A 110,266-nucleotide genomic window follows, 5' to 3' on the forward strand; every position below is an offset into this window, starting at 1 on the left:
CATGCAGCCGCCGTCGGGCGAGCACTGGTTCGGCACCGACGCGCTCGGCCGCGACGTGTTCAGCCGCGCCGTGTGGGGCGGACAGGTGTCGATGATCGTGGGTGCCACGGTCGCGGTGCTGGCCACTCTCTTCGGCGTCGTGCTCGGGCTGGTGTCGGGCTTCGTGCGCTGGGCGGACGGTCCGATCATGCGGGTGATGGACGGGCTCATGGCCATCCCCGGCATCCTGCTGGCCATCGCGCTGATGGCCGTGACGCGCGCCAGCCTGACGACGGTGATCGTCGCCATCACCGTGCCCGAGATCCCGCGCGTGGTGCGGCTGGTGCGTTCGCTCGCGCTCACGCTGCGCGAACAGCTGTATGTGGAGGCCGCGCACGCGGTCGGCACGCGGCTGCCGATGATCCTGCTGCGCCACGTGCTGCCGAACATCGTGGCGCCGCTGGTGGTGCAGGCCACCTTCGTGGCGGCGGCGGCGGTGCTGACCGAGGCGGCGCTGTCGTTCCTCGGCGTGGGCGTGCCGTCGCAGACGCCGAGCTGGGGCAACATGATGGCCGAGGGCCGCAACTTCGTGGCGGTGGCGTTCCACATCATCCTGTACCCGGGCCTGCTGCTGGCGGCCACGGTGCTGGCCATCAACCTGCTCGGCGACGGCCTGCGCGATGCGCTGGACCCGCGCCTGGCGCGGCAACTGTGAAGGGCATGCCATGACGATCACCATGTCCCACACCGCACTTGCCCCCGGCGAGCCGCTGCTCGAAGTCGACAACCTGCGCACCCATTTCCACACGCTGGCGGGCGTAGTGCGCTCGGTCGACGGGGTTTCGTACACCGTGCGCGCGGGTCGCACGCTCGGCGTGGTCGGCGAATCGGGCTGCGGCAAGAGCGTGACCGCGCTGTCGATCCTGCGGCTGGTGCCGACGCCGCCGGGCCGCCACATGGGCGCCGTGCGGCTGCGCGGCACCGACCTGATGCAGCTCAGCGAACGCGAGATGCGGCAGATCCGCGGCAACCGCATCTCGATGATCTTCCAGGAGCCGATGACATCGTTGAACCCGGTGCTCACCGTGGGCCGGCAGATCGCCGAGACGGTGCAGCTGCACCAGAAGGCCAGTCGCGCCGACGCCATGAAGCGCGCGGTCGAGATGCTGCGCGTGGTGCAGATCCCCGAGCCCGAGCGCCGCGTGAACGAGTACCCGCACCAGCTTTCGGGCGGCATGCGCCAGCGCGTGATGATCGCGCTGGCCCTGGCCTGCAACCCAGAGGTGCTGATCGCCGACGAGCCGACGACCGCCCTGGACGTGACCATCCAGGCGCAGATCCTCGACCTCATCAAGCGGCTGCAGAAGGAGCTGGGCATGGGCGTGGTGATGATCACGCACGACCTTGGCGTGGTGGCCGAGAGCTGCGACCGCGTGGTGGTCATGTACGCCGGAAAGAAGGTGGAAGAAGCCGACGTCATCGACCTGTTCGACCGCCCGCTGCATCCCTACACCCGCGCACTGATGGCCTCGATGCCCGCGATGAACACCGCGAGCACGCGACTGACCGAGATTCCGGGACTGGTGCCGGCCGCGCACGAGCTGGGCCGGGGCTGCGCTTTCGCCGCGCGCTGCAGCCACGCGCGTGAACGCTGCCGCACCGAAACGCCGAAGCTGGTGCCGCAGGAGGGCGATCACGTGGTGGCCTGCTTCGCCGTCGAGGAACACTGGGCACAACCGGCCGGCGCCGAGGAGATGGCCGCATGACGACAGCAGCAACAACGACCGCACCGCTGCTGCAGGTGCGCAACCTGCGCAAGCACTACACCACGCCCAAGCGCTGGCTGCGGCCGGCCCGGCCGCCGATCCAGGCGGTGGATGGCGTTTCGTTCGACGTCGCTCGCGGCGAAACGCTATCGCTCGTGGGCGAATCGGGCTGCGGCAAGACGACCACGGCCAAATCGGTGCTGCGGCTGGTGGAGCCCAGCGCGGGCTCGGTGCAGCTCGAAGGCGAGGAGCTGCTGACGCTTTCCTCGAACGAGATGCGCATGCGCCGGCGGCAGCTGCAGATCATCTTCCAGGACCCGTACGCCTCGCTGAACCCGCGCCTGACGGCCGGCGATATCGTGGCCGAGCCCATGCGCAACTTCGGCATGGGCGCGGCGGCCGAGCGGCGCGAACGGGTGCAGTGGCTGTTCTCGCGCGTGGGCCTTCGGCCGGAAGCGGCGAAGAAATTTCCGCACGAGTTCTCGGGCGGGCAGCGCCAGCGCCTGGGCATCGCGCGGGCGCTGGCGCTGAACCCGAAGCTGATCGTGTGCGACGAGCCGGTGTCGGCGCTCGACGTGTCGGTGCAGGCTCAGGTCGTCAACCTGCTGATGGACCTGCAGGCCGAGTTCGGCATCGCGTATCTCTTCGTCGCGCACGACCTTGCGGTGGTGCGCCACATCAGCCATCGCGTGGCGGTGATGTACCTCGGCCACATCGTGGAGATCGCCGACCGCGACACGCTGTTCTCGGCGCCGCTGCATCCGTATACCGAGATTCTCCTGTCGGCCGTGCCGGTGCCCAACCCGCGCACGCCGGCGCGGCGCATGCTGCTGCAGGGCGATCCGCCGAGCCCGGCGAACCCGCCTTCGGGCTGCCGCTTCCACACCCGCTGCCCGATGGCGCAGGCGGTGTGCAAGGAGAAGGCGCCCGAGCTAGGCGAGCGGCCGTCGTCGTCCGCGAACGGAAGCCATCTGGTCGCCTGCCATTTCCGCTGAAGAAAGGATTTCTCCCGTGTCCAAAAAGCTCCCTCACTACGAACTTCTGATCCGCGGCGGCACCGTGATCGACGGCACCAAGGCGCCGCGCTTCGATGCAGACATCGGCATCGTCGGCGACCGCATCGTCGCCATCGGCAAGCTCGCGGGCCACACGGCGGAACAGACGATCGACGCCACCGGCCGCATCGTCGCCCCGGGCTTCATCGACTCGCATACGCACGACGACCAGGCTGTGCTGTCTCAGGCGCAGATGCCATTCAAGGTGTCGCAGGGCGTGACCACGGTAGTGGCGGGCAACTGCGGCATCAGCGCCGCACCGCTGCGCGCCGACATGGACCTGCCCATGCCGCTGAGCCTGCTCGATTCGCCAGCCGAGGGCCGCTTCACCAGCTTCGCCGCGTACCTCGACGCGCTGCGCGCCACGCCATCGTCGGTGAACGTCGCCGCGATGGTCGGCCACTCGACCCTGCGCGCCGTGGCCATGGCCGACCTCGACCGCCCCGCGAACGACAGCGAGATCGCAGCCATGCAGGCGCTGGTCGAAGAAGCGATGCAGGCCGGCGCCATCGGCATGTCGACCGGCACCTTCTACCCGCCCGCCGTGAAGGCGACGACCGAGGAAATCATCGAGGTTGGCCGCCCGCTCACCGCACGCAAGGCGCTGTACGTGACGCACATGCGCGATGAGAGCGACCGCGTGATGGAGTCGCTCGAAGAGACTTTCCACATCGGCCGCGCGCTCGACATCCCGGTGGTGGTGTCGCATCACAAGGTGCAGAACACGCACAACTTCGGCAAGACGAAAGTCACGCTGCCCTTCATCAAGGAGGCGATGCAGCACCAGTGCATCGGGCTCGACTGCTATCCGTACACGGCGGGTTCCACCATGATCCGCACCGACCGCGGGATGATGGAAGGCCGCGTGCTCATCGCGTCGAGCGTGCCGCATCCCGAGTGCGCGGGCCGCGACCTGAAGGACATCGCCGCCGAATGGGGCGTGTCGGGCGAAGAGGCGGCGAAACGGCTGCAGCCCGGCAGCGCCATCTACTTCATGATGGACGAGGACGACGTGCAGCGCATCCTCGCCTTCGACGAGACCATGATCGGCTCCGACGGCATTCCGCTGGGCGAGAAGCCGCATCCGCGCCTGTGGGGCACCTTCCCACGCGTGCTTGGCCACTACAGCCGCGATGTCGGCCTGTTCCCGCTGGAGACGGCGGTGTGGAAGATGACCGGGCTCACGGCCCGCAACTTCGGCCTGCACGAGCGCGGCACGCTGAAGCCGGGGCACCACGCCGATGTGGTGATCTTCAACGCCGCGACGGTGCGCGACACAGCGAACTACGAAACGCCGACGCGGGCGGCCGAAGGCATCGACGCGGTGATCGTGAACGGCGCCGTGACCTGGCGCGCCGGCGTGCACAGCGGGGCACGCAACGGACAGGTGATCACGCGGCGCGACGCAGCCTGAGCGAGCGAGGTCAGTCGGGCGCGTTCATGACGCGATCGAATTCCTCGTCGGCCGGCACGTTGTCTGCATCGAGCTCGCTCGCATCGGTGAGGTCGATACCCGTTTCCTCCGACAGGTCGTCGGACACGTCGGCATCCTGCTCCTCGAAGTCATCGGCGGGCATGTCGTCCTCGTCGTCTTCGGCGGGCGCAGCGGATCGCGCGGTGGCGTCGATGGTGTTCATGATCGGTTCCTCGGCAGATTTCTGACAGCCCCCCTATGGTGCGCCTGTTTCGACCGTTGCGGTTCATCCGGCGCGCAGCATCGGTGTCGGGAAGTTTCCTGCAGGAGCTGGAGGACCGTCAGTCCTTGTGCACGTGGCCGTGCTCCCCGTGGCCCGGGTCGTCGTGGCCATGGTCGTGCCCTTGCTCGCCGTGTGCCAGCCGGCTCACGAGCGTGACCAGCACGATGCCCGCGGCCAGCCACAGGATCTGCGCGGCGGTCTGGCGCGCCGGCAGGCGCTTCTGCAGTTGCGGAATCAGGTCGGCCAGCGCCACGTAGACAAAACTACTACTAGCCAGCACCAGGAAGTACGGCAGCCAGCTGTGCAGCTGATCGATCAGCCACCAGCCCGCGATGCCGCCCAGCGCGGTCATGGTGCCGGCCAGCGACACCTTCACCAGCGCTGCGCGCTGGTTGGCCGAACTCTGGCGCAGCACGACGAGGTCGCCGATGTGATGCGGAACTTCGTGCGCCAGCACCGCGATGGCGGCGACCAGGCCGAGGCGCAGGTCGGCGGTGAAGGCCGAGGCGATCAGGATGCCGTCGCCGAAGCAGTGCACGCTGTCCCCCGTGAGCACGGCCCACCCGCCGGTGCGGGGCCCGTGGTCGTGTGCATGAGCGTGCGAGTGCTCGTGGCCATGGTCGTGGCCGTCGTGCCCGCCCTTCTCCTCGCCATGGTGATGCTCATGCCCGTGGTGCCACAGCTCGGCCTTGTCGAGCAGGAAGAAGAACACCAGCCCGAACAGCAGCACGGCGAACAGCAGCGCCGGCTCGATGCGGCTTTCGAAGGCTTCGGGCAGCAGGTGCATGAAGGCAGTGGCCAGCAGCGCGCCGGCCGCCAGGCTCAGCAGGTGCTGCGGGTTCACGCCGCCCGACCCGCTGCGCACACCCACCTTCAACAACAGGGCCGCGAGCCAGACGCTCCCGATACCGGCAACCAGGGTCGCCGCGATGATGACTATCAAATTCATAGCTGGGCTTGCGCAAGAAGAGCGGCCGTCAGGGCCGCATACCGTTCATAAAAAGAGAAAGGCCGTCACGCGGACGGCCTTCGGCGGGGTGGCTACAAGGCGCCGTCTTCAGGCGACGCCATTGGCTTTGAACCAGGCCGTGGCGCGTTGCCAGCCGTCTTCCGCCGCGCTCTTGACATAGCTCGGGCGGTAGTCGGCGTGGAATGCATGGCCTGCTTCGGGATACACGACGAAGCTCGACGCCTTGGCCGCCGGGGTTCCGGTGGCCAGAGCTGCTTTCATCTTATCAACCGTGTCAAGAGGGATGCCCTGGTCTTTTCCACCGTACAGGCCGAGCACCGGCGCCTGCAGGCCGGCGGCGATGTCGATCGGGTGTTTCGGCGTCAGTACGCTGGCCTGCCCGGCCAGCCGGCCGTACCAGGCCACGCCCGCCTTGACCTTGCCGGTGGCGGCATAGAGCCAGACGATGCGACCGCCCCAGCAGAAGCCGGTGATGCCGGCCTTGCCGGTGTCGCCGCCGTTGGCCCTGGCATAGGCCAGCGCGCCGTCGAGGTCGGCCATGACCTGCGCGTCGGGCACCTTGGTGACGATGTCGGCCTGCAGCTTCGGAATGTCGGTGTAACCGCGCGGGTCGCCCTGGCGCGCATACAGCTCGGGAGCGATGGCCATGTAGCCGAGTTGGGCGAAGCGGCGGCAGGTGTCGGCGATGTACTCGTGCACGCCGAAGATTTCCTGGATCACCAGGATCACCGGCAGGCCGGTCTTACCTTCTGGCGCGGCCGCGTAGGCGGGCACCTCGAAGCCGTTGACGGTGTACTTGATGGGGCCGGCCTTCAGGCCTTCGGCCGTGGTGCTGATGGCGGTCTGCGCCATCACCGGCAACACGGCAGCCGCGTAGCCCACGCCGATGGCGGCCTTGAGCGCGGTGCGGCGCGTGGCGCCCTGCCCGGTGCTCTCGCCGGGGCGAAGCGAATCGAAGTCGGAACGGCTGTCGTCGAGGGACATGGGAAGGGCTCCAGTTGAATCGTCGAACAATGGGGCGTGGCGCCATGGAAAACGCACGCCGCAATGTAGGCGAAATCGGCCCTGCCCCTCCAAGCCCTGAAATTCAGTGGGGTTGGTGCGACGCGTACGCCCGGCACGCCAGCGCAGCGGCCAGCACCTGCGCGGGATCGACCAGGTCCAGCCCGGCCACGGCCGCAGAGCCTTGCAGCCCCAGCGGCACCTCGGTGCAGCCCATGATGATGGTGACGGGGCCGTGGCGTTCGGCGAGCTTCAGGGCCACCTCGTAGAAGCACTGCTCGGCGAGCGGCATGTTGCCGGCCTTCACGCCGTCGAAGATGCCCCGCATGATGGTCCGGCGCTCCTCGGGCAGCGGCACGTGGCAGCCCAGGCCCGCGTCGGCCAGCGCCTGTTCGTAGAGCCGCACGCGGTAGGTGCCTTCGGTGGCCATCAGCGCCACGCCGGCCGCGCCCTGCTCGGCCACGTGGCGCGCCGTTTCGCGCGCCATGTGCAGCAGCTCGACCTGCGGAAAACGCTCCTGCAGGTTGGCGTGCCAGGCATGCGCGGTGTTGCATGCAATGGCGACGGCCCTGCTGCCCAGCGCGGCCAGGCGGCCCAGCGCCTGCAGCATCGGTTCGAGCGGCTGATGCGCGCCCTGCTCGGCCGAAGCCAGCGCGTCGGTGCGGTCGGGCACCGGCACCTGCGCGAGCCAGTGCTCGGGAAAGGCCTGGTCGCGCACCGGCTCGCCGCGCGAGCGCATCTGCTGCGCGCAGGCCTGCACGAAGAGCCGCACGAAGTCAGCGCCCGCCGCGGGGCCCATGCCCCCCAAGATGCCTACAACGTTCGTCGAAGCCATGATCTTTCTCTTTTCAGGAATACCGCGGAACCGGCTTTGCCGGGCCGCTGGTATTGCCCCCGGTAGGGGGTTGGCGAAGCGACACGAAGTGCGCGCAGCCTGGGGGCGAGCTCAAGTAGCGGGCTTGTCGCTGAGGGCCTTCAGGTTTTCCTTCAGCTGCGGGCTCATCGGCAGGTTCAGCGGCACGTTCTTCGGCGGGATCGGCTGCATGAACCACTTGTTGTAGAGCTTCTCGAACTCGCCGCTCTTCATCATGCCGGCGAAGGTGTCGTCCACCAGCTTCTTGAAGGCCGGGTCGTCCTTGGGCAGCATGCAGGCATAGGGCTCGACCTGCAGCGGCTCGCCCACCACCTCGAAGTCGGCCGGCGTCTTGGAATTGGCGATCAGGCCGAACAGCAGGATGTCGTCCATGGCGAAGGCCACGGCGCGATCGCTTTCCACCAGCAGGAACGAATCCGCGTGGTCCTTGCCGAGCACGATGTCCATGCCAAGGTTCTTCTCGGTGTTGTACTTGCGCATGACCAGCGCGTTGGTGGTGCCGGTGGTGCTCGCCACGGTCTTCTTCGCGAGGTCGGCGTAGTCCTTGATCTTCGAAGACTTCTTCACCAGCAGGCGCGTACCGGTATAGAAGTGATTGATGGCAAAGGCCACGTCCTTGCCGCGTGCGGAGTTGTTGGTGGTGGAGCCGCACTCCAGGTCGACGGTGCCGTTGGTGATCAGCGGAATGCGGTTTTGCGAAGTGACGGGCATCAGCGCGACCTGCAGGTTGGGCTTGTTCAGCTTCTTCTTCACTGCTTCGACCACAGCGTTGGAGAGCTCCACCGAAAACCCGATCGGCTTGTTGGGGCCATCGAGATAGCTGAAGGGCACCGACGACTCGCGGTAGGCGAGCGTGATCTTGCCGGACTCGGCGATCTTGGCGAGCGTGTCGGCGGCCTGCGCGCCCGTGGCGGTGAAAAGCACCGCGGCGGCCATCGAAGCCATCAGGACGGAAAGTTTCATTCGAGCCCTCATTCGGTTGGATTGAACAGGCGGCCAGTGTAGGAAGGAGTGACGCAAAGCGACAATTCCAATTGAAATCCGACCCATGCCCAAAGGTTATGGGCGAGGCTTCTTTTGGCATTTCCTGCCGGGGCCGCGTCCTCCTACAGTCTTGGCTCTGATCTCAACCTCCGGAAAGTTGCCTCCATGCATGTGTGTGTGCTCGGTGCCGGCATCGTGGGCCTGGCCACCGCCTGGCAGCTCGAACGCCAGGGCCATCAGGTCACCGTGATCGACCGTGCCGGCCCCGGCGCAGGTGCAAGCGGCGGCAATGGCGCGCAGCTCAGCTATTCGTACGTGCAGCCGCTGGCCGATCCGTCGATCTGGAAGCAGTTGCCCAAGCTGCTGCTGTCGCCCACCTCGCCGCTGAAGCTGCGGCCGCAACTCGATCCGCTGCAGTGGCGCTGGGGCATGGCCTTTCTTGCCGCCTGCAACGCACAGACGTCGCGCGACACGACGGCCAGGCTGCTGGCGCTGGCCGCATCGAGCCGCACCGGGTTCGAGGCGATGCAGGCCGACATCGCGCCCGACTGCGATTTCTCGGCCACCGGGAAACTGGTGCTGTACGGCAACTCGGCGTCGCTCGAGGGTGCACGCGCGCAGCTTGAACTGCAGCGCGCCATGGGTAGCGAACAGCGGTTGGTGACGCCCGACGAATGCATCGCCATCGAGCCCGCGCTCGCCGGCTACCGCGGCCAGATGGCGGGCGCCGTCTACACGCCGAGCGAATGTGCAGCCGACTGCCTCAAGGTGTGCGCCGAGCTGATGCGCGCACTGAGTGCGCGCGGCGTGCGCTTCATGCTCGGCGCCGACGTGAATGGCTTTGCGCGCAGCGAAGACCGCATCGCCGCGGCACGGACCAGCAACGGCGACGTGGAAGCCGATGCTTTCGTGATGGCGCTGGGCTCGGCCTCGCACAAGCTCGGCCGCGCACTCGGCGCCTACCTGCCGGTGTACCCGCTCAAGGGCTACAGCATCACGGTCGACGTCGATCCGGCGCCCGGCGCCGCCCCGCATGTGAACGTGACCGACAGCGCACGCAAGGTGGTGTTCGCGCGCATCGGCTCACGCCTGCGCGTGGCGGGCATGGCCGAGCTCGTGGGACACGACGCGAGCATTCCGGCCACGCGCATCGAGACGCTGTCAGCCGCGACCCGCGCCCTCTTTCCGCATGCGAGCCGGCTGGAAGAACTGCATCCCTGGACGGGCATGCGGCCCGCTACGCCGACGGGGCTGCCGATCATCGGGCGGCTGCCGAGCGCACCGTCGAACATGCTGTTCAACACGGGCCATGGCGCGCTGGGGTTCACGCTGGCGTTCGGCTCGGCGCTGCAGATCGCACAGGACTTGCAGGCCTGAACTAGATGTTTTCCTGAATCGCCTGCTGCATGCAGCGGGTGATGCCGCGCACCGCCACCGAATCGGGCCGTGCCGCGAAGCGCAGCGCGCGGATCGGCACCGGAATATGCGGCTCCAGCGTCAGCACGTCGACCTTCTCGCGGTCCGCCGAGCGCGCCGTGCAGCCATCGACCAGCGCCACACCGATGCCATGGTGCGCCATGGCCAGCGCCGCGTGATAGGTCTGTACCGTGACCACCGCCTGCTGGAAGCCCACGCCCGCCTGCCGGCAGGCCTGGCTCAGGCTGGTGCCGACGGGGTCGCGGCTGTCGAGGCCGATCACCGGGCGGTTGACGAGGTCGTGCAGCGCCACCGACCCGTTGCGCACCAGCGCGCGCGGCAGCATGCCCTTGGGCGCGACGCACACCATGCGGCTGTCGGCCAGCGTCTCCTGCGTGAGCGAGGGATGCACGGCGGGGCTGAAGGCGAAGCCCACGTCGGCCTCCTGCAGCAGCAGCGCCGACATGATCTGCGGCGAGTGCAGCGACTCGACGGTGATCGCATAGCCCGGATGCTTTTCGCGAAACGCCTTGAGCGCGCGCGGCAGGATGTCGTAGCTCAGCGCCAGCACGCTGAGGATGCGCAACTCGCCCGTGTCGCCCGCGGTGCGCAGGTTGGCCGCCAGCCGCTGCACCTCGTCGAGCTGTGCGAACAGCCGCTCGATGTGCGGGTACAGCGTGAGGGCCTCGGTGGTCGGCGTGAGCCGGCCCTTGGCGCGCTGGAACAGCGGAAAGCCCAGTTGCAGCTCGGCATGCTGCAGCGTGCGGCTGACCGCCGGCTGCGTGATGTTGATGAGCCGCGCGGCCGCGCTCACGCTGCCCGTGAGCATGATCGCGTTGAAGACCTCGATGTGACGCAGGCGCATGCTGAATCAGCGGCTCGATGACTTTTTCGCGGAACACCGTGGAACCGGCTTCGCCGGGCCACCGGTGTTGCCCCCCGCAGAGGGTGGGCGAAGCGACACGAAGTGCGCGAAGACTGGGGGCGGGTTCATTTCGCGCGCGCGATGTCCATGACCATGCGGGTGCCGAGGTACAGGCGCGGTTCGATCGAATCGATCAGCACGTATTCGGCATCGGCCGAGTGCGCGCCGAAGCCCTGCAGGCCGAAGCGCTCGATGACGGGCGCCTTGGTCTTCAGCGCCGCGAAGGCCGCGTCGGTGCCGCCGCCGGCGGCCTTGTCGTCGGCGCCCAGCGGCCGGCCGAGCTCGTCCTTGTAGATCTGCTGCGCATGGCGGGCCAGGGCGCGCGAGGCGTCGGTGGCTTCGAGCGGCGGACGGCGGCGCTCGAACTTCAGCTCGACCTTGGCCTCGGGAATGAGCTGCTTCTTCACGCGCTCGTTCACCTGCTGCTCGATGCGGTCGTAGTCGCTGACCTTCAGCACACGCACATCGGCACCCGCTGTGGCGCTGGCCGGAATCACATTGCGGTTGCTGCCCGACTTGGAGATGGTCCAGTTCATCTTCAGTCCGGTGGCCGGATCGGACAGGTCGCGCATCTGCAGGATCTGGTGCGACAGCTCGTACAGCGCGTTCACGCCCAGCTCGGGTGCCGAGCCCGCGTGCGAGGCCTTGCCCGTGACGTGCAGCGTGACCGAGGCGATGCCCGCCGTGGCGAGCGAAAGCTTGTCTTCCTTCACATAGGCACCTTCGAAGGACAGCACCGCATCGTGCTCGGCGCCCATGCGCGTGATGAGCGCGCGCGCGCCGGGCGAACTGATTTCCTCGTCGCCGTTGATCAGCACGGTGAGCGTGCCGTACTCCTTGAATTTCATTGCCTGCAGCATCGACACGATGTGCGTGATGACCGCCACGCCCTGCTTGTCGTCGGCAATGCCCAGGCCGTAGGCCTTGTCGCCTTCGATGCGGAACGGCTGCTTGTCGAGCATGCCCACGGTGTAGACCGTGTCCATGTGCGCGATCAGCAGGATCTTCTTCTTGCCCGTGCCCTTGAAGGTGGCGCGCACCACGCGGCCGATCTTCTCGGGCGTGTCTTCCATGCGGTAGGCCTCGGCGCTCGGATCGATCAGTTCGACCTCGCCGCCCAGCGCCTTGAACTTCGCGGCGACGAGGTCGGAGATCTTTTCGAGCCCGTCGAGGTCGCGACTGCCCGATTCGATGGAGACCAGCTCCTTGAGCGTGTCGAGCAGCGCGGGCTTTTCCTTGGCGGCGAGCGCGGCGATGCGGGCGTCGGGCGCGGCAAAGGCGCAGCCCAGGAAGGCCGCGCAGGCGGCGGCGAGCAGGAATTGGCGATGCGGGAATTTCATGTGCTTGTGTGCTTCCTTCGTTGTCTCTTTTTCAGTACGCCTCAATGCGCCTTGTCCCAGTTGGGACCGACGCCGATCTCGGCCAGCAGCGGCACCTTCAGCGCGGCCACGCCGGCCATGAGACGCGGGATTCCGGTGCGCACCCATTCGATCTCCGCCTCGGGCACTTCGAACACCAGTTCGTCGTGCACCTGCATGATCATCCTGGTGCCGCGCTTCTCTTCGTCAAGCACGTTCTGTACCTTCACCATGCTGAGCTTGATGAGGTCGGCCGCCGTGCCCTGCATCGGCGCATTGATGGCCGCGCGCTCGGCGCCGCCGCGACGCGGGCCGTTGGGCGAGTTGATCTCGGGCAGGTACAGGCGGCGGCCGAACACGGTTTCCACATAGCCCTGCTCCTTGGCGAGCGCCTTGGTCTCGTCCATGTAGGCCTTCACGCCCGGGTAGCGCGCGAAGTAGCGCTCGATGTATGAGGCCGCGGCCTTGGTCTCGATGCCGAGGTTCTTTGCCAGGCCGAAGCTGCTCATGCCGTAGATCAGCCCGAAGTTGATGACCTTGGCATAGCGGCGCTGCTCGCTCGACACCTGGTCTGGCGTGGAGCCGAACACCTCCGCGGCCGTGGCGCGGTGCACGTCGATGCCTTCGGTGAAGGCGCGCAGCAGCGACTCGTCGCCGCTGATGTGGGCCATGATGCGCAGCTCGATCTGCGAGTAGTCGGCGCTGGCGATCACGCTGCCGGCGGGCGCCACGAAGGCCTCGCGCACGCGGCGGCCTTCGGGCGTGCGGATCGGGATGTTCTGCAGGTTGGGGTCGTTGCTGCTCAGGCGGCCCGTTACGGCCACGGCCTGCGCGTAGTGCGTGTGCACGCGGCCGGTGCGCGGGTTGGCGAGCTGGCCGAGCTTGTCGGTGTAGGTGCCCTTGAGCTTCGACAGGCCGCGGTGCTCGAGGATCTTGGCCGGCAGCGGGTAATCCTCGGCCAGTTTCTCGAGCACTTCCTCGTCGGTGCTGGGTGCGCCGCTCGGCGTCTTCTTGACCACGGGCAGGCCCAGCTTGGTGAAGAAGATCTCGCCGATCTGCTTGGGCGAACCGAGGTTGAAGGGCTGGCCCGCGATGTCGTAGGCCTCCTGCTCAAGCGCCATGATGCGCGTGCCGAGTTCGTGGCTCTGTGCGGCGAGCGTGGGTGCGTCGATCAGCACGCCGTTGCGCTCGACGCGGTAGAGCGCCTCGCTCGAATCCATTTCGAGCTGGTAGACGAAGCGCAGCTTTTCGTTCCTCTCCAGCTGGGGCCACAGCGTGTTGTGCACGTCGAGCGTCTGGTCGCTGTCCTCGCACGAATACTCGGCGGCCTTGGCGATGTCGACCTGGCTGAACGGGATCTGGTGCGCGCCCTTGCCGCACAGGTCTTCGTACGAAATGCCGCTGCGGCCGAGGTGGCGCTCGGCCAGGCTGGAGAGGCCGTGCGGCTTGTGCACTTCGAGCACATAGCTCTGCAGCATGGTGTCGTGCGCATAGCCCTGCACCTCGATGCCGTGGTTGGCGAACACATGGCGGTCGTACTTGATGTGCTGGCCGAGCTTCTTCTTCGCGCCGTTCTCGAGCCAGGGCTTGAGCCTGGCGAGCACCTCGTCGATGGGCAGCTGCTCCGGCGCATCGGGGTAGTTGTGGGTCAGCGGGATGTAGGCCGCTTCGCCGGGCGTGACGCTGAAGCTCACGCCGACGATCTGCGCGACCATCTCGTCGAGCGAAGTGGTTTCGGTGTCGATGGCCGCGAGTTCGGCGGCTTCGAGCTTCGCGAGCCAGGCGTCGAACTGCGCCCAGGTCGTGATCGTGTCGTACTTGAGGTTGCTTGCGGGGGAAGCGGCCTCCAGAGCTTCGAGCCCGGAGGGTTCGTCGAACAGGCCGCCCTGGTCGCTATCGGCCCGGGAGGCAGCCTTCTTCTTGAGGCTCTCCTCGATCAGCTCGGGCGGCACTTCCTGCGCTTCGAGCGCCTTGACCAGGCTCCTGAAGCCGAACTTCTCGTAGAAGGGCTTGAGCTCGGCGGTCTGCGGCGCACCGACGGGCAGCCCGTCCAGCGACGGAAGGCCGACAACGTGGCCATCGAGGTCGCAGTCGGTGCGAATGGTGACGAGGCGCCTGCTCAGCGGCAGCTTATCGAGCGCCTTGCGCAGGTTTTCACCGGCCGCGCCCTTGACCTCGGTGGACCGTTCGATCAGTGCATCGAGCGAGCCGTATTCGAGCAGCCACTTGGCCGCCGTCTTGGGGCCGACCTTCTCGACGCCGGGCACGTTGTCGACCGAATCGCCGACCAGCGTCTGGTAGTCGATCATCAGGTTCGGCGGCACGCCGAACTCCGCCGTCACGCCCGCCACGTCGCGCTTCTTGCCGTTCATCGTGTCGATGATGGTGATGTGCTCGTCGACCAGCTGGCTCAGGTCCTTGTCGCCGCTGGACACGATCACCTCGACACCCTGCGCGGCGGCGATCTTGGCGAGCGTGCCGATGACGTCGTCGGCCTCCACGTCGGGCACGCTGAGCACGGGCCAGCCGAGCAGCTTCACCACCTCGTGGATGGGGTCGATCTGGCTGCGCAGGTCGTCGGGCATCGGCGAGCGATTGGCCTTGTACTCGGGGTACCAGTCGTCGCGGAAGGTCTTGCCGGGCGCATCGAAGATGCAGGCCGCGTAGTCCGCGCGCACCTCGCGGCGCAGCGCGGTCATCATGTTGATCATTCCCCGGATGGCGCCGGTCGCCGGGCTCTTGGAGTCGCCGGGCACGGCCCGCAGATCGGGCATGGCGTGGAAGGCGCGGTAGAGATAGCTCGAGCCATCGACGAGCAGCAGCGTTTTCTTGTCGGTCATCGGGCCATTTTGCCGTGCCCGCAGCAGCGCTCCGAACCACGACGGCACGAGGCTCCAGCCGACGCCCAAGGATCGGGGCCGCGCCTACAATCGATGCATGCCTAGCTCCACACTCCTGGTCGCCCGCCGCATCCTGCTGGCGCTGGCTTTCGCAGCCCCCTTTGCCGCCGTGCAGGCGCAGCAGCCCGCGTCTGCCCCCGCGGCGGCTCCGGCCGATTCGCTACAAAATCAGGAGCGGGCCAAAGCCGAGGGCCGACGCAACCAGAAGGTCGAGAACATCCACACCGAGGACAGCGGCGCATCGGTCGACGAAGTCCGCTACGGCGGCCGCACGCAAAGCATCAACGTCAAGCCCAAGTCGAACGTGCCGGGCTACGAAGTGCTGCCCGCCGACGCCGCCACGGGGCGCCAGGGCTCGTCCGAAACGGGCGCCAATGGCCCCCGCGTCTGGAACGTGATGAAGTTCTGACCGTGCTGCACTCTTCCCTTTCCGTTTTCGAACCAGCAACCCGGCGCTGAGTACCGCCATGGCAGTTTTCACCGAAGTCGGTTTCGGCGAGGCAGACGCGCTCGTCCAACGCCTGGGCCTGGGCCCGCTGCGCGACCTGCGCGGCATCGAAGGCGGCATCGAGAACACCAACTACTTCGCGACCACCGAGTCCGGCGAGTTCGTGCTGACGCTGTTCGAGCGCCTGAGCGCCGGGCAGCTCCCTTACTACCTTTGCCTGATGCAGCACCTGGCGGCCGCCGGCCTGCCGGTGCCCGCGCCTGTGGCGGCGGCGGAGCCTGTCGCCGCCGAGAAGCCCAGGAAAAGCCAGCCTCCCGTACCCGCCGAAGCCTCTTGCGACCTGCTGCACATCGTGGCCGGCAAGCCCGCGGCGGTGGTGCAGAAGCTCTCGGGGCGCAGCGAACTGGCGCCCGGTGCGGCGCATTGCGCCGAACTGGGTGCGATGCTGGCACGCATGCACCTCGCGGGGCGCGACTACCCCCGCATCCAGCCGAACCTGCGCGGCCTGCCCTGGTGGAACGAGACGGTGCCGGTGGTGCTGCCGTACATCGAAGAGCCGCAGGCTGCCCTGCTGCGCGCCGAACTGGCCTACCAGAACCACGTCGCCGAATCGTCGGCCTATGCGGCCCTGCCGCGCGGCCCGGTGCATGCCGACATGTTCCGCGACAACGTGATGTTCGCGACCGATGGCGACGCCGGTGCCGCACCGCGCCTGACCGGCGTGTTCGACTTCTACTTCGCCGGCACCGACACCTGGCTGTTCGACCTGGCCGTATGCCTGAACGACTGGGCCATCGACCTGCCGACCGGCCGGCACGATGCCGGACGCGCCGATGCGCTGCTCTCGGCCTACGAAACCGTGCGAACGCTGAACGCCGCCGAACGCGCCCTGCTGCCCGCAATGCTGCGCGCCGCCGCGCTGCGCTTCTGGATTTCCCGGCTCTGGGACTTCCATCTGCCGCGCGAGGCGAGCATGCTCAAGCCCCATGACCCCGCGCACTTCGAACGCGTGCTGCGCGATCGCGCCACCTACCCGCATGCCATGGCACAGGCCTTCGAGCCGCTGCTGGCTGCCTGATCCACACACATGAAACTCAACCTCGTGCCGGCGCGAACCGGCGTCGAATGGGTCCGCCTCGGGCTCCGGAATTTCTGGCGGCAGCCGCTGGCCTTCGTCTCGCTGTTCCTTCTGTTCATGGCGGTGATTTCCAGCGTGTCGCAACTGCCGCTGGTCGGCAGGTTCCTTCCACTCATGCTGCTGCCGTTTTCCACGCTCGCCTTCATGGTCGCAGCGTCGGTGGCCGATTCCGCGTCCGGCAACGGCAACGCCACGGGCGACGTGAAAAAACCGACCGGCGCGCTCATGTTTCTGGCAGTGGCGCGTGCCATGCGGACGGAATGGCGTTCGCTGGTGGTGCTCGGCCTGATTTCCGCGGTGTATTTCTTCCTGACGGTGCTCGCGACGGCCGTTGTCGATGGCGGCCAGTTCGTGCGCAGCTACTTCCTCGGCGAAGCTCCTGCGAAGGAAGTGCTGGAAAGCAGCCGCTTCCAGGTGGCCAACATGCTTCAGCTGTGCCTCACGCTGCCGCTGGTCGCGGCGATGTGGCATGCCCCCGCGCTCGTTCACTGGCACAAGGTGGAGCCGGTGAAGAGCATCTTCTTCAGCCTGGTGGCGATGTTCCGGAATTTCAGCGCCTACGCGCTGTTCTGGCTCGTGTGGTGCGGCGTGGTCCTGATCAGCCTTGCCTGCGTGGCGCTGATCGCTACCGTCGTGATCGGGGTGGGCTCGCTGGGCTCGGATGCCGGCGCGATGGCCGTCGGCAACGTGTTGATGGTCGGCACGCTGCTGGCGCTCGCCGCCATGGCGCAGGCGTCGAACTGGTTCACCTTCCGCGACACCTTCAAGCCCGACTGAGCGCCGCAAGCGGCTGCTGCCCCCCTTGGCGGCCGGCTCAGATCGGCGTGAGCTTGGCCACCGACAGCGCCAGCCACTTCACGCCATGCCGCGCGAACTTGACCTGCGCACGCGCATCGTCGCCCGTGCCTTCGAGCGCGGTCACCGTGCCTTCGCCGAACTTGTTGTGGAACACCTGCATACCTGAACGCAGGCCGTGCGACGGCGCGGTCTTCTGCGGCGGCACGGGTGGGCTGGCAAAAGTTTCCTTGTCGCGGCTGTTGCTGCCGCCGCCATAACCACCGCCGTAGCCGCCACCACCGCCGCGCGTGCTCGCGTAGCCGCCGCCATAGCCGAAGGCCGACGGTGTGAAGCCCTGGTTCTTGGGCGTGAGCCACTTGAGCGCGCCCTCGGGCAGCTCGTCGAAGAAGCGGCTCTTGACGTTGTAGCGGGTCTGGCCGTGCAGCATGCGCGTCTGCGAATGGCTCAGGTAAAGGCGCTTGCGGGCACGCGTGATCGCCACGTACATCAGGCGGCGCTCTTCCTCGAGGCTCTCGAAGTCGCTCATCGAGTTCTCGTGCGGGAACAGGCCCTCTTCCATACCGGTGATGAACACGCAGTCGAACTCCAGGCCCTTGGCGGCATGCACGGTCATGAGCTGCACCGCGTCCTGCCCGGCCTGCGCCTGGTTGTCGCCCGATTCGAGGGCGGCGTGCGTAAGGAAGGCGGCCAGCGGGCTCAGGGTCTCGCCGGTTTCGGCGTCGGGCGCGAGCGGCTCGTCGACCACCGGGCGGGTCAGGTCGATGCCCTGGCTCGCGGGCGACTGGCGCAGCTCGTCGACCGGCAGCGCCACGGCGTCGCGGCCGAAGCCTTCCTGCGTGACGAAGCTCTCTGCCGCGTTCACGAGTTCCTCCAGATTCTCGATGCGGTCGGCGCCTTCGCGGTCGGCCTTGTAGTGCTCGACGAGGCCGCTGTGGTCGAGCACCAGCTCGATGATCTCACGCAGGCTCACACCCTGGGTTTGCTCGCGCAGCACGTCGATCTTGGCGACGAAGCCCGTGAGGTTCGCGCCGGCCTTGCCGCCGACCACGCTCACTGCATCGTGCAGCGAACGGCCGGCCGCGCGCGCCGCATCCTGCAGGGTTTCGAGCGTGCGCGCGCCGATGCCGCGCGGCGGGAAGTTGACCACGCGCAGGAAGCTGGTGTCGTCGTCCTTGTTCTCGAGCAGGCGCAGGTAGGCCAGCGCATGCTTGATTTCGGCGCGCTCGAAGAAGCGCAGGCCGCCGTACACGCGGTAAGGCACCGATGCATTGAAGAGCGCCGTTTCGATCACCCGGCTCTGCGCATTGCTGCGGTAGAGCACGGCCATCTCTTTTCGGTCGAAGCCATCGCGCACGAGCTGGCGCATTTCCTCGACCATCCACTGGGCCTCGGCGAGGTCGGTGGGCGATTCGTACACGCGCACCGGCTCGCCGGGGCCTTGGTCGGTGCGCAGGTTCTTGCCGAGGCGCTTCTTGTTGTGGCTGATGAGTTCGTTGGCCGAGTCGAGGATGTTGCTGTAGCTGCGGTAGTTCTGCTCCAGCTTGATCTGATGCGTGACGTTGAACTCGCGCACGAAGTCGGTCATGTTGCCCACGCGCGCACCGCGAAAGGCGTAGATGCTCTGGTCGTCGTCGCCCACGGCGATCACGCTGTTGCGGCCCGGCTCGAACTGGCCCGCGGCGGAGTTGCCCGCGAGCATCTTGATCCACGCGTACTGCAGGCGGTTGGTGTCCTGGAACTCGTCGATCAGGATGTGGCGGAAGCGCCGCTGGTAGTGCTCGCGCACCGGGTCGTTGTCGCGCAGCAGCTCGTAGCTGCGCAGCATGAGCTCGCCGAAGTCGACCACGCCTTCGCGCTGGCATTGCTCTTCATAGAGGCGATAGAGCTCGACCTTCTTGCGGTCGTCGTCGCTGCGGACTTCGACAGCGTCGGGGCGCAGGCCGTCTTCCTTGGCGCCGGCGATGAACCATTGCGTCTGCTTGGCCGGGAAGCGCTCGTCGTCGACATTGAACTGCTTCATCAGGCGCTTGATGGCCGAGAGCTGGTCCTGCGTGTCGAGGATCTGGAAAGTCGACGGCAGGTTGGCCAGCTTCCAGTGCGCGCGCAGCAGGCGGTTGCACAGGCCGTGGAAAGTGCCGATCCACATGCCGCGCACATTGACGGGCAGCATCGCCGTCAGGCGCGTCATCATTTCCTTGGCGGCCTTGTTGGTGAAGGTCACAGCAAGGATGCCACCGGGGGAGACCTGCCCCGTCTGCAGCAGCCAGGCGATGCGGGTGGTGAGCACGCGCGTCTTGCCGGAGCCGGCGCCGGCCAGGATCAGCGCGTTGCCCTCGGGCAGCGTGACCGCGGCGAGTTGCTCCGCGTTCAGGTTCTGGAGCAGCGGCAGTGCGGGAGGGTGGGCGTCAGCCGCAGGATCGTGAAACAACATCCTGCGATTGTAGAAACCACTGCGTATGCGGGTTATATGAAGAATCGGAAGACCTGCCTTTGCGAGGCCGCGTAAAATCAATCACCGGGCCCAAGATTCTTGCGCCCGGTTTTTTGTGGGCGTCTTCTTGCAAGAACGTACCGCGAAAGCCGGCCGGACCAAGCGCTCATTCGTTCCTTTCAACGATTCCTTTCAGGAGCCTGGTCATGCAGATTTTCGATTACGACAACATCCTTTTGCTCCCACGCAAGTGCCGCGTGGAGAGCCGCTCCGAGTGCGACACCAGCGTGACGCTGGGCGAGCGCAGCTTCCGCCTGCCGGTGGTGCCCGCCAACATGAAAACGGTGGTCGACGAATCGATCTGCCTGTGGCTGGCGCAGAACGGCTACTTCTACGTGATGCACCGCTTCGACCTCGACAACGTGAAGTTCGTCAAGGAGATGCAAGGCAAGGGCGTGTTCGCGTCCATCTCGCTCGGCGTGAAGAAGCCCGACTACGACACCGTCGACCAGATGGTGGCGCAAGGCCTCGTGCCCGAGTACGTCACGATCGACATCGCGCACGGCCACGCCGACAGCGTGAAGAACATGATCGGCTACCTCAAGCAAAAGCTGCCGAAGGCCTTCGTGATTGCCGGCAACGTCGGCACGCCCGAAGCAGTGATCGACCTCGAGAACTGGGGCGCGGACGCGACCAAGGTCGGCATCGGCCCGGGCAAGGTCTGCATCACCAAGCTCAAGACCGGCTTCGGCACGGGCGGCTGGCAGCTGTCGGCGCTCAAGTGGTGCGCGCGCGTGGCGACCAAGCCGATCATTGCGGACGGCGGCATCCGCGACCATGGCGACATTGCCAAGAGCGTGCGCTTCGGCGCGTCGATGGTCATGATTGGTTCGTTGTTCGCGGGGCACGAGGAGTCGCCCGGCAAGACGGTCGAGGTCGATGGCGCGCTGTTCAAGGAGTACTACGGCTCCGCCAGCGACTTCAACAAGGGCGAGTACAAGCACGTCGAGGGCAAGCGCATCCTCGAACCCATCAAGGGCAAGCTGGCCGACACGCTGGTCGAGATGGAGCAGGACGTGCAGAGCTCGATCAGCTACGCGGGCGGGCGCGCGCTGATGGACATCCGCAAGGTCAACTACGTCACCCTGGGCGGAGACAACGCGGGCGAACATCTGTTGATGTAAGCCCGGGCACTGCCGGTCAGGCCTCGAGCAACTGCACCGCGTGCCGGTGCAGCGCGTGGGCCGGATCGGCGAGCGCATCGACCACGCCGAAGTGGTCGAGCCCTGGAAGCACCTCGCACACCGGCACGGTGTTGCGCCCCCACGCCTCGCGGATCATCACGTTGTGGCGGATGAACTCCTCGCTCTCCTCGCCGCCTGCAACTGCGTAGAGCTGCCCACGTTTCGGTGCTGGCCACAGGGCGGGGCTGGCGCGCAGGGCGTCCGCGTCGCTCAGCTTCAGTGTGTTTTCAAGGAACGGCGTGCGCTGCAGCGGGCGAAGGTCGTAGAGGCCCGAGATCGACAGCGCATTGCGCACGAGCAGCGCAGGCAGGTCGGAGGCGACCGCTTTCCAGTCGCAGGCCAGCAGCGCCGCCGCCATGTGCCCACCAGCCGAATGGCCAGCGACGGTGATCCGCGAGGGATTGCCGCCATGGGCCGCGACGTGGCGCCATGTCCACTCGAGCGCACGCACCATCTGCAGCAGGATGCCGGGCACCGTGACGGGCCGCCGCGGCGTGCCGGGACACAGCGCGTAGTTGGGCTGGACCACGCAGATGCCGCGGTCATTGAACGCGGGCGCGATGAAGGAATGGTCTTTCTTGTCCATGGCGCGCCAGTAGCCGCCGTGGATGAAAACCAGCACGGGAGCGTCGGGCACGGGTGCCGGAAAGATGTCGAGCGTTTCGTTCACGCCCTGGCCATATGGCACGTCGATCCGCGCGGGCAAGGCCTCGCGCACCGCGGCGGATTCACGTGCCCAGCGCTCGAAGTAGGCGGGGTGGTCCTTGACCCGTGCGAGGTTGTTGTACATGCCCTCCAGCCAGGCGGGATCGAACGGGGCCATGCGCTTTTTCTCCGTGTTTTGCGAGGCGCGCATCTTGGCACGCCAGCGTGCGCCGAGACGGAGTTTTGGTTAAAATTCGGCTTGTGTTGGGGGGGTAGCTCAGCTGGGAGAGCGCCGCGTTCGCAATGCGGAGGTCGGGAGTTCGATCCTCCTCCTCTCCACCAACCGACACAGGAAAGGCCTTGGCATCTGCCAGGGCCTTTTCTTTTTCCGGCTCAGGTATCCAGCGTCAGATGCTGTCCATGCAGCGCCGCAGCCGCCGGCGATGCGAGGAAGCCAATGGTCTGCGCCGCGACCGAGGTAGACACCCAGTCGGCCGGGTTCGCATCGGGCATCGCCTGCCGGTTGGCTGGCGTGTCGAGCACGCTGGGAGCCACGCTGTTGATGTTGACGCCGTGCGGCGAAGCCTCGGCTGCCATGGCTTCCACCAGGCGCTGCAGCGCACTCTTCGAAGCGATGTACGCGGCCATGGCCGGCACGCCGCGTGCCGCGACCTTCGCCGTCACGGCGATGACGCTGCCGGCGCGGCGCGCGATCATCGAGGGCAGCACCGCCTGCGTCACGGCGACGAACGACCATGCGTTGAGATTCATCATCCGGTCCCAGCTCGCGCGCGTGAGTGCATGCGTCGCTTCGCCCATTTCGAATCCGCCCGCGATGTGGACCAGTGCGTCGATGCGGCCGAAGGACTTGAGCGCCTGCTCCGCAAGGGCGGCCATCTCGGAGGTGGAAGTCACGTCGCCCGCCAGCAAGAGATGCTGCGAGTTGTCCAGGCCCGGAAAGACTTCAGCAAGACGGCCCGCATGGTGGTCGACCAGCGCCAGGCGCGCGCCCTGGTCGATGAAATGCTGAGCCACGGCGCGGCCCAGTGCGCCAGCGGCGCCGGTGATCAAGACATGGGGCGTGGTGCTCGCATCGCTCATCGAAATTCTCCTGGTTGAAGGACCTTGCCCTCTCGGGCGTGGTGAATCCTAACGCTGCGGCCACAAATTTTTTGGCCATGCAGAAATTCTGGGATATACTCGTGGTCTTGCCAGAAAACACCAAACGTTTTCAACGCAAGGGCTCTTAGCTCAGTTGGTAGAGCAGCGGACTCTTAATCCGTAGGTCGAGTGTTCGAGTCACTCAGGGCCCACCACCAACACTGGAAACTGCGCGGCTTCCGCGCTGTTTCTTAAGGAGCACTGTTCCGCAAACGCCGAACGTGTTCCGCAAAACAGAAAAACCTCCCGTCGAAAGACTGGGAGGTTTTTTCTTTTTCAGCCAGAGTATTCGGTGAAGCCGATGAGCGCTTGGCGCCGAAGCACCGCAGCTGGGTAGGATGACCAAGTCCGCGTCATTCGCCTGAAGTCCATGGCAGAACCGACAAAGGGACTCCATCAAGCCTCGGCGGGGAGGCTATGCCTTGATCTGCGCAACATCTCAACACGCGTAAAGAACGCAACCAGATGAGCTGCGAGCGCACTCGCTCCTTCTTCGCTTGCTGAAGCCCGGATGCCGGCCCGCGCACATGCCGCTCCAAGTCCTACATCCGGGCTCGCTTTGGCAGAGCAGAACTTTGACGCTCGGCGCTGACTCGCGCATCGCGACGGTCAAGCTCGGCAAGGAGAATCGAAATGAACCTCACACGACGTCTTCTGACTACCGGCCTCGCCCTTTCCGGCGTATTCGGCTTCATCGATGCGAGCTTCGCCAAGGGAAAGCATCACCACCACAATGGCGCGAAATTGGTGGGCGACAAGCTCAAGAGTAACGGCCAGCATGTCATCGACAAGAGCGGGCCGCACACGGTCTCCGTGGACATCAAAGACACAAAAATCGCTGCGTTCCACGTCAAGCATGCAAACAAGGGCGACCTGCCGGTCAAGAAATACAAGACGAACAAGAAGATGGCCCGGGCGGACGGAATGCAATACGCCACCTTCATCCACGTTCAAGACACGTACCTGGGAATGACATACATCGGGTACAGCTATGTCGACGACTATGGCGACGAGCAGATCTACTGGTATCCCTACGACATGATCCTGGACGGGGACACCGGTGCGGTCGAGTACGTGGCCGTCTGAACCCGACGCTCAGGCTGGTCATTCTGCGTGGTCGCTGCGGTTCGCGCTGCGCCTAGCCCATATCACCGGCCAGCGGCCCGCCGACGTGCTCGGCATGAGCAAGGACCACATCCGCGGCGAGTACCCGCGGTGCACCAGGGCAAGACACAGACGAAGCTGCGGATCGTGGTCGAAAACGCGCTGGAAGAGCTGATCGAAGAAATCCGCGTGTTCAAGGCGGCTAGGCCAAAGCAGTCGGCCCCGCTGCTGGCGAACGAGCGCGGCGCCCCGATGACGGCCGCGATGCTGCGCAAGCGCTTCGACAAGGCCCGCAAGAGCGCGGGGATCGACATCACCACGTTCCAGTTTCGCGACCTGCGCGCGAAAGCGGCAACGGACACCGACGAGTCAGCCGTCGAGTGTTCGAGTCACGCAGGGCCCACCACCAACACCGAAAAATAGCGCGTTCTTCGCGCTATTTTTTTGTCAAAGCCTCCTCACGGTCCACGCGAGGAGGCTTTTTCTTTGGCTCGCCGGCCCCAGGAAGTAGCCCCTGCCGTGCGATCCAATCGGCGACGCAGCGTTCGAGCAGATCGTGCCGCTCACCCACCTCGGCCATCAGGTACTGGCCACCCGATTGATGCACTGCCAGAGCTGCATTGCAGAAGCACAGCGACCCCGGCGCTCAAGTGCACGCGTCAAACCTTCGAGGAAGATTTCCTTTCTCATGCGGGAATATTTCACGATTTGTGCGTCACTTACAAGCTGCTCCGGGTTCAACCTGCAATAGGTCCCCATCCGGCATGGCATCTTGTACCGGCTGTCACGCAGCACAACAACAATGACACAGGGAAATCACTTCGAAGCCATAAAGCTCGTTCAACCCGCTCAGGCGGGTATTTTTTTTGTCCAGCCGCAGCCAAGGTCGACAACGATGTTCGGAGGCCACAGGATGCAGCCAGGCCCCGACCGCGCCTTCACGCGTGAGCTATATTTCCTCTCATGGAAAAGGCGTCCGACATAGGCAAACCCACCGTCCCCATCGACCTGATCGGGCCGGACCACTGGCCCCGCTCGAAACGCGGTTCGGGTCGTGCCACCAAGGTGATTCTCGCCATCGCGAGTGGCTTGGCGGCCGCCGGCCTGATCGCCTATCGTCTCTTCGGACGCTGAACACCGGCGCCTCACACTTACAAAAGCCCGCCGCCTGGGAGACAGGCAGCGGGCTTTTTTCATGGACAAAGACCAGGATCGCAGCCCTGCCCTCACTGAAGCCGCGAGCCCTTGGGCAGCCGCTTTGCCAGCCACTCGTGCACATCCACACGGATGTTGCGTCCTTCGAGCAGGAAGTTCTCGTAGCGGTTCGGCACATAGGGCAGATAGACCAGTGGCATGCCCGCCTCCTCCGGCGTGCGCGCTGCCTTGCGGTTGTTGCAGACCCCGCATGCGCTCACGAGGTTGGTCCAGGTCCACGGACCTCCGCGGGACTCGGGCAGCACGTGTTCGCACTGCAGTTCGCGCTCGTGGAACACCTCGCCGCAGTAGGCGCAGGTGTGGCGGTCGCGGCGCAGCAGTTTGCTCTTGGTGACGCTCGGAATCACGTCGAAGAGGTTGATCTTCGACGCACCGCGCAGCGCAACGATCGGCGCCACGTCGATGCGCGACTGCACGCCGCGCGCCACGTTGAAGCCGCCGCGCAGCGTGGCGAGCGGCAGGCCGCCGTCTTCCCATGCGACCGAGCCGGTCGCGTAGTGCAACACCGCCTGCTCCAGCGAAATCCAGGCTTGCGGCGTGCCCTGGATATCGAGTTGCAGGACGTGGGGATGCATGTCTCGCCTCCTTTTGCGGCGATGGTTGTTGATGAGGTCGAATGAAACGAAGTGGGGTGCACGAACGGGATCGAACCGTCGTCAGCGGGACCACAACCCGCGGCTCTGCCATTGAGCTACGCGCACCATGAAAAACAAGGAACAGGCGGCCGGCCTACCATTCGCCGACTGCGCGAACGCGCTGGTCGGGATCGAGTCCCTCCGGCAGCGGCTCGCGCCCCGCGGAGTCCGCCGCGCATTCGCCTGTGCGACGCGCGTCGACGGCAATGCCGAAACTGCGGGCCAAGGCCATCATCATGCGGTTGCGTGGCTGTGCCGGACGCACGGTGATCATCCGGATCGGGGTATTGCGCTTGCGCATGGTGGCTCCTTGGTTGGCGTGACAGCTCGAACAAAAAAAAGGCCCCACGTGCACGACTCGAACGTGCAACCCCTTGCTTCGTAGGCAAGTGCTCTGATCCATTGAGCTAACGCGGGTCGAAAACAAAAGTGTCCGGTTACGGGTTCCGGCGCCGCCCAATCTTTGCGGCCGGTTTCCGCGGGAGGGCCATCTGCATGGCCCGGTCCCGCTCGGGTTCGGTGGTTCGAAAAAAACGGTGTCCCGCTTTCCATTTCGGTTGTGTCCTCACGCGACGGACAGCGCGCTGGGCGCTGTCCCGTACGACGTCGCTGCACAGGAGTGATCGGTTCCTGCACATCCCGCCAGACCGTCTACGCGGTGGGCTCTGGCGGTGTGGTGAAGGCACACCCGAAATGGCAAACAAGCACGACAGACAAAACAAAAAGGCCCGGAACCTTGCGGTTTCCGGGCCTCTGCATGAGAGAGCTTGGAAGGTGTGCGCCTACGCGCAACCTCCACCCGGTAGCACTTGATCCTCGACTTTTCCAACGCGCAGGCTGGCTGCGGCTTTCGTGGAATACACGTGGTTCTGGTGCTGGTTCGGTCGGATCGACAGCATGCTGTCCAAACCACCGCACGACCAGACGCGCACGAGCGATCGGCCCAAGGCGGGTCGAATGCTGGTGAGGTTCAAGGCGGTGTTCACGATGGTTCCTGAGTCAAAAAATTGCCGCTGTCGGCTGTAAAGGGTTGGACAAAAGGGACGGCCTGGGCCGCGAATGAAGGCAACTGTAAATAGTGTTTACGACGGCGTCAACAACCGGGACAATCTTTTCTTGTCTTGTTGTTGTTTTTGAACAGTGCCCAATATCACCGTCGCGCGCCGCCGCAATGCCCTTGCGTTGCACCGCCGCTTTCTCGAAGAGGCCATCGCCGCGGGCCTGCCAGCCAAGGGGCTGGACCAGGCGTTTGCGAAGAAGCTCGAAATTTCTCCGAGCATGTGGAGCCAGATCAAGAGCTCGCGGCCCATCGGCGACAACCTGGCACGGCAGATCGAACGGCATTGCAGCGTCGAGCCCGGCTGGCTCGACGAAGAAGACCGCCTCAGCGAAGTACCCGATGCAGCGGAAGAGCGCTTCATTGCGGCCGCGCGCAACGCATGGCGCGCCGCCAATGCCAAGGGAAAGAAGGAGCTCGGCGGCTGGCTGAAGAAGCGCGCGCAGGACGCGGCGGGCAGCGAGCCCGCCCCCTAGGACGCTCAGCCCAGCTCGGGCGCGTTGCGCAGGATGGCTGCGCGCATGTCGTCCGGAATGGCGACGGCGCGATGGGTTTCGAGCGACGTGGTCACGAGCACCTGCTGCATCTGCATGCGCAGTTCTCCGGTCGCCGGCTCGAAGCAGCGCACAAGCAGCGTCATCGAGCGCGACCCCAGCCGCTGCACGGTAAGGCCGAGCGTGACCTGGTCGCCCATGCGGCTCACCGCACGGAAGTCGGCTTCGAGCTTCACGGTGGGCAGGCCAATGCGCCGCACGGCCACCAGCCCGTGGTAGCTGAGCCCCAGGCCCTCGTTGACCCAGTCTTCGACGAGCCCGTTGAGCATCACGAAGTACTGAGGGTAGAAAACGATGCCCGCCGGGTCGCAGTCCGAGAAGCGGATCAGCCGCGCGCGGCGGAACTCGCTGCCCTGGGCCGGGAGATCGACAGGGGTGGCCGCGCTCATGCTCAGCCCTCCTCGGCCGGCGGCTCGCCGCGCATCACGTGCACACGCAGCAAGCCCAGTTGGGTGTGCATCTGCTTGACGGTCTTCATGTCGAGCCCCGAGAACATCTCGAGGATCCATTGTTCGTGCTCGCTCGCCATCGTCTCGAAGGTGCGGCGCCCTGTCGGCGTGAGGCTCACGATCCACGCGCGGCGGTCGTCGGGGCTGGGCGCGCGGGCCACCATGCCTTCGCGCTCGAGTTCGTCCGTCAGGCCTGTGACGTTGCCGCCGGTCACCATGAGGTAGCGCGAGAGCACGCGCATCTTGAGCCCGTCCTTGTAGCGATGGAGCTGCGCCATGTAGTCGAAGCGCGCGAGCGAGATGCCGAAGCGCTCGCGCAGCCGGCGCCGGATCTCGGCCTCGATCTGCGTGGTGCTGGCCAGCATGCGCAGCCAGAGCTTGAGCATCGCGTGGTCCTCGTGGCCCGCGCGGGCTTCGTGGCCCAGTTCCTCCGCATCGCTCAGCACCGCGTGCGAGGCATCGTTGTCGCGCGTCATGTCACCTCTCCCCCTGAAACCGAGATCGACTGGCCGGTGACCGACGCAGCGCCCGTGCCGCACAGCCAGCGCACCGCATCGGCGACTTCGGCCGGCTGCACGATGCGCCGCTGCGGATTGACGCTGGAGAATTCGGCCAGCGCGTCGGCCTCGCTGCGCCCGGTCTTGCCGACCACGTTGGCGACGCTGTTGCGCAGGATGTCGGTGTCGGTGTAGCCCGGGCATACGGCATTCACCGTGATGCCCTTGCGCGCCACTTCGAGCGCCAGCGAACGCGTGAGCCCGACCACACCATGCTTGGCCGCGGTGTAGGCCGACACGTAGGCGTAGCCCTTCTGCCCCGCCGTGCTGGCGATGTTGACGATGCGGCCCCAGCCCGCATCGAGCATGTCGGGCAGCGCAGCCTGCGCGCACAGGAAGCTGCCGGTGAGGTTCACCGACAGCATGCGCTGCCAGAGCTCGAACGAGGTCTTGAGGAAAGGCGCGCTCTCGGCGGCACCCGCGTTGTTGACGAGCACGGCAACAGGGCCGCGCGCTGCTCGGGCCTCTGCGAAGGCCGCCTGCACCGCCTGCGGATTCGCCACATCGGCTGCAGCCACGCCATGCCCGCTGCCCGCGAGCGAATCGGCCACACGCTTCAGCGCTTCGCGGTCACGCCCCAGCAGCGTCAGAACGGCGCCTTCGGCGGCCAGGGTGCGCGCGATCTCCGCGCCGATGCCGCGCGCCGCGCCCGTGACGAGTGCATGGCGGCCGGTCAGTGAATTTGATTGCATACCTGAATGTTTTAGTTCTGAATCATTTTAGCGAAATGTACCGGCGAAGCTGTCAGCGCATGAAACAGCCGGAAAGAAGGAACGCGTTGCGTCTGCCGGGAGCCTCAGGCCCTTGCGGGCCGGCCGTCCCAGGTCTGCGGACTCACGCCGCGCTCGCGCAGCTTGAACTTCTGCACCTTGCCGTTTTCGGTGCGCGGCAGGTCGGCCAGCACGTCGATGTAGCGCGGCACGGCGAAGTAAGGCAGCCGGCTTTCACAGAAGCGCACGAGTTCGGCCGGGTCGATCGGCACGCCGTCGCGCGCCACCAGCGCGGCCATCACCTCGTCCTCGGCCAGTTCGGATTGCACCGGGTACACCGCGCACGAAGCCACGCCCGGATGGCTCAGCAGCACCTGCTCGACCTCGAACGACGAGATGTTCTCGCCGCGCCGGCGAATCGCGTCCTTGATGCGGTCGACGAAGCGGAACGCACCGTCGGCGTCCTGCACCACGCGGTCGCCGGTGTGGAACCAGAGATTGCGCCAGGCCTCGACCGTCTTCTCCGGCATGTTGAAATAGCCGCTCGCGAAGGCATGGGGCTCGTCCGCGCGCAGCAGCAGTTCGCCGGCCTCGCCGGGTGGCAGCGCCGCATCGCCTTCGTCGGCCACGCGCGCCTGGAAGCCTGGGCGCAGCCAGCCCATGACACCGCCGCGCGGCGAATCCGGCGCGGTCGCGATGGCGAAATTGGTTTCGGTCGAGCCGTAGCCTTCGAGCAGTTGCACGCCGGTGCGCGCCTTGAATGCGGCACCTGCGGCGGACGGCACGCCGGGCCCGAGGCCGATGCGCACCCGGTGATCGCGTTCGCCAGGCCCTTCGGGCTGCGCGAGCAGGATCGGCACCATTGCGCCCAGCAGGTAGACCACCGTCGCCCCGCTCGCGCGCATCGCCGGCCAGAAGCCCGAGGCCGAGAAGCGCGGCGCGAACACCACCTCTGCGCCCGTCAATGCGGCCTGCGCGAAGGTGTTGAGCGCATTGATGTGAAAGAGCGGCAGCGTGGTGCACAGCACGTCGTCGACGCCGACTCCGAGCACCTCCGCGCTGCTCACGCCCCACCAGAAATACTGCGCATGCGGGCAGACGACGCCCTTGGCTGGCCCCGTCGTACCGGAGGTGTACAGAATCGCGAGCGGGTCGCCAGGTTGCACCGCTGCGGGCGCCAGCGCCTCACCGCCCTCGGGGTAAGGCGTTACGCGCACGCCCTGGGGCGCCTGCCAGCCGGAGGACTCCGCCTCGCCCACCACCCAGACCTCGCGCAACGCGGTGCGCGCCAGATCCGCCGTCGCGAGCCGCTCAAGAAAACCCGCCTCGATCACCAGCAGTTTCGCCTGGCTGTTCGCGAGGAAGTATTCGATCTGCGGCCCCATCGACGCGGTGTTGACCGGCACCATCGACGCACCCAGCCAACCCGCGCCGAGGAAGCTTTCGAGAAACTCGATGCGGTTGCCGCACATCACGGCGAAGCGGTCGCCGCGCACCACGCCGGCCGCGGCCAGCGCACCGGCGCGAACGGCTGCAGCCTGCGCAGCGTCGCGATGCGTCCACTCGTCGCCACCGATCCGAAGCAACGGACGCGAGCCGAACAGCCCGGCCTGCCGCTGCAGCATCGCCGGCAAGGTGCGCTGCACGGGCGGCACAGCCCGCGGGTCACTCGTCATCGTGCGTGCCTCCACCGAGATAGGTCGCCTGCACGCGCGGATCGCTCGCCAGCTCGGCCGAGGCACCCGACAGCGCGATCTCGCCGGTCTCCAGCACATAGCCTTCGTCCGAGCTTTCTAGCGCGGCGCGCGCGTTCTGCTCGACCAGCAGGATCGAGACACCGTCTTCGCGCAGCTTGCGCACGATGGTGAGGATGTCGCGCACGATCAGCGGCGCGAGGCCGAGGCTCGGCTCGTCGAGCATCAGCAGGCGCGGCGCCGACATCAGCGCGCGCCCCACCGCGAGCATCTGCCGCTCGCCGCCCGAGAGCGTGTCGGCGCGCTGCGAACGCCGTTCGGCCAACCGCGGAAATCGGTCGTACACCGACTGCAGCCGCTTCTTCATCGCATCGCCGCGCAGCCGCTTGGCATACGCGCCGAGCTGCAGGTTGTCGAGCACGGTGAGTTCGCCGAACAGCTCGCGCTTCTCGGGCACGAGGCACAGGCCGCGCTCCACGCGCGCTTCCACGTCGAGCCCCTGCAGGTCTTCGCCCTCGAAGCGCAGCGTGCCCTTGCAAGGCAGCAGACCCATCGCGGCCGCCAGCAGCGTGGTCTTGCCCGCGCCGTTGGGACCGATTACCGAAATGATCTGACCCGGCTGCAGGTCGAGCGACACGCCGCGCACCGCCTCAACCTGCCCGTACGACACGTGCAGATCGCCAATCTCCAGCATCGCGGTCATTTCGCTACCCCCAGGCTTGTCACTTCGTGTACTTCTCCTACCCCCTGAAGGGGGCCCGCGCCTTCGGGCGGCCGTGCGGCGCTCATACAACACTCCCCAGGTAAGCCGCCTGCACCCGCTCGTCCGCGCGCACCGCCGACGGCACGCCCTCCACGAGCTTGGAGCCGAAGTTCATCACCACCAGCCGGTCCACCAGTTTCATCACGAAGTCCATGTCGTGTTCGACGATCAGGATGGTCACGCCCTCCTCGCGCAGCTTGCGCAGCAGGTCGCCGAGCGCCATCTTTTCCTTGCGGCGCAGGCCGGCGGCGGGCTCGTCGAGCACCAGCAGCACCGGGTCCGCGGCCAGCGCGCGCGCGATTTCCAGAATGCGCTGCGTGCCCAGCGGCAGGCTGCCCGCCAGCTCGTGCGCGCGGTCGCCCAGGCCGATGCGGTCGAGCTGGCGCTGCGCCTCCTGCAGGATCTGGCTTTCTTCCAGGCGGTCGAGCCGCAGCCCCGCCTTCAGGATGCCCGAGCGCGTGCGCGAATGCGCGCCCAGCGCCACGTTGTCGAGCAGGCTCATGTGCGGGCGCAGCTTCACGTGCTGGAAAGTGCGCGCCAGCCCCAGCCGCGCCACCTCGCGCTGCGGTTTGCCTGCGATGTCGTGCGCCAGGAAGCGCACCTGGCCCGCGCTCATCGGCAGCGTGCAGGTCAGCAGGTTGAACATGGTCGACTTGCCCGCGCCGTTGGGCCCGATCAGCCCGACGATCTCGCCGGCCTTCACGTCGAAGCTCACGTCGTTGACGGCCACCAGCCCGCCGAAGCGCTTGACCGCACCGTTCACCGACAGCACCTGCGAGCCGCGCTCGGGCAGCGTGCGGTGAGGCAAGGGATCGACCGGCGGGGCCTCGTGGCGCGAAGGCTCCTGCGAGCCGCTGCGCCGGTGCGTCCAGCGGCGCAGCAGGCCCATCACGCCGCCGCGCGCGAAGTGCAGCAGCAGGATGAAGAGCGCGGCGAATGCCACCGCCTCGAGCTGGCCGGCGCGCTGCGTGAGCATCGGCAGCACGTCCTGCAGGCCGTTCTTCAGCACCAGTACCAGCGCGGCGCCCACCAGTGCGCCCGCCAGCTGGCCGAGCCCGCCGGCCACGGCCATCAGCAGGTACTCGATGCTCGCGCGCACGTCGAAGGGCGACGGGCTCACGAAGCGGTTCATGTGCGCGTAGAGCCAGCCCGCCAGCCCCGCGAACAGCGCGGCCGTGACGAACAGTGACAGCCGCACGCGGTAGGCATCCGCCCCCACGCTCGCCAGCAGCGTGGCACCGCCGCGAAGCCCGCGAATCGCGCGCCCCGGCCGAGACTGCAGCAGGTTGTGGCTGAACAGGCAGGCCAGCCCGACGACCACCCAGATCAGGTAGTACATCGAACGCGGATCGGCCAGCGACCAGCCCGCGACCTGCAGCGGTGGAATGTTCGACAGGCCCGTGTGCCGCCCAAGCGCATCGACATTGCCGAACAGCATTGCGATCGACAGTCCCCAGGCGATGGTGCTGAGCGGCAGGAAGTGCCCGCCCAGGCGCAGCGTGAGCATGCCGATGGCCAGCGCCGAGAGGCCGGTGAGCAGCAGCGCGAACAGCAGCCCGATCCACGGCGACATGCCCTGCGTGGTCGTGAGCCATGCCGTGGCGTAGGCTGCGATGCCCACGAAAGCCGCCTGCCCAAACGAGGTCGCGCCGCCCACGCCGGTGAGCAGCACGAGGCCCAGCGCCACCAGCGCGCCGATGCCGATGTCGTTGAGCAGCGAGACCGTGAAGCTCCCCGCCACCACCGGCACCAGGGCCAGCACGACCACCACCGCGGCGATCCACGTCATGCGTTTGCGGTTGGCGCTCATTGGTCCACCTCGTCTTCTTCCTCTTCGGCATGCGTGGCCATGAAGGAGCGCAGCATGAGCACGGGGATCAGCAGGCTGAACACGATCACGTCCTTCAGCGCACCGCTCCAGAACGAGGCGAAGCTTTCCACCACGCCGACTGCGAGTGCACCCACCGCAGTCATCGGGTAGCTCACGAGCCCGCCGATGATCGCGGCCACGAAGGCCTTCAGGCCGATGATGAAACCCGAGTCGTAGTACATGGTCGTCACCGGTGCAATCAGCACGCCGATCAGCCCCGCCAGCAGCGAGGCGCATCCGTAGGCCAGCAGTGCGGTGCGCACCGGCCGGATGCCGACCAGCCGCGCGCCCACGCGGTTGACCGCCGTGGCGCGCAGCGCCTTGCCGGCCACCGTGCGCTCGAACACCAGGAAGAACAGCCCGCTCAGCACGATGGCCGCGCCCACCATCAGCACCACCTGGCCGCTGACCGTGAAGCCGTCGCCCAACGTGAACACGGCGCTGGTGAGCGGCGTGGTGCGGGAGCCTTCAGGTCCGAAGAACAGCAGGCCCAGGCCAGACAGCAGGAAGTGCAGCGCCAGCGACACGATCAGCAGCACCAGCACCGAGGCGTCGGCGATCGGCTGGAACACCACGCGCGCCAGCAGTGGTGCGATGGGCACCACCAGCAGCACGGCCACCGCGATGTGCACCGCGACCGGCACGCCGGGCCGCGCCGCAAGCCACGCGAGCACGCAGGGAATCGCGGGCAGCACGCCCCACATCAGCACCGCCTTGGGAATGCGTGCAGCCTCGCCGCGCCGCAACAGGCTGCCGATTTCCGTTGCCAGCGCCAGGGCAGCGAGCACGGCGACCATGCCTATGGTCGGCGGGACGCGGCCGGTCTCGAAGGCCGCGAGCGACAGCGCCGCAAAGGCCGCGATGTCGCCGAAGGGCACGAACACCACGCGCGTGACGGAAAAGATCAACACCAGCCCCAGGCCGGCCAGCAGGTAGACGGCACCGTTGGCCAGGCCGTCGGTGAGGAGAATGAGCGCCACGTCCCAGGTCATCGCGCGGCCCTCCGGAAAATCAAGGGCGAGCGGTTCAAGGTGCGAGCTTCCATTGGCCGTTGTCGAGCTTGACGATCACGCGGGCGCGTTCGTCCACGCCGTAGAGGCTGCCGGGCTTGAAGGTGTAGACGCCGTGCGTGCCCACCACTTCCTTCGTGCTGAAGATGGCGTCGCGCAGCGCCACGCGGAACTCGGGCGTGCCCGGCTCGGCCTTCTTCATGGCGCGCGATGCGGCGTCCGCAAACACCAGCCAGCCGTCGAACGAATAGGCCGAGTAGGCGTCGCCGGTTGGCGCGTTGTTCGCTTTCTGGAACACGGCGCGAAACTCGGTCGCGATCTTCTTGGTCGGGTAGTTGTCGGGCAATTGCTCGGCGACGATCACCGGGCCGGTGGGCATCAGCGCGTTCTGGCCGGCCGCGCCGACCACCCGCACGAAGTCGGGGTTGATCAAGCCGTGCTGGCCGTACACGCCACCCTTGAAGCCGCGCTCCTGCAATGCGAGGAACGGCAGTGCGCCCGGCGTTCCGGCGCCGCCGGTCATCACCGCATCGGGCCGCAGCGCCACGATCTTCAGCACCTGCCCCGTCACCGACGCGTCGGCGCGCGCATAGCGCTCGTTGCTCACCACCTTGATGCCGGCCTCGGGCGCGGCCTTCATCAGTGCGTTGTAGACCAGGTCGCCCCAGGCATCGGAGAAGCCGATGTAGCCCACCGTCTTCACGTTGTTGCGCTTCATGCGCTCGACGACCGCATCGATCATCAATTGCGTGGGCTGGGCCACGGTCATGACCCAGGGGTTGTCGTTCGGGTCGAGCAAGATGGGCGTGAGGCCGATCATCGGCGTCTTCGCTTCCTTGCCAACCTGCGCCATCGCGATGGCGGCGGGCACGCCCGAGGTGCCCATGAGCACGTCGACCTTGTCCTCCTCGATCAGCTTGCGCGCGTTGCGCCCGGCCGTGGTCGGGTCGGAGCCGTCGTCCAGCACGATGAGCTGGACCTTGCGGCCGTTCACCTCCGGCTTGTACGCCAGCGCGGCCTGCATGCCCTTGGCATAGGGCACGCCCAGCGAGGAATTCGGCCCTGAGAGCGACACGCTGAGACCGACCTTGAGGTCGGCCGCCAGCGCGCTCCCAACACCACAGGCAATCAGCGCTGCGGCGAGTGCACCGCGCGTCAAGGTCTGCATCAGGCTCTTCATGTCGTAGCTCCGGTGAGGATGGTTGGAATGGACAGGTAACTCAGATGAACAACTGGATGGCCGGCAACGCACGCGTGGCGTTGAGCAGGTCGATGCGCTTCTCGCGGATGCGCCAGCCGGCCGGCGTGCGAACGAGGTGATGGCGCGCGGTGCCGCTCAGCAGGATCTGGGATTCGCCTCGCGCTTCGACGTACAGGAATGGCGTGCGCAGGCGCGCTTCATCGGCGTTCTCGTGCTCGATGCGCGAGGGCTGCAGCACGTGCTGGCTGTGGCTGGCTGGATGCTGCGAATGCGCGCGCGGGCTCTTGAGGCGCTCCACGCGCAACTGCAGCAGCAGCCGGTCTTCATAGGCCAGCGAGTTGTGCGAGAACGGATCGGCCTGCGCAGCGCCGAGCAGCGGTACCCAGTAGTGGCCGTCGCCGGCAAAGAGCGCCAGCCAGTCGTCGAAGCGCCGCTCGTCGAGCAGGGCCGCTTCGTGGGCGGCGAAATCGCGCGGAACGGTCATGGCGCGGCCTCCACCGACATCGACTTCGCCCAGGCGCGGAATTGATTGCGCATGAGCAGCTCGTTGGTGCCGTTGGTGGTGATGGTCGACTGCGCGAGCTCGGCCGCATCGAAGTTGCGGTGCAGGCTCACCCATTCGTTGCCGCCCGCGCGCAGGCCCTGCTGGATGCTCTCGAACAGGTGCACGTCATCGTGCGCCACCACCGACATCGGTGAGAAAACAAGCCGGTTGTAGCTCATGGCGCGCTCGAACAGCAGCGCGGGTGCGCCGGCCGCGCGGAAGCTCCACGCCTCGATCAGCGTGCGGCCGGCGGCCAGCGGACGGATCACGCGGATGGCCTGCGGCGAGCCCTTGACCGACAGGCTCGGATAAAGAACGGAGTTCTGTGGCGATCTCTGCAGAATTTCGGTGGCGCGCCCAATGCCGTGCGCCGCGTGCATCGCGGCCTCGTACTCCGGTAGCTGCGCATAGTTGGAGTGGATGCTGAAGTTCACGCCCAGCACGCTGTGGCCATTGGCGAACACGCGTCCGCCCATCTTGTCGAAGAACTCGTAGCCCGAGCCGAAGGGCAGGATCTGCTCCATCGCCATGGGCTTGGGGTCGGTGGGCGCATGGCCTTCCCACAGCGCCTCGGCCGCCTTGGTGGCCGACTCGTGCGTGGACATCGGGTGCACCGTGTCGTTGATGTTCTCGAGGTACATCTTCCAGTTGCAGTGGACGATGTTGCGCAGCACGCCGCCGCCCACGATGAGCTTGCCCTCGGGCGAGCGGTCGACCATGTTGTCGATGGCGCCCAGCACCTCGCCGAAGTAGTCCTCGAACGAGGGCCCCGTGTCGGATAGGCGCACGAACACGAAGTCGCGGTACACCTTCACGTGCCTCACCACCGACAGCCCCTGCCCCGACTCGCACGCCTTGAGCTGCGTGCCCTCGTAGCCGCTCTTCAACGGTACGCCGAGCGGCGCGCCGTCGAGCTTGTAGGTCCACGCGTGATACGGGCAGCGGAAGAAGCGGCCGGTGTTGCCGCTCTCGTCCGTCACCAGTTGCGTGCCCTTGTGGGCGCAGCGGTTGTAGAGCACGTGCACCGCGCCGTCGGGCTGCCGCACCATCAGCAGCGGCCGGCCCGCGATGTCCTGCGCCACGAAGTCGCCGGGCTCGGGCACCTGGCTCGCATGGCCGAGGAAGACCCAGCTGTTCGCGAACAGGCGCTCCTGCTCGAGCGCAAAGATCTCCTCGCTCAGGTACAGGTCGCGGTGCACGCGGTCGTGCTGCACGAGGGCGGCGACGCGTTCGGGATGATGGCGGTAACTGGTCATCGACGTGGGCCCGGGTCTTTTCTTCAGGGAACCAGCTTCCACTGCCCCCTGTTCATCTGCACGATCACCACGCCGCGCCGGTCGGAGCCATAGCTATCGCCGGGCTTGAAGGTGTAGATGCCGTGCGTACCCACCAGCTCCTTGGTGCTCACGATGGCGTCGCGCAGGGCGGTGCGGTATTGCGGTGTGCCGGGCTCGCCCTTGGCGCGCGAGGCGGCATCCGCCAGCAGCAGGTAGGCGTCGTAGGTGTAGGAAGAAAAGGCGTCGGTCGGCACCGCGCCGTTCACTTTCTGGTAGGCGTTGCGAAAGCCCATCGACACCTTCTTGATGGGGTTGCTGTCGGGCAACTGGTCGGCCACCAGCACCGGGCCGCTGGGCACCTGCAGGCCTTCGACGGAGGCGCCGCCCACGCGCACGAAGTCGGCGTTGATGAGGCCGTGCGTGCCATAGATCTTGCCCTTGTAGCCGCGCTCGGCCAGTGCGATGTAAGGCAACGCACCGGGCGTGCCGGAATTGCCCGCGAACACGGCGTCGGGTCGAGCCGCGACGATCTTCAGCACCTGCCCGGCCACCGAGGAATCGCTGCGCGCATAACGCTCGTTGGCCACCACCTTGATGCCGGCAGCATCGGCGCTCTTCACGAGCGAGTCGTAGGCCAGGTCGCCCAGTGCGTCCGAGAAGCCGATGAAGGCGACCGTCTTCACGCCGGACTTCTGCATGCGGTCGACCACGCCCGCGACCATGAGCGGGAATGGCTGCGACACCGTCACCGTCCACGCGCCCTCGGGGCCGGCGATGGTGACCGGCGTGGGCGAGATCAACGGTGTGTTCAGTTCCTTGGCCACCGCTGCGATGGCCATCGCACCTGGCACGCCGGAGGTTCCTATGAGCACGTCGACCTTGTCTTCGGTCACCAGCTTGCGTGCGTTGCGGCCGGCGGTGGTGGGGTCTGACGCGTCGTCGAGCACGATCAACTGGACCTTGCGGCCGGCGATCTCGGGATGCTCGGCAATGGCAGCGCGGATGCCCTTCTCGTACGGAATGCCGAGCGCAGCCACCGGACCCGAGAGCGAGCTGATGAAGCCGATCTTCAGGTCAGCCGCCATGGCCTGCGAAGCTGCCAGAGCAAGCACTGTGGCGCCAAGGATGTGGGCTAGCTTGTTCTTCATCTCAGGGCACCAGCTTCCATTGACCCTTTTCGAGCTTCACGACGACGCGCGAGCGATCATCCGAGCCATAGCGATCAGTGGGCTTGAAGTTGTAGACCGAATGCGTGCCCACCAGCTCCTTGGTGCTCACGATGGCATCACGCAGCGCCAGCCGGAATTGCGGCGTGCCGGGCTCAGCCTTGCTGGCCAGCGCACGCTGCGCAGCATCGAGATAGATCAGCCACGCATCGAAGCTGTAGGCCGAGAAGGTATCAGTGGGCGCCGCGCCGTTGGCCTTCTGGTAGGCAGCGCGAAAGTCCATCGCGATCTTCTTCATCGGGTTGTTGTCGGGCAGCTGCTCGGCCACCACCACCGGGCCCGTGGGCGCCAGCAGGCCTTCGACCGACGAACCGCCGACGCGGATGAAGTCGGGGTTGATCAGCGAGTGCATGCCGTAGATCCTTCCCTTGTAGCCACGCTCGGTCAACGCGAGGTACGGCAACGCACCGGGGGTGCCCGAGGCACCGGTAATGACCGCATCAGGCCGCAGCGCCACGATCTTCAGCACCTGCCCGGCCACCGACGAATCGCTGCGCGCATAACGCTCGTTCGACACCACCTTGATGCCGGCCGTGGGCGCCGATTTCATGAGCGCGTCGTAGACCAGGTCGCCCCAGGCGTCGGAGTAGCCGATGTAGGCCACCGTCTTCACGCCGGCCTGCTTCATCTTCTCGACCATCGCACCCATCATCAACGGCGCGGGCTGCGGCAGCGTCACCATCCAGGCGCCGTCCTCGCCGGCCAGGTCGGCATTGGCGATGGAGATCAGCGGTGTCTTCGTCTCGCGCGCCACGCCGGCAATGGCCAGCGAGCCGGGTGCGCCGGCCGTCCCGATGATGACGTCGACCTTGTCTTCCTCGATCAGCTTGCGCGCATTGCGCGCGGCCGTGGACGGGTCGGACGCATCGTCGAGCTGGATCACCTGCACCTTGCGACCGCCGACTTCGGACTTGTAGGCCAGCGCGGCTTTCATGCCCTTGTCGTAGGGAATGCCGAGCGAAGACACCGGTCCCGACATCGAGGTGATGAAACCGACCTTGAGATCGGTGGCCCATGCGCCCGCGGCGCTCAGCGCGCCGAGGCCCGCGGCAATGGCCGCGAATGTGCGAATTCGGTTCAGGACTTTCATGGCGATGCTCCAGGGATGGTTTGGGATGAACGTGGAAAAGCGAAAGAAGAATTCAGAGGGCCAGGCTGCCGACGCTGGTACCGCCGCACACGTACAGCACCTGGCCGGTGACGAAGCTGCTGTCGGCATCGGCGAAGAAACGTACGGCGCGTGCCACATCGGCCGATTCGCCGAGGCGCTTGACGGGCACCGAGGCTGCGAGCGCGCGTTCCTTCTCGCTGCCGGCTTCGACCACGTCGTAGAACATGTCGGTGCGGATCGGCCCCGGGGCCACCACGTTCACCGTGATGCCGTCAGCGGCAAGCTCCAGCGCCCAGGTGCGCGCCATGCCCAGCATGCCGGCCTTGGTGGCCGAGTAGCTGGTGCGCGTGGCCAGCCCCAGCGCGGCGCGTGACGACAGCAGCACCACGCGGCCGAAGCGCTGCGCACGCATCGCGGGCAGCGCACCTTGCACGAGCTGAATGGCACAGCCCAGGTGCAGGTCGACCAGTGCGTCGAGGTCGTCGAGCTTTACTTCGGGCAGCAGCGCGGCGCGGATGACGCCTGCGTTGTGGACGATGGTGGTCGGCGCGAAGCGTTCGACCAGTTCGCGCACCGCCTCGCCCGTGGCGGCGCGGTCGCTCAGGTCGACCTCGATGCTGTGCAGCTTCGGGTGGTCGATCTCGGCCTTGCGGCGCGCGAGCGACACCACCTCGTAGCCCTGCGCGAGCAGGTCCTCGCAGATCGCCTTGCCGATGCCGGCGCTGCCGCCGGTGACGGCCGCGACCTTGGGCGCCGCGCCGCTCATGCCGATGCCCCCACCAGCGCGAGCACCCGCAGCGGGCTGCCGCTGCCCTTCTCGATCTTCAGCGGCGGGCAGATCAGCACCGCACCCACGGGCGGCAGCAGGTCGAGGTTGCTCAGGCACTGCAGCCCGTAGCGCCCCGCGCCGTGCATGTAGTAGTGGCACGGGTACGGCGGGCGCAGGTGATAGCCCTGCCCGGCATCGGTGCCGATGGCCTCGGAGCCGAAACCCAGCACGTCGCGCTGCTCGACCAGGAAGCGCACGGCCTCGGTGCTCGGGCCGGGCGTGTGCTGGCCGGTTTCGTCGAAGTTCTGGTACGCCTCGGGGTCGCTGCGCTTGGACCAGTCGGTGCGCATCAGCACCCACGCGCCCTTCGGGATGCGGCCGTGCGCCGCCTCGTAGGCCTCGATGTCCTCCAGGGTCAGCAGATAGTCGGGGTCGTCCTTGACCTGCGGCGAACAGTCGATCACGCAGGCCGGCGCCACGAAGTGCTGCACCGGAATGGTGTCGACCGAGTTGTTCGGCAGGTCGCGGCCCGAGATCCAGTGGATCGGCGCGTCGAAGTGCGTGCCGGTGTGCTCGCCGCACGAGAAGTTGTTCCAGTACCAGCCCGGACCGCGCTCGTCGTACTTCGACACTTCCTCGATGCGGAAGGGCCAGCACTGCCCCATCTCGGGCGGCAGCGCGATCTGCGGAAACTCGGGCGTCAGCGTCTGCGTGAGGTCGATCACGCGGATGCGGCCGCTGGCCATCGCGGTCACGAGGCCGCCGAGGATTTCGGCGGTGGACATCAGTTCGGTGGTGATGGTTGTCATCGTGATGTTCCTCGATCAGCCGCCCGCCGCGAGTTCGCGCTCGAGCACCTTGGGGTTGTCGCGCCAGCGTTCCAGCCACTCCTGCGCCACGTCGCCGGGGTAAACGTCTTCCACGCCGTCACGCAGCGCCTTCACGATGGCATTGGCCAGCGCGGTGGGTGCGAGCTTCGGTGGTGGCGTGTGCTGGTTCCATTCGTCGTCGATGGGCCCCGGGAACACATTGATCACGCGGATGCCGGCCGGCCGCATCTCGGCACGCAGGCACTGCGCAAGCGAATGCGCAGCGGCTTTCGACGCGCTGAAGGTGCCGTGCGGCGGGAAGTTGCTCAGCGCGTAGATCGACAGCAGGTTGACCCAGGCCGTGGCGCCCGTCGCGCCGTCGGCCGAGCGGCCCTTCAGCGCAGGGCCGAACTCCTGCGCCAGGCGCAGCAGGCCGAAGTAGTTGATGTCCATCTCGGCCTTGGCCACGTCGGTGCCGCGGCGCGCGCCGATGCCGAAAGTGCGGTGCACCTCCGCGTTGTTGATCACGATGTCGACCTTGCCGCCGATGGAGCCCGCGAGCTCGGTCACCTGCCGGCCGTTGGTCAGGTCCAGCGGCACCAGCGTGACTTGCGGCAGCACCGAGATGTCGTCAAGCCCATCGCCCATCTTCTTCCACGGCTCGGCATGGCCGACCCAGACGATGTCTGCGCCGGCCTTGACCAGCGCACGCACGATGGCCTGGCCGGTCTCGGTCTTCCCATCGGTCACCAGCGCCTTGCGGAACTTGGGGTCGCTGGTCATTTCTCGCAGCATCTTGTCGTCGGCCATATGGGCACTCCCTTCATTCGGAAAACCAATGAGAACGGCCTGCCCCGCGCGGTCGAGCCGGGCGCCGACACGCACGCGTTGCGGCGCATCGCCGACTTCGCCGTGCAGATGGACCATGAGCGTCGGGCCGGCATCCAGGTGCACCAGGCCCAGCCGCCACGGCAGCCGCTCGCGGAAGAACAGGTCGTTGCTGTGGTGCAGCGTGGTGCTGCCGAGCAGTTCGCCCTCGCCGCTTTGCTGCCGCCAGCGCAGTGCGGCCGAAAGGCACTTGTGGCAGACCTCGCGCGGCGGGTACTGCACAGTGCCGCAGTCTTCGCAGGTCTGCAGTTCGAAGCGGCCTTCGGCGGCGGCCGCCGTGAGGCCGAGCGCCACGCGGCCGCGCGCGCCGGGCGGCAGGTTCATCTGCCGGGTGCGCAGCACCGGGTTCTTGCGCGGGGGGCGCATCAGGGGCATCGTCATGCCGATCTCCCGAGAATGACGGCGCCTGTGCACAGGCAGCGGTCGTAAGTGACCATGCCGAAGCCGGCGACGAGGCCCAGCCGGGCGTTCGGCACAGCGCGTTGTCCGGCTTGGTCCGTGAGCTGCCGGATCGCCTCGACCATGCCGAGGAAGCCGCCCGCCGCACCGGCCTGCCCGGCCGAGAGCTGCCCCCCGCTCGTGTTGTTCGGAAAGCTGCCGTCGAAGGTCATGGTGTTGGCCTGCACGAAGGCCGGGCCCTCGCCCTTCTCGCAGAAGCCCAGATCCTCGAACTGCATCATCACGATGACGGGATAGTCGTCGTAGGTCTGCACGAAGTCGAGTTCCGCGGGCTGGACGCCGGCCTGCGCGTAGAGGTCGTCGCAGTCCATGCGCCAGCCGCCCTGCACCATCACCGGGTCTTCGGCATAGGCGTTATGGCGCTCGATGGCACCGCGGATCACCACGTGCGCCAGGCCCAGGTCGCGTGCGCGCTCCTCGCTCATCACGAGGAAGGCATCGGCGCCCGCACAGGGCATCACGCAGTCGAACAGGTGGATCGGGTCGGAGATGGGCCGCGCGGCCATGTACTCGTCGAGGGTCAGGCCCTTCTTGAACATCGCGTTCGGGTTGCCCAGCGCGTTGGTGCGCTGGTCCACGCAGATACGGCCGAAGTCCTCGCGCTTCGCGCCGTAGGTGCGCATGTAGTTGGCGGTGATGAACGCGAAGATCGAGTTCGGGCCGCCCGAGCCGTAGGGGTAGCTCGCGTCGCGCGCGAAGTTGCTGAAGCTGCCGAGCGTCTGGCGGAAGGAATCGACGTGGTTGGTGTCGGCGCCCACGCAGGCCACGATGTCGGCATCGCCCGCCTGCACCGCCCGCGCCGCGCGGCGCAGGCACATCACGCCCGAAGCACCGCCGGTGGGCACATGGTCGAGCCAGCGCGGCGACAGGCCCAGGTGCTGCGTGACGCCCACGGCCGTGTCGGGCGCGAGCGAAAAGCTGCTGAGGCACAGGCCGTCGATCTGTTCCTTGGCCACGCCGCTGGCCCGGACCAGCGCCTCGATGGCCTGGCCGATGAACCAGTGGGCGGTGCGCGTGGAGTAGCGCACATAGGGCACCGTGATGGGCACGGCCACCGCGACGCCTTCGTAGGAGAGCCGCTGCTTCGTCATGCCTGCCTCTTTTTCATCGCGCGCGTGTCGATGCAATGGCTCTGCCCCGGCAGCGACTGCGCCATCTCGCGCAGCTGGCCACGCTGGATCTTCTGCGACGGCGTGAGCGGCAGCGCATCGACGAAGGCCACGTAGCCCGGCGCCTTGTAGTAGGCCAGCTGCGCGAGCGCATGCTCGACGATGCTGGCGGCGAGCTGCTCGCGCTGCGATGCATCGGCGCCTTCGCGCACCACGATGCAGGCCAGCACCTCGTCGCCGCGCACCGCATCGGGTGTGGCGGCCACGGCCGAGGTCTTCACGGCCGGATGCTGGTTGAGCACACTCTCCACTTCAACCGCGGAGATGTTCTCGCCGCTGCGGCGAATCACGTTCTTCTTGCGGTCGACGAAGAAGAAGTTGCCTTCGGGGTCGCGCCGCACCAGGTCGCCGGTGTGGAACCAGCCGTCGGCCCAGGCTTGGCGCGTGGCTTCCTCGTCCTTCAGGTAGCCGGAGAAGAAGTAACGCTTCGGGTCGTCGCCGGCCGAACGCACGAGCAGTTCGCCCGGCGCATCGACGCCGACATCGTTGCCGTCTTCGCCCACGAGGCGGATCTCCACGAAGTCTTCCTGCCGTCCGAAGCAGCTGGTGCCCACGAGACGCGGTTCGCGGTTCGCCATGATGCAGGCGGCTGCGCCGGTCTCGGTCATGGCCCAGGCCTCGACCAGCGGGAAGCCGAAACGCTCTTCGAAAGGTGCGTGGTTCTTGCGGTCCACACCGGCGCCGAAGCCCCAGCGGATTGCATGCTCCCTGTCGGCCGCAGACGCGTTGGCCGACAGGAGCATCGCCGGCACCACGCCGAGGTAATGCACGATGGTCGCGCCGCTTTCGCGCGCGCTGGCCAGCCAGGTCTTCGGATGGAAACGGTCCAGCTGCACCAGGCACCCGCCCGCCACCAGCACCACCATGGTGGAGAACGCCATCGCGTTCATGTGGTTGAGGGGCAGCGGCGTGATGACGCGCTCGGCGTCGGGCCGGATGCTGCAGACACCGTCGAGCGCGGCGTACCACTCGCCGGCGCGCAGGAAGTAGGCATTGCTCAGGATGCAGCCCTTGGGGCGCCCGGTGGTGCCCGAGGTATAGAGCAGGCCGCATTCGGTGTCGACGCTGATGCGATCATGGGCTCGCGGTGCAATCGTCTTCGCACTGGGCACCGCGTCGTCGGGCCCCATCGTCTCGAAGGCCACACCGGCCTGCGCAGCCGCAGCGCGCAGGTCGCCGGCACGTTCAGGCAGCGTCACGGCCAGGCCGATTTCGCTGTGGCCGATCAAATAGATCAGTTCCGCCGAGCGCATCTCGGCGTTGATCGGCACCACGCTCACGCCCAGGGCGTTCAACGCGAACCAGTGGAAGAGGAATGCGGGACGGTTCTCCAGCAGCAGCCCGACACGGTGGCCGTGTCCGTACCCGGCTTGCGCATAGGCCGCGCGCAGACGCTCGACCTCGGCCGCGGCCTCGCCCCAGCGAATGACGCCGGCAGAAATACCGTAGGCGGCGGCCGTCACCGATTCGGTGAACAGGAACTCGGCCTGCGGCGTGCGCGCCGCGGTGGCCGCGAAGACTTGATGGACGGTGGCGTGTGTCATCGCGTCCCTAGATGAAAAGCTGCACGGCTGGCAGCGCCGCGTCGCAGTTGAGCAGGTTGACGCGCTTGAGCGCCATGCGCAGCGCGCCATCCTGCACCCTGAGATGATGGAAGAAGGTGCCGACGTAGAACTGCAATTCGTCGCCCTGCGACTCCGTGTAGTGGAACCCGGTGCGCACCACGTAGCGGTTCGCCTCGGCGTCGAATTGCTCGATCACCGGCATCTGCAGCAGATGATGGCAGCGGCTCGGCGGTTGCTGCGAAAAGGCACGCGGACTCTTGAGGCGCTCGATGCGCAGGTCGCGCAGCAGCTTGTCCTCGTAGAGGTGCGAGGTGTGGTTGAGGCCGTCTTCCTGGTCGGGAACCAGCGGCACCCAGTAGAAGGCATCGTCGGTGAAAAGCGCGTTCCACTCCTCGTAGCGGCGCGTGTCGAGCAGGTGTACTTCGTTCACGACGAAATCGATCAAGTCCTGGCGGGTGACTTCGATGCCGGTCATCACATGGTCTCCGTCATGCGCTGGACCCATGCGCGGTACTGGTTGCGCATCGGCAGCTCGTTGGTGCCGCCCGTGGTGATCTCTCCGCCCTTCAGCTCCGAGGGATCGTAGTTGCGATGCAGGCTCACCCACTCGTTGCCGCTCGCATGCAGGCCGGCCTGCATGCCGCGGTAGGCCTGCAGGTCATCGTGCCCCACCACCGAGAACGGCGAGTTGATGAGCCGGTTGTACATGGTGGTGCGCTGCAGCAGCTCGGGCGGCGCGCCCTTGAGGCGGAAGGTCCAACTCTCGATCAGCGTCCTGTCGGCCGAGATCGGCTTGACCACGCGGATCGCCTGGATCGCGCCCTTGATCGTGAGATTCGGGTAGTACACCGTGTTGTGCCGCGCCATGCCGAGGATCTGCGCGGTCTTCTCCTCGCCGTAGCGTGCCTTCATGGCGTCGTCATAGGCCGGGATCGCCTTGTACTTGCTGTGGATGCTGAAGTGCACACCCGTGAAGCTGTGGCCGTTGTCGTAGGTGCGGATGCCCATGTCCTCGAAGAACTTGTAGTCGGACATGAAAGGCACGAACTGCTCGACCGCCATGGGCTTGGGCTCATCGGCGGGCTTGTCGGCCCACATGCGCTTGGCGGTTCCGGCCGAGGATTCGTGCGCCACCATGGGGTGCATGGTGTCGTTGAGGTTCTCGACGAACATCTTCCAGTTGCACTGGTGCATGAAGCGCAGGCAGCCGCCCGCGATCTCGAGTTCGCCCTCGGGCGAACGGTCGGCCATGTTGTCGATGGAGCTCAGCGAGTCGCCGAAGTAGTCGTCGAAGTCCGGCCCGGCGTCGTTGATCTTCACGAAGATGAAGCCGCGGTGGCTGCGCACGTGCTTCAGCGTCGTCAGGCCCTTGACCGATTCGCACGCGTGCAGTTCGGTGTTCTCGTAGCCGGTCTTCAGCGGAATGGCCAGCAGCGAGCCGTCGGTCTTGAAGGTCCAGGCGTGGTACGGGCAGCGGAAGAACTTGCCGGTGTTGCCGCAGGGCCCATTGACGAGCCGCGAGCCCTTGTGGGCGCAGCGGTTCATCATGGCGCGCACGCTGCCGTCGGCGTGGCGCACGACGATCAGCGGGCGGCCGGCGATCTCGTTGCTGATCCAGTCGCCCGGCTTGAGCAGTTGGCTCTCGTGGCCGACATAGTTCCAGGTGTTGGCGAAGAAGTGCTCCTGCTCCAGCTCGAACAGTTCCTGGCTGGTGTACAGATCGCGGTGCACCTGGTCGTTGCGCACCAGCGCGCGGACGGCTTCAGGGTTGTCTCGGTATGAAGGCATGGTTCTCGTGGCTCCTTCAGAGGTCGAGCACCAGGCGCGCACCCTTGGCGCGCGAGATGCAGATCTGGATGACGTTGCCGGCCGCTTTCTCGCGGGCGGTGAGCACGTAGTCGCGATGCTCGATCTCGCCTTCGATGACGGGCACGGCGCACACGCCGCATTCGCCGCGCTTGCAGTCGAACATCGGGTCGCAGCCGTGCTCGATCAGGCAATCGAGGATGCTCTGGTCGGCCGGCACCGTGAAGCGCTGGCCCGACTGGGCGAGTTCCACCTCGAAGGGCTGGTCGCCCGCTTCCGCGACCGGCTCGGTGAAGAGTTCGAAGTGCACGCGGTCGTGCTCCCAGCCGCGCGCCTGGGTGCGGGCCAGCACGGCGTCCAGCATGAGCTTGGGGCCGCAGACGTAGAGGCGGTCGCCAGCGGGCACGCCGTCGAGCAGCGCGTCGATGTCGAGAGGCGCACCGGTTTCGGCATCGGCGTGCACGCGCAGGTCGTCGCCGAGCAGCGCCTGCAGCTCGGGCAGGAAGGCCATCAGCTCGCGGCTGCGGCCGGCGTAGTGCATGCGCACCGGCGCCTCTTCGGCGCGGCGGCGCGCGGCCATGGTGGCGAGCGGCGTGACGCCGATACCACCCGCCACCAGCACGGTGCCGCCGGGACCGGTGTGCAGCGGAAAGTCGTTCTTCGGCGCCTCGATGGCGACGGTATCGCCTTCTTTCAGCTGCTCGTGCATGAAGCGCGAGCCGCCACGGCCTTCGGCCTCCTTGCGCACGGCGATCACGTACTCGGTTGGTGCGTTGGTGGCGTTGCGCGCGGTCGCGAAGTTGATGAGCGAGTAATGGCGCCAGTCGGTCTTGCCATCGGGCAGCGACACCTGCACACGGATGTGGGAGCCGGCCGCGAAGCCTGGCAGCGCGCGGCCGTCTTCGGCGCGCAGGCGCAGCATGCGGATCAGCGGATTCAATGCCCGCGCTTCGACGACGCGCAGCGAGAGGATGGCGGAGGGTGCGGTCATCTTCGTTGTCTCTTCGTCAGGCCAGTGCGTGCAGCGCCAGTGCAGCCTGCAGCTTGTGGCCGTGTTCGTCGGCCAGTGCCGCGTCGCGCAGTTCGCGCAGCGTGGCCGGTGCCAGCCCCGCGCCGGCGCGCTCGACGGCACGCATCACGGTGTCGTAGTTGCGAACGCCGCGCTCGTGCGTGTCGCTGTAGCCCTTCACGAGCCGCTGGCACTGCGCGAGTTCGACGGCGAGCTCCGGGTTGCGCTGCGCAGTCGCGGCGATGCGCTGCAGCCATTCCTCGATGCGGCGGTTCTCTTCGGCATAGCGCATCGTCGACAGGCGCCAGCGCTTCATGGCTGCCACCGTGCGCAACATCAGGTAGCCGCGCAGCGAGCTGGTCCGGATCACGCGGCCGTGCTGCGTGAAGCGCTCGACGAGCTTCTTCGGCAGCGTCGAATCCATGAGCCAGCGGCCGATGCCACCCGGCAGCGTCTCGCAGATTTCCTGCAGGCGTGGGTGCATGTATTCGTTGATGGCCAGCACCTGGCCCGGCTGCACGCGCGCCTCGCCGCGCACGCGCTCGAAGCGGGTCGCGCGGGTCTTCAGGGCCGCGACGCGGGCGGTGTCTTCGTAGGACATCCAGAGCGCAAGATGGCGCGCGGTTTCACGCAGCAGCCGGTGGTCGCCGTCCGGCAAGGCCGCCATGCGGTCGAGGTACAGGCCGGCGTAGGCCGGGTCCTGGTAGTCGATAAGGCGGCGCACGCCTTCGAGCAGGAAGTCTTGCGCGGCAGCCGGAAAGTCACGCTGCACGCGCTCGACCAAGGCACGCACGGCCGGGTGGCGGGGTTGCGGTGCCGGCGTGGCGAGCGGGGCCTCTTTCACCGGCTCGCCGTCGTCGCCGCCCTGCGCGCGGGCGAATGCGGCACCGAAGGCCTTGAGGCTGGGCTTCACACCTACGCCGCCGCGTTCGATCGTCGCCTCGAACTGCGCACGGCTGAACGGCAGTACGCCTGATCCTGCCAACGCACCAAAGAGCACAGCGCTGATCACGCTGCCCGAAGCCTCGGCCGCCTGTGCCATGTCGAAGCGGATGAAGCGCTTGGCAGCCCGCGCCGTGTGCGCGAGCAACTGGTCGCTGTCGACGCGGCCGTCACCCAGCGCACTCTTCTCCGCGATCGAGAACACGCGGTGCGTGGAGGCGATCAGCGTGGTGCGGTCGTTCGTGACCAGCCCGCGCTGAACTGCGCGTCCGGCCTCCATAAGTTCCGACGCCAGCACCACGTCGACATCGCCCGGCAATGGCATCAATGCGAGCACGGGTCGGCCGCCGTCCGCCTCGGCCTGCGCGCTCGGATAGAGCTCGACGTAGTAGATGGTTGCGCCCGTGCGCTGCGCCACGCCTGGCACCGACGTGGTCTGCGCCACGTAGCCATTGGCCTCGCCCATGTCGACGATCCAGTCGGCCAGAACGCCGCCTCCCTCCCCGCCCATGGCGAGGATCGCGATCTTGATCGGGCTCATGGCTCCCCCCCAGTCTTGCTCACTTCGTGTAGCCGCCAACCCCCTACCGGGGACGATACCTGCGGCCCGGCAAAGCCGGTTCCGCGGCATCCCTGGCACTTCGACGCAATGTCTTCGCTTTGCATGGAGGGACTCATTCAGAAGGCATAGGCTTCACGGCGGCGAGCTTCGCCGCGCTGCAGCCAGCCGATGACGGCAGTGCGCACACGCTCGCGCAGCACGTCCCAGCGGCTCGGGTTGCTCACGATCTGCGCCTTGTAGAACGAGGGACACAACACGGCGGCGTGCGAAACCTCGCCGCACACGCCACAACCCACGCAGCTGTCGAGCACGGTCGCGACCGGGTCGGTGCGCAGCGGATCGGGGTTGGGCTTGATCGACAGCGACGGGCAGCCCGACAAGCGGATGCACGAGTGGTCGCCGGTGCAGGTGTCGGAATCGACGCCGAACTTCTCGCGCACCATGCGCTTGCCGTCGGCGATCGCCTTGCGTACCAGCGGCTTCTCGCGACGTTGCTTGTTGAGCATGCATTCCGACTGGGCGATCAGCACCTTCGGGCCCCGGGTCTTGGTGGTGAGCGCTTCTTTCAGCGCATCGCGCATGCCGGCGACGTCGTAGGTTCGGCGCAATGTCTTGACCCACTCGACGCCCACGCCGCGCACGGCGCGCTCGATTTCGTGGCCGGTGCTGCGCGTCTTGTTGACGGCGTTCGACGAGAGGATGTCCTGCCCGCCCGTGGCCGAGGTGTAGTTGTTGTCGACGACGATGGTGAGGTTGTCGCTCTTGTTGAAGACCGCGTTGGCCACGCCGCTGGTGAGGCCGTTGTGCCAGAAGCCGCCGTCGCCCATCATCGAGATCGCGCGCTTGCCGGCCGGCGCGTTGAGCGCGGAAGCACCTGCGCCGCCGAGGCCGTAGCCCATGGTGGTGTTGCCGATGTTGAAGGGCGGCAGGATGGAGAACAGGTGGCAGCCGATGTCTGCGCTCACGTGGTGCGGGCCCAGTTCGCGCTCGACCAGCTTCATGGCGCTGAAGATGGGGCGCTCGGGGCAGCCGGTGCAGAAGCCCGGTGGACGGGCGTGGACCACTTCACCCAGCGCCGTGGACGGCAATGCGGGCTCGGGTGCGGCATCGACGCCGATCGCTGCGACCTCCACCAGAGGAATCACCTTGCGCACGGGGGCGGGCACCGGCAGCGGCGCGAGCCGGTCGTAGCGCTCGCAGAAGCTGCGTGCGCCCTTCAGCAGTTCGGCGGCGGTGTATTCGCCGGCCACCGGCAGCATGTCCTTGCCATGCAGCGCGGTGGTCGAGCCGGCCTGTCGCAGAATGGTTGCAAGGTTCTGCTCGACGAAGTTGGGCTGCCCCTCTTCCACGACCAGCACTGCGCGCTTGCCTTCGCAGAAGCGGATCACCTCGCTCTCGATGACCGGGTAGGCCACGTTCATCACGTAGAGCGGCACCTGGGTGTTGCCGTACACGTCGGCCAGGCCGAGCCGCTCGAGTGCGCGCAGCAGCGTGTTGTAGCTGCCGCCCTGCACGATGATGCCGATGTCGTCGGCGTCTTCGGAGAAGAATTCGTTGAGCTGGCGCTCCTCGATGAAGCGCACGGCCGCGGGCCAGCGGTCCCGCACCTTCTCCTGCTCGTGCACGAAGCTCGCGGGCGGCAGCACGATGCGGCCGACGTCGCGCTGCGGATTCTCGAGTGCGTCCTTGAGCGTGAACTTCGCGCGCTTGTTGTCGCCGGCGATGAAGTGGCCGTGCACATGGCAAGCGCGGATGCGCAGCTGCAGCATCACGGGCGTGTTGCTGGCTTCGGAGAGATCGAAGCCCTGCTTCACCGCATCGACGATGCTCGGCAGGTTGGGCCTCGGGTCGAGCAGCCAGATCTGCGACTTCATGGCGAACGCATGGCTGCGCTCCTGCATGATCGACGAGCCCTCGCCGTAGTCCTCGCCCACGATGATGAGCGCGCCGCCGGTCACGCCGCCCGACGCCAGGTTGGCCAAGGCGTCGGAAGCCACGTTGGTGCCCACGGTGGCCTTGAAGGTGACGGCGCCGCGCAAGGGGTAGTTGACCGACGCCGCAAGCGTGGCGGCAGCAGTGGCTTCGCTTGCACTGTTCTCGAAGCGGATACCCTGCTCGGCAAGGATGTCCTGTGCGTCGGCCAGCACATCCATCAGGTGCGAGATGGGCGCGCCCTGGTAGCCCGCCACATAGGAAACTCCGGATTCAAGCAAGGCCTTGGTGACCGCCAGAATGCCCTCGCCACGAAAGACATCTCCGCCAGAAAGCCTCAGCTTCTTGACTTCTTCGACGAACGAACGCTCAGCCATTGGGGGTCCTTCTTCCTTCGCGTGGGAGGATGCGCTTCAGGTGCCACATCACGCTTCCTATAATGTTGACAAATGAATGTATCCACAATCATGAATTACCCTAGACATGCAAGCCGCGTGCCCGCGGCGACTGTGAGGTGCCTTCATGGCTGAACCAGATCCATCCACCGAATCGCATCGCTTCGTCGACGACTACCTGCCGGCGCTGCTGGCACAGGCCAGCCAATTGATTTCCTCGGAGTTCCACGAGGTCGCGCGGCAGCAGGGGTTCTCCGTGTCGGAATGGCGCGTGATGGCATCGCTTGCGGGCAGCGAGCCGATCAGCATCGGCCAGCTCGCACAGGTGACTGTCACCAAGCAGCCGACGGTGACGCGGCTGCTCGACCGCATGGAAGCGCGCGGACAGGTCGAACGCCTGCCCCACGAAAGTGATCGCCGCATCACGCTGGTGCGCATCACGCGCAAGGGGCTGAAGGCGGTCGAGCATCTGATGGAACTCGCGCGCGACCACGAGCGGCGCGTGCTCGAACCCTTCGGGCTGCGGCGCGCCGAAGAGCTCAAGCAGACGCTGCGGCAGATGATCGACCTGCATGTGCACGTGCCGGTCGAGGGGCCGGAAGAAGACTGAGTCTCCGCGCCTCGCTGGTCAAAGGCGAGGCACGAGAACAGCCCGTCCGCGGTGGCCGCGTTGCGCAATCCAGTCGAGCGCGCCGGCCGCATCGTCGAATGCGAAGAGCCGAACGTCCAGATGCAGGCGGCCGTCGGCGAGCCTTGCGAGCAACTCGGGGGCAGCGGCGCGGCCGGCCGATTCACGCCGGAACATATTGAGCGGCAGAAGCGCGACATCGCGTTGCAGGAAGTGTGCAATGTCCAGCTGCAGCGTCGGGCCGGCGGTGTAGCCGATCAGCACCGCGCGCCCACCGGGACGCACCGCGGGCAGGACTTTCGCAAGGACGTCGCCGCCGACGGTGTCGATGAGCAGGTCGGCGCTGGCCGCGGGCGGCGCTTCGGCATTCGCATCGACGGCCGTCGCTGCGCGGCCCAGGCTGCCTGCCAGCTGCATCACTAGCGAGCCGACGGCACCGCTCGCGCCGGTCACCAGCACCTGTTCACCGGGCCGCAGCTTCGCGACGTCGTGCAGCGCCACCCAGGCCGAGGTGCATGGGGAAAAGAACGCGGCACCCAGCGTCATCGGAACGCCGTCAGGCAAGAGTCCCAACGCTTCGTCGGGCGCATCGACAAGTTCGCACCAGGTGCCATCGAAGAGCGTGCCAAGTCCGCCGCCGCGCAGCCACACGCGCTGGCCGACGTCGTAACGTTCGCTCGCGACGACGGTGCCCGCAGCCTCCACGCCGGGCGTGTAAGGCAACGGCGGATGCCGCAGGAAGCTGCCGCGCCACACGGTGCGGTCGATGTGGCCGACCGTCGCGGCTTCCATGCGCACGATGGTGCGGCCCGGCCTTGCGACGGGATCGGCCACCTCTTCCAGCACGGGGACTGCATCGAAGCCGTGGACGCGCACGGCCTTCATGGCAGCGTCGCCAGAAAGTCGAGTACCGTGCGCGCGAAGGTATCGGGCATCTGATCGGGCAGCGGCACCATGCCGCCTTGGATGTCGACGATGCGCGCGTGCGGCAAGTGATGCCGCAGCTGCGCCGCATGCGGCGCCGCGAACGGATCGTCGGTGGCGCGCACGATCAGCGTGGGGTGCGCGACAAGACCGATGCGTTCTTCCATGCGGTACGACGCGACGGCGCGATGGCCCTCTTCGACGCGTTCGACCTTCAACGCATCGCGCACGAAGGCTTCGAGCAGTTCGGGCCGCCCCGGTGGATAGAAGCTCTGGCGCTTCTGCCATAGTGCAGCGAGATGGGAGCCATCTTCGCTTGGCGCGACTTCATCGATGGGCGGGCGCCGCGCACGCGCGCGGCGAAAAGCTTCGTCGGTGCAAGGCGTCGACGACAGCACCAGGCTGCGCACGCGATCGGGAAACGCGGCTGCAAGCTCCACTGCCACGACGCCGCCGGTGTGGTGGCCCACCACGTCGGCCTGCGCGATGTTCAACACGTCCAGCAGTTCGCACGCCACGCGCGCCCATTGCCCGATGCTCGCGGGCACGCCGCCGTCCGCGGAGTCGCCGAAGCCGGCAGTGTCCATCGCAATGGCCCGGCGCTGCGCGCCGATCAACGGCAGCACGGCGCGGTACTCGGCCCAGCTGCGCGGCGACTGGTGCAGCAGCAGCACCACCGGCGCGCTGCGGTCGCCGCATTCCGCAAAGTGCACCTGCCCCACCGACAGGTCGGCAAAGGCGCGGCGGATGCTCATGGCAAGGTCTCGTCGGCCGGCGCGCGCCACAGGCCCGCGTGCCGCAGTTCGCCGAGCGTGCGCGAAAGCACGTCGCGCCGGTAGGCTGCGACGTCGCGGCCCGCGTAATCGTAGAAGCCGCTGCCGCTCTTGAGGCCGAGCCGCCCCTGCTCGACCATGCGCCCGACGATGGCCGGCGCGGTGTAGCGGCCGGCATCGAGCGAAGCCGACATCTCGCGGCTCGCGTGATGCAGGATGTCGCAGCCGCCGAAGTCGATGAACTCGACCACGCCGAGCGCCGCGAAGCGCAGGCCGAGGCCGTAGCGCGTGGCCTTGTCGATCTCCTCGGCTGTGGCGACGCCCTCCTCGATCATTCGCGCGGCTTCGTTCATTACCAGCGCCTGCAGGCGCGGCACGATGTAGCCGGGCGACGCGCCGCAGACCACGGGCAGCTTGCCGATCTCTTCCATCAGCGCCTTGGTGCGCGCGAGCACGGTGGCATCGGTGCCCGGATGGCAGCTGAGCTCCACCACCGGGATCACGTAGGCCGGGTTGAGCCAGTGCATGTTGAGGAAGCGCTCTGGCAGCCGCACGAGTGCGGCCAGCTGCGTCACGAGGATGCTGCTGGTGGTCGAGGTGAGGATGGCGTCGTCGCGGCAATGGCGGTTGAGATGCTCGAAAGCCTCGCGCTTGGCCTCCATGGTTTCGGGCACGCCTTCGAACACGAGTTCGGCGGCGGCGAGCACCTGCGGTGCGGCGGCAGCGTTGACGAATTCGATACGCGCGGCGACGCGTTCGACCTGCGAGGCATCGATCACGCCAAGCTGGGCGAGACCCGAAAGGCTGGCTTCGATCTCCGCCCTGGCCTCGTCGCGCAAACGACGCCACGCATCGTCGCTGCGCGGGCGCAGGTCGATCAGCGAGATGCGCCGGCCGGCATAGGCGAACGCGATGGCGATGCCGCGTCCCATGCGGCCCGCGCCGACGGCCGCGAAGCGCGGGAGCACGGCCTCATTCGCCATCGTGCAGCCTCTGCTTGAGTTGGGCGGCGCTCAGGCCGGCAAGGCCGAGGCTTTCGAAAGTGCGAGGCCCGCGCCGAAGGTCGCGGCCGAGAAAGCCGCCGACGATGGCCAGCAGGCCATGGGCGATGGGCGCATCGACGCCCGCATGGCGCGCGGCGGAAGCGAGGAAGGCGAGGCCGAGCTCGGTGTCCTCGGTGATGTAGCGGTGCGTGTGCAGGTCGATGTTCTCACGCCAGTCGCCCGACTTCACGAGCTGCTTGTGCGCGTCGCCGTACATCCACTGGTCGTTGTTGTAATGGTCGGCCAGCGGATAGTGCGGCGCGCCCTGCCCGAAGGCTTCGCGCACGGCGATGCGCTCCTGGTCGAGCCGGTCGGTCACATCGCGCACAGCGCGCTGCGTGCCTTCGTTGTGGATGTCCCAGCGCTCGAAGTGCTGCAGCGGCGCGGCGTTCATCACCATCAGCGGCGGATGGATGACGGGGCCGGCGTTCATCAATGCGCCCGAGAGCGCGTCGCCGCAGCCGTGCACGGCCGGGTAGGCCTTGCGGATCACCTCGATCGCGTCGGCCTCCTTGCGCGCCGGATAGACGCCGGTCGGCAGGCGGATGGCGCGGATGGTGACGTTCACCTCGCGTTCGCCGTGCTTGCGCGCGAGGTACGGCAAGGTGCCGGTCTCGGCCCAGGCGACGTCGGCGCGGCTGCCGGCCTCCTTCACCGTCCTCGCCATCACGTAGCTGCCGAAGGTGCCCGGCGGCAGGAACACGACTTGGCCATCGACCAGATGCGGCGCCATCGCGAGCGCGATGTCGTGCTGGGCGATGGCGGGCGTGGGAATGACGATCAGCTCGGCGCCCTTCAGGGCAGTGCCGATGTCGGCGGTCGCCAGCGCAATGGGCACCTCGCGGGTGCCTTCGGCGTCTTTCAGAGTGATCGCGCCAGCGCGGACGACGGGCTCCAGTGCGGCGGCATCGCGGCGCCACAGGCGCACCTCGTGGCCGGTTTCAGACAGGTCGGCGGCGGCCGCATAGGCGCCATGACCACCCCCAAGAATCGCAATTTTCATGTCGAAAGTCGAAAAGCAGGTGTCGATGAACCGGCGGCCGCAGGACGGACCCGGGGAAGCAATGCGCCATTACATTACTTTTCATCGATTCAGGTGTCAATCAAAATCAAGCGACACCGTACCGCTCGGAAACCCGAAATGAAAAAGCCCGCGTTCGTGAGAAGCGCGGGCTTTCGAGGGGGCGAGGCGGCTGTCAGGCCGCTCGGCAAGGATCAGCGGCTGGGCTTGAACGAGCGCTTCTGCGCGTCGCGGGGCACGAACACCTTGCCCTGGCCGCCATGGCCTGCGCCATTGCCGCGGGGCGCGAAGCCTTCACGCGGTGCGAAACCTTCGCGGGGAGCGAAATCACGGCCACCGCCATTGCCGCCGCGCGGGGCGCTGTCGCCCCAACCCGGCTTGCGACCATAGCCGCCGCCTTCGTCACGGCCGCCGCCGAAGCCGGCGTTGTGACCGCCGCCATGGCCGTGGCCCTGGCCGCCGAAGCCACCGCCGCGCGGTGCCGGGGGACGCGAGCCGCGGTCGTTGAAGCCGCTGGCGCCTGCGTAGTTGCTGTTGCCGCCGCCGAAGCCGCCGCCATTGCCACCGCGATGACCGCCGCCGCCGAACTTGCGGTCACGCGAATGATTGTCGCCGCGGCCGCCGCGGAACTCGCCTTGTGGCGGGCGCGATTGCGGCATGCGCTGTTGCGGTTCCATGCCCGGCACCACTTCGGCCTTGAACTGCTGGCGGCTGTAGTGCTCGATGTCCATGATCTTGCGGCGATCGCGGAACTCGGCGAACGTGACGGCAATGCCGTCGCGGCCTGCACGGCCGGTGCGGCCGATGCGGTGGGTGTAGTCCTCGGCCTTCATCGGCAGGCCGAAGTTGAAGACGTGGGTGATGGTCGGCACGTCGATGCCGCGGGCGGCAACGTCGGTGGCCACCAGGATCTGCACCTGGCCCTGGCGCAGTGCCATCAGGCGGCGGTTGCGCAGGCCCTGGCTCAGGGCGCCGTGCAGCGCCACGGCGCTGAAGCCGTCCTGCTGCAGGTCGTTGGCGAGGCCGTCGCACTCGACCTGCGTGCTCGCGAACACGATGGCCTGGTTGATGGTGGTGTCACGCAGCCAGTGGTCCAGCAGCTTGCGCTTGTGCTGGCTGTTGTCGGCCCAGAACAGCACTTGCTTGATGTTCGCGTGCTTTTCTTGCGGGCTGTCGATGGTCACACGCTGCGGCTCGCGCATCACGCGCTGGGCCAGCTGCTGGATGCGCGGCGCGAAGGTGGCGCTGAACATCATCGTCTGCTGGCGCTCGATGGTGAGCTGGTTGACTTCGGCCAGGTCATCGGCAAAACCGAGGTCGAGCATGCGGTCGGCTTCGTCGACCACCAGGAACTTGACCTGGTCGAGCTTGATTTGCGACGAGCGCTGCAGGTCGAGCAGGCGGCCCGGCGTGGCGACGACGAGGTCGGCGTTCTGCAGGCGGGCGATCTGGAGCTGGTAGGGCATGCCGCCCACCACGTTGGCGATGCGCAGGCCGCGGCAGTGGCGAACCAGTTCGATGGCGTCGTGCGCGACTTGCTGCGCGAGTTCGCGCGTCGGGCACAGGATCAGCGCGCCGGGGGTGGCGGGCTTGAAGTGACGGGCGTTGGTCGGGTCCTTGCGCTTCGGCTTCTTCGGCACGGCTTCGCCGCGGGCAGCAGCTTCGGCGGCGAGGCGCTGGAATTCGGCCTTGGCTTCGGCTTCGGCTTCGGCCTGGCGCTTCAGCAGCGTGTGCAGCACGGGCAGCAGGAAGGCGGCAGTCTTGCCCGAACCGGTCTGGCTCGAAACCATCAGGTCGACGAAACGAGCGGTCTGGGCGGCGCCCTCTTGCTCGCCCATGGCGATCGGGATGACCTTTTCCTGGACGGTCGTGGGCTGGGTGAAGCCCAGGTCGGCCACGGCGGCGATCAGCTCGGGCGCGAGGCCCAGCTTGATGAAGCCGTTGGGCTGGGCGGGCTCTTCGGCCACGGCCACTTCGGGAGCGGCTGCATCCAGCGCTTCGAGGATGGGCGATTCGGACACGGTGTCCGAAACGGCGGTGAATTCGTTATGGGTAGCGGATTGCACAGGCGCGAACTCGCCCTGCGCTTCAAAAGCGTCGGTCATGAATATCAATCTCAAACGCGAGCGCTGCCGTAGGCGGCGCCCCGTTGGTGGTTAAAAACATCAACCATCCAACGACATTCAACTTCGGGCTGGTGCCCAAGGCTGCGGCCCTTTTTGATCAGCGAATGCGATCGGGCGCGGTGTGCAAGATAGGGAGATGCAAGAGACGCTGGCCGGGCTTGAAATACCCGCCCGATCAGCGAAGCTTGCGATTATGGCATGAACTCGGGTTTTTACCTAATTCCCGGGTTTCTCAATCCGTGAGGCGCAGGAAGGTCTCGCGGTAGTGCGCCAGTTCCTCGATGGATTCATGCACGTCCGCCAGCGCGGTATGCGCCTGCTGCTTCTTGAAACTGTTGTAGGCCGTGGGTTTCCAGCGCTTGGCCAGCTCTTTCAGCGTGCTGACGTCGAGGTTGCGGTAGTGGAAATACGCCTCGAGCTTGGGCATGTACTTGACCAGGAAGCGGCGGTCCTGCCCGATGGTGTTGCCGCACATGGGCGAGCCGCTGCGCGGAATGTACTTGGCGATGAATTCCAGCAGTTGCTGCTCGGCGGCGGCTTCGTCGAGGGTCGAGGCCTTCACTTTGTCGATCAGGCCGCTGCGGCCATGGGTGCCCTTGTTCCAGGCATCCATGGCGTCGAGCACGGCGTCGCTCTGGTGGATGACAAGAACAGGGCCGTCGATGCGGGGCGTGAGGTCGGGGCCGGTGACGACCACGGCGATTTCGAGCAGGAACTCTTTCTCGGGGTCGAGGCCGCTCATTTCGCAGTCGAGCCAAACCAGGTTCTGGTCGCTCTTCTTCAGGGTGGGCACTGCGGCGGGAGGCGTCGGGTCAAGGAATTCGGGCATCGCAGGATTGTCGTCGAAGGCCCCGCGGCGCCAGATACCGAGGACTAAACTCACTGCTTCATGTCCTATTCGCTCATCTTCACCCTGGCCTTTGCGGCCGCACTGGTTGCAGGCCTGCTCGTGAAGTTCTGGCTCGCCTCGCGGCAGGTGCGCCATGTGGCGCTTCACCGCGGCGCCGTGCCAGCCGCTTTCGCGCAGACCATCACCCTCGCCGCCCACCAGAAGGCAGCCGACTACACCATCGCAAAGGCCCGCTTCGGCCTGGTCGAGATGGCCTGGAGCGCGACGCTGCTGCTCGGCTGGACCCTGCTCGGAGGACTCGACGCGCTCAACAGGCTGCTGCTGGCGTGGATCGGCGGCGGCATGGTGCAGCAGCTGGCGCTGTTGGCTGCCTTCGCAATCATCGGCGGACTGCTCGAACTGCCCTTCACTCTCTGGCAGACCTTCAGGCTCGAAGAGCGCTTCGGCTTCAACAAGATGACCTGGAAGCTCTGGCTCGCCGACACGCTCAAGTCGACGCTGCTGGGCGCGGTGATCGGCCTGCCCATCGCGGCGCTGATCCTCTGGCTCATGGGCGCGGCCGGCCAGCTGTGGTGGCTCTGGGCCTGGGGCGCGTGGATGGGCTTCAACCTGCTGCTGATGCTGATCTACCCGACCTTCATCGCACCCCTGTTCAACAAGTTCAAGCCGCTCGACGACCCCACGCTCAAGGAGCGCGTGACGGCTCTCATGAAGCGCTGCGGCTTCGCAGCCAAGGGCCTTTTCGTGATGGACGGCAGCACGCGCAGCGCGCACGCCAATGCCTACTTCACGGGCTTCGGCGCCAGCAAGCGCGTGGTGTTCTACGACACGCTGCTGCGCCAGCTCAACGCGGGCGAGGTGGAAGCCGTGCTCGCGCACGAGTTGGGCCACTTCAAGCATCGCCACATCGTGAAGCGGCTGGTCGCGATGTTCGCCCTGAGCCTGGCCGGCTTCGCGCTGCTGGGCTGGGTGTCGACGCAGGTCTGGTTCTACACGGGCCTGGGCGTGCAGCCCAACATGACGGCGCCCAACAGCGCGCTGGCGCTGCTGCTGTTCATGGCCGCCGTGCCGGTGTTCGGCTTCTTCGTTGCCCCACTGCCCGCACGGCTGTCGCGCAAGCACGAGTTCGAGGCCGATGCCTATGCGGTGGCGCAGACCAGCGGGGCCGACCTGTCGGCCGCACTGCTCAAGCTCTACCAGGACAACGCTTCGACGCTCACGCCCGACCCGGTGTTCGTCAAGTTCTACTATTCGCACCCGCCGGCTTCCGAGCGCCTTGCGCGCATGACGGCGGCCTGACCCATTCCCCTTCGACGAAGCCCACCATGAGCAGCATGTTCAAGCCCAAAGACTGGAAGAACCTTCCTCCCCGCAAGTCGCTGAGCGCCACCGAGATCGTTTCGGGCCTCGCAAAGCTCGACGGCTGGAAGCTCACCGGCGACGGCGCCAATGTCGCCATCGAGAAGACCTTCACCTTCGCCAACTACTTCGAGACCATCGCCTTCGTGAACGCGCTGGCCTTCGTGGCGCACACGCAGGACCACCACCCCGACCTGTCGGTGCACTACAACCGCTGCGTCGTGCGCTTCAACACGCACGACGTGGGCGGCCTGTCGGTCACCGACTTCGACTGCGCTCGCCAGGCCGACGCGCTGGTCGCCAGCCCCGCCGCATGACGGACCACGTCCTTGGCTAAGCCCGGCCGCGCCGCGCCCACGGCAACCGCTGCGAAGGCACTCCACGAGGGCCTTGTCGTTGCCAGCCATGGACGCCACTGCCTGGTCGAAACACCCACGGGCGAACGGCTGATCTGCCATCCGCGCGGCAAGAAGAGCCAGGCCGTGGTCGGCGACCGTGTGCATTGGCAGGCCAGCGAGGACGAAGGCACCATCGAGCAGGTGCTGCCGCGGCGCAACCTGTTCTACCGGCAGGACGAGATCCGCACCAAGTCGTTCGCGGCCAACCTCGACCACGTGCTGATCCTGATCGCGGCCGAGCCGGAATTCTCCGAACATCAACTTGCGCGCGCGCTGATCGCGGCGCAGGCCGAGCGCATCGCGCCGATCATCGCGCTCAACAAGAGCGACCTGGTCGAGCCCTTCGAGCGCGCGTGGAACAAGCTGGCGCCCTACCGCCGCATGCACCACGGCGTGCTGCCGCTGTCGCTCAAGGCATCGGGAGAGGCGGACTACGCGTCGCTGATGAAACTCCTGGCCGGCAAATCCACCCTCGTGCTCGGTCCGTCCGGATCGGGCAAAAGCACCTTGACCAACTTGCTGGTGCCGGGCGCTACGGTGTTGACGCAGGAGATTTCGCAGGCGCTGAACTCGGGCAAGCACACGACCACGAGCACCACCTGGTACTGGATCGACGAGGCCCGCACCACCGGTCTGATCGACTCGCCGGGCTTCCAGGAATTCGGCCTGAACCACATCGCGCCGATGCAGCTCGCGGGGCTCATGCCCGACATCGCCGAGCATGCGAACGACTGCAAGTTCTACAACTGCACGCACCTGCACGAACCGGGCTGCGGCGTGATCGCGAACGTGGAGACGGCGAACGGGCCGGGCGCCATCAGCGCGAGCCGCTACAGGATCTACGGCGAGCTGTTCGCCGAGCTGAGCCAGAAGCGGTACTGACCAACGGCTGCCTCAGCCGACCCAGATCCGGTATGACTTCCAGGTCGGATCGAAGGCAAGGTCCAGCGTCGCCGGCAGGTCCATGTCATCCTGCAACGATTGCGCATGCGAGATCGCCGTCTCGGGATCGGCCACCTGGAAGTGCACGGTGCGAACGCCCTCCTCCAGCACGACGTGCGTGCAGCAGCCCGCTTCGTGCGTCTGCAGCCGCGCCGTCAGCCGGTCTTCATAGGTGCGCGCTTCTTCCAGCTCCTCGCCCGATTCGATCGGCGTGGCGACCGACAGGCGGTGGCACAGGTCGGCGCGCCCCACCAGTGCGGTGGCCGCGTCGTTGCGCATGACGATCACCTCGACCTCGCGGCCGTCTTCGGCCTCGCGCGTCGCGCTCACGCCCGACCACGCGTGCTCGCCCGGAGGAAACACACCGGTGTGGCCGAGTTCGTCGCGCCAGCAGGCGTCGAACAGCGGCACGAAATCGTCGAGCGGCACGCCATCGAAATCCGCCTGCGCATCGACCTCGACGTGGTCGACCGCCCCGACCTTCACCGCAAAGTCGTACTCGCCCAGGATGTGGTCGAGCATGATGAGGCTCATGTGGCGCGCGTGGTCCTGCATGTCCATCGGAATGGGCTTGGCGAAGCCGATCTCCAGCGCCACCCGGCCCCGATAGGGTTCATGCTTCACGAGGACTTCGGAGCTCGCCAGTTCGAAGTCGTTCATGCGCATGCCGAAACCGTCGCTCGAACGCTGGCGGAAAGCTTCCACCTCCACCTGCGGCAGCCTGGGGCTGCTTTGCACCAGCGCCATCAGGTCCTCGAAGTCGTCCACCGAACCGTGCGCCGTCAGCACGAGCTTGAACGCGGGCGGTTCGCCCGCCACCTCGGCCGACAGCCGAGGAAAGAAAGGCTCCAGCAGTTCGTTGAGCCCCTCCATCAGTTCGCGGGCAGGCAGGGCGCGAAGGCTCTCGAGTTGATCGCTCACTGCCTGCCAGAAGCCTGCGCAGGCCGCCGCGCGCGGGTCGGTGTCGTGGGTCGGCATCGCCAGGGTTCCTTCAGGGAGTCAGGTCAAGAATGTCCTGCAGGCGCTGCACAAGCAGGCTGCATTGCTCGCGTGTGCCGATGCTGATGCGCAGGTACTGTGTGATGCGCGGCAGCCTGAAATGCCGCACCAGCACCGCACGCTCGCGCAGCAGCGCCGCCAGCTCGGCCGCATCGCGCTGCGGATGGCGTACGAAGATGAAATTGGCCTGCGACGGCAGCACCTCGAAGCCCAGGTCTTCGAGCTGGAGGGCGAGGCCCTCGCGGGTGTCAACGACCTTGTCGCGGCTGCTGCGAAACCAGTCTTCGTCTTCCAGCGCGGCCACGGCACCGGCCGAGGCCAGGCGGTCGAGCGGGTACGAGTTGAAGCTGTCCTTCACGCGCACCAGCGCGTCGATCAGGTGCGCCTGGCCGCAGGCGAAGCCGACCCGCAGGCCGGCCAGCGAGCGCGACTTGGAAAGGGTCTGCACCACCAGCAGGTTCGGGTACTTGCCAATCAGCGGCAGCGCACTCTCGCCGCCGAAATCGACATACGCCTCATCGACCAGCACCACGCGATCGGTGCAGGCTTCGAGCAGTTGCTCGATGCGCGCGAGCGGCAGGCCGATGCCGCTCGGCGCATTCGGGTTCGCGATCACGACGCCCGCACAACCCTTGCGGGCGCGCGCCACGAGGGCGTCGACGTCGATGCGCAGGCCATCGTCGACCGGCTGCAGCTCGCACGCGATGCCATAGAGCTGCGCATAGACCTTGTAGAAGCTGTAGCTCACATCGGGCATCAACAGCGGTTCGGCCTGCTGGAAGAATGCGAAGAAGGCGTGCGCGAGCACCTCGTCCGAGCCATTGCCCGCGAACACCTGATCGGCTTGCAGGCCGTGCCGCCGCGCCACTGCTTCGCGCAGCGCGAGCGAGGTGGGATCGGGATACAGCTCCAGGCCGTTCTCGGCCGCACGCCGGATGGCCTCGATGGCAAGCGGCGACGGCGGGTACGGGTTCTCGTTGGTGTTGAGCTTGACGAGATTCGCGATGCGCGGCTGCTCGCCGGGCACATAGGGTTCGAGCGCGCCGATGCGCGGGCTCCAGAAAGCCGGAACGGGTTTTGCCATTGGGGTTCTTTTTTGCTCAGCCCAGCAGGCGAGCCAATGTGAGCAAGGCCAGCAGCACCATCCACATCACGACCGAGCGCCAGACCAGGCCCACCACGCTGCGCAGATGGGCGGGCTCGGGCTCGCGCCCCGGCGTGCTGCCGCTGTCGATGCGGCGGCCATCGGCCAGCGATTCACCGGCCTGTGCGCGGGGCAGCGGATCGGCAACCGGGATCGGGCTCAGCGAGCCGCCGCCCAGGCGAACGTTGACCGCACCCGATGTGGCCGCAAGGATCACGCCGTCGTTCTCGTTGGGAAAGCGCTGCGCGTCATTGCGCCAGCAATCGATCGCTTCCTCGAAGCTGCCGACCACCGCGAAGCCCAGCGCCGTGATGCGGGCGGGCAGCCAGTCGATCGCATGCCAGGCGCGATCCGCGGCCTCCTGCACCGAGACGCTCGACGGCTGCACCGCGGCGCCGTTCTTGTGCGCCCAGTAGCGCGAGACGAACTCGCTCATGCGATAGAACACCGCGCCCGCCGGTCCGAGGCCGATGGCCGCGACAATCGAGAACCACGCGAGCACGCCGAACACATGGCGATGCGCGGCGATCACCGAATGCTCGATGACGTGGCGCACGATCTCGCTGCGCGGCAGGTCGGCCGCGTCGACGCCCTGCCAGTGCGCGAGCAGCGAGCGCGCGAGCGGCTCGTCGCCTTCGTCGAGCGCATCGCGGATGTCGGTGAAATGGTGGCTGAACTGCCGGAAACCCAGCGTGACGTAGAGCACCGCGATGCTCCAGAGCACCGCGAAAGGCAACCCCAGCGTGAGCACGAGCAGCCAGTGCACGCCCAGCGCGCCCAGCGTGGGCACGAACACCGCGAGCCCCCAGGCGATCCATCCGTGATGCGGCTTGCCCGCGTCGAAGTTGCGGCTGGTCCAGCGTGTCCACGCCAGCACCGCGCCATACACGGGGTTGTGCGGGCCCAGAGGCCGCACCTGCTCGATCAGCAGCGCGCACAGGATGGCAAAAAAGCTCATCCTTCGATGATAGCGAGGGCGCCTGGAGATTCAGGCGGGATTCAGGCGCTCAGGAAACGGTAAAGATTGCGCAGCATGCCGGCGGTCGCGCCCCAGACGAAGCGCTCGTCGGCGCCGTCCTGGTAGGGCATCGAATACCACTGGCGCCGGGTGCCATCGGGCGCGGGCACGGTGTGGTGGCGGTGGTTGGCGGGGTCCATCAGCCACGCGAGCGGCACCTCGAAAGCCTCTGCCACTTCGTAGGGATTGATGGTGAGCTCGAAGTCGGGTTGCACCAGCGCGACCACGGGCGTCACGATGAATGAGGTCACCGTCGTGTAGGTCGGCAGGTTGCCGAGCACTTCGATGTATTGCGCAGAAAGGCCAACCTCTTCCCAGGCCTCGCGCAACGCGGCGGCCGCGATGTTGGCGTCCTCCGGATCGACACGGCCACCGGGAAACGCAACCTGCCCCGAATGGGTCGACAGGTTCGAGGTGCGCTCTGTCAGCAGCACGGCCGCGCCCTGCGGTCGCTGCACGATCGGCACCAGCACTGCGGCCTGCGCGGGAATGCGATCTGTCATTCGCGGTTCGTGGCGCAGTTCGGGTGTCCAGGCGGGCGGCGTGGCGAAACGCGTCCGCAGTGCCTGCGCAGTCAGTTGCGCAGGCGGCACTGCCGGCAATCCCTCGGGTCCGGCCACGAAAGGCACCTGGCGCGGGTCGAACTGCAGCAGTGCGGGCGGCACCACGGCATTGACGGGTTCGACGGAGGTGGCCTGCAGGGGAGCGGATGAGTTGGTCAAGAGATGAAAGGTACCGGAGCCGGATGGAAGAAGTAGAGCGGAAAAATGGAAAGTTGTCTTTGAGCGGGAGCAACAATGCAAAAAGCCGCCAGAGCGGCGGCTTTCTTGCACGAAGGCGAACTGCTTACTTGGCAGCAGCCGTCGACTTGCTCGGCAGCTTTTCCTTGATGCGTGCCGAACGGCCGCTGCGGTCGCGCAGGTAGTACAGCTTGGCGCGGCGCACATCGCCGCGGCGCTTGACTTCGATGCCGGCGATCAGCGGGCTGTAGGTCTGGAACGTACGCTCCACGCCTTCGCCGCTGGAGATCTTGCGCACGGTGAAGCCGCTGTTGAGGCCACGGTTGCGCTTGGCGATCACGACGCCTTCGTAGGCCTGCACACGCTTGCGGGTGCCTTCGACGACGTTCACGCTGACGATGACCGTGTCACCGGGCATGAAGTCGGGGATGGTCTTGCCGAGACGGGCGATTTCTTCCTGCTCGAGGGTCTGGATGAGGTTCATGATTTCCTGATGTTCGATCGTGCCGGGCTACACAAAAGGCGCCTTGGACTTTCGCGGGACAACCGCAAGAAGACCGGGCGCGGCCGGACAGAGGATCGGGGAACCGGGGATTATAGCTTTTTTTTCAGCGCGGCCTCATCGGCCTTGCCAAGACGCCCCGCCGCCCGGGCCGCATCGATCAGTTCGGGGCGCCGCGCAGCCGTGATGGCCAGTCGCTGGTCGCGCCGCCAGCGCTCGATCTGGGCATGATGGCCCGAGAGCAGCGGCGCCGGCACGCCCTGCCCGTTCCACTGCTCGGGCCGCGTGTAGTGCGGGCAGTCGAGCAGGCCGTCGAGCGCCGGATTGAAGCTGTCCTGCACGTGGCTGGCCTCGTCGCCGAGCACCCCGGGCTGCAACCGCGCGACGGCATCCAGCAGCGCCATGGCGGCGATCTCGCCGCCCGAAAGCACGAAGTCGCCAAGGCTGACCTGATGGGTGACGCGTGCGTCGATGAAGCGCTGGTCGATGCCTTCGTAGCGCCCGCAGATCAGTACCGCCCCCTCGCTTGCCGACCAGCGCTCGACCGATTCATGGCGCAATGCCTCGCCGATGGGCGAGAACAACACCACGGGAGCTTCCGCGCCGCGCGCCGCCAGCGCCGCATCGAGGCAGGCCGCAAGCGGCTCGGCCATCATCACCATGCCGGGGCCGCCGCCGAAGGGGCGATCGTCCACGCGCTTGTAGTTGCCCTGCGCGAAGTCGCGCGGATTCCACAGAATGACTTCGACCTGCTTCGACTCGTAGGCACGGCGCGTCACGCCGCTGGCCATGAAGGGAGCAAACAGTTCGGGGAAGAGCGTGAGGACGTCGAAGCGCATGCGCGCAGGCCTCGAATCAGAAATCGGGTTGCCAGTCGACCGTGATGAGCCGGCCGGCCAAGTCGACCTTGTCGACGAAGACCGAGACGAAAGGCACCATCCGTTCGATGGCCTTGCCGTCTTCTTCGGCGGCCAGCACCAGCGTGGTCTGCGGACCAGTGGCGAGCAGTTCGCGCACCGCGCCAAGCACGACGCCTTCGCGATTGACCACCGACAGGCCGATCAGGTCGACCCAGTAGTACTCGTCGTCGCCCGCCGTTGGAAAGCTCGAACGCGGCACGAACACGCGCGCACCGCGCAGCGCCTCGGCTGCGTTGCGGTCTGGCACATCGTCGGACGTGGCGACGATGCAGTCGGAATGTTCTTTGGCTTCGCGGATCGCGAGCCGGAAAGCGGCGTTCGCAACAGCTCCGGGAGCTTGCAGGAACCAGCGCTTGGAAGAAAAAAGCGCCTCGGGCTGGGCGCTGTGGGGCAGGACCTTGAACCAGCCCTTGATGCCCCATGCATCGGCGATGCGCCCTACTTCAATCGCATCCGCCGGCAATTCGGCGGTTTCGAGTGCGGGCAGCATCGCCGTGCGGGACGGCTTAGGCCGCCGCCTTGGGAGCCGCGGCAGCGGCTTGCTTGATCAGGCGCAGAACGGTGGGCGAAGCTTGTGCGCCGACGCTCTTCCAGTACGCCAGGCGGTCCTGGGCGATACGGATGCTTTCTTCGTTTTCCTTGGCGGTCGGGTTGTAGAAACCCAGGCGCTCGATGAAACGGCCATCGCGGCGAACGCGCTTGTCCGACACGACGATGTTGAAGAACGGACGGCCTTTGGAGCCGCCGCGGGAGAGTCGAATGACGACCATGATTTATCCTTGGGTGGTCAGCAGGCCTTGTGGATGAAGAAAAGGCCCGCTCACAATGTTCTTCCAGCGTCGAGACACGCGACATGGCCACCCGGCCAGCGACACGCTGAAAAGCCTGCGATTATAGCCCGTCCCGCGTTTTCTTCGAATTCCGGCCTTGCGCCACCCGCTTCCACACGCATGCCCCTCACCATCCGCCCCAGCCGCGAAGAAGACATCGCAGCCATCACCTCCATCTACGCCCATCACGTGCTGCACGGCACCGGCACCTTCGAAACGGAGCCGCCCTCCCCTGCCGACATGAGCGCCCGCCGTGCCGACGTGCTGGGCAAGAACCTGCCCTACCTCGTGGCTGAAGAAAATGGCGAAGTGTTGGGTTTTGCCTACTGCAACTGGTTCAAGCCGCGCCCGGCCTACCGTTTTTCGGCCGAAGACTCGATCTACATGTCGGAGTCAGCACGCGGCAAGGGTCTGGGCGCCAAGCTGCTCGCAGCGCTGTCGCAGGCCGCCGAAGCGGCCGGCGTGCGCAAGCTGATCGCGGTGATCGGCGACTCGGCCAACGCGGGCTCGGTCGGCGTGCACCGCAGCCAGGGTTTCACGCACGTGGGCGTGCTGAAAGACTGCGGCTGGAAGTTCGGCGAATGGCGCGACGTCGTATTGATGGAGAAAGTGCTTGGCGAGGGCAGCACAACCCGCCCCGAGTGACACCCGAATGAAAAACAAGACCACCGCCGCCTGGCTCTCTTTCCTCGGCGGCCCGCTGGGTCTGCACCGCTTCTACCTGCGCGGCATGGGCGACTGGCTCGGCTGGCTGCTGCCCATTCCCACGGCACTGGGCATCTACGGCATAGAGCGCGTGCGCATGTACGGCGTGGACGACGGGCTGAGCTGGGCGCTGATCCCGCTGCTGGGTTTCACCATCGCGGGCTGCGCGCTGACGGCCATCGTCTATGGCCTGATGACGCCCGAGAAATGGAACACCCGCTACAACGCCGGCGCCTCTGCCGACGCCGAACCTGGCCGCACGAACTGGTTCACCATCGGTGCAGTGGTGCTGGCCCTTTTCTTCGGCAGCACGATCCTGATGGCCAGCATCGTGTTCAGCTTCCAACGCTACTTCGAACACCAGATCGAAGAGGGCCGGAAAATCTCCCAGTAGCCGTCAGAACACCTGCAGGCTGATCCAGTAGGCGATTGCGGCGACGAACGCCGAAGCGGGGATCGTGAAGATCCACGCCCACACGATGTTGCCCGCCACGCCCCAGCGCACCGCGCTCGCGCGCTGCGCGGAACCCACGCCGACGATGGCGCCGGTGATGGTGTGCGTGGTCGACACCGGAATGCCCAGCGCCGTCGCCAGGAACAGCGTCAGCGCCCCGCCCGTCTCGGCGCAGAAGCCGCCGACCGGCTTGAGCTTGGTGATCTTCTGGCCCATCGTCTTCACGATGCGCCAGCCGCCGAACATGGTGCCCAGCGCGATCGCGGTATAGCAGCTCACGATGGTCCAGGTCGGCGGGTTCGCGTCCCCGGCGTTGGCATAGCCGGTAGCGATCAGCAGCATCCAGATGATGCCGATGGTCTTCTGCGCATCGTTGCCGCCGTGGCCCAGGCTGTAGGCGCCGGCCGAAACCAGCTGCAGCCGCCGGAACCAGCGGTCCACCCGCGAAGGCGTGGCACGCCGGAAGCCCCAGGCGACCAGCACCATCATCATCGAGCCCAGCACGAAGCCGAGCAGCGGCGAAACGAAGATGAAAGCGACTGTCTTCCAGATGCCCGCGGCGACCAGCCCGCTGGTGCCGGTCTTGGAGATCACCGCGCCCACGATGCCGCCGATCAGTGCGTGCGACGAGCTGCTCGGGATGCCGTAGTACCAGGTCACGAGGTTCCAGCTGATGGCGCCGACGAGCGCGCCGAACACCACGTGCACGTCGACCACTCCCGGCTGGGCAATGCCCTTGCCCACGGTGGCCGCCACGCTCAGGTGGAAGATGAAGATCGCGATCAGGTTGAAGAAGGCCGCGAACACCACGGCCTGCCCCGGCTTGAGCACCCCGGTGGACACCACCGTCGCGATCGAATTGGCGGCATCGTGGAACCCGTTCATGAAGTCGAACAGGATCGCGAGCACGACCAGCACTATCACCACCCAGAGGGCGACCTGAACCGTTGCCATCGGTCGCTACCCGCTCAGGAATTCTCGAGGACGATGCCCTCGATCACGTTGGCCACGTCCTCGCACTTGTCGGTGATCGTTTCCAGCAGCTCGTAGATCGCCTTGAGCTTGATCACTTCGCGCACGTCGGGCTCCTCGCGGAACAACTTGCTCATGGCGCTGCGCATCACACGGTCGGCGTCCGACTCGAGGCGGTCGATTTCCTCGCAGGTCTTCAGCGTGGCCTCGGCCACGGCCGGGTCGGCGATCTTGCCGAGGAACTTGACGGCGTCCTTCAGGCGGTCGCAGCACTTCACGCTCAGGGCCGTGAGGCGCACGATCTCTTCGGTCATGTGGCGCACGTCGTACAGCGCCATGGTCTCGGCGGAGTCCTGGATCAGGTCGGCCACGTCGTCCATCGTGTTGATGAGCTTGTGGATCTGCTCGCGGTCGATGGGTGTGATGAAGGTCTTGTGGATCAGCCGGTTGACGTCGTGCGTCACGCGGTCGGCGGCTCGCTCGGCGTTGTCGACGTCGCGGTTGTACTGCTCGCGCAGGTGCACGTCGTTGTAGTTGGCGACCAGTTGCTCGAACGCGCGCGCTGCCTCGACGATGCGCTCGGCGTGCTGGTTGAACATCTCAAAAAAATTCCCCTCGCGGGGCAGCAGCTTGCCGAACATGGCGCTCTCCTGGGATCTCGGGTCTCGCCCAGCCACAAACGTGTGACGGAGTCGTGAAAAACCGCGCAAGTGTAATGGGAGCCCGGAACCGGACCGCTGCGCCGGGGTTCCAGGCCCGTTGCCCGGTCAGTTCCGGATGCGTTCGATCACCTGGCCCGACACACGGGCCAGCGCAGCGCGCGGCACCTTGTCGGGCGCGATCTCGGCCAGCGGCTTCAGCACGAAGGCGCGGTCACGCATGCGGGGGTGCGGCAGGGTCAGCTCGGGCGTATCCATCACCGAATTGCCGTGCATCAGCAGGTCGAGATCGAGCGTGCGCGGCGCGTTGGGAAAAGCCCGCTCGCGCCCGGCCTGCGTCTCGAGACGCTGCAGGGCGACGAGCAGCTGCTCGGCGTCGAGCCCGGTGCGCAAGGCCACCACGGCGTTGATGAAATCGGGGCCCGTGGCATCGACCGGCGCGCTGCGATAGAGCGACGAGCGGGCCGTCACCTGGGTTCGCTGCAATGCGCCCAGAGCATCCATGGCCGCCTTGACGGCCGCCTGGGCATCGCCGAGGTTGGCGCCGATGGCGACGAAAGCCTGCACGGTCGGATAGTCCTCCCGCACGCGGCCCGGAGACCGCGTGGGCGCTCGCCGAGCCGCGGGCGCGCCCTTGGCACCCGCGGGCCTGGCCCCTGCCGGCTTGCCCGTGGGGGCGCCGCTTTTCTTGCCGTCCTTCGGCTTGCCGGACGCGCTCATGCGCCTGCGGCGCTCTCGCCGCCTCCACCCGCGGAACGCGGCTTGCGGCGACGCCGGCGTTTGCGCGGCACGGCCTCGCCATCGGGCGGCACGGCGCCGGCTTCGACTTCGACCTCGTCCTCGGCGTCCGAATCGGCGTCCTGGCGCGCCACCGGCACGCTGCGCGGCTTCGGCGGCGGGGTTTCGCGCACCCGCACGCGCTGGCGCACCTTCTGCTCTTCGCGCACCTGCTCCAGCAGGTCCTGCCGGCGCACGTCGTCGGCGATGCTGAACTCCTGCCACCACTCGGCAATCGCCTCGCCGACTTCACCCACGTCGGCGCGCAGGCGCATGAAGTCGAAGGCGGCGCGGAAGCGCGCCTGCTCGACCAGGCTGTAGGGCGTGGAGCCGGTGCGCTTGTCGAAACGCGGCTGCATCATCCAGATCTCGCGCATGTCGGCGGCCAGCTTGCCGCGGCCCGAGACATCGCCGATACGGGCGTTGAACACGTCGTCGATGGCGTCCTGCAACGCCGGGAACGGCGGTTGCGCGCGCTGGCCGTGCCGGCCCTCCTGGCGCTGGGCCCAGCCGTCGCGCACGTCGGCCCACAGCACGCAGGCCAGCAGGAAGCTGGGCGCCACGGGCTTGCCTTCGCCGACGCGGCGGTCGGTGTCCTGCAGGGCTGCCTTCACGAAGGGCTGGTCGGCGCGCTCGACCACCACGTCGAGCAGCGGGTAGATGCCACGGGCCAGGCCGAGCTTGTTCAGTTGCTCGACCGTCGCGATGGCGTGGCCGGTCTGCAGCAGCTTGAGCATCTCGTCGAACAGGCGGCTCTGCGGCACGTCGGCCAGCAGCTTGCTCGATTCGACCAGTGGAGCCGCCGTCTTGGCTTCCATCTTGAAGCCCAGCGCGGCGAGCTTGGCCGAGAAGCGGATGGCACGAATGATGCGCACCGGGTCTTCGCGGTAGCGCGTGGCCGGGTCGCCGATCATGCGCAGCGTGAGCTTCTGGGCGTCCTTGATGCCGTTGTGATAGTCGACCACGACCTGGTTGGCCGGGTCGTAGTACATCGCGTTGACGGTGAAGTCGCGGCGCGCCGCGTCTTCTTCCTGCGGACCCCAGACGTTGTCGCGCAGCACCCGGCCGCTGGCGTCCACGGCGTGTTTCATGCTCGCGAGCTCGCCCTTGCTGGTGCGCTCGTTGCCTGCAACCTGCTCGGCGGCGGCGTTGTCCATGTAGGCGCGGAAAGTCGAAACCTCGATCACCTCGTGCTCGCGCCCACGGCCGTACACCACGTGCACGATGCGAAAGCGCCGCCCGATGATGAAGGCGCGACGAAACAGCGACTTGACCTGCTCGGGCGTGGCGTTGGTTGCCACGTCGAAGTCTTTCGGTCGCAGCCCCAGCAGCAGGTCGCGCACCGCGCCGCCCACCACGTAGGCCTCGTAGCCGGCCTGCTGCAGTGTGGTGACCACGTTCTTCGCGCGTTCGTCGACCAGGGCCGGATCGATCTTGTGAACCTCTGCCGGCACCTCCTGGCGCTTGCCGAAGCGGCTCTTGCCCTGTGCGCCGCCGGCGTTCTTGCCGAGCAGCTTGTCGATGAATTTCTTGATCATTGTTGGTTGGAAGCCTTGTTCGCTCTTTATTCGTTCTCGAGCATGGAGCGGATCAGCGGAATGGTGATCGCGCGTTGCGTCTGCAGGGCATAGCCGTCGAGCTGCGTGAGCAGCTCCATCAGGCTGCCGAGGTCGCGGCTGAAGCGGTGCAGCATGTAGTCGAGCACTTCGTCGGACAGCATCACGCCGCGTGCATCGGCGGCTTGGCGCAGCACCGCGCGGCGTTCGCTTTCGCTCAGCACCTGCAAGTGGAACACGTGGCCCCAGCCGAGGCGGGTGCGCAGGTCTTCGCGCAGCGGCAGGTCGGCCGGCGGCAGGGCGCCGGCGGCGACCACGCCGCGCTGCAGGGTCTGGGCGTTGACGAACCAGTTGAAGGCCGCGTGCTGCTGCACGGCGGTATAGAGGTGGACGTCGTCGAGCAGCACGGCGCCCCAGCGCTCGTCGAACTCGGGCGGCTCCAGCAGGCCGGCGTGCAGCCAGCCCACGCTGGCGCCCTGCTCGCGCAGTGCGACACGCACCGATTCGAGCAGATGGGTCTTGCCGCTGCCGCCTTCGCCCCACAGGTAGGTGGGCACCGGCGAGTGCAGCGCAGGGCTGCCGGCGCCGCCCACCCACACTTGCAGGTGCCGCAGCGCCGCCTCGTTGGGGCCGGCAAAAAAGGCGTCGAAGCTGGGGCCCGTCGCAATGCCGATATCGAGCGCGAGCTGTTTCATCCCGGGAAGGTTCATGGAGGGGGCCGCGAGGGCCCTTAAAATCGTGAGGAATTCTATCGGCCCGGCCAACATGGTTACCGGAGCCGCCTTCCGCTCCTACTCTCCGCATCCTTTCGCGTCCCTCCCGACCTCGACCACCCATGACCTCCTCCACGCCCACCCCGCTCAGCTACAAGGACGCCGGTGTCGACATCGATGCCGGCGATGCGCTGGTCGACCGCATCAAGCCGCTGGCCAAGAAAACCCTGCGCGAGGGCGTGCTGGCCGGCATCGGCGGCTTCGGCGCCCTGTTCGAAGTGCCCAAGCGCTACAAGGAGCCGGTGCTGGTGAGCGGCACCGACGGCGTGGGCACCAAGCTCAAGCTGGCTTTCGAATGGAACATGCACGACACGGTCGGCATCGACCTCGTGGCCATGAGCGTCAACGACGTGCTGGTGCAGGGCGCCGAGCCCCTGTTCTTTCTCGACTACTTCGCCTGCGGCAAGCTCGAAGTCGACACGGCCGCGGCCGTCATCGGCGGCATCGCGCGCGGCTGCGAGCTGTCGGGCTGCGCCCTCATCGGCGGCGAAACCGCTGAAATGCCCGGCATGTACCCGGCCGGCGAATACGACCTCGCGGGCTTCGCGGTCGGCGCGGTCGAGAAGTCGAAGATCCTCACGGGCCAGAACGTCAAGCCCGGCGACGTGGTGCTGGGCCTGGCCTCGGCCGGCGTGCATTCCAATGGTTTCAGCCTCGTGCGCAAGGTGATCGAGCGTGCCGGCGCCGATTTGCCCGCCACGCTCGACGGCAAGCCCTTCCGCCAAGCCGTGATGGAACCCACCCACCTCTACGTGAAGCCGGTGCTCGAGGCGCTGGCCAAGCATCCAATCAAGGCGCTGGCCCACATCACCGGCGGCGGCCTGCTCGAGAACATCCCGCGCGTGCTGCCCGAAGGTACAGCCGCCCACCTCAAGAAGGGCAGCTGGCCGCAGACGGAGCTGTTCGCCTGGCTGCAGAAGGTGGCCGGCATCGACGACATCGAGATGAACCGCACCTTCAATAACGGCATCGGCATGGTCGTGGTGATCGATGCGGCAGAAGCCGCCGCCTGCGCGGCCACGCTGCGCGCCGCTGGCGAATCGGTGCATGAAATCGGCGTGATCGCCGCGCGCGGCGAAGGCGCCGCGGTGGTCGTCGGCTGAGCGGCGGCCGCACCTTCCACTTTCCCGAACAGAGCGCCTGACACCCCCGGATGGCCAAGAAGCCGCAACCCGTCACCACCGCCGTTCCGACGGTCCCCATCCACCGCGCCACGGCCTCGCGCGGCGTGACGATCGCAAGCTACCTGCTGATGCTGGGAACGCTGATGCTGGTGATGTGGGAGCACCTGCTGCCAGGATTGCTCTGCGTATGCATCGGCTTCCTGGCCACGCGGTGGTTCGCGCGGCTGCTGGCTGGCGACACGCGGCGCAATCCGGCCCCCAGCCAGCGCACCGACGGCTGGGCCCGCGTGCTGGCTGTCGTCGTCGTGCTGGTGGGGCCGATTGCGCTGATCACGCTGCTGCTGTCGCAGGCCCGCGAATACATCGTCGACGCGCCCGACCAGTACCGCGAGCTGCTCGACTACACGGCGCGCACGGTGCTCGAGCTGCGCTCCAAGCTGCCGGTCGAGATCGCGGTCTACCTGCCCGAGGGCGCCGCCGAAATCCAGCGCGTGATCGCCAACTACCTGCGCGCGCAGGCCGGTTCGCTCGCCGTGGCCGGGCGGGCCTGGCTGCACGGCATCCTGTTTTCGTACGTGGGCCTGATCGTGGGCAGCCTGGCCGCCGTGTCGCACGCGCCGCTGCGCCGGATGCCGCTGGCCGAGCAGCTGCACCAGCGCGTGCAGACCTTCGGCGAGGCCTTCGGCCAGATCGTGGCGGCCCAGTTCTGGATTGCGGCCTTCAACACGCTGCTGACCGCCATCTTCCTGCTGTTCGTCATGCCGCTGTGGGGCGCGCACCTGCCGTACACGCCGGCGCTCATCACCCTCACCTTCCTGGCCGGACTGGTGCCGATCGTGGGCAACCTGGTCTGCAACTCGGTGATCACGCTGGTGGGCCTCTCGGTGTCGCCGGTCACGGCGCTGGCCTGCCTGATCTTCCTGATCGTGATCCACAAGGCCGAGTACGTCATCAACGCCAAGGTGGTCGGCGCGCGCACGCAGATGAGCGTGTGGGAGCTGCTGGCCGTGATGTTCGTGGCCGAGGCGGTGTTCGGGCCGGCCGGGCTGGTGGCGGCGCCGCTGTACTACGCGTACCTGAAGAAAGAGCTGCAGGCGGCGGCGCTGGTCTGAAAAGACGGTACCCGGCGATGTCCTGATCTGATCGATTCTGGTCCGCTCCCGAACGGACCCTGGGCTGGCAACGCACAAGAATAGGCGCATCATTCATTCCGCCCTTGCGAGCCACCGCCATGAAAACCTGTCTGATTGTGATTGACGCCCAGGCGTCGTTTCGCCAGCGCCCCTACTGGGACGAACGCCAGGCCGCTCCCTACCTCGCCGCGCAGAACACGCTCATCGCAGGCTGCGCCGCTGCCGGCACGCCGATCGTGCGGGTCTTCCACGTCGACGAACCGGCCGACGCAAGCAATCCCTTCGCGGTCGAATCGGGCCACATCCGGCCCATAGAAGGCCTGGCTGATTTCGAGGCCGCGGCCACCTTCACCAAGCACCGCCACAGCGCGCTGGTCAACAGCGGACTGGACATCTGGCTCACGCAGAACGGCATCGGCCGGCTCATCGTGAGCGGCATCCGCTCCGAGCAATGCTGCGAAACCACCACACGCCATGCCTCGGACCTGGGCTGGGAAATCGACTACGTGACCGACGCCACCCTGACCTTCGACATGACCCAGCCCGACGGCCGGCCGCTGGCCGCCGCCGACATCAAGGCGCGCACCGCCACCGTGCTGCACGGCCGGTTCGCGACGGTCTGCAGCGTGGCGCAGGCGCTGGAACGCGCCGGCGCGGAGGCAAGCGCATGAGCCTGCGCGTGCTGATCCTGGCCTACGACGGCGTCGAAGCACTCGACTTTGCCGGTCCCTTCGAGGTGTTCACCACCGCCAGCCGCGTCAGCCAACGGATGCAGCCCGGCACGGCCGCGCCGTTCGAGGTGGCCCCGGTCGCACAGGCATCGCCCGTGCAGGCGCGCGCGGGCCTTCGCCTGCTGGCCGACCAAACGCTCGAAGGCAGCCCGAAAGCCGACGTATTGATCGTTCCCGGCGGCGTGGTCGATGTGCCGATGGCCAGCCCCGACACCTTGCGCTGGATCGCGAAAAGCGCAGCCGGCGCGCAGCTCGTGGCATCGGTCTGCACCGGCGCCTTCCTGCTCGCGAAGAGCGGCGTGGTCACGCACCAAGCAGTCACCACGCACTGGGAAGACATCGCCGACCTGCGCGCGCAGTTTCCGCGACTCGACGTGCGCGAAGGCGTGCGCTGGGTCGACAGCGGCCGCATCGTCAGCTCGGCCGGCATCAGCGCGGGCATAGACATGAGCCTGCACCTGGTCGAACGCCTGGCCGGACGCGAACTGGCCGAGCGCACCGCGCGCCAGATGGACTACGCATGGACCCACAACAGCAGCAACAGCCCATCCGCGTAGTCTTCGCGCTCCTGCCCGGCAGCCTGGTGCTCGACTGGGCCGGGCCGGCCGAGGCCCTGCGCATCGCCAACCAGCGGCTGCGCGCAACGGGCCAGCCTGAGCGCTTCACGCTCGAGTTCGCGAGCCCCCGGCCCGATTCCCTCAGCTCGGTCGGCGTTGCGCTCACCGGGCTGGCGTCGCTGCCCACGCGGTGGGACGGCCCGGCCTGGGTGGTGCTGGTCGGCCTGCCCGGGAACAGCATCGCCATCGACAATCCCGAGGCGCAAGACCTGTTGCACTGGCTGCGCGGCCTGCGCTTCGAGCGCAGCCGGCTGGAGCTGGTGACGATCTGCGCCGGCGCCGTGCTTGCGGCGCATGCCGGCGCGCTCGCGGGCCGACGCGCCACCACACACCACCATCACCTGGACGAACTGCGCACGGTGGAGCCACGCTGCGACGTGGTGGCCAACCGCGTCTTCGTGATCGACCCACCGCTCTACAGCAGCGCGGGCGTCACGACCGGCATCGACCTCGTGCTGCACCGCATCGGCGAGATTTGCGGCGAAGCCCTCGCGGCCCAGGTGGCGCAGACCATGGTGGTAGCGCTGCGGCGCGGCCCGAACGATCCGGAGCTGTCGCCCTTTCTCGCCTACCGCAACCATCTGCATGCCGCGCTGCACCGGGTGCAGGACGCGGTCAGCGAACAGCCTCAGGCCGAGTGGAGCGTGCCGCGCATGGCGGAGGTGGCGCACACCTCGGCGCGGCATCTCACGCGCCTGTTCGTCGAGCATGCGGGCGTGGCGCCGCTGGCGTACCTGCGCCGGCTGCGGCTGGCGGCCGCGCAACTGGCGCTGGCCTCGGGTGCGAACGTCACGCGAGCGGCGGAACTGTCGGGCTTCGGCTCCGATACGCAGTTGCGTCGCGCGTGGCACCAGTTCGGCTTGCCGGGTTCGCCGTCCGAGGCGAATACGCCGCTGAAAACCTGACGGGTGTTCGGGCTGCGCCCCGGGGGCGCTCAGTGCCAGACGCCCGCAGGCGCGGGGCCGGTCACGCGCAGCAGCTTGTCGTCGCCGATCTCCAGCAGGCGGTTGGCCGCATAGCTGTTCTGCGAATCGGGCTCCAGCGCGACGCTGACCAAGGGCGACAGCGGCTGCGCCAGCGACACATAGAAGCTGCCCGGCGGCATCACGGCACGCCCCATCCTTGGCCGCACGCGGAAGGCGCGGATCGCCTCGCCGTCCTCGATGGCGCCGCGCGCGTCCTGGCGCCGGCCGTCGCTCTGCGACAGGATCTCGTAGCGCTCGACCTGCCACGGCGCGGCGCTGTCGATGCGCTCGACGCGCACGCCCAGCATCTGCAGGCGCTGCACGGCCACCGTTTCACTGGCCGCCAGCAGATAGCCGCACGGCCGCGGGCGCGCATTGGCGACCTTCAGCGGCTCGGCCGCGCGCCACTCGACGTCGACCGCCTTTTCTTCCCCGCTCTTCTCGTCGAGAAAGTCCAGGCGCTGGCGCGTCGTCGTCTGCCAGGCCTCGACCACGAGGTCTCCGTGGCAGGCGTCGGCCTTGGCGCGCTGGCCGGCCTGCGCGGTGAGCTGCATCAGCGCCGGGCCCTGGCGCGCCGCCGTCTCGATGACGGTGGTGGCGGCCAGCACCTGCGTGTACACGCGACGGGCGAAATGCGCGCGGCCCAGCCCCACGCCCCGCACTTCCAGCAGCAGGCTCACGGCCTGATGCAGGCCGCTCACATTGCGGCCGGTGTCGGGCTGCACACCGCCCATCGAGACGGTGCGGTCGGCGCTCTTGCCGCCAGAAGTGGTGTGGTACTTGAAGCCCTGCAGCCCCGCCTGCGTGAACGCAGCCTGGATGGCGTCGACGTAGTCGCGCTGCGCGCTCGCGGCAATGGCGGCATCCAGGTTGCCCACGGTGGCGGGCTGCAGCAGGCCGTCGTACTTCATGACCGCGCCGAACTTGTCGATCCAGCGACCGCCGACGGTGAACTCGTGCAGGTCGAGCACCACCTGCGGCCGAAAGCGCAGGGTGGCGGCCGCGATCGAGCGGGCCTCGGGCGTGCGCAGCAACAGGTGGTCGCGATTCACGTCGATGCCGTTGGCGGTGACGCGGGTGAAGTGCTCCGCGCCGTCAGGGTTGCCGCGCGGCAGCAGCACGAGGTTCACCTTCTGCAGCAGCGCCGCGCCCGGCCCGCTGGCGAACTGCTGCGCCAGGGCCAGCACCGCTTCGCCGCCGGCTGGCTCGTTGCCGTGTTGCTGGCCGATCACCATGACAGTGGGCCGCGCAGGATCGACGCGACCCTGGTCGGCAAGCAGCACCAGAGGCATCTCGCGCCCCTGTTGCGACACGCCCAGGCGTTCGACGCGCACGTTCGGCGACTGGCGCGCCAGGTCATCGAGAAAGGCCAGCACCTCGGCGTGCGAAGCGAAATCGGTGCGGCCGGCGCGAAAGCCCGGCGTGGCGTAGCTCACGGGCGGATCGGGAAAGCGCGCCGCGATGGCCGGCGGTTCGACCCACACCTTGGCAGGATCGAACTGGGCACAGGCCGATGCGGCCGACAGCAAGGTCAGGCCAAGGATGCACAGGAAACGGAAGGCAGGGGTGCGGCGCATGGCGCGCATTTTCCTCTCGCCCAGGCTGCCGCAGCTTCAGCAACCGTTCAGTTCAGGGTGCACGCCCGCGCACGTGCCAGCAGGAGCGCCCGTTCGCGCGTGTTGCGGGTGAGCGAAGCCGCGCGATCGAATTCCTTGCGCGCCTCGTCGCGGCGGCCGAGCTTGAAGAGCAGGTCGCCGCGCACGGTCGGCAGCAGGTGGTAGCCCTGCAGTGCCGGCTCGCCCGTGAGCGCGTCCACAACCTCCAGCCCCGCGGCCGGCCCGAACGCCATCGACAGCGCCACCGCGCGGTTGAGTTCGACGATGGGCGACGGCGTGAGCTCGGCCAGCGCGTCGTAGAGCGCGGCGATGCGGCCCCAGTCGGTTTCGTCGGCGGTGCGCGCGCGGCCGTGGCAGGCGGCGATGGCCGCCTGCAGCGCATAGGGGCCGAGCGCGCCGCCGAGCGACTCGGCGCGCGTGAGCGCCGCGAGGCCGCGGCGGATCAGCATCTGGTCCCAGCGCGCCCGGTTCTGTTCGAGCAGCAGCACCGGTTCGCCCGAGGCACCCACACGCGCGGCGGTGCGGGAGGCCTGGATTTCCATCAGCGCCACGAGGCCGTGCACTTCGGATTCGCCGGGCACCAGCTCGGCCACGATGCGGCCCAGGCGCATGGCTTCGTCGCACAGCGCCGGACGCATCCAGTCGTCGCCGGCGGTGGCCGAATAGCCTTCGTTGAAGATCAGATAGAGCACTTCGAGCACCGAGGCGAGCCGTGCCTCGAGCTCGTGCCGGCGCGGCACCTCGAAAGGCACGCGCGCCTCGGCCAGCGTGCGCTTGGCGCGCACGATGCGCTGCGCCACGGTGGCTTCGGGCACGAGGAAGGCGCGAGCGATCTCGCCGGTGGTGAGGCCGCCCATCAGCCGCAGCGTGAGCGCCACGCGCGCCTCGGTCGACAGCACCGGGTGACAGGCGGTGAACACCAGGCGCAGCAGGTCGTCGCCGATGTCGTCGTCGAGCGCGGCATCGACCGCCTCGGCGAAATCGTGCTGCGCCATGTCGTGCCGGGCGTCGAGTTCGCGGCCGATCTCGCCGGCCTTGCGTTCGGCCAGTTGCAGGTGGCGCAGGCGGTCGAGGGCGCGGCGCTTGGCCACTGCCGTGAGCCAGGCCGCCGGGTTGTCGGGCACGCCCGATTCGCTCCATTGCTCGAGGGCCGAGACCAGCGCGTCCTGGGCCAGCTCTTCGGCCAGCCCCACGTCGCGCACCATGCGCGCGACAGTGGCGATGATCTTCGCGGACTCGATGCGCCATACCGCCTCGATGGTGCGGCGGATGGCGGTGGTGTCCGCGCGGCCCTCGCCGTGGCTCATGCGCCGGTCTTCTTCACCGTCTGCATCGACGTGAATTCGGTGGCCACGGCCTGCACGTCGGCCGGGAAGTCGCCGATCTCCTGGATCTGGCGCACCTCGATGACCTCGTTGTCGCCGCCCGGGCAGCGGCTGGCCCATTCGATGGCGGCGGCGCGCGAGGGCACGTCGATGATCCAGAAGCCGCCGAGCACTTCCTTCGCCTCGGCAAAGGGGCCGTCGACCACGGTGGGCTTGCGGTCCTTGAAGCTCACACGCGCGCCCATCGAGGGGGGATGCAGGCCGTCGCAGCTGATCAGCACGCCGGCTTTCTGCAGCGACTCGTTGTAGGCCATCATGGCCGACACCGCCTCGACGTCGTCGGGCATGGTGCCGGGCGCGGCGGTTTCGTAGCCGTGGGGAATCATCAGCAGCATGAATCGCATGGTGCGTCTCCTTGGGTAGGTCCGGTTGCGTTGTGCTGGCGGCCGCTTCAGCCGCCGGCCTTGGCGCGGGCCTCGGTCTCGGCCCGCAGGCGGTCTTCCTGGGCGAGCAGCTCGGGCGTCATCGAGTCGCCGAAGTCGGCCGCCTCGAACACCTGGCGGATCTCGATCTCGCCTTCCTGGAACGGACTGCGCTTGATCCATTCGATGGCTTCTTCCTTGGACTTGCACTGGAACAGCCAGAAGCCGGCCAGCAGCTCCTTGGTCTCGGCGAAGGGGCCGTCGATGACGGTGCGCTTGGCCGGACCCTCGCAGCGCACGCGCACCCCCTTGGAGCTGGGGTGCAGGCCTTCGCCAGCCAGCAGCACGCCGGCCTTGACCAGTTCCTCGTTGAACTTGCCCATGGCCGTGAGGATTTCGGTGCTGGGCATCACGCCGGCTTCGGAATCGGCGTTGGCCTTGACCAGAATCATGAATCGCATGTCGTTTCTCCTGAAGGTTGATGAGCTTGGGAGCGGCTCGATGGAATTTGCCTGCTCCTGTTCACACGTCGGACGAGCGGAAGACGGATCGACACGCTCGCGTCGATCTATTTGTAATTTTGTGCTTCAGAAACTCGAGGCTTCAGGGCAGGTAGCCGCAGAAGCGCAACACATGCCCGTCGGGCTCGCGGATCGCGAATTCGCGCAGTCCCCAAGGCTGGGAGACCGGCGGCTCGATGATCGTCACGCCGCGCTTCACGTAAGCGGCATGCAGCCCGTCGATGTCCTTGCCCACGTGGATCACGATTTCGCCGCGCCAAGGTTTGGCCTCGCGCGCGTTGCACTGCCACAGCCGCAGGTAGACCGGGTCGCCGTAGCTGCGGTCGCCCTTCTTCACGCGGGCGTAGCTGGGCGGCTCTCCCGCGATGAAATCGAGCTCGAAGCCCAGCACGTCGCGAAACCAGCGCGCGGCGCGCGAGACATCCGACACCGGCAGCACCGGCTGAACGCCATGGAATTCATGCAGGGTGCCCAGATCGGGCGCCGGGCTCACACCGGCCTTCGCGTCCATTTCAATTGGCCGTGCGGCGAAGGGTGGCGACGCGCTCGGCAATCGCGTCGATGTCGAGGGCGTCCTCGGCCTTCGCCAGGTAGGTTTCCAGGTCGCGCACGGCCTGCGTCGTGTTGCCCTGTTCGGCGTGCGCGACGCCGCGGTCGCGGTACTCGCCCCAGGCGCTGGGCAGCAGCGCGATCAGGCGGTCCTGCACGGCGATGACGCGCTGCCAGTCTTCCTGCGCGTGATGCACTTCCTTCAGGTTGCGCAGCATGCGGGCGATGATTTCGCGCGGACTGGCAGGCTGCAGGTACAGGCCCAGCGGCACGTCGAAATCGCCGACGAGGCCGTTGCTGCGCTTGTAGGGCTCGAGCCGCTCGCCCAGTTCCTCGCGCGACAGCGACTTGCCGGTGAAGGGATCGATCACCACCTGCCCCTTGGGCAGCGTCACCTTGAGCATGAAATGCCCCGGAAAGCCGATGCCGCGCGCCTGCAGGCCCAGGCCCTGCGCCAGCTCCATCCACAGCACGGCCAGCGAGATCGGAATGCCGCGGCGGGTGCGCAGCACGGCGTTCAGGTAGCTGTTGTCGGGGTCGTAGTAGTCGTTGACGTTGCCGCCGAAGCTCAGGTCGTTGAAGAAGAACTGGTTCAGGGCGCGCAGGCGGGCCAGTGGCGCGGCGTCGGCCGGCAGGCGGCGCTTGAGGCGGGCGAGGAGTTGGTCGACATCGCCCAGCACCTGCTGCACATCGAGTTCGGGGTATTCGTCCTGCGCCAGGCTGGCGGCCGCTTCGAGCAGCGGAAAGTGATCGTCGCTGCAGACCAGCGATTCGAAATACTCCAGTGCGGTGGGAACCTGAAAGCTGAACGTCATGTGTCTTTGTAGAGGAGCCCGCCAGGTGCGTCAAGGCGGGACACGTGCGGATTGCGGCGCCTGCGCGCGAGGGTTCAGCGGCGAACGAAGCTGCGCAGCCGCACACCCACCGCCGCCAGCACGGCGAAATAGAGCAGCGCGGCGCCGGCGATCAGCGCGGCGAGCAGGCCGATGCGCAGCAGGCGCTGGTCGCGCAGAGCGATCCAGTCGAAATGCGCCGAGCCCCAGACCAACAGGCCCGCCAGCACCAGCGTGCCGGCCAGCACCTGCAGCGCGAACCTGCCCCAGCCCGGCTCGGGCCTGTAGCTGCCGCGGCGCACCAGGCCGACCAGCAGCCACGTCGAGTTGACCAGCGCGCCGATGGCGATGGTCAGGGTCAGCGCCGCGTGCTGCAGCGCCGGCACCAGGAAGATGTTGAGGATCTGCGTCAGCACCAGCACGCCCACGGCGATGAGCATCGGCGTGCGCGTGTCGTGCTTGGCGTAGTAGCCGGGTGCCAGCACCTTCACGGCCACGATGCCGACCAGCCCGACGCCGTAGCCCATCAGCGCCAGGGTGGTGCGGCCCACGTCCTCTCCCGAGTAGGCGCCGTTGTGGAAGAGCACCGCCACCAGCGGTTTTGCGAACAGCAGCAAGGCGACGGCGCACGGCGCCGACAGCAGCACCACGAGGCGCAGGCCCCAGTCGAGCAGCGAGGAATAGCGCGCGTCGTCCTTGGCGGCGCGGGCGCCGGCCAGCTGCGGCATCAGCACCACGCCGAGGGCGACGCCGAGCATCGCGGTGGGAAACTCCATCAGCCGGTCGGCGTTGGTGATCCAGGTGACGCTGCCCACCGCCAGGTGGGAGGCGATCTGCGTGTTGATGAGCAGCGATATCTGCGCCACGCTCACACCCAGCAGCGCGGGCAGCATCAGCCTGAGCACCTTGCGCGTGTTCGGGTCGGTCCAGGCGGTGCGCAGCGCCCGAAGGCTGGTTCCCACGCGCGGCATCAGCCCCAGCTTGCGCAGTGCCGGCATCTGCAGCGCAAGCTGCAGCACGCCGCCCACCATCACGCCCACGCACTGTGCATAGATCGGCTCGATGCCCCAGTGCCGGAAAAGCGGCGCCCCGACCAGAATCGACAGGATCAGCGCCACGTTGAGCAGCACCGGCGAGGCCGCCGGCACCGCGAACTTGCGCCAGGTGTTGAGAATGCCGCCCGCCAGCGCCACCAGCGACATGAAGCCGATGTACGGGAACATCCAACGCGTCATGACGATGGCGGCGTCGAAGCCGGGCAGCCCGCTGGCCATGGCCCAGACCAGCAGGGGCGCGCCGGCCACGCCTGCCACGCAGACGATCAGCAGCGTCCAGGTCAACAGCGTGGCGACGTGGTCGATGAGCTGCCTGGCGCCCTCCTCCCCGGCTTCGGCCTTGCGCGCGGCCAGCACCGGCACGAAGGCCTGGCTGAAGGCGCCTTCGCCGAAGACCCGCCGGAACAGGTTGGGGATGCGGAATGCGACGTTGAACGCGTCGGTCAGCGCGCTGACGCCGAAAACCGAGGCAAACAGCACGTCGCGCACGAGGCCCGTGATCCGCGAGGCGAGGGTCAGCAGGGAGACGGTGGAGGCGGATTTGAGCAGGGACACGGGGGCCGAGTGTAGGGCCCGCCAAACCCCTGAAACGGGCCGATTCGGCGGAAAAGGCAACCCGGCCTATAATCGAGGGCTTTGCTGCATCATCCTCAGACACCTAAGGAACATTAAATATGGCATCCGCCAAGCCCAAGAAGAAGAACCCGCGCCTCGCCTCCGGCCGTAAGCGCGTCCGCCAGGACACCAAGCTCAACGCTGCGAACACCTCGCTGCGCTCCAAATACCGTACCGCTGTCAAGAACGTCGAAAAGGCTGTTCTGGCTGGCGACAAGACCAAGGCAAGCGAACTGTTCGCGAAGGCCCAGAGCATCGTCGACACCGTCGCCGACAAGGGCATCTTCCACAAGAACAAGGCCGCCCGCGACAAGAGCCGCCTGTCGGCCAAGGTCAAGGCCCTCGCCCTGGCGCCTGAAAAGGCCGCCGCCTGACACCTGTCAGGCAAGCCCGGATCGGAATCCTCCGGTCCGCCGTTTGATCGGGGTGCGCTGCAGCAAAGTGTAAAAAACCGCCTTCGGGCGGTTTTTTCATGCCCGGCTGGTTCATGAAACCAGGGGACGGACAAGAAAAAAGGCCGGTCAGGCCTTTGGGGGTGGGGTGTCGGGAACCAGACAGGCTTCGGCGACCTGCAGATCGTTGTCCTTGGCGAAATTCACACAGAAGTCCCAAGCCATGGGCTCGGCGTCGCGCAGCGCTCGGTTCACGACCACGCACTTCACGCCATTGATGGTCGTCGGCACGCACCAGGGCGAATAGCTCAGGTAGCTGCCCGGAAAGGCGCCGCCGGGGCGAAAAGAGCTCATGACGCCGGCCAGGCGCTCGGCCCAATCGCTCGGGCGAAAGGTCCGGCCATCCTTGGTAATTCCCTGGATGAAGATTTCTTTGGCAGTGGAGGAAATCATCGTTGAATGAGGCGACCGGAGCAGGTGCTGCGGTGCAGCAAGCGATTCTATCCGCGGCACTTTTTGCATCCTGAACACGGGGCATTGCTGTAATGCGCAATCCTCAACGAAGCCGTCAAACCGCACGCCTAGAATCCGCGTTCCCTATCTGGAGAACCCGAATGAGCGCTACCGCCCAGCCCACCTCGCCCCACGTCATGAACACCTACGGTCGCCTGCCGATCGCGCTGTCGCACGGCCAGGGCTGCCGAGTCTGGGACACCACGGGCAAGGCCTACATCGACGGCCTCGGCGGCATCGCAGTGAACACCCTGGGCCACAACCACCCCGAGCTGGTGCCCGCCCTGCAGGACCAGCTGACCAAGCTGATCCACAGTTCCAACTACTACCACGTGACCGGCCAGGAGCAGCTCGCCACCAAGCTGACCGAAATCTCGGGCCTCACCAACGCGTTCTTCTGCTGCACGGGTCTCGAAGCCAACGAAGCCGCACTGAAGCTGGCCCGCAAGTTCGGCCATGACAAGGGAATCGAGCGTCCCGAGATCGTCGTCTACGAAGCCGCCTTCCACGGCCGCAGCATCGCCACCCTCTCGGCCACCGGCAATCCCAAGGTGCAGGCCGGCTTCGGCCCGCTGGTCGAGGGCTTCATCCGCGTGCCGCTGAACGACATCGAGGCACTGAAGAAGGCCACCGAAGGCAACCCCAATGTTGTGGCCGTGTTCTTCGAAACCATCCAGGGCGAAGGCGGCATCAACCCGATGCGCTGGGAATACCTGAAGCAGGTGCGCGCCCTGTGCGACGAGCGCGACTGGCTCATGATGATCGACGAGGTGCAGTGCGGCATGGGCCGTACCGGCAAATGGTTCGCCCACCAGTGGGCGGGCATCAAGCCCGACGTCATGCCGCTGGCCAAGGGCCTGGGCTCGGGCGTGCCGATCGGCGCCGTGGTGGCCGGCCCCAAGGCCGCCAACATCTTCGGGCCCGGCAACCACGGCACCACATTCGGGGGCAACCCGCTCGCGATGCGCGCCGGCATCGAGACCATCCGCATCATGGAAGAGCACCAGCTGCTCGAGAACGCTGCCACCGTGGGCGCCCACCTGAAGGCCGCGCTGGAGCGCGAAATCGGCGGCCTGCCGGGCGTGAAGGAAATCCGCGGACAGGGCCTGATGCTCGGCATCGAGCTCGACCGCCCCTGCGGCGTGATCCTGAACCGCGCCTGCGACGCCGGCCTCCTGCTGAGCGTGACGGCCGACAAGGTGATCCGCCTCGTGCCGCCGCTCATCCTGACCACGGCCGAAGCCGACGAGATCGTCGCCATCCTCGCGCCGATCGTGAAAACCTTCCTGTCGGAGCCTGCAGCGCAATGACGACCGCCGCCACCCCCAACGCCATCCGCCACTACCTGCAGTTCTCGGACTTCACGGCCGACGAATATGCCTACCTCTTCGATCGCATGGCGATCATCAAGAAGAAGTTCAAGACCTACGAGAAGCACCAGCCGCTGGTCGACCGCACGCTGGCCATGATCTTCGAGAAGGCCAGCACGCGCACCCGCGTGAGCTTCGAGGCCGGCATGTACCAGCTCGGCGGCAGCGTGGTGCACCTGACCACCGGCGACAGCCAGCTCGGCCGCGCCGAGCCCATCGAGGACAGCGCCAAGGTCATCAGCCGCATGGTCGACCTCGTGATGATCCGCACGTACGAGCAGACCAAGATCGACGCCTTCGCCGCGCACTCGCGCGTTCCGGTCATCAACGGCCTGACCAACGAATTCCACCCCTGCCAGATCCTCGCGGACATCTTCACCTACATCGAGCACCGCGGTTCGCGCGACGCGGGAGGCGATGCACTTTCGTGCCTCAAGGGCAAGACCGTGGCCTGGGTTGGCGACGGCAACAACATGGCCAACACCTGGCTGCAGGCGGCCGAGATCCTGGGCTTCACGGTGCACGTGAGCACGCCCAGCGGCTACGAGGTCGACCAGTCGATCGCGGGCATTCGCTCGGGCGACAGCTACAAGGTCTTCCAGGACCCGATGGAGGCCTGCCGCGGCGCCGACCTCGTCACCACCGACGTCTGGACCAGCATGGGCTACGAGGCCGAGAACGAGGCGCGCCGCAAGGCCTTCGCCGACTGGTGCGTCGACGAGGACATGATGCGCATCGCGCAGCCCGACGCCCTCTTCATGCACTGCCTGCCCGCGCACCGCGGCGAGGAAGTGCAGGCCGAGGTCATCGACGGGCCGCAGTCGGTGGTGTGGGACGAGGCCGAGAACCGGCTGCATGCGCAGAAGGCGCTGATGGAGTTCCTGCTCCTCGGCAGGTTATAGGCACTCCCCCAGGCTCCGCGCACTTCGTGTCGCTTCGCCAACCCCTCGCCGGGGGCAACACCTGCGGCCCGGCAAAGCCGGTTCAGCGGTGTTCCTGAGACAGATCGTCAACTGGGACTTGCCATGAATGACTGCCAGCAATGCGGCGCCTGCTGCGCCAGCTACCGCGTCGACTTCAGCGTCCATGAGCTCGACGACAACGGCGGCAGCGTGCCTTCCGGCCTCGCGGTCGAGGTGAACGACGCCATCTGCCGCATGCGCGGCACCGACCACACGCCCATGCGCTGCGCAGCGCTCACCGGCAAGATCGGCCAGGCCGTGGGTTGCGGCATCTACGAATGGCGCCCCAATCCGTGCCACGAGCTGCAGGCCGGCAGCGACGCCTGCGAGCGGGCGCGCGCCCGGCACGGACTGCCCGCGCTGTCGCCGCTTCATTGACGGCTTCAACTCGTCACATAAGGTGTTGGAAATAACCGACACCACGACCGCTCGCCGGGCGCTAACTTCGCGCCATGCGTTCAAAGCAACCCCGCCCCCGAATCTGGGACATCTCGCCGCCCGTGCATGAAGGCACGCCGGTGTTTCCCGGCGATACGCCCTACCAGCAGCGCTGGGCAGCGACCATCTCGCCGGACTGCCCGGTGAACGTCAGCGAGATCAAGCTCTCGCCCCACGTCGGCGCGCACGCCGATGCGCCGCTGCACTACGACCCCGCAGGCCAGACCATCGGCAACGTCGACCTCACGCCCTTCCTCGGCCCCTGCCGCGTGATTCATGCGATCGACAAGGGCCCGCTGATCGAATGGGAGCACATCTCCCACGCCGTCGACAGCAACCTGCCGCAGCGCGTGCTGGTGCGCACCTACACCGCCATGCCGGTGGACCGATGGGACCCTCGGCTTGCCGCCTACGCCCCCGCCACCGTCGAGCGCCTCGCGGCCATGGGCGTGAAGCTCATCGGCATCGACACTGCCAGCATCGACCCGGCCGACAGCAAGACGCTGGACAGCCACCAACGCATCCGCCGCCTCGACCTGCGCGTGCTCGAGAACCTCGTGCTCGACGACGTGCCCGAAGGCGACTACGAACTCATCGCGCTGCCGCTCAAGCTGGTCAGCGCCGATGCATCCCCCGTTCGCGCGGTCCTGCGCGAACTCCCCCGCTGAAACCTCCAACATGACGACCCTTGCAGACTGCCGCGCGCTCGACGCGCAAGACCCGCTGCGCGCCTTGCGCGACCAATTCACCATTCCCGAGGACGTGCTCTACCTCGACGGCAACTCGCTCGGCGTGATGCCCACGGCCGCCGCGGCGCGCATCGCCGAAGTCGTGACGAAGGAATGGGGCGAAGGCCTGATCCGCTCGTGGAACACCGCAAGCTGGTTCGACCTGCCGCAACGCCTGGGTGACAAGGTAGCCCGACTGATCGGCGCCGCGCCCGGCGAAGTGGTGTGCACCGACAGCACCTCGGTCAATCTCTACAAGGTGCTGTTCGCTGCGCTGTCGCAGCACAAGGACAGTGGCCGAAAGCTGGTGGTGAGCGAACGCAGCAACTTTCCGACCGACCTCTACATCGCCGAGTCGCTGTGCCGCGAACGCGGCTTCACGCTCAAGCTGATCGATGCGAGCGAACTGCCGGACGTTCTGACCGACGAAGTGGCCGTGCTGATGCTGACGCACGTGAACTACCGCACCGGCGCCATGCACGACATGAAAGCCGTCACCGCCGCCGCGCACGCCGCGGGCGCGCTCACGGTGTGGGACCTCGCTCACAGCGCGGGCGCGGTGCCGGTCGCACTCAACGAGAGCAACGCCGACTACGCGATCGGCTGCGGCTACAAGTACCTCAACGGCGGCCCCGGCGCACCGGCCTTCGCATGGGTGCACACGAAGCATGCGGGCCAGTTCGAGCAGCCGCTGTCGGGCTGGTGGGGCCACGCGGCGCCCTTCGAGTTCACGCCGCACTATCGCCCGGCCCCAGGCGTCGGGCGGTATCTCTGCGGCACGCAGCCGATCATCGCGCTCGCGGGCCTGGAATGCGGTCTCGACACCGTGCTCGCGGCCGAAGCCTTCAACGGCGATCACGGCGCGATGGCAGCGCTGCGCACGAAGTCGCTCGCGCTGACCGATCTCTTCATCAAGCTGGTGGAAGAACGCTGCGCCGGCCAGGGCCTCTCGCTCATCACCCCACGCGATCACGCCCAACGCGGCTCGCAGGTCTGCCTGAGCCGTGAAGAAGGCGCCTACGCCATCGTGCAGGCGCTGATCGCGCGCGGCGTCATCGGCGACTACCGCGCCGGCGACTCGCAGATGCCCGACATCCTGCGCTTCGGCTTCACGCCGCTGTACATCGGCTTCGAGGACGTGTGGAACTCGGTCGAGCACCTCGTGCAGGTGCTCGAGACGGGCGAGTGGAAGCGCGAAGAGTTCAACCGCAAGAACGCCGTCACCTGAGCGGCGCCGCATCATGAAACACGCATTGCTCGCTCTTTCCGCCACGCTGCTGATGGCGGCAGCCCCCGCCCTTGCACAGCAGCCGAACTTCACGCTGCCGCAACTGAAGGCCTTCGTCGTCCTGTCGCCCGACGCCTTCCGCCAGGAGATCAAGCGCCAGGGCTTCTCGTATGCCGACAAGGCAGTGACCGACGAGGTCAGCATGATCGAGTACGAGAAGTTCGTCGACGGCCAGACCACGCATCTCATGAAGTCCACCTATGTGGAAAGCCGCGGCAGCGAGAACAGCATCCAGCTCTCGCTGACCGACAAGGCTGCCTTCGATCGCCTCGTGAAGGAAGTGCGCGACGCCGGCTACGCCCCGGCCGAGAAAGGCCGCATCCCGGGCGGCGAAACCTACCAGCAGTTCAAGCGCAAGGACGAAGCCGTGCGCTTCGTCTACCCCAGGAAAGAGTCCGGCATGGGCCTCCCCTCCTACACCGCCGTGGTCTGGCGATGACCAACCAGCAAACATCATGAGCACCGAAAAAATCGTACACGAAGAAGAGGCGCAACTGGACTTCAGCAAGTCCATGAGCTACGGCGACTACCTGCACCTCGACGAGATCCTCAACGCCCAGCACCCGCTATCGCCCGCGCACGACGAGATGCTGTTCATCGTGCAGCACCAGACCAGCGAACTCTGGATGAAGCTCATGCTGCACGAGTTGCGCGCGGCCATCGGCTGCATCGCCGACGAGAAGCTGGCCGACGCCTTCAAGATGCTCGCGCGCGTGAGCCGCATCATGGAACAGCTGGTGAGCGCATGGACCGTGCTCTCGACCATGACGCCGCCCGAGTACACGGCGATGCGCCCCTACCTCGCCAACTCCAGCGGCTTCCAGAGCGCGCAGTACCGCTGCATCGAGTTCGCGCTCGGCAACAAGAACGCCGCCATGCTCAAGCCGCACGCGCACCGTGCCGACCTGCTCGCGCAGGTCGAGGCGGCCTATCGCGCCCCCTCCCTGTACGACGAATCGCTTCGCCTGCTGGCGCGCCGCGGCCTTCCTGTGCCCGCCGATCGGCTGGAACGCGACTGGACCCAGCCCTACGAGGCGAGCGACGGCGTCGAAGCCGCGTGGCTCACGGTCTACCGGAACCCGCACGATCACTGGGATCTGTACCAGCTCGGCGAAAAGCTCACCGACCTCGAAGATGCATTCCGCCTCTGGCGCTTCCGCCACGTGACGACGGTGGAGCGTGTGATCGGCTTCAAGCGCGGCACCGGCGGCACGGGCGGCGTGAGCTACCTGCGCAAGATGCTCGACGTGGTGCTGTTTCCCGAGATCTGGAAGCTGCGCACCGATCTGTAGGCGCACAAGCCACGCAAACGCCCTAATAAAGCTGGGGTGGTCCGGATTGCTCCGCTGGCGCAAAGCGCTACATTTTTGGAAACAACGGAGGCCCCCGCCATGAACGACATCCGGTTCACACCCGACGAGCTTTCCACCTTGCGCGAACATGGCGTCGTGCTGTTCGCCGACCGCGTGATCTTCGATGCGCAGCCGCCGATGCCGCGGCAGCAGATCGATGCCGTGCAAGCCCAGTGCGCGGGCCCGGTCCCCGAAGCGCTGCTCGCGCTGTGGCTGCAGACCGCGGGCGGGCGGCTCGACTACGACCTGTCGCTCGAGATGAACGGCAATCTCGAAGCCATCAGCTGGAACGAGCTGTTCTGGAACGGCAGCGACGGCTACCACGACCTGCAGGGCTGGATCGCGCACGAACTCGAACTGGCCGAGGAAGCCGCGCAGGAAGGCGGCACGGCGTGGAGCGGCAAGCTCACGCACCTGCCTTTCGGCGGCTTCGAATACACCGACCGCATCTACGCGGTGGTGGAGCCCGGCGCCGGGCACGGGCAGGTCATCGCCTGGAAGAAGGGCCTGCCGCCGGCATGGACGCATGCGCTGCACGAAGACAGCGTGAACACCATCGCGCCCGACCTCATGGGTGCCTTCGCGGCTCTGCACCTGGAAGAAGACCCGCTGGCTCCCACGGGCGACTACTTCTCGGGGCAGACGCTGCTCGAATACCTCGACGACCGCCACGAGGAGCACGGACTCGACCTTGACCTGATGGACAAGCTGGTGGCCTTCTATTCCCGTGCCGTGGCCGACTGGCGCTCGCCACTGGCCGCGGGCACGCTGCGCCACCAGCCCTCGCTTGCACGCGTGGCGCTGCGCCATGCCATCGCGACCGACGATGCCGAGCTGGTCGCCGAGCTCGCCGCCGCGGGCGTGGACTTCGACGGCCCGCTGCAAGGTAGCGCGCTCGCGACCGACGTCGCTGTGGGGCACGGCGCTTTCGCCGCGGCCGCGGCACTGGTGCGTGCGGGTGCGCCGGTGGCGGCCGATGCACTGCGCAACATCGATGGACAGATCGCGCCCGAACTCACGAGCGCGCTGCTGGCCAACGGCGCGGAGCCCAACGTGGCTGCGATCGTCAAGTGCGCGGCCTGCGGTGCGCCCGCGAGCGCGCACCTGATCGCGGATGCCTGTGCGCGGGCGGGCATCGACGTGCAGCCGGCCTTCACCGCGGACCGCGATGCGATGCTGCTCGAACTGAAGACCACGCTCGCCGACAAGCACGGCCACTACCTGGGGCAGGAAGGGCTTGCAGAGCGCATCGAGCACCTGCAGACTTTTCAGCTGTGAAACGAGCTCTCCTTGCGTGATGCGTGGCCTGTGCACGCACCCCGGGGGACACAAGCATCAACCGCCGTACAGCCACGGCTGGTCGAGCAGCTTTGCTCCCAACAAGCGCATCGCCATGTCGCGCCCCAACCGCATTGCGCCCGTGGCGTGGAAGATCTCGCCGTTGCGGCGCGCACGCGCCTGCACCTGCGCATTGCGTGCCCAGCGCGCCTCGGCATAGCGCGCGAACGCGGCGGGCACGTCGGCGGCGCTGCCGTCGCCCAGCGCATCGGCCAGCGCCACCGCGTCTTCGATGGCCATGCCCGCGCCCTGCGCGAGGTACGGCACCATCGGATGCGCCGCATCGCCTACCAGCGCGATGCGCTCGTGCGCCATGTCGGCCGCGCCGCTCAGGGGTGCGCGGTCACCGAGCGACCACGCGCGCCAGCCGGGCATGGCGTCGAGCAGCGCCTGCAGGCCCGTGCAGCTGCGGCCCATGGCCTGCTTCAGCGCGGCGATGCTGCCGGCCTGGTCCCAGTCGCGCGCATCGCCTGCGGGGGCGGACTCGGCGATGACAACCACGTTGAGCCAATCGCCGCCGCGCACCGGGTACGCCACCGCATGCAGGCGCGGGCCGAGCCAGACGTCGACTTGCCGGCGGCGCAATGCAGCGGGCAGCCTCGCCTGCTCGGCCATGGCGCGCCAGGCCGTGTGGCCGGTGACGCGCGGCGGTTGCGCGGCAGACGCGGAGTCGAGCTCCTGCCGCACCATGCTCCATAGGCCATCGGCCCCGACGACGGCTTCGCCTTCCCAGGCGCGCGCATCGGTGCTCGACAGGCACACGAGGTCGTCGCTGGTTTCCACCTGCGTGATGTGCGCCGCGGTGACGAGCGTGCCGGTGCCGCGTGCGCGTACGGCATCGAGCAGCAGGCCGTGCAGATCGGCGCGGTGCACGCAGAAATAGGGAGCGCCGTAGCGCTGCTGCATGGCGTCTCCGAGCGGCATGCGAGCCAGCTCCGAGCCGCCTTCGGCGCTGTGCACCGCGAGCGCATCGGGCCGCGCCGCAATGGCCGCGAGCCCGGAGCCCAGGTCGAGTTGCTGAAGGCGCCGCGTGGCGTTGGGGCCGAGCTGCACGCCGGCGCCGATTTCGCCGAAAGCCGCGGCCTGTTCGAAGACGTCGGCCCGGTGCCGTTGGCGGGACAGCGCCAGCGCAACGGCCAGCCCTCCGATGCCGCCCCCGGCGACGAGGATGTGCGCGGGCATCGGCTCAGCGGCTGTGCGTGGACGGCGGCGCGATGGTGCCCTGGTCGGCTTCGGGTTGCTTCAGGGGAGTCTTGGGAGCGCAGCTTCCACAGCTGTCGCAAGAGCCGCAGCCCGAGGTCTTTGCCAGCGAGGCGGCCAGCTCCTTCGCGCGGGCTTCGTCGACCCAGCCCGCGCGGTGCGTACCGGCCGCGAGCTTCTGCGCCGCGCCGCGGCGCCAGCCCGCGGGCATCCAGCGCCAGACCGCATAGAGCGCGGCTGCCGCGACGATCAATCCGACGATCAGTTGTTGCGTCATATCTCAAATACTCCAATCCCGAAGCCTATACCGCGGGGAATACCGCGGAACCGGCTTCGCCGGGCCGCCGGTATTGCCCCCTGCAAGGGGGTGGGCAGCCACACGAAGTGGGCAAGCCTGGGGGTTTGCTTTTTTACCCCGCTCCGAGTGCCAGTGCAACGCGGTAGGTGATGAAGCACGCCATGTAGGCCAGCGCAAAGAGATAGCCGGCCATGATCCAGACGTACTTCCACGAGCCTGTCTCGCGCTTCACGGCCGCGAGCGTCGAGATGCACTGCGGCGCGAACACGTACCAGACCAGCAGCGACAGCGCGGTAGCCAGCGACCAGCTGCCCGCGATCAGCGGCTCCAGCTGCCCCGCCACGTCGTCGCCCGTGGCCGACAGCGCATACACCGTGCCGAGCGCTCCCACGGCCACCTCGCGCGCCGCCATGCCCGGCACCAGCGCGATCGAGATCTGCCAGTTGAAGCCGATGGGCGCGAAGATGTGCTCCAGCCCGCGGCCGATCATGCCAGCCAGGCTGTACTGGATGGCCGGCCCGGTCGCGCCTTCCGGCGGCGAGGGGAAGGTCGACAGGAACCACAGCAGGATGGTCAGCGTGAGGATGATCGTGCCCACGCGCTGGATGAAGATCCAAGCCCGTTCGTACAGGCCCAGCGCCAGGTTGCGCGGGTTCGGCCAGCGGTAGGCGGGCAGCTCCATCAGCAGCGGCGAATGCGAGGTGCTGTCGCGAAAGCGCTTCATCACCCAGGCCACGGCCATCGCCGAGACGATGCCGAACACGTACAGCGCGAACAGCACCACGCCCTGCAGGTTGAACACGCCGCCCACCGTGCGCGCCGGAATGAAGGCCGCAATCAGCAGCGCATACACCGGCAGCCGCGCCGAGCAGGTCATGAGCGGCGCGATCATGATGGTCGTGATGCGGTCGCGCCAGTTGCTGATGGTGCGCGTGGCCATCACGCCGGGAATGGCGCAGGCGAAGCTCGACAGCAGCGGAATGAACGAGCGGCCCGAGAGGCCCACGGTGCCCATCACGCGATCGAGCAGGAAGGCCGCACGCGGCAGGTAGCCCGAGTCTTCCAGAGCGAGGATGAAGAGGAAAAGAATCAGGATCTGCGGCAGGAAGACGATCACGCCGCCCACGCCGGCGATGACCCCGTCGACCAGCAGGCTCTGCAGCATGCCCTCCGGCATGTGCGCCTTGAGCAGGCTGCCCAGCCCCTCGGTGCCGGCCTTGATGGCGTCCATCGGCACATTGGCCCAGCTGAACACGGCCTGGAACATCAGGAACATGGTGACGGCGAGCACCAGCATGCCCCACAGCGGATGCATCACCACGCGGTCGATGCGGTCGCTGGTGGCGAGGCTGCCCGCCGGCTCCTTCACCGCCAGGCCGAGGATGCGGCGCACCTCGCGCTGCGTGGCCAGCACGTCGTCGAGCCCCGGTGCCTGCCAGGGCCGCGGCGCAGCGGCGGCCACGGGCGTGTCGAGCGCTTCGAGCAGGCCCTGCGCGCCACCGCTGTGCACGCCGACCGTCTCGATGACCGGCACGCCCAGTTCGCGAGAGAGCACCGCCGTGTCGACCGCGATGCCCTGCTTCCTGGCCATGTCGGTCATGTTGAGCGCCACCACCATCGGCAGGCCCAGCCGCCTGGCCTCGAGCACCAGCCGCAGGTTCAGGCGCAGGTTGGTGGCGTCGGTGACGCACACCAGCAGGTCGGGCAAGGCTTCCTTGCTCCGGCCGGTGACGACGTCGCGGGTGACGGCCTCGTCGGCGCTCAGCGCGTTCAGGCTGTAGGCACCCGGCAGGTCGAGCACGAACACGCGGCGGCCCGACGGCGTGCGCAGCGTGCCTTCCTTGCGCTCGACCGTCACGCCGGCGTAGTTGGCCACCTTCTGGCGGCTGCCGGTGAGCAGGTTGAACAGCGCGGTCTTGCCGCAGTTGGGGTTGCCCAGCAAGGCGATACGGCCGGGCTGAGCGGTAGGCGCGAGGCGCCCGGGACCCTGGATGACGGCTTCAACCATGGTTGGCGGCTCCCGGCGTGACGTGGATCAGCGCGGCCTCGTGGCGGCGCAGTGCGAAGGTGGTGTGGCCGAGGCGGACCGCCAGCGGTTCGCGGCCCGGGATGCCGCTGGCGACGATGCGCACGGCCTCGCCGGGCACGAAGCCGATTTCCGTCAGGCGCAGGACCAGTTCGCGGCCGTCCGCATCCTCGGGGCGCGCCACGTCGAGCACGGTCGCCCACTGGTTGTTCGGAAGCTGGTCGAGGCGCAGGGCGACGGCGGTGGTCGGTGCTGCGCCGAAATCGATGGTTCGCACGGTGAGATGACGCCCGGAATATCGGGCGCGCCGGTAAGCAAAGGCTAGATGCTAGCAATTCTCACTCACAAAAACCTGACCAACCCCCTCAAAAGCATGGAAGCCCGGCAAATCGGGGGGTTTTCGCTCGGTTCGGCCGCCCCGTGCGGGGCTCAAGCGGCCAGTTCGACGACGCGTGCGGTGACGGCATCGCCGTCGATCAGCAGTTCGGCCACGGCGATGGGCAGCTTGAACCGGCGCGGGCCCGCGCTGCCCGGGTTGACGTACAGCACGCCGCCGCGCTCCGCGATCTTCGGCTGGTGCGAATGGCCCGAGACGACCACGCGCACGCCGGCCGCGGACGGGTCGATCCCGAGTTGCGCGAGGTCGTGGATGGCATGGAGGCGCACATCGCCGAATTCCAGCAGTTCGGTTTCAGCGATCGCCTCGGCCCAGGGCTCGCGGTCGTTGTTGCCGCGCACGGCCGTCAGCGGCGCGATGGCTGCGAGCGCCTCGAGGATGCCGGCGCTGCCGATGTCGCCGCCATGCACGATGAAGTCGCTGCCTTTCAGGAAAGCGACGGCCTCGGGCCGCAGGAGCCCGTGGGTGTCGGAAATGAGGCCGATGCGGAGCATGGAAGAAGAAAGGCCTCTCGGAAAAACAAGCCCGTGCTATTCCAGCAGTTGCCGCAGCACGAAGGGCAGGATGCCGCCGTGCTTGTAGTAGTCGACCTCGATCGGCGTGTCGATGCGCAGGCGCACCGTCACCTCCTGATGCGTGTCGTCGGCGCGGTGCACGACCAGCTTCACGTCCATCTGCGGCTTCAGCTCGCTGCCGATCACCACGTCGATCTTCTCGTCGCCGGTGAGGCCCAGCGTCTGCCACGAATCGGCGCCGCGGAACTGCAGCGGCAGCACGCCCATGCCGACCAGGTTGGCGCGATGGATGCGCTCGAAGCTGCGCGCCACCACGGCCTTGATGCCCAGCAGCTGCGTGCCCTTGGCCGCCCAGTCGCGCGAGGAGCCGGTACCGTACTCCTCGCCGCCGAACACCACCGTCGGCACGCCCTGCGCCATGTACTTCATGGCGGCGTCGTAGATGAACATCTTCTCGTTGCCGGGCTGGAACAGCGTGACGCCGCCCTCTTCCTGCGTGCCGTTGGCGTCCGGCGGAATCATCAGGTTCTTGATGCGCACGTTGGCGAAGGTGCCGCGCATCATCACGTCGTGGTTGCCGCGGCGCGAACCGTAGCTGTTGAAGTCGGCCTTGGCCACGCCATGCGCCTTGAGCCAGATGCCCGCGGGCGAGCTTTCCTTGATGGAGCCGGCCGGCGAGATGTGGTCGGTGGTGATCGAGTCGCCGAACAGCGCCATGACGCGTGCGCCCTTGAAGCCCGCGTCCGACGCGTGCGGCGTCATCCTGAAGCCCTCGAAGAACGGCGGCTCGGCGATGTAGGTCGACTTCGGCCAGTCGTACACCTGGCCGTTGGTGCCCTCGATGCTGCTCCAGAACTTGCCCGGGTCGGTCTTGACCTTGTCGTAGTTCTCGCGGAACGATTTTGCATTCATCGCGTAGCGCAGGTTCTCGTCGATTTCCTTCGGCGTCGGCCAGATGTCGCCCAGGTACACGTCCTTGCCGTTCCGGCCCTTGCCCACGGGCTCGGTCATGAGGTCGGTCATCACGTTGCCCGCGATGGCGAAGGCCACCACCAGCGGCGGCGAGGCGAGGAAGTTGGCCTTCAGGTTCGGATGGATGCGCGCCTCGAAGTTGCGGTTGCCCGACAGCACGGCCGCGCCGATCAGGTCGTTCTTGGTGATGGCCTCGTTGATCTCGGGCGTCAGGTCGCCGGCGTTGCCGATGCAGGTGGTGCAGCCGTAGCCCGCGAGGTAGAAGCCGAGCTTCTCGAGGTACGGCAGCAGGCCGGCCTTCTCCAGGTATTCGGTGACGATGCGCGAGCCGGGCGCCAGAGAGGTCTTGACGTGCGGCTTGACCGTGAGCCCTGCCTCCACCGCCTTCTTCGCGAGCAGGCCGGCGGCCAGCATCACGCTCGGGTTCGAGGTGTTGGTGCACGAGGTGATGGCCGCGATCAGCACGTCGCCGTTGCCGATGGTGACTTCGCCCTTGGGCGCCGGCGGTGCGGTGGCGCTGGTGTGTGCCGCGGCGTGGGTCGAGCGGTTGGCCACCATCTCGATCACGTCGCGCGGCGCACCGGGCGGCGGCGCCGCGGCTTCGTCGTCGCCGCGCACGCCGTTCACGCTCAGCGGATAGCGCAGCTTGAGCTTGTCGGCCGGCTGGTTGAAGCCGTTGGCTTCGTTGGGCTTGCTGTAGAGCTCGGAGAACTTGGTGGCCAGGTGGCCAAGGTCGATGCGGTCCTGCGGGCGCTTCGGGCCGGCCAGGCTCGGGGACACGGTGCCGAGGTCGAGCCTGACGATTTTCGTGTAGTCGATGTCGCCCGGGTTGGGCATGCCGTACAGGCCCTGCGCCTTGTAGTAGGCGGCGAAGCGCTCGACCTCTTCCTTGGTGCGGCCGGTGCCTTCGAAGTACGCCACGGTCATGTCGTCGACCGGGAAGAAGCCCATGGTCGCGCCGTATTCGGGCGCCATGTTGCCGATGGTCGCGCGGTCGGGCACGGCGATGGAAGCCGCGCCGGGACCGAAGAACTCGACGAACTTGCCCACGACCTTCTCGGCCCGCAGGATGGACGTGACGTACAGCACCAGATCGGTGGCCGTCACACCTTCGCGCAGCTTGCCGGTGAGCTCGAAGCCCACCACGTCGGGCGTGAGCATGTAGACCGGCTGGCCCAGCATGGCTGCCTCGGCCTCGATGCCGCCCACGCCCCAGCCGACCACGCCGATGCCGTTGATCATGGTCGTGTGGCTGTCGGTGCCGACCAGCGAGTCGGGATAGTAGGTGGGCACGTCGTTCGCGTCGCCCGGGCTCTTGTAGACGCCGCGGGCGAAGTATTCGAGATTGACCTGGTGCACGATGCCGAAGCCCGGCGGCACGACGCGGAAGGTGTCGAAGGCCTGCATGCCCCACTTCATGAACTGGTAGCGCTCGTTATTGCGCTGGAACTCCAGCTTCATGTTCAGGTCGAGCGCCTTGGGCGTGCCGTAGTAGTCGACCATGACCGAGTGGTCGACCACCAGGTCGACGGGCACCAGCGGCTCGATGGTCTTGGGCGACTTGCCGAGCTTGGCGGCCACACTGCGCATGGCGGCCAGGTCGGCCAGCAGCGGCACCCCGGTGAAGTCCTGCAGCACCACGCGGGTGACGACGAAAGGAATCTCGTCGGTGCGCTCGGCGTTCGGCGCCCAGTGGGCCAGCTCTTCGACATGCTTGGCCGAGACCTTCTGCCCGTCGCAATTGCGCAGCACCGATTCGAGCACGATACGGATGGAAACCGGCAGGCGGTCGATGGTCGGGTACTGCTTGGCCAGTTCCTTCAGGGACCAGTATTTGCCGGACTTGCCCGATGCGGTCTTGAAGGTCTTGAGGGTGGACGCAAAGGCATGCGCCGGCGCTTTGGCCATGGGGGAACTCCTGTTTGTTCGTGGAAGCCTCTCAAAGATATCAGGGTTCGATGTCAACGGCTGTAGTCGGTCTTCCCTGCTGACGCCTTGCCGGGCCATGTTCCTCATGGCGAAAAATGCCGGGGGCAGGGGTGTCGCCGGCATTCCGCGATCTCACCAGCGGCCAGCCGGCTCCAGGCCGGAAACCACGCGGGCACCGCCGCGGGTGCGGCGCAGCCCGGTCCACTGCAGCTCGGCCAGCACGACCACGCAGGCCACCTGAGCCAGCACCCAGGCCATGCCCAGCGCAGTGACCGGGAAGATGCCGCTCACCAGCAGCGCGACGCTGGCCACGGCCCAGCCGAAGTTGCCGGCGACGACCAGGCCGATGAGGGTACGCGGCGGCGCGCGGCGGCTGGCCATGAAAGCAGCCGCAGCCGCATAGGCCAGCAGAAAAACGCCCGTACCCGTGAGCAGCGGCGCCGGCAGGCCGGTCAACCTGGCCAGTGCGCCGGTGAACGCCACTTGCAGCGCGCCCGTCGCGGCGCAGGAAGCGGCATCGGCCCACATCACGTTGGGCAGGAAACGGGGGGATGCGAAGACGGACATGTGAATCTCCTTAGGTGTGGTTACGCCGCAAGCCAGCCCTGCCGCGTTGGAGCCCATGATTCCGGCCGACGTGGATCGCGTCGATGACCTGGGAGGTCATGGCGCCGCGCCGCCGGCGCGCCAGAATGCAGCCCCATGAACATCACCCGCTCCCACCTGTCCAAGGCCAGCCAGCCCGGCGCGCGCGACCCGTTCGGCGCCCACCTGCGGCACTGGCGCACCCACCGCCGCCTGAGCCAGCTCGACCTGGCGCAGGAGGCCGAGGTCTCGACCCGGCACCTGAGCTACGTGGAAACCGGCCGCGCCGCGCCCAGCCGCGAGATGGTGCTGCGCCTGGCCGAGCGTCTCGAGGTGCCGCTGCGCGAACGCAATGCGCTGCTGGTGGCCGCGGGCTTTGCGCCGATGTACCGGCAGCGCTCGCTCGACGATCCGGCGATGGCCGCCGCACGCCGCGCTGTCGACCTGGTGCTGAAGGGGCACGAGCCCTTTCCCGCGCTGGCTGTGGACCGCCACTGGAACCTGGTGGCGCACAACGCGCTGGTGCCGATGCTGATGGAAGGCGCCGCGCCCGAGTTGATGCAGGCGCCCATCAACGTGATGCGGCTGAGCCTGCATCCCGACGGCGTGGCTCCGCGCATTGCCAATCTCGCCGAATGGCGCACCCATCTGCTCGAACGGCTGCAGCAGCAGATCGCCGCCACCGGCGACGCGGTGCTGCAGGAATTGCATGACGAACTCGAGGCCTACCCTCCACCCGCGGTCAGCCACGACCTGCCCGCCATCGACACGGCACTGTCGGCCATTGCGGTGCCGATCCAGTTCGTCACGCCGAACGGGGTGCTGAGCTTCATCAGCACCACCACCATCTTCGGCACGCCGGTGGACGTCACGCTGCAGGAACTGGCTGTGGAATCGTTCTTCCCGGCCGATGAGCAGACCGCTGCGGCGCTGACGGCGTTGGCGGCGCAGGCGACGGCTTGAAAGCCTGCGACTGGCTCAGCGCTTCTTCGGAGGCTGGCCCGCGGCACCGGCCGGGGCTGCGCCAGTAACTGCGGCCGGGTCCCGCCAGCCGTATTCAACGTAGCGGCGGATGATCAGGCAGCCCGGCGGCGAATCGATCAGCGAGACCGAGGAGGTGGGCTCCTTCTCGTCGGTGTAGACCGCGTAGTTGGGCAGCAGCCGCGTCATCTTGTAGCTCGCCAGCTCCTGCTGCCCGACGCTCGCGCAGGTGAAGGGCGCGACCGAGATGCGCTCGGCCGACACGGTACAGGCGCCGCTGTCGTCGGGAATGGCGGTGATCGACGCGGCCACGCCGGCGTTCGGAAACTCCATGCCGATCAGCGAGAACATCGGCCCGGCGTCGGGGCGCTTGCGGTCCCAGTCGAGCAGCACGTCGTGGCTGCGGCTGCCCTGCACGGTGAGCGTGGAAAGCCGGGTGATGGCGGGCAGGCAGCGCTTGATGCCCACGCTGGTTGCTGCGCGTGTGAGCGTGTCCTGCGGCGCCGCCGGTGGCGCCTGGGGCACCAGCACGCCCTGCGCGAGTGCAACACCGGCAGCGCCACACGACAGGGCGGCAAGCAGCAGGCGGGGGAATCGTTGGTTCGGCGTCATCCCGGTCCTCATGCGTAAAGGTTCTCGATGGCGGCGGTGTACGTTCGCACGTTGTCCTCGCCCTCGGGGTCGAGCGTCGCGATGAAGCGGCGCGCGCGTTCGCGGTAGGCCGGCAGATCGGCGTCGTGTTCGGCGAAGGCGCGCTGCAGGGCGCGACCGCCCTCCTCGCAGTCGAAGCCGTGATAGCGGTAGCCGCAGTCGCCGATGAGGTGCGAGTTGTGGATCAGCGGATAGCCGCCGTACAGGGCCTCGTAGTAGAGGTAGTTCTGCGCGTTCTCCCAGTGGTGCGCGAACACGGCGTCGATCTTGCCCGGCATCACCTGGTAGACCGGGAAGCGCCCCTCGAAGGTGGCCAGCCCGTGCTGCACGATGTCCAGGCTTTGCGCGAAGCCGATGAACAGCGGCTTGTCCTTCAGATGGAAGCTGTTGTAGACCCACATCTTCTCGATCAGCCGCGGCTGCGCGCGGTGCGCCGCCTCGCAGCCGAGCATCGGGATGAAGCTCGTCTTCACCATGCAGATGTTGGGCTCGAAGATGGCCACGCGCCACTGCCTGCGGCCGGGTTCGTAGGCAAACGGCGGACTCTGCGGCGCACGGGCCATGGCGCGCTCCAGCACCATCGGGCTCCAGAGGTGAGGCATCAGCCGCACCGGCGCGCGGAAGGTGCTCTCGAAGTAAGGCTTGCAAGACACCTCGTACTCGGGGATCGTCCAGACCTCGTCGTACGGTGCGCCAGAGACCAGCAGGCCGTGCGGCTTGTTGAAGATCATCCGCTCGATGTCGATCACGTAGTCGTTGCCCACACGCATCGAGACGATCTTGCCGCCGCGTTCGCGAAACGCCACGGACCACGACATGGCCAGCTGGGCACTCATCTCGATCATGAGATCGAGCTCTTGTGCGGCCGTGGCCATGTCGATGATGGGCACCGGCGAGTCGGCCAGAAAATTGGTTGCATCCGCAGGACCGCCGTCGCCGCCGCCGGCCACCAGCACGGCGCTTTCCACGCGCGGCGAACGCAGCAGCAGCATCACGAGGAACAGGCAGTTCTGGTAGACGCCGTTCTCCCACAGGCTCTGCTCGCCCTTGCGGATAAAGATGGAAACGCCGACCTTCAGCTTGGCCGGCATGGTGGTCTTTTTCTGCGCTTCGCTCATGCGGCGCTCCTCACGCCGCCGGCACGGAATGCGGCATTGCCGCCCACCAGGTGCAGCAGGCGCTGCGCATAGCCGTCGACGTTCGCCCGGTGGAGCGGATCGAGCGTCTCAAAGACCCGCAGGGAGCGCGCGCGATAGTCATCCAGTTGCCTGTCGTGGCTGCGCACCGCCTGCAGCAGTTGCGCCGCGCCGGCGGCGATGTCGAAGTCGGGGTAGTAATAGCCGGCATCGCGCAGCCAGGGCGAGTTGTGCACCAGCGGATAGTTGCCGTAGAGCGCATCGAGGTAGCTGTAGTTCTGGTCGTTCTGCCACTGGTGCGAAACCACCGCGTCGGCGAACTGCACCATGAAGCCCGCGAAGTCGTGCCGGCCATGGAAGATCGCCTTGTGCTGGCGCACGATGTCGAGCGAGTTCGCCAGGTACAGCATCGTCGGGTGGTCCTTGACGTGCAGGGTGTTGAGCACCTGCATCGAGGCCACGGCGGTTGGGTCGGCGCGATAGGCCCCGTCGCAGATCAGCATGGGCACGCTGCTGGACTTCACCACCGAGATATTGGGCTCGAAGATCGCCACCCGAAACCCCGGCTGCTCGGCCGTGCGCGGCGTGTAGCCGAAACGGTGGCCCGCGGCCTCGACCTCCGCGACGCGCTGGGCCAGGAACTGCGGCGACCAGAGATACGGCACCTCGAACACCGGGCAGCGGTGCATGGTGCGCATCATCGGCGCGAACACCGCGTCCTTGGGCAACAGCCACACCTCGTCGCAGCGGTCGGGCTTGCTGAAGTGGCCCTTGTCGTTGAACACGATCGGCTCGGCCAGCGCCGCGAAGGGCTGGCCCACGCAATGGAACACCACGCGGCCGCCGCATGTGCGGAAGTAGGAGAGCCATTGCACGTCGAGCGCGCCGGCCATCTCGATGACCACGTCCAGCGCATCGGTCAGGTCGCGGGCCCGCCCGAAAGCCAGGCCCATGGCGGCCAGGTCGACCTGGGGCGGCATGCTCGGCTGGTCGCCGGCGTCGACCAGGGTCACGGATTCGACGAACTCGATGCGTTGCAGCAGCCGGGCGAGAAACAGGACGTTCTGCCCCATTCCGTTTTCCCAGATGTTCTGCCCCGCGTGGGTGAGGACTGAAATACCAATGCGCATGGGGGCGAAGTGTGTACCAAAAAAAACGGCTCCCGCACCGTCAGCGCGGGAGCCGCCCGGTCAGGGGCGATTCAGCGGCTTGCTTACTTCCACTTCCAGCCGATGCCGGCGTTGATGCCCCACTCCTTGCCCGTGGTCGTCAGGCCCGCGCCCCAGGACATCTTGCCGTCATCGGACAGCGCCTTGAATGTCAGCGCCACGGCGCTGTAGCCCTTGTAGCTGCCGAGACCCACGCCCACGGTCTTTTCGCCGGGGTACAGCGTCGGCAGGTACGTGCCCGACATCGCGAAGGCCATGGCCGTGCCCGAGTAGGCGATGCGCGCCACGTCGCCGACCTGTCCCTTCACCTGGTTCAGCTGGTTCAGGTTCACGGCGTCCGTCGGCAGCACGCCCGGCGCCACGTTGCTGATGCGCGTGCCGCCCGGTGCCTGCCCGCTGCCCAGCGTGACCTGGTTGTAGTTGACCGAGCCGTCCGGGTTGGTCGCGTACTGCACGCCGCCGGCCGCAACCGCATTGGCCGTGGCCCTCAATTGCGCCACGTTGGTGGCGTCGCTGTCGGCCGTACCTGCCGCCACGCCGGTGATCTGGCGATACTGGCCGGAGGCCGCATCGCCCACCGACACTGCGGCCTGCGTGCTGGTGGTTGCCCTGATGGCCGCCGCCTGCTGCGCCGTCGCGCTGCCCGGCACGTAGCCGGCCACACCCGCCGCGGTGGAAGCCACCGAGCCCGAGCCCAGCGCCACGCCGCCGCTTTGCTGCACGATGGCGCCGAAGCCGATGGCCGTGCCCTTGGAAATGTTCTGCGCCTGGCTCAGCGCCGTACCGCCTGCGTCGGCGTTGTCGCCCAGCGCCACGCCACCGCCGCCTGCGCGGGAGTTCACACCAATGGCCTGCGAGCCCGTGGCCAGCGCCCCGGTACCGATGGCGATCGCGTTCGCACCCGTCGCCTGGGCGCCGAAGCCCACCGCCACCGCGCCGTCGGCCGTGGCCCGGGCGCCGTTGCCGGCTGCAAACGAGTTGGCGCCGCTGGCCACCGATTGCGGGCCGATCGCCACGGCTTCCTGGCCAGAGGCCTGGGCATCCGCCGCCGTCGAGTTGGCGTGGAAGTACTTGGTGCCGGTGTTGTAGATGTTGTTGACCGACGTGCTCAGGCTGTTGACGTTGACGTTGGTCGTGCTCAGGCTGGTCGACAGGCTGCCGACACCGGTCGACAGACTGGCGATGCCGCTGGTCGCGGTGCTCAGGCCCGACGAGGTCGAAGTCGACAGGCTTGCCACGCTGCTGTTCGTCGTGCTCAGGCCGGTGGACAAGCTGCCGATGCTGCTCGTCGCCGTGCTCAGGCCGGTCGAAGTCGAGGTCGACAGGCTGGCCACGCTGCTGTTCGTCGTGCTCAAGCCCGTCGACAGGCTGCCGATGCCGCTCGTCGTGGTGCTCAGGCCCGTGGACAGGCTGTCGACCGTGCTCGACACCGTGCTCAGGCCGGTGGAGAGGCTGCCGATGCTGCTGGTCGCGGTGCTCAGACCTGTGGAGGTCGAGGTCGACAGGCTGGTCACGTTGCTGTTCGTCGTGCTCAAGCCCGTGGACAAGCTGCCGATGCTGCTCGTGGTCGTGCTCAGGCCGGTCGAGACCGATGCCGACAGGCTGGCCACGTTGCTGTTGGTCGTGCTCAGGCCCGTCGACAGGCTGCTGATGCTGCTGGTCGCGGTGCTCAGACCCGTCGAGGTCGACGTGGACAGGCTGTCGATGCTGCTCGTGGCAGTGCTCAGGCCAGTCGAGGTCGAGGTCGAGAGGCTGGCAACGTTGCTGTTGGTCGTGCTCAAACCGGTGGACAGGCTGCTGATGCCGCTGGTCGCGGTGCTCAAGCCCGTCGAAGTCGACGTGGACAAGCTGTCGATGCTGCTTGTAGCCGTGCTCAGCCCGGTGGACGTCGACGTGGACAGGCTCGCAACGTTGCTGTTCGTCGTGCTGAGCCCCGTCGACAGGCTGCTGATGCTGCTGGTGGCGGTGCTCAGACCCGTCGAAGTCGACGTGGACAAGCTGTCGATGCTGCTCGTGGCCGTGCTCAGGCCCGTGGAGGTCGAGGTCGACAGGCTGGCCACGTTGCTGTTTGTCGTGCTCAGGCTGGTCGACAGGCTGCCGATACCGCCACCAAGTGAGGTCGACAGCGACGTCAGCTGGCCGAAGTTCACTGCATCGGTGGGATTCACACCCGCGGCGACGTTCGTGAGGATGACCGGCGAGGTTGCACCCACGCCTCCCAGCGTGACCCTGGAGTGGCTTGCATCGTCGTACTGGACCGAATTGGCAAGGCCGGTCGACAAGCTGCCGATGCTGCTGGTCGCGGTGCTCAGGCCGCTGGACAGGCTGCTGATGCCGCTCGTTGCGGTGCTCAGGCCAGTCGAGGTCGACGTCGACAGGCTGGCCACGTTGCTGTTGGTCGTGCTCAGGCCGCTCGACAGACTGGTGATACCGCTGGTCGCAGTGCTCAGACCCGTCGAGGTCGAGGTCGACAGGCTGCTCACGTTGCTGTTGGTGGTGCTGAGGCCGGTCGAGAGGCTGCTGATGCCGCTGGTAGCAGTGCTCAGACCGGTCGAGGTCGAGGTCGACAGGCTGGTTACGTTGCTGTTTGTCGTGCTCAGGCCGGTGGACAGGCTGCTGATGCCACTGGTCGCGGTGCTCAAACCCGTCGAGGTCGACGTGGACAGACTGTCAATGCTGCTCGTGGCGGTGCTCAGACCGGTGGAGGTCGAGGTCGACAGGCTGGCGACGTTGCTGTTCGTCGTGCTCAGGCCAGTGGACAGGCTGCTGATGCCGCTGGTGGCCGTACTCAGACCGGTCGAGGTCGAAGTCGAGAGGCTGACGACGTTACTGTTGGTCGTGCTCAAGCCAGTGGACAGACTGCTGATGCCGCTGGTTGCCGTGCTCAGGCCCGTCGAAGTCGAGGTCGACAGGCTCGCCACATTGCTGTTGGTAGTGCTCAGTCCAGAAGACAGGCTGCTGATGCTGCTCGTTGCGGTGCTCAGGCCCGTCGAGGTTGAAGTCGACAGGCTGGCAACGTTGCTGTTCGTCGTGCTGAGGCCGGTGGACAGACTGCTGATGCCGCTCGTCGCAGTACTCAGCCCTGTCGATGTGGAGGTCGACAGGCTGCTCACATTGCTATTGGTCGTGCTGAGGCCCGTCGAAAGGCTGCTGATGCCGCTTGTCGCGGTGCTCAGGCCAGTCGAGGTCGAGGTGGACAGGCTGTCGATGCTGCTCGTCGCTGTGCTCAGACCGGTGGAGGTCGAGGTCGACAGGCTGGCGACGTTGCTGTTCGTCGTGCTCAAGCCGGTGGAGAGGCTGCTGATGCCGCTGGTCGCGGTGCTCAAACCCGTCGAAGTCGACGTGGACAAGCTGTCGATGTTGCTCGTGGCCGTACTCAGACCGGTGGAGGTCGAGGTCGACAGGCTGGCGACGTTGCTGTTCGTCGTGCTCAAGCCAGTGGACAGGCTGCTGATGCCGCTGGTAGCAGTGCTCAGGCCCGTCGAAGTCGAGGTCGACAAGCTGGCGACGTTGCTGTTGGTCGTGCTCAGGCCGCTCGACAGACTGGTGATACCGCTGGTTGCCGTGCTCAGACCCGTCGAGGTCGACGTAGACAGGCTGGCCACGTTGCTGTTCGTCGTGCTCAGGCTGGTGGACAGGCTGCCGATGCCGCTCGTCGCTGTGCTCAGACCGGTGGAGGTCGAGGTCGACAGGCTGGCGACGTTGCTGTTCGTCGTGCTGAGGCCGGTGGACAGACTGCTGATGCCGCTCGTTGCGGTGCTCAGGCCAGTCGAGGTCGAGGTGGACAGGCTGTCGATACTGCTCGCGGCCGTGCTCAGACCCGTGGAGGTCGAAGTCGACAGGCTGCTCACATTGCTGTTGGTTGTGCTGAGGCCCGTCGAAAGGCTGTTGATGCCGCTCGTCGCTGTGCTCAAGCCGGTGGAGGTCGAGGTCGACAGGCTGGCGACGTTGCTGTTCGTCGTGCTCAGGCCGCTCGACAGACTGGTGATACCGCTGGTCGCCGTGCTCAGACCCGTCGAGGTCGAAGTCGACAGGCTGCTCACGTTGCTGTTGGTCGTGCTGAGGCCAGTCGAGGTCGACGTCGACAGGCTGGCGACGTTGCTGTTCGTCGTGCTCAGGCCGGTGGACAGGCTGCTGATGCCACTGGTCGCCGTGCTCAAACCCGTCGAGGTCGACGTGGACAGACTGTCGATGCTGCTAGTGGCCGTGCTCAGACCGGTGGAGGTCGAGGTCGACAGGCTGGCGACGTTGCTGTTGGTCGTGCTCAGGCCGGTCGACAGGCTGCTGATGCCGCTGGTCGCCGTGCTCAAGCCGGTGGAGGTCGAGGTGGACAG

General features: G+C 67.2%; 107 protein-coding genes, 4 tRNA genes and 1 pseudogene (2 of these 112 only partly in view). 36 read left to right on the forward strand and 76 right to left on the reverse strand.

Annotated elements, in window-relative coordinates:
* The 4 genes in view from ACCC97_RS00540 to ACCC97_RS00555 are tightly spaced (at most 16 nt apart) and all read left to right on the forward strand, a layout consistent with a single transcriptional unit that may run on beyond the window.
* Positions 1-694, forward strand: partial view of an ABC transporter permease gene (locus ACCC97_RS00540; RefSeq protein ID WP_413331416.1) — the 3' portion only. The gene continues 200 nt to the left of window position 1, outside the view; the window shows 694 of its 894 coding nt (coding positions 201-894); its start codon lies off the left edge, out of view; its stop codon occupies positions 692-694.
* A gap of 10 nt (positions 695-704) precedes the next feature.
* Positions 705-1,745 carry an ABC transporter ATP-binding protein gene (locus tag ACCC97_RS00545; RefSeq protein WP_007831171.1) on the forward strand — a complete coding sequence of 347 codons (1,041 nt, stop codon included), beginning with the start codon at positions 705-707 and terminating at the stop codon, positions 1,743-1,745.
* The gene (locus ACCC97_RS00550) at positions 1,742-2,740 is read left to right on the forward strand and encodes an ABC transporter ATP-binding protein (protein WP_413331351.1); all 999 of its coding nucleotides are present in this window, start codon (positions 1,742-1,744) and stop codon (positions 2,738-2,740) included. The genes ACCC97_RS00545 and ACCC97_RS00550 overlap by 4 nt, the downstream gene beginning before the upstream one ends.
* Before the next feature lie 16 nt (positions 2,741-2,756).
* On the forward strand, positions 2,757-4,214 hold the full coding sequence (locus ACCC97_RS00555) for an N-acyl-D-amino-acid deacylase family protein (protein ID WP_413331352.1): 1,458 nt from the start codon (positions 2,757-2,759) through the stop codon (positions 4,212-4,214).
* Positions 4,215-4,224: 10 nt separating this feature from the next.
* Here ACCC97_RS00555 and ACCC97_RS00560 read toward each other — a convergent pair whose 3' ends face one another.
* The 5 genes from ACCC97_RS00560 to ACCC97_RS00580 form a co-directional block, all read right to left on the reverse strand.
* On the reverse strand, positions 4,225-4,437 hold the full coding sequence (locus tag ACCC97_RS00560; RefSeq protein WP_007831182.1) for a hypothetical protein: 213 nt from the start codon (positions 4,435-4,437) through the stop codon (positions 4,225-4,227).
* 118 nt (positions 4,438-4,555) lie between these two features.
* Entirely contained in the window at positions 4,556-5,446 is an 891-nt protein-coding gene (locus ACCC97_RS00565; RefSeq protein ID WP_007831184.1) for a ZIP family metal transporter, read from the reverse strand.
* A gap of 108 nt (positions 5,447-5,554) precedes the next feature.
* The gene (locus tag ACCC97_RS00570) at positions 5,555-6,451 is read right to left on the reverse strand and encodes a dienelactone hydrolase family protein (protein ID WP_413313403.1); all 897 of its coding nucleotides are present in this window, start codon (positions 6,449-6,451) and stop codon (positions 5,555-5,557) included.
* 103 nt (positions 6,452-6,554) lie between these two features.
* Complete coding sequence (locus tag ACCC97_RS00575) at positions 6,555-7,304, reverse strand: aspartate/glutamate racemase family protein (protein WP_413331353.1); 750 nt, start codon at positions 7,302-7,304, stop codon at positions 6,555-6,557.
* Positions 7,305-7,415: 111 nt separating this feature from the next.
* A complete protein-coding gene (locus ACCC97_RS00580) occupies positions 7,416-8,306 on the reverse strand; it encodes a transporter substrate-binding domain-containing protein (RefSeq protein WP_007831192.1) in 891 nt (296 codons plus the stop codon).
* Between the two features lie 186 nt (positions 8,307-8,492).
* On the opposite strand from ACCC97_RS00580, the gene ACCC97_RS00585 reads away from it, so the two are divergent.
* Positions 8,493-9,704, forward strand: coding sequence for a D-amino acid dehydrogenase (locus tag ACCC97_RS00585; RefSeq protein WP_413331354.1), 1,212 nt, complete (start codon positions 8,493-8,495; stop codon positions 9,702-9,704).
* 1 nt (position 9,705) lies between these two features.
* On the opposite strand, the gene ACCC97_RS00590 is transcribed toward ACCC97_RS00585, so the two are convergent.
* The 3 genes from ACCC97_RS00590 to polA all read right to left on the reverse strand — a co-directional run bounded on the left by ACCC97_RS00590 (position 9,706) and on the right by polA (position 14,866).
* On the reverse strand, positions 9,706-10,608 hold the full coding sequence (locus ACCC97_RS00590) for a LysR family transcriptional regulator (RefSeq protein ID WP_007831195.1): 903 nt from the start codon (positions 10,606-10,608) through the stop codon (positions 9,706-9,708).
* A gap of 125 nt (positions 10,609-10,733) precedes the next feature.
* A complete protein-coding gene (locus ACCC97_RS00595; RefSeq protein ID WP_413331355.1) occupies positions 10,734-12,008 on the reverse strand; it encodes a M20/M25/M40 family metallo-hydrolase in 1,275 nt (424 codons plus the stop codon).
* Between the two features lie 41 nt (positions 12,009-12,049).
* Positions 12,050-14,866 (reverse strand): DNA polymerase I, encoded by a 2,817-nt coding sequence (polA, locus tag ACCC97_RS00600; RefSeq protein WP_413331356.1) that lies wholly within the window; start codon positions 14,864-14,866, stop codon positions 12,050-12,052.
* A gap of 97 nt (positions 14,867-14,963) precedes the next feature.
* Here polA and ACCC97_RS00605 point away from each other — a divergent pair, with 97 nt between their 5' ends.
* The 3 genes from ACCC97_RS00605 to ACCC97_RS00615 are packed head-to-tail and all read left to right on the forward strand — an operon-like array spanning position 14,964 to position 17,289.
* A complete protein-coding gene (locus ACCC97_RS00605; RefSeq protein ID WP_413331357.1) occupies positions 14,964-15,335 on the forward strand; it encodes a hypothetical protein in 372 nt (123 codons plus the stop codon).
* Positions 15,336-15,393: 58 nt separating this feature from the next.
* The gene (locus tag ACCC97_RS00610; RefSeq protein ID WP_413331359.1) at positions 15,394-16,452 is read left to right on the forward strand and encodes a homoserine kinase; all 1,059 of its coding nucleotides are present in this window, start codon (positions 15,394-15,396) and stop codon (positions 16,450-16,452) included.
* Between the two features lie 9 nt (positions 16,453-16,461).
* Positions 16,462-17,289, forward strand: coding sequence for a BPSS1780 family membrane protein (locus ACCC97_RS00615; RefSeq protein ID WP_007831200.1), 828 nt, complete (start codon positions 16,462-16,464; stop codon positions 17,287-17,289).
* Positions 17,290-17,326: 37 nt separating this feature from the next.
* On the opposite strand, the gene ACCC97_RS00620 is transcribed toward ACCC97_RS00615, so the two are convergent.
* Positions 17,327-19,741: a UvrD-helicase domain-containing protein gene (locus ACCC97_RS00620; RefSeq protein WP_413331360.1), complete on the reverse strand. Its 2,415-nt coding sequence runs from the start codon at positions 19,739-19,741 to the stop codon at positions 17,327-17,329.
* A 206-nt stretch (positions 19,742-19,947) separates the two neighbouring features.
* On the opposite strand from ACCC97_RS00620, the gene ACCC97_RS00625 reads away from it, so the two are divergent.
* Positions 19,948-20,925 carry a GMP reductase gene (locus tag ACCC97_RS00625; RefSeq protein WP_007831202.1) on the forward strand — a complete coding sequence of 326 codons (978 nt, stop codon included), beginning with the start codon at positions 19,948-19,950 and terminating at the stop codon, positions 20,923-20,925.
* 16 nt (positions 20,926-20,941) lie between these two features.
* Here ACCC97_RS00625 and ACCC97_RS00630 read toward each other — a convergent pair whose 3' ends face one another.
* Entirely contained in the window at positions 20,942-21,808 is an 867-nt protein-coding gene (locus tag ACCC97_RS00630; protein WP_413331361.1) for an alpha/beta hydrolase, read from the reverse strand.
* An 88-nt stretch (positions 21,809-21,896) separates the two neighbouring features.
* Between ACCC97_RS00630 and ACCC97_RS00635 the strand changes: the two genes are divergently transcribed.
* Positions 21,897-21,972 (forward strand) — tRNA-Ala (locus ACCC97_RS00635).
* A gap of 51 nt (positions 21,973-22,023) precedes the next feature.
* On the opposite strand, the gene ACCC97_RS00640 is transcribed toward ACCC97_RS00635, so the two are convergent.
* A complete protein-coding gene (locus ACCC97_RS00640; RefSeq protein ID WP_413331362.1) occupies positions 22,024-22,731 on the reverse strand; it encodes an SDR family NAD(P)-dependent oxidoreductase in 708 nt (235 codons plus the stop codon).
* A 139-nt stretch (positions 22,732-22,870) separates the two neighbouring features.
* Between ACCC97_RS00640 and ACCC97_RS00645 the strand changes: the two genes are divergently transcribed.
* From ACCC97_RS00645 to ACCC97_RS00660, 4 genes are all read left to right on the forward strand, one after another.
* Positions 22,871-22,946: transfer RNA gene (locus ACCC97_RS00645), tRNA-Lys, on the forward strand.
* A 478-nt stretch (positions 22,947-23,424) separates the two neighbouring features.
* Positions 23,425-23,877, forward strand: coding sequence for a hypothetical protein (locus ACCC97_RS00650; protein WP_413331363.1), 453 nt, complete (start codon positions 23,425-23,427; stop codon positions 23,875-23,877).
* A gap of 129 nt (positions 23,878-24,006) precedes the next feature.
* Positions 24,007-24,318 carry a hypothetical protein gene (locus tag ACCC97_RS00655; protein ID WP_413331365.1) on the forward strand — a complete coding sequence of 104 codons (312 nt, stop codon included), beginning with the start codon at positions 24,007-24,009 and terminating at the stop codon, positions 24,316-24,318.
* A 540-nt stretch (positions 24,319-24,858) separates the two neighbouring features.
* Positions 24,859-25,029, forward strand: a complete 171-nt coding sequence (locus tag ACCC97_RS00660) for a hypothetical protein (protein ID WP_007831210.1) — start codon at positions 24,859-24,861, stop codon at positions 25,027-25,029.
* A gap of 92 nt (positions 25,030-25,121) precedes the next feature.
* On the opposite strand, the gene ACCC97_RS00665 is transcribed toward ACCC97_RS00660, so the two are convergent.
* From ACCC97_RS00665 to ACCC97_RS00680, 4 genes are all read right to left on the reverse strand, one after another.
* Entirely contained in the window at positions 25,122-25,685 is a 564-nt protein-coding gene (locus tag ACCC97_RS00665) for an HNH endonuclease (protein ID WP_007831211.1), read from the reverse strand.
* Between the two features lie 52 nt (positions 25,686-25,737).
* Positions 25,738-25,811, reverse strand: a tRNA-His gene (locus ACCC97_RS00670).
* Positions 25,812-25,839: 28 nt separating this feature from the next.
* A complete protein-coding gene (locus ACCC97_RS00675; RefSeq protein WP_007831213.1) occupies positions 25,840-26,046 on the reverse strand; it encodes a hypothetical protein in 207 nt (68 codons plus the stop codon).
* A 42-nt stretch (positions 26,047-26,088) separates the two neighbouring features.
* Positions 26,089-26,162: transfer RNA gene (locus tag ACCC97_RS00680), tRNA-Arg, on the reverse strand.
* A gap of 723 nt (positions 26,163-26,885) precedes the next feature.
* Here ACCC97_RS00680 and ACCC97_RS00685 point away from each other — a divergent pair.
* The gene (locus tag ACCC97_RS00685) at positions 26,886-27,278 is read left to right on the forward strand and encodes a hypothetical protein (protein ID WP_007831215.1); all 393 of its coding nucleotides are present in this window, start codon (positions 26,886-26,888) and stop codon (positions 27,276-27,278) included.
* Between the two features lie 5 nt (positions 27,279-27,283).
* On the opposite strand, the gene ACCC97_RS00690 is transcribed toward ACCC97_RS00685, so the two are convergent.
* The 22 genes from ACCC97_RS00690 to ACCC97_RS00795 form a co-directional block, all read right to left on the reverse strand.
* Positions 27,284-27,745, reverse strand: coding sequence for an acyl-CoA thioesterase (locus ACCC97_RS00690; RefSeq protein WP_007831217.1), 462 nt, complete (start codon positions 27,743-27,745; stop codon positions 27,284-27,286).
* A 2-nt stretch (positions 27,746-27,747) separates the two neighbouring features.
* Complete coding sequence (locus ACCC97_RS00695) at positions 27,748-28,281, reverse strand: MarR family winged helix-turn-helix transcriptional regulator (RefSeq protein ID WP_007831218.1); 534 nt, start codon at positions 28,279-28,281, stop codon at positions 27,748-27,750.
* Positions 28,278-29,054 (reverse strand): SDR family NAD(P)-dependent oxidoreductase, encoded by a 777-nt coding sequence (locus ACCC97_RS00700; RefSeq protein ID WP_007831219.1) that lies wholly within the window; start codon positions 29,052-29,054, stop codon positions 28,278-28,280. The genes ACCC97_RS00695 and ACCC97_RS00700 overlap by 4 nt, the downstream gene beginning before the upstream one ends.
* Positions 29,055-29,158: 104 nt before the next feature.
* Positions 29,159-30,748, reverse strand: a complete 1,590-nt coding sequence (locus ACCC97_RS00705) for an ATP-dependent acyl-CoA ligase (protein WP_007831222.1) — start codon at positions 30,746-30,748, stop codon at positions 29,159-29,161.
* On the reverse strand, positions 30,738-31,469 hold the full coding sequence (locus ACCC97_RS00710) for an ABC transporter ATP-binding protein (RefSeq protein WP_007831224.1): 732 nt from the start codon (positions 31,467-31,469) through the stop codon (positions 30,738-30,740). The genes ACCC97_RS00705 and ACCC97_RS00710 overlap by 11 nt, the downstream gene beginning before the upstream one ends.
* A gap of 82 nt (positions 31,470-31,551) precedes the next feature.
* Complete coding sequence (locus ACCC97_RS00715) at positions 31,552-33,339, reverse strand: ABC transporter permease subunit (RefSeq protein ID WP_413313432.1); 1,788 nt, start codon at positions 33,337-33,339, stop codon at positions 31,552-31,554.
* Positions 33,336-34,391 carry a branched-chain amino acid ABC transporter permease gene (locus ACCC97_RS00720; protein WP_413313434.1) on the reverse strand — a complete coding sequence of 352 codons (1,056 nt, stop codon included), beginning with the start codon at positions 34,389-34,391 and terminating at the stop codon, positions 33,336-33,338. The genes ACCC97_RS00715 and ACCC97_RS00720 overlap by 4 nt, the downstream gene beginning before the upstream one ends.
* 34 nt (positions 34,392-34,425) lie before the next feature.
* On the reverse strand, positions 34,426-35,589 hold the full coding sequence (locus ACCC97_RS00725) for an ABC transporter substrate-binding protein (protein ID WP_007831231.1): 1,164 nt from the start codon (positions 35,587-35,589) through the stop codon (positions 34,426-34,428).
* 40 nt (positions 35,590-35,629) lie between these two features.
* The gene (locus ACCC97_RS00730) at positions 35,630-36,094 is read right to left on the reverse strand and encodes an aromatic-ring-hydroxylating dioxygenase subunit beta (protein WP_007831249.1); all 465 of its coding nucleotides are present in this window, start codon (positions 36,092-36,094) and stop codon (positions 35,630-35,632) included.
* Positions 36,091-37,410 (reverse strand): aromatic ring-hydroxylating dioxygenase subunit alpha, encoded by a 1,320-nt coding sequence (locus ACCC97_RS00735; protein ID WP_413331366.1) that lies wholly within the window; start codon positions 37,408-37,410, stop codon positions 36,091-36,093. Before ACCC97_RS00735 ends, ACCC97_RS00730 begins: the two co-directional genes overlap by 4 nt.
* Positions 37,411-37,433: 23 nt before the next feature.
* Positions 37,434-38,579 carry an ABC transporter substrate-binding protein gene (locus tag ACCC97_RS00740; RefSeq protein WP_413331368.1) on the reverse strand — a complete coding sequence of 382 codons (1,146 nt, stop codon included), beginning with the start codon at positions 38,577-38,579 and terminating at the stop codon, positions 37,434-37,436.
* A 1-nt stretch (position 38,580) separates the two neighbouring features.
* Complete coding sequence (locus ACCC97_RS00745) at positions 38,581-39,747, reverse strand: ABC transporter substrate-binding protein (RefSeq protein WP_413331369.1); 1,167 nt, start codon at positions 39,745-39,747, stop codon at positions 38,581-38,583.
* A 52-nt stretch (positions 39,748-39,799) separates the two neighbouring features.
* Positions 39,800-40,534, reverse strand: a complete 735-nt coding sequence (locus tag ACCC97_RS00750; protein ID WP_007831253.1) for an SDR family NAD(P)-dependent oxidoreductase — start codon at positions 40,532-40,534, stop codon at positions 39,800-39,802.
* Positions 40,531-41,346, reverse strand: coding sequence for a cyclase family protein (locus ACCC97_RS00755; RefSeq protein ID WP_413331370.1), 816 nt, complete (start codon positions 41,344-41,346; stop codon positions 40,531-40,533). The genes ACCC97_RS00750 and ACCC97_RS00755 overlap by 4 nt, the downstream gene beginning before the upstream one ends.
* Positions 41,347-41,361: 15 nt before the next feature.
* A complete protein-coding gene (locus ACCC97_RS00760; RefSeq protein ID WP_413331371.1) occupies positions 41,362-42,615 on the reverse strand; it encodes an SDR family NAD(P)-dependent oxidoreductase in 1,254 nt (417 codons plus the stop codon).
* Entirely contained in the window at positions 42,612-43,784 is a 1,173-nt protein-coding gene (locus ACCC97_RS00765) for a thiolase family protein (protein ID WP_413331372.1), read from the reverse strand. The genes ACCC97_RS00760 and ACCC97_RS00765 overlap by 4 nt, the downstream gene beginning before the upstream one ends.
* Positions 43,781-45,406: an AMP-binding protein gene (locus tag ACCC97_RS00770; protein ID WP_413331373.1), complete on the reverse strand. Its 1,626-nt coding sequence runs from the start codon at positions 45,404-45,406 to the stop codon at positions 43,781-43,783. Before ACCC97_RS00770 ends, ACCC97_RS00765 begins: the two co-directional genes overlap by 4 nt.
* Positions 45,407-45,413: 7 nt before the next feature.
* Positions 45,414-45,902 (reverse strand): aromatic-ring-hydroxylating dioxygenase subunit beta, encoded by a 489-nt coding sequence (locus ACCC97_RS00775; protein WP_007831258.1) that lies wholly within the window; start codon positions 45,900-45,902, stop codon positions 45,414-45,416.
* Positions 45,902-47,215 (reverse strand): aromatic ring-hydroxylating dioxygenase subunit alpha, encoded by a 1,314-nt coding sequence (locus ACCC97_RS00780; RefSeq protein ID WP_007831259.1) that lies wholly within the window; start codon positions 47,213-47,215, stop codon positions 45,902-45,904. The genes ACCC97_RS00775 and ACCC97_RS00780 overlap by 1 nt, the downstream gene beginning before the upstream one ends.
* Positions 47,216-47,231: 16 nt before the next feature.
* Positions 47,232-48,224, reverse strand: coding sequence for a PDR/VanB family oxidoreductase (locus ACCC97_RS00785; RefSeq protein WP_007831260.1), 993 nt, complete (start codon positions 48,222-48,224; stop codon positions 47,232-47,234).
* A 16-nt stretch (positions 48,225-48,240) separates the two neighbouring features.
* Positions 48,241-49,725, reverse strand: a complete 1,485-nt coding sequence (locus ACCC97_RS00790) for an indolepyruvate oxidoreductase subunit beta family protein (RefSeq protein WP_413331374.1) — start codon at positions 49,723-49,725, stop codon at positions 48,241-48,243.
* 137 nt (positions 49,726-49,862) lie between these two features.
* A complete protein-coding gene (locus ACCC97_RS00795) occupies positions 49,863-52,055 on the reverse strand; it encodes a thiamine pyrophosphate-dependent enzyme (protein ID WP_413331375.1) in 2,193 nt (730 codons plus the stop codon).
* A 145-nt stretch (positions 52,056-52,200) separates the two neighbouring features.
* Here ACCC97_RS00795 and ACCC97_RS00800 point away from each other — a divergent pair, with 145 nt between their 5' ends.
* The gene (locus ACCC97_RS00800; RefSeq protein ID WP_007831268.1) at positions 52,201-52,683 is read left to right on the forward strand and encodes a MarR family winged helix-turn-helix transcriptional regulator; all 483 of its coding nucleotides are present in this window, start codon (positions 52,201-52,203) and stop codon (positions 52,681-52,683) included.
* 18 nt (positions 52,684-52,701) lie between these two features.
* Here the strand turns inward: ACCC97_RS00800 and ACCC97_RS00805 are convergent, their stop codons facing one another.
* The 6 genes from ACCC97_RS00805 to orn all read right to left on the reverse strand — a co-directional run bounded on the left by ACCC97_RS00805 (position 52,702) and on the right by orn (position 59,417).
* A complete protein-coding gene (locus ACCC97_RS00805; RefSeq protein WP_413313460.1) occupies positions 52,702-53,586 on the reverse strand; it encodes a quinone oxidoreductase family protein in 885 nt (294 codons plus the stop codon).
* The gene (locus ACCC97_RS00810) at positions 53,583-54,380 is read right to left on the reverse strand and encodes an alpha/beta fold hydrolase (protein ID WP_413331376.1); all 798 of its coding nucleotides are present in this window, start codon (positions 54,378-54,380) and stop codon (positions 53,583-53,585) included. Before ACCC97_RS00810 ends, ACCC97_RS00805 begins: the two co-directional genes overlap by 4 nt.
* A complete protein-coding gene (locus ACCC97_RS00815) occupies positions 54,377-55,381 on the reverse strand; it encodes a 3-hydroxybutyryl-CoA dehydrogenase (RefSeq protein WP_413331377.1) in 1,005 nt (334 codons plus the stop codon). The genes ACCC97_RS00810 and ACCC97_RS00815 overlap by 4 nt, the downstream gene beginning before the upstream one ends.
* Positions 55,371-56,444, reverse strand: coding sequence for an NAD/NADP-dependent octopine/nopaline dehydrogenase family protein (locus tag ACCC97_RS00820; RefSeq protein ID WP_007831275.1), 1,074 nt, complete (start codon positions 56,442-56,444; stop codon positions 55,371-55,373). The genes ACCC97_RS00815 and ACCC97_RS00820 overlap by 11 nt, the downstream gene beginning before the upstream one ends.
* Positions 56,445-56,656: 212 nt before the next feature.
* A complete protein-coding gene (locus tag ACCC97_RS00825) occupies positions 56,657-58,567 on the reverse strand; it encodes a DEAD/DEAH box helicase (protein ID WP_007831277.1) in 1,911 nt (636 codons plus the stop codon).
* A 253-nt stretch (positions 58,568-58,820) separates the two neighbouring features.
* Entirely contained in the window at positions 58,821-59,417 is a 597-nt protein-coding gene (gene orn, locus ACCC97_RS00830; RefSeq protein ID WP_042673080.1) for an oligoribonuclease, read from the reverse strand.
* Positions 59,418-59,477: 60 nt separating this feature from the next.
* On the opposite strand from orn, the gene ACCC97_RS00835 reads away from it, so the two are divergent.
* Genes ACCC97_RS00835 through rsgA form a run of 3 tightly spaced genes read left to right on the forward strand, consistent with a single transcriptional unit; the run spans position 59,478 to position 62,077 of the window.
* Positions 59,478-60,737 carry a M48 family metallopeptidase gene (locus tag ACCC97_RS00835; RefSeq protein WP_413313467.1) on the forward strand — a complete coding sequence of 420 codons (1,260 nt, stop codon included), beginning with the start codon at positions 59,478-59,480 and terminating at the stop codon, positions 60,735-60,737.
* Between the two features lie 26 nt (positions 60,738-60,763).
* Positions 60,764-61,114, forward strand: coding sequence for a 4a-hydroxytetrahydrobiopterin dehydratase (locus ACCC97_RS00840; protein WP_007831287.1), 351 nt, complete (start codon positions 60,764-60,766; stop codon positions 61,112-61,114).
* Between the two features lie 12 nt (positions 61,115-61,126).
* The gene (gene rsgA, locus ACCC97_RS00845; RefSeq protein ID WP_413313469.1) at positions 61,127-62,077 is read left to right on the forward strand and encodes a ribosome small subunit-dependent GTPase A; all 951 of its coding nucleotides are present in this window, start codon (positions 61,127-61,129) and stop codon (positions 62,075-62,077) included.
* Between the two features lie 12 nt (positions 62,078-62,089).
* On the opposite strand, the gene ACCC97_RS00850 is transcribed toward rsgA, so the two are convergent.
* The 8 genes from ACCC97_RS00850 to rpsP all read right to left on the reverse strand — a co-directional run bounded on the left by ACCC97_RS00850 (position 62,090) and on the right by rpsP (position 68,230).
* Positions 62,090-63,115, reverse strand: coding sequence for a hypothetical protein (locus ACCC97_RS00850; RefSeq protein ID WP_413331380.1), 1,026 nt, complete (start codon positions 63,113-63,115; stop codon positions 62,090-62,092).
* A 13-nt stretch (positions 63,116-63,128) separates the two neighbouring features.
* A complete protein-coding gene (hisC, locus tag ACCC97_RS00855; RefSeq protein ID WP_413331382.1) occupies positions 63,129-64,220 on the reverse strand; it encodes a histidinol-phosphate transaminase in 1,092 nt (363 codons plus the stop codon).
* A 16-nt stretch (positions 64,221-64,236) separates the two neighbouring features.
* Entirely contained in the window at positions 64,237-65,238 is a 1,002-nt protein-coding gene (locus ACCC97_RS00860) for a CobD/CbiB family protein (protein WP_413331383.1), read from the reverse strand.
* Positions 65,239-65,279: 41 nt separating this feature from the next.
* Positions 65,280-66,020 (reverse strand): CoA pyrophosphatase, encoded by a 741-nt coding sequence (locus tag ACCC97_RS00865; protein WP_007831299.1) that lies wholly within the window; start codon positions 66,018-66,020, stop codon positions 65,280-65,282.
* A gap of 124 nt (positions 66,021-66,144) precedes the next feature.
* Positions 66,145-66,522, reverse strand: a complete 378-nt coding sequence (gene rplS, locus ACCC97_RS00870; protein ID WP_007831302.1) for a 50S ribosomal protein L19 — start codon at positions 66,520-66,522, stop codon at positions 66,145-66,147.
* A gap of 110 nt (positions 66,523-66,632) precedes the next feature.
* Complete coding sequence (gene trmD / locus ACCC97_RS00875) at positions 66,633-67,379, reverse strand: tRNA (guanosine(37)-N1)-methyltransferase TrmD (protein WP_007831309.1); 747 nt, start codon at positions 67,377-67,379, stop codon at positions 66,633-66,635.
* A gap of 16 nt (positions 67,380-67,395) precedes the next feature.
* Positions 67,396-67,950 (reverse strand): ribosome maturation factor RimM, encoded by a 555-nt coding sequence (gene rimM, locus ACCC97_RS00880; protein ID WP_007831310.1) that lies wholly within the window; start codon positions 67,948-67,950, stop codon positions 67,396-67,398.
* Positions 67,951-67,966: 16 nt separating this feature from the next.
* Positions 67,967-68,230 (reverse strand): 30S ribosomal protein S16, encoded by a 264-nt coding sequence (gene rpsP / locus ACCC97_RS00885; RefSeq protein ID WP_007831311.1) that lies wholly within the window; start codon positions 68,228-68,230, stop codon positions 67,967-67,969.
* 180 nt (positions 68,231-68,410) lie between these two features.
* Here rpsP and ACCC97_RS00890 point away from each other — a divergent pair, with 180 nt between their 5' ends.
* A complete protein-coding gene (locus ACCC97_RS00890) occupies positions 68,411-68,935 on the forward strand; it encodes a GNAT family N-acetyltransferase (protein WP_007831312.1) in 525 nt (174 codons plus the stop codon).
* Positions 68,936-68,942: 7 nt separating this feature from the next.
* Positions 68,943-69,389, forward strand: coding sequence for a TM2 domain-containing protein (locus tag ACCC97_RS00895; protein ID WP_007831313.1), 447 nt, complete (start codon positions 68,943-68,945; stop codon positions 69,387-69,389).
* A gap of 3 nt (positions 69,390-69,392) precedes the next feature.
* Here ACCC97_RS00895 and ACCC97_RS00900 read toward each other — a convergent pair whose 3' ends face one another.
* The 5 genes from ACCC97_RS00900 to hda form a co-directional block, all read right to left on the reverse strand.
* A complete protein-coding gene (locus ACCC97_RS00900) occupies positions 69,393-70,403 on the reverse strand; it encodes an inorganic phosphate transporter (protein ID WP_007831314.1) in 1,011 nt (336 codons plus the stop codon).
* 14 nt (positions 70,404-70,417) lie between these two features.
* Entirely contained in the window at positions 70,418-71,062 is a 645-nt protein-coding gene (locus tag ACCC97_RS00905) for a DUF47 domain-containing protein (RefSeq protein WP_007831315.1), read from the reverse strand.
* A gap of 126 nt (positions 71,063-71,188) precedes the next feature.
* Entirely contained in the window at positions 71,189-71,800 is a 612-nt protein-coding gene (gene folK, locus ACCC97_RS00910) for a 2-amino-4-hydroxy-6-hydroxymethyldihydropteridine diphosphokinase (RefSeq protein ID WP_007831320.1), read from the reverse strand.
* Positions 71,797-73,395: a polynucleotide adenylyltransferase PcnB gene (pcnB, locus tag ACCC97_RS00915; protein WP_007831322.1), complete on the reverse strand. Its 1,599-nt coding sequence runs from the start codon at positions 73,393-73,395 to the stop codon at positions 71,797-71,799. The genes folK and pcnB overlap by 4 nt, the downstream gene beginning before the upstream one ends.
* Positions 73,396-73,421: 26 nt before the next feature.
* A complete protein-coding gene (gene hda / locus ACCC97_RS00920) occupies positions 73,422-74,108 on the reverse strand; it encodes a DnaA regulatory inactivator Hda (protein ID WP_235505650.1) in 687 nt (228 codons plus the stop codon).
* Positions 74,109-74,248: 140 nt separating this feature from the next.
* Here hda and purM point away from each other — a divergent pair, with 140 nt between their 5' ends.
* From purM to ACCC97_RS00945, 5 genes are all read left to right on the forward strand, one after another.
* Positions 74,249-75,289 carry a phosphoribosylformylglycinamidine cyclo-ligase gene (gene purM / locus ACCC97_RS00925; protein ID WP_007831326.1) on the forward strand — a complete coding sequence of 347 codons (1,041 nt, stop codon included), beginning with the start codon at positions 74,249-74,251 and terminating at the stop codon, positions 75,287-75,289.
* Positions 75,290-75,339: 50 nt separating this feature from the next.
* On the forward strand, positions 75,340-76,422 hold the full coding sequence (locus tag ACCC97_RS00930) for an AI-2E family transporter (protein WP_007831328.1): 1,083 nt from the start codon (positions 75,340-75,342) through the stop codon (positions 76,420-76,422).
* 119 nt (positions 76,423-76,541) lie between these two features.
* On the forward strand, positions 76,542-77,114 hold the full coding sequence (locus ACCC97_RS00935) for a cysteine hydrolase family protein (RefSeq protein WP_007831329.1): 573 nt from the start codon (positions 76,542-76,544) through the stop codon (positions 77,112-77,114).
* Complete coding sequence (locus ACCC97_RS00940) at positions 77,111-77,731, forward strand: DJ-1/PfpI family protein (protein ID WP_007831331.1); 621 nt, start codon at positions 77,111-77,113, stop codon at positions 77,729-77,731. The genes ACCC97_RS00935 and ACCC97_RS00940 overlap by 4 nt, the downstream gene beginning before the upstream one ends.
* Positions 77,695-78,696 carry a GlxA family transcriptional regulator gene (locus ACCC97_RS00945; protein WP_007831333.1) on the forward strand — a complete coding sequence of 334 codons (1,002 nt, stop codon included), beginning with the start codon at positions 77,695-77,697 and terminating at the stop codon, positions 78,694-78,696. The genes ACCC97_RS00940 and ACCC97_RS00945 overlap by 37 nt, the downstream gene beginning before the upstream one ends.
* A 29-nt stretch (positions 78,697-78,725) precedes the next feature.
* Here the strand turns inward: ACCC97_RS00945 and ACCC97_RS00950 are convergent, their stop codons facing one another.
* The 7 genes from ACCC97_RS00950 to murJ form a co-directional block, all read right to left on the reverse strand.
* A complete protein-coding gene (locus ACCC97_RS00950; protein WP_007831334.1) occupies positions 78,726-80,333 on the reverse strand; it encodes a M14 family metallocarboxypeptidase in 1,608 nt (535 codons plus the stop codon).
* Between the two features lie 47 nt (positions 80,334-80,380).
* Positions 80,381-81,679 (reverse strand): RNA polymerase sigma factor, encoded by a 1,299-nt coding sequence (locus ACCC97_RS00955; RefSeq protein ID WP_413331385.1) that lies wholly within the window; start codon positions 81,677-81,679, stop codon positions 80,381-80,383.
* Entirely contained in the window at positions 81,676-82,101 is a 426-nt protein-coding gene (locus ACCC97_RS00960; protein ID WP_007831336.1) for a YciI family protein, read from the reverse strand. Before ACCC97_RS00960 ends, ACCC97_RS00955 begins: the two co-directional genes overlap by 4 nt.
* 47 nt (positions 82,102-82,148) lie before the next feature.
* Positions 82,149-82,580 carry a YciI family protein gene (locus ACCC97_RS00965; protein ID WP_413313495.1) on the reverse strand — a complete coding sequence of 144 codons (432 nt, stop codon included), beginning with the start codon at positions 82,578-82,580 and terminating at the stop codon, positions 82,149-82,151.
* A gap of 142 nt (positions 82,581-82,722) precedes the next feature.
* Positions 82,723-83,151: a bleomycin resistance protein gene (locus ACCC97_RS00970; protein WP_007831340.1), complete on the reverse strand. Its 429-nt coding sequence runs from the start codon at positions 83,149-83,151 to the stop codon at positions 82,723-82,725.
* Position 83,152: 1 nt separating this feature from the next.
* Positions 83,153-84,004, reverse strand: a complete 852-nt coding sequence (locus ACCC97_RS00975) for a SirB1 family protein (RefSeq protein WP_007831342.1) — start codon at positions 84,002-84,004, stop codon at positions 83,153-83,155.
* Between the two features lie 74 nt (positions 84,005-84,078).
* Entirely contained in the window at positions 84,079-85,632 is a 1,554-nt protein-coding gene (gene murJ / locus ACCC97_RS00980; protein WP_413331386.1) for a murein biosynthesis integral membrane protein MurJ, read from the reverse strand.
* A gap of 119 nt (positions 85,633-85,751) precedes the next feature.
* On the opposite strand from murJ, the gene rpsT reads away from it, so the two are divergent.
* A complete protein-coding gene (gene rpsT / locus ACCC97_RS00985; protein ID WP_007831346.1) occupies positions 85,752-86,066 on the forward strand; it encodes a 30S ribosomal protein S20 in 315 nt (104 codons plus the stop codon).
* A 147-nt stretch (positions 86,067-86,213) separates the two neighbouring features.
* Here rpsT and ACCC97_RS00990 read toward each other — a convergent pair whose 3' ends face one another.
* Positions 86,214-86,537 (reverse strand): DUF3579 domain-containing protein, encoded by a 324-nt coding sequence (locus ACCC97_RS00990; protein WP_007831348.1) that lies wholly within the window; start codon positions 86,535-86,537, stop codon positions 86,214-86,216.
* A gap of 161 nt (positions 86,538-86,698) precedes the next feature.
* Between ACCC97_RS00990 and ACCC97_RS00995 the strand changes: the two genes are divergently transcribed.
* The 8 genes from ACCC97_RS00995 (at position 86,699) to ACCC97_RS01030 (ending at position 94,013) form a co-directional block, all read left to right on the forward strand.
* A complete protein-coding gene (locus ACCC97_RS00995) occupies positions 86,699-87,907 on the forward strand; it encodes an aspartate aminotransferase family protein (protein WP_007831350.1) in 1,209 nt (402 codons plus the stop codon).
* Positions 87,904-88,869: an ornithine carbamoyltransferase gene (gene argF / locus ACCC97_RS01000; protein ID WP_056510143.1), complete on the forward strand. Its 966-nt coding sequence runs from the start codon at positions 87,904-87,906 to the stop codon at positions 88,867-88,869. Before ACCC97_RS00995 ends, argF begins: the two co-directional genes overlap by 4 nt.
* Before the next feature lie 123 nt (positions 88,870-88,992).
* The gene (locus ACCC97_RS01005) at positions 88,993-89,307 is read left to right on the forward strand and encodes a YkgJ family cysteine cluster protein (RefSeq protein ID WP_007831354.1); all 315 of its coding nucleotides are present in this window, start codon (positions 88,993-88,995) and stop codon (positions 89,305-89,307) included.
* Positions 89,308-89,381: 74 nt separating this feature from the next.
* Complete coding sequence (gene kynB / locus ACCC97_RS01010; protein WP_007831356.1) at positions 89,382-90,035, forward strand: arylformamidase; 654 nt, start codon at positions 89,382-89,384, stop codon at positions 90,033-90,035.
* A gap of 10 nt (positions 90,036-90,045) precedes the next feature.
* Positions 90,046-91,323, forward strand: coding sequence for a kynureninase (kynU, locus tag ACCC97_RS01015; RefSeq protein ID WP_042673085.1), 1,278 nt, complete (start codon positions 90,046-90,048; stop codon positions 91,321-91,323).
* Between the two features lie 13 nt (positions 91,324-91,336).
* Positions 91,337-91,822 carry a hypothetical protein gene (locus ACCC97_RS01020; protein ID WP_413331387.1) on the forward strand — a complete coding sequence of 162 codons (486 nt, stop codon included), beginning with the start codon at positions 91,337-91,339 and terminating at the stop codon, positions 91,820-91,822.
* A gap of 16 nt (positions 91,823-91,838) precedes the next feature.
* Entirely contained in the window at positions 91,839-92,675 is an 837-nt protein-coding gene (gene kynA / locus ACCC97_RS01025) for a tryptophan 2,3-dioxygenase (protein WP_413331388.1), read from the forward strand.
* Between the two features lie 99 nt (positions 92,676-92,774).
* Positions 92,775-94,013, forward strand: a complete 1,239-nt coding sequence (locus tag ACCC97_RS01030; RefSeq protein ID WP_413331389.1) for an SMI1/KNR4 family protein — start codon at positions 92,775-92,777, stop codon at positions 94,011-94,013.
* 57 nt (positions 94,014-94,070) lie between these two features.
* On the opposite strand, the gene ACCC97_RS01035 is transcribed toward ACCC97_RS01030, so the two are convergent.
* The 7 genes from ACCC97_RS01035 to ACCC97_RS01065 all read right to left on the reverse strand — a co-directional run bounded on the left by ACCC97_RS01035 (position 94,071) and on the right by ACCC97_RS01065 (position 101,977).
* Positions 94,071-95,255, reverse strand: coding sequence for an FAD-dependent monooxygenase (locus ACCC97_RS01035; RefSeq protein ID WP_413331391.1), 1,185 nt, complete (start codon positions 95,253-95,255; stop codon positions 94,071-94,073).
* A gap of 4 nt (positions 95,256-95,259) precedes the next feature.
* Positions 95,260-95,550 (reverse strand): DUF6587 family protein, encoded by a 291-nt coding sequence (locus ACCC97_RS01040; RefSeq protein ID WP_413331392.1) that lies wholly within the window; start codon positions 95,548-95,550, stop codon positions 95,260-95,262.
* A 133-nt stretch (positions 95,551-95,683) separates the two neighbouring features.
* A complete protein-coding gene (gene feoB, locus ACCC97_RS01045; RefSeq protein WP_007831364.1) occupies positions 95,684-97,579 on the reverse strand; it encodes a ferrous iron transporter B in 1,896 nt (631 codons plus the stop codon).
* On the reverse strand, positions 97,572-97,874 hold the full coding sequence (locus tag ACCC97_RS01050; RefSeq protein ID WP_007831365.1) for a FeoA family protein: 303 nt from the start codon (positions 97,872-97,874) through the stop codon (positions 97,572-97,574). Before ACCC97_RS01050 ends, feoB begins: the two co-directional genes overlap by 8 nt.
* 152 nt (positions 97,875-98,026) lie before the next feature.
* Positions 98,027-98,488: a metallophosphoesterase family protein gene (locus ACCC97_RS01055; protein WP_007831366.1), complete on the reverse strand. Its 462-nt coding sequence runs from the start codon at positions 98,486-98,488 to the stop codon at positions 98,027-98,029.
* 36 nt (positions 98,489-98,524) lie between these two features.
* The gene (locus ACCC97_RS01060) at positions 98,525-101,389 is read right to left on the reverse strand and encodes an aconitate hydratase (protein ID WP_007831367.1); all 2,865 of its coding nucleotides are present in this window, start codon (positions 101,387-101,389) and stop codon (positions 98,525-98,527) included.
* A gap of 153 nt (positions 101,390-101,542) precedes the next feature.
* Positions 101,543-101,977 carry a hypothetical protein gene (locus tag ACCC97_RS01065; RefSeq protein ID WP_007831369.1) on the reverse strand — a complete coding sequence of 145 codons (435 nt, stop codon included), beginning with the start codon at positions 101,975-101,977 and terminating at the stop codon, positions 101,543-101,545.
* A 135-nt stretch (positions 101,978-102,112) separates the two neighbouring features.
* Here ACCC97_RS01065 and ACCC97_RS01070 point away from each other — a divergent pair, with 135 nt between their 5' ends.
* The gene (locus tag ACCC97_RS01070) at positions 102,113-102,958 is read left to right on the forward strand and encodes a helix-turn-helix domain-containing protein (protein ID WP_413331393.1); all 846 of its coding nucleotides are present in this window, start codon (positions 102,113-102,115) and stop codon (positions 102,956-102,958) included.
* 15 nt (positions 102,959-102,973) lie between these two features.
* Here the strand turns inward: ACCC97_RS01070 and ACCC97_RS01075 are convergent, their stop codons facing one another.
* The 5 genes and pseudogenes from ACCC97_RS01075 to ACCC97_RS01095 form a co-directional block, all read right to left on the reverse strand.
* Positions 102,974-103,588: a hypothetical protein gene (locus ACCC97_RS01075; RefSeq protein ID WP_413331394.1), complete on the reverse strand. Its 615-nt coding sequence runs from the start codon at positions 103,586-103,588 to the stop codon at positions 102,974-102,976.
* Positions 103,589-103,596: 8 nt separating this feature from the next.
* Positions 103,597-104,745, reverse strand: a complete 1,149-nt coding sequence (locus ACCC97_RS01080) for a DUF2827 domain-containing protein (RefSeq protein WP_413331395.1) — start codon at positions 104,743-104,745, stop codon at positions 103,597-103,599.
* Entirely contained in the window at positions 104,742-105,893 is a 1,152-nt protein-coding gene (locus ACCC97_RS01085; protein ID WP_413331396.1) for a DUF2827 family protein, read from the reverse strand. Before ACCC97_RS01085 ends, ACCC97_RS01080 begins: the two co-directional genes overlap by 4 nt.
* An 83-nt stretch (positions 105,894-105,976) precedes the next feature.
* Positions 105,977-107,170: a YadA family autotransporter adhesin gene (locus tag ACCC97_RS01090; protein WP_413331417.1), complete on the reverse strand. Its 1,194-nt coding sequence runs from the start codon at positions 107,168-107,170 to the stop codon at positions 105,977-105,979.
* 432 nt (positions 107,171-107,602) lie between these two features.
* Positions 107,603-110,266 (reverse strand): annotated as a pseudogene (locus tag ACCC97_RS01095) (hemagglutinin) (its annotated part continues 4,071 nt past the right edge of the window); the annotation flags it as partial.

The organism is Variovorax sp. Varisp85, assembly GCF_047304045.1.
Lineage (GTDB): Bacteria > Pseudomonadota > Gammaproteobacteria > Burkholderiales > Burkholderiaceae_C > Variovorax.

What these genes read in the sequence shown, in the direction of transcription:
- ACCC97_RS01065 (WP_007831369.1), bottom strand. Translation starts at nt 101,977, where the DNA reads ATGTCCGTCTTCGCATCCCCCCGTTTCCTGCCCAACGTGATGTGGGCC.
- ACCC97_RS00615 (WP_007831200.1), top strand. Translation starts at nt 16,462, where the DNA reads ATGAAACTCAACCTCGTGCCGGCGCGAACCGGCGTCGAATGGGTCCGC.
- ACCC97_RS00945 (WP_007831333.1), top strand. Translation starts at nt 77,695, where the DNA reads ATGGACCCACAACAGCAGCAACAGCCCATCCGCGTAGTCTTCGCGCTC.
- ACCC97_RS01040 (WP_413331392.1), bottom strand. Translation starts at nt 95,550, where the DNA reads ATGACGCAACAACTGATCGTCGGATTGATCGTCGCGGCAGCCGCGCTC.
- ACCC97_RS00795 (WP_413331375.1), bottom strand. Translation starts at nt 52,055, where the DNA reads ATGGCTGAGCGTTCGTTCGTCGAAGAAGTCAAGAAGCTGAGGCTTTCT.
- ACCC97_RS00605 (WP_413331357.1), top strand. Translation starts at nt 14,964, where the DNA reads ATGCCTAGCTCCACACTCCTGGTCGCCCGCCGCATCCTGCTGGCGCTG.
- ACCC97_RS01060 (WP_007831367.1), bottom strand. Translation starts at nt 101,389, where the DNA reads ATGGCCAAAGCGCCGGCGCATGCCTTTGCGTCCACCCTCAAGACCTTC.
- ACCC97_RS00790 (WP_413331374.1), bottom strand. Translation starts at nt 49,725, where the DNA reads ATGAGCCCGATCAAGATCGCGATCCTCGCCATGGGCGGGGAGGGAGGC.
- ACCC97_RS00970 (WP_007831340.1), bottom strand. Translation starts at nt 83,151, where the DNA reads ATGGACGCGAAGGCCGGTGTGAGCCCGGCGCCCGATCTGGGCACCCTG.
- rimM (WP_007831310.1), bottom strand. Translation starts at nt 67,950, where the DNA reads ATGCTGCCCGCACTCGAAACCGCCGAATTGCCGGCGGATGCGATTGAA.
- ACCC97_RS00905 (WP_007831315.1), bottom strand. Translation starts at nt 71,062, where the DNA reads ATGTTCGGCAAGCTGCTGCCCCGCGAGGGGAATTTTTTTGAGATGTTC.
- ACCC97_RS00960 (WP_007831336.1), bottom strand. Translation starts at nt 82,101, where the DNA reads ATGCGATTCATGCTGCTGATGATTCCCCACGGCTACGAAACCGCCGCG.
- ACCC97_RS00745 (WP_413331369.1), bottom strand. Translation starts at nt 39,747, where the DNA reads ATGAAAGTCCTGAACCGAATTCGCACATTCGCGGCCATTGCCGCGGGC.
- ACCC97_RS00570 (WP_413313403.1), bottom strand. Translation starts at nt 6,451, where the DNA reads ATGTCCCTCGACGACAGCCGTTCCGACTTCGATTCGCTTCGCCCCGGC.
- ACCC97_RS00620 (WP_413331360.1), bottom strand. Translation starts at nt 19,741, where the DNA reads ATGTTGTTTCACGATCCTGCGGCTGACGCCCACCCTCCCGCACTGCCG.
- ACCC97_RS00770 (WP_413331373.1), bottom strand. Translation starts at nt 45,406, where the DNA reads ATGACACACGCCACCGTCCATCAAGTCTTCGCGGCCACCGCGGCGCGC.
- ACCC97_RS01080 (WP_413331395.1), bottom strand. Translation starts at nt 104,745, where the DNA reads ATGAGCGAAGCGCAGAAAAAGACCACCATGCCGGCCAAGCTGAAGGTC.
- folK (WP_007831320.1), bottom strand. Translation starts at nt 71,800, where the DNA reads ATGAGCGCGTCCGGCAAGCCGAAGGACGGCAAGAAAAGCGGCGCCCCC.
- polA (WP_413331356.1), bottom strand. Translation starts at nt 14,866, where the DNA reads ATGACCGACAAGAAAACGCTGCTGCTCGTCGATGGCTCGAGCTATCTC.
- rplS (WP_007831302.1), bottom strand. Translation starts at nt 66,522, where the DNA reads ATGAACCTCATCCAGACCCTCGAGCAGGAAGAAATCGCCCGTCTCGGC.
- ACCC97_RS00895 (WP_007831313.1), top strand. Translation starts at nt 68,943, where the DNA reads ATGAAAAACAAGACCACCGCCGCCTGGCTCTCTTTCCTCGGCGGCCCG.
- ACCC97_RS00765 (WP_413331372.1), bottom strand. Translation starts at nt 43,784, where the DNA reads ATGACGAAGCAGCGGCTCTCCTACGAAGGCGTCGCGGTGGCCGTGCCC.
- ACCC97_RS00730 (WP_007831249.1), bottom strand. Translation starts at nt 36,094, where the DNA reads ATGACCGTTCCGCGCGATTTCGCCGCCCACGAAGCGGCCCTGCTCGAC.
- ACCC97_RS00975 (WP_007831342.1), bottom strand. Translation starts at nt 84,004, where the DNA reads ATGACGTTCAGCTTTCAGGTTCCCACCGCACTGGAGTATTTCGAATCG.
- ACCC97_RS01035 (WP_413331391.1), bottom strand. Translation starts at nt 95,255, where the DNA reads ATGCCCGCGCACATCCTCGTCGCCGGGGGCGGCATCGGAGGGCTGGCC.
- ACCC97_RS00725 (WP_007831231.1), bottom strand. Translation starts at nt 35,589, where the DNA reads ATGAAGAGCCTGATGCAGACCTTGACGCGCGGTGCACTCGCCGCAGCG.
- ACCC97_RS00965 (WP_413313495.1), bottom strand. Translation starts at nt 82,580, where the DNA reads ATGCGATTCATGATTCTGGTCAAGGCCAACGCCGATTCCGAAGCCGGC.
- ACCC97_RS01070 (WP_413331393.1), top strand. Translation starts at nt 102,113, where the DNA reads ATGAACATCACCCGCTCCCACCTGTCCAAGGCCAGCCAGCCCGGCGCG.
- ACCC97_RS00690 (WP_007831217.1), bottom strand. Translation starts at nt 27,745, where the DNA reads ATGAGCGCGGCCACCCCTGTCGATCTCCCGGCCCAGGGCAGCGAGTTC.
- ACCC97_RS00780 (WP_007831259.1), bottom strand. Translation starts at nt 47,215, where the DNA reads ATGCCTTCATACCGAGACAACCCTGAAGCCGTCCGCGCGCTGGTGCGC.
- purM (WP_007831326.1), top strand. Translation starts at nt 74,249, where the DNA reads ATGACCTCCTCCACGCCCACCCCGCTCAGCTACAAGGACGCCGGTGTC.
- ACCC97_RS00660 (WP_007831210.1), top strand. Translation starts at nt 24,859, where the DNA reads ATGGAAAAGGCGTCCGACATAGGCAAACCCACCGTCCCCATCGACCTG.
- ACCC97_RS01005 (WP_007831354.1), top strand. Translation starts at nt 88,993, where the DNA reads ATGAATGACTGCCAGCAATGCGGCGCCTGCTGCGCCAGCTACCGCGTC.
- ACCC97_RS00810 (WP_413331376.1), bottom strand. Translation starts at nt 54,380, where the DNA reads ATGAGCATCCGCCGCGCCTTTGCCGACCTGTCGGTGGGGCAGGTGCAC.
- pcnB (WP_007831322.1), bottom strand. Translation starts at nt 73,395, where the DNA reads ATGATCAAGAAATTCATCGACAAGCTGCTCGGCAAGAACGCCGGCGGC.
- ACCC97_RS01030 (WP_413331389.1), top strand. Translation starts at nt 92,775, where the DNA reads ATGAACGACATCCGGTTCACACCCGACGAGCTTTCCACCTTGCGCGAA.
- kynU (WP_042673085.1), top strand. Translation starts at nt 90,046, where the DNA reads ATGACGACCCTTGCAGACTGCCGCGCGCTCGACGCGCAAGACCCGCTG.
- ACCC97_RS00890 (WP_007831312.1), top strand. Translation starts at nt 68,411, where the DNA reads ATGCCCCTCACCATCCGCCCCAGCCGCGAAGAAGACATCGCAGCCATC.
- ACCC97_RS00595 (WP_413331355.1), bottom strand. Translation starts at nt 12,008, where the DNA reads ATGAAATTCCCGCATCGCCAATTCCTGCTCGCCGCCGCCTGCGCGGCC.
- ACCC97_RS00785 (WP_007831260.1), bottom strand. Translation starts at nt 48,224, where the DNA reads ATGACCGCACCCTCCGCCATCCTCTCGCTGCGCGTCGTCGAAGCGCGG.
- feoB (WP_007831364.1), bottom strand. Translation starts at nt 97,579, where the DNA reads ATGGTTGAAGCCGTCATCCAGGGTCCCGGGCGCCTCGCGCCTACCGCT.
- trmD (WP_007831309.1), bottom strand. Translation starts at nt 67,379, where the DNA reads ATGCGCTTCGACGTCCTCACGCTCTTCCCCGAACTGTTTGCTCCCTTC.
- kynB (WP_007831356.1), top strand. Translation starts at nt 89,382, where the DNA reads ATGCGTTCAAAGCAACCCCGCCCCCGAATCTGGGACATCTCGCCGCCC.
- ACCC97_RS00630 (WP_413331361.1), bottom strand. Translation starts at nt 21,808, where the DNA reads ATGGCCCCGTTCGATCCCGCCTGGCTGGAGGGCATGTACAACAACCTC.
- ACCC97_RS00995 (WP_007831350.1), top strand. Translation starts at nt 86,699, where the DNA reads ATGAGCGCTACCGCCCAGCCCACCTCGCCCCACGTCATGAACACCTAC.
- ACCC97_RS00775 (WP_007831258.1), bottom strand. Translation starts at nt 45,902, where the DNA reads ATGACCGGCATCGAAGTCACCCGCCAGGACTTGATCGATTTCGTCGTG.
- ACCC97_RS00720 (WP_413313434.1), bottom strand. Translation starts at nt 34,391, where the DNA reads ATGACCTGGGACGTGGCGCTCATTCTCCTCACCGACGGCCTGGCCAAC.
- ACCC97_RS00650 (WP_413331363.1), top strand. Translation starts at nt 23,425, where the DNA reads ATGAACCTCACACGACGTCTTCTGACTACCGGCCTCGCCCTTTCCGGC.
- ACCC97_RS00805 (WP_413313460.1), bottom strand. Translation starts at nt 53,586, where the DNA reads ATGAAGGCCGTGCGCGTCCACGGCTTCGATGCAGTCCCCGTGCTGGAA.
- ACCC97_RS00800 (WP_007831268.1), top strand. Translation starts at nt 52,201, where the DNA reads ATGGCTGAACCAGATCCATCCACCGAATCGCATCGCTTCGTCGACGAC.
- ACCC97_RS00740 (WP_413331368.1), bottom strand. Translation starts at nt 38,579, where the DNA reads ATGAAGAACAAGCTAGCCCACATCCTTGGCGCCACAGTGCTTGCTCTG.
- ACCC97_RS01055 (WP_007831366.1), bottom strand. Translation starts at nt 98,488, where the DNA reads ATGCTCCGCATCGGCCTCATTTCCGACACCCACGGGCTCCTGCGGCCC.
- ACCC97_RS00940 (WP_007831331.1), top strand. Translation starts at nt 77,111, where the DNA reads ATGAGCCTGCGCGTGCTGATCCTGGCCTACGACGGCGTCGAAGCACTC.
- kynA (WP_413331388.1), top strand. Translation starts at nt 91,839, where the DNA reads ATGAGCACCGAAAAAATCGTACACGAAGAAGAGGCGCAACTGGACTTC.
- ACCC97_RS00560 (WP_007831182.1), bottom strand. Translation starts at nt 4,437, where the DNA reads ATGAACACCATCGACGCCACCGCGCGATCCGCTGCGCCCGCCGAAGAC.
- ACCC97_RS00955 (WP_413331385.1), bottom strand. Translation starts at nt 81,679, where the DNA reads ATGAGCCACGGCGAGGGCCGCGCGGACACCACCGCCATCCGCCGCACC.
- ACCC97_RS00900 (WP_007831314.1), bottom strand. Translation starts at nt 70,403, where the DNA reads ATGGCAACGGTTCAGGTCGCCCTCTGGGTGGTGATAGTGCTGGTCGTG.
- ACCC97_RS01085 (WP_413331396.1), bottom strand. Translation starts at nt 105,893, where the DNA reads ATGCGCATTGGTATTTCAGTCCTCACCCACGCGGGGCAGAACATCTGG.
- ACCC97_RS00930 (WP_007831328.1), top strand. Translation starts at nt 75,340, where the DNA reads ATGGCCAAGAAGCCGCAACCCGTCACCACCGCCGTTCCGACGGTCCCC.
- ACCC97_RS01020 (WP_413331387.1), top strand. Translation starts at nt 91,337, where the DNA reads ATGAAACACGCATTGCTCGCTCTTTCCGCCACGCTGCTGATGGCGGCA.
- ACCC97_RS00575 (WP_413331353.1), bottom strand. Translation starts at nt 7,304, where the DNA reads ATGGCTTCGACGAACGTTGTAGGCATCTTGGGGGGCATGGGCCCCGCG.
- ACCC97_RS00625 (WP_007831202.1), top strand. Translation starts at nt 19,948, where the DNA reads ATGCAGATTTTCGATTACGACAACATCCTTTTGCTCCCACGCAAGTGC.
- ACCC97_RS00840 (WP_007831287.1), top strand. Translation starts at nt 60,764, where the DNA reads ATGAGCAGCATGTTCAAGCCCAAAGACTGGAAGAACCTTCCTCCCCGC.
- ACCC97_RS00950 (WP_007831334.1), bottom strand. Translation starts at nt 80,333, where the DNA reads ATGCGCCGCACCCCTGCCTTCCGTTTCCTGTGCATCCTTGGCCTGACC.
- ACCC97_RS00585 (WP_413331354.1), top strand. Translation starts at nt 8,493, where the DNA reads ATGCATGTGTGTGTGCTCGGTGCCGGCATCGTGGGCCTGGCCACCGCC.
- ACCC97_RS00735 (WP_413331366.1), bottom strand. Translation starts at nt 37,410, where the DNA reads ATGACCAGTTACCGCCATCATCCCGAACGCGTCGCCGCCCTCGTGCAG.
- ACCC97_RS00640 (WP_413331362.1), bottom strand. Translation starts at nt 22,731, where the DNA reads ATGAGCGATGCGAGCACCACGCCCCATGTCTTGATCACCGGCGCCGCT.
- ACCC97_RS00565 (WP_007831184.1), bottom strand. Translation starts at nt 5,446, where the DNA reads ATGAATTTGATAGTCATCATCGCGGCGACCCTGGTTGCCGGTATCGGG.
- ACCC97_RS00580 (WP_007831192.1), bottom strand. Translation starts at nt 8,306, where the DNA reads ATGAAACTTTCCGTCCTGATGGCTTCGATGGCCGCCGCGGTGCTTTTC.
- ACCC97_RS00860 (WP_413331383.1), bottom strand. Translation starts at nt 65,238, where the DNA reads ATGAGCTTTTTTGCCATCCTGTGCGCGCTGCTGATCGAGCAGGTGCGG.
- ACCC97_RS00820 (WP_007831275.1), bottom strand. Translation starts at nt 56,444, where the DNA reads ATGAAAATTGCGATTCTTGGGGGTGGTCATGGCGCCTATGCGGCCGCC.
- ACCC97_RS00700 (WP_007831219.1), bottom strand. Translation starts at nt 29,054, where the DNA reads ATGCAATCAAATTCACTGACCGGCCGCCATGCACTCGTCACGGGCGCG.
- ACCC97_RS00935 (WP_007831329.1), top strand. Translation starts at nt 76,542, where the DNA reads ATGAAAACCTGTCTGATTGTGATTGACGCCCAGGCGTCGTTTCGCCAG.
- ACCC97_RS00715 (WP_413313432.1), bottom strand. Translation starts at nt 33,339, where the DNA reads ATGAGCGCCAACCGCAAACGCATGACGTGGATCGCCGCGGTGGTGGTC.
- ACCC97_RS00835 (WP_413313467.1), top strand. Translation starts at nt 59,478, where the DNA reads ATGTCCTATTCGCTCATCTTCACCCTGGCCTTTGCGGCCGCACTGGTT.
- orn (WP_042673080.1), bottom strand. Translation starts at nt 59,417, where the DNA reads ATGCCCGAATTCCTTGACCCGACGCCTCCCGCCGCAGTGCCCACCCTG.
- rpsT (WP_007831346.1), top strand. Translation starts at nt 85,752, where the DNA reads ATGGCATCCGCCAAGCCCAAGAAGAAGAACCCGCGCCTCGCCTCCGGC.
- ACCC97_RS00545 (WP_007831171.1), top strand. Translation starts at nt 705, where the DNA reads ATGACGATCACCATGTCCCACACCGCACTTGCCCCCGGCGAGCCGCTG.
- ACCC97_RS00760 (WP_413331371.1), bottom strand. Translation starts at nt 42,615, where the DNA reads ATGACGATGCCCCTGATGCGCCCCCCGCGCAAGAACCCGGTGCTGCGC.
- ACCC97_RS00825 (WP_007831277.1), bottom strand. Translation starts at nt 58,567, where the DNA reads ATGACCGACGCTTTTGAAGCGCAGGGCGAGTTCGCGCCTGTGCAATCC.
- ACCC97_RS01075 (WP_413331394.1), bottom strand. Translation starts at nt 103,588, where the DNA reads ATGACGCCGAACCAACGATTCCCCCGCCTGCTGCTTGCCGCCCTGTCG.
- ACCC97_RS00750 (WP_007831253.1), bottom strand. Translation starts at nt 40,534, where the DNA reads ATGAGCGGCGCGGCGCCCAAGGTCGCGGCCGTCACCGGCGGCAGCGCC.
- ACCC97_RS00755 (WP_413331370.1), bottom strand. Translation starts at nt 41,346, where the DNA reads ATGACAACCATCACCACCGAACTGATGTCCACCGCCGAAATCCTCGGC.
- ACCC97_RS00850 (WP_413331380.1), bottom strand. Translation starts at nt 63,115, where the DNA reads ATGCCGACCCACGACACCGACCCGCGCGCGGCGGCCTGCGCAGGCTTC.
- ACCC97_RS00990 (WP_007831348.1), bottom strand. Translation starts at nt 86,537, where the DNA reads ATGATTTCCTCCACTGCCAAAGAAATCTTCATCCAGGGAATTACCAAG.
- ACCC97_RS00610 (WP_413331359.1), top strand. Translation starts at nt 15,394, where the DNA reads ATGGCAGTTTTCACCGAAGTCGGTTTCGGCGAGGCAGACGCGCTCGTC.
- argF (WP_056510143.1), top strand. Translation starts at nt 87,904, where the DNA reads ATGACGACCGCCGCCACCCCCAACGCCATCCGCCACTACCTGCAGTTC.
- ACCC97_RS00665 (WP_007831211.1), bottom strand. Translation starts at nt 25,685, where the DNA reads ATGCATCCCCACGTCCTGCAACTCGATATCCAGGGCACGCCGCAAGCC.
- rpsP (WP_007831311.1), bottom strand. Translation starts at nt 68,230, where the DNA reads ATGGTCGTCATTCGACTCTCCCGCGGCGGCTCCAAAGGCCGTCCGTTC.
- ACCC97_RS00550 (WP_413331351.1), top strand. Translation starts at nt 1,742, where the DNA reads ATGACGACAGCAGCAACAACGACCGCACCGCTGCTGCAGGTGCGCAAC.
- ACCC97_RS00710 (WP_007831224.1), bottom strand. Translation starts at nt 31,469, where the DNA reads ATGACCGCGATGCTGGAGATTGGCGATCTGCACGTGTCGTACGGGCAG.
- ACCC97_RS00815 (WP_413331377.1), bottom strand. Translation starts at nt 55,381, where the DNA reads ATGGCGAATGAGGCCGTGCTCCCGCGCTTCGCGGCCGTCGGCGCGGGC.
- ACCC97_RS00705 (WP_007831222.1), bottom strand. Translation starts at nt 30,748, where the DNA reads ATGACGAGTGACCCGCGGGCTGTGCCGCCCGTGCAGCGCACCTTGCCG.
- ACCC97_RS00695 (WP_007831218.1), bottom strand. Translation starts at nt 28,281, where the DNA reads ATGACGCGCGACAACGATGCCTCGCACGCGGTGCTGAGCGATGCGGAG.
- ACCC97_RS00675 (WP_007831213.1), bottom strand. Translation starts at nt 26,046, where the DNA reads ATGCGCAAGCGCAATACCCCGATCCGGATGATCACCGTGCGTCCGGCA.
- hda (WP_235505650.1), bottom strand. Translation starts at nt 74,108, where the DNA reads ATGAAACAGCTCGCGCTCGATATCGGCATTGCGACGGGCCCCAGCTTC.
- ACCC97_RS00590 (WP_007831195.1), bottom strand. Translation starts at nt 10,608, where the DNA reads ATGCGCCTGCGTCACATCGAGGTCTTCAACGCGATCATGCTCACGGGC.
- hisC (WP_413331382.1), bottom strand. Translation starts at nt 64,220, where the DNA reads ATGGCAAAACCCGTTCCGGCTTTCTGGAGCCCGCGCATCGGCGCGCTC.